We start from the raw sequence: 113,818 nt of genomic DNA on the forward strand, positions 1-113,818 counted from the left end.
CGATACTGGGATTGAACCAGTGACCTCTTCCGTGTCAGGGAAGCGCTCTCCCGCTGAGCTAATCGTCCGAGGTGGAGACGGGATTTGAACCCGTGTAGACGGCTTTGCAGGCCGTTGCCTCGCCTCTCGGCCACTCCACCGGAGGGGGCCAGGCCCCCTTCGAGCGGACGACGAGACTCGAACTCGCGACATCCACCTTGGCAAGGTGGTGCTCTACCAACTGAGCTACGTCCGCAGTGTGTATCGCCACCCGGTCGCTTGCGCTCCCCGGTGACGTCATGAACTCTAGCGGATCCGCGGGCCAGCTCAAACTCGGTACGCCCCGTATCCCCGCTCTACACTCGCACATGTGCACGACTTCGCTCCGCTTGCCCGGCTCGGCGGGTATCTGGCCACCGACCTGCTGGATGTCACCAGCGACCCCGCCGCGCTCGACTCCGGCGGCTGGTGGGCGGTGGTCGCCGACTACGAGGGCGGCCTGCTGTGCGCCCGGTTCGGCCGGGTGCGGCTCGCAACCGGCCCCGCCGCCGGTACCGGCCGCTGGCGCGGCCCGGACCCGGACGGCTGGCACAGCTCCCTGGACCGCGACGCCTACACCGCCGCCGTCCGCCGCATCCGTGCGCACATCGCGGCCGGCGAGGTCTACCAGGCCAACCTCTGCCGCGTCCTCACCGCACCGCTGCCCGACCCCGCCGCCTGCGACATCGACGCCCTCACCGTCCTGCTGGCCCGCGGCAACCCCGCCCCGTACGCCGGCACCGTACGGCTGCCCGCCCACGGCGTGGAGATCGCCACCGCCTCCCCCGAGCTGTACCTGCGCCGCCACGGCCGCACCGTCGAGTCCGGGCCCATCAAGGGAACCGGACGCACCGCCGCCGACCTGCTGCCCAAGGACCACGCCGAGAACGTGATGATCGTCGACCTGGTCCGCAACGACCTCGGCCGGGTCTGCGCCACCGGCAGCGTCACCGTCCCCGAGCTGTGCGTCACCGAGCCGCACCCCGGGCTCGTCCACCTCGTCTCCACCGTGCGCGGCGAACTCGCCCCCGGCGCCGGCTGGGGCCCGCTGCTGGCCGCCACCTTCCCGCCCGGCTCCGTCACCGGCGCCCCCAAGGCCAGCGCCCTGCGAATCATCGAGAGCCTGGAGCGCGCCCCCCGCGGCCCCTACTGCGGCGGCATCGGCTGGGTCGACGCCGACCGCGGCACCGGCGAGCTGGCGGTGGGCATCCGCACCTTCTGGACCGACCGCACCACCGGCCGCCCGCTGCTGCGCTTCGGCACCGGCGCCGGCATCACCTGGGGATCCGACCCGGACCGCGAATGGGCGGAGACCGAACTCAAGGCCGAACGCCTGCTCACGGTAGCGTCGGGCACCACGCACGAGACAGGAGAACGACACCATGGCGCTGATCTGGCTGGACGGTGAGCTGCGGGACGCCGACAGTGCGAAGGTCTCCGTCTTCGACCACGGACTCACGGTCGGCGACGGGGTCTTCGAGACGCTGAAGACCGAGAACGGCCGCCCCTTCGCGATGAGCCGCCACCTCGACCGGCTCGCGACCTCGGCCGCCGGCCTCGGCCTGCCCGCACCCGACCGCGACACGGTGCGCCGGGCCTGCGAGGCGGTCATGGCGAACACCGAACCGGTGCCCTTCGGCCGGCTGCGCATCACCTACACCGGCGGTCGCTCCCCGCTGGCCTCCGACCGCGGCGACGCGCCGCCCACCCTGATGATCGCCCACGCCCCCACCCCGCGCCGGCCCGACACCACCGCCGTCATCACCGTCCCCTGGACCCGCAACGAACGCGGCGCGCTGGCCGGGCTCAAGTCCACCTCCTACGCCGAGAACGTCATCGCGCTGGCCCGCGCCCACCAGCAGGCCGCCTCCGAGGCGCTGTTCGCCAACACCACCGGCGCGCTGTGCGAGGGCACCGGCACCAATGTCTTCGTGGTCCTCGACGGCGAGCTGCACACCCCGCCGCTGGCCGCCGGCTGCCTGGCCGGGATCACCCGCGCCCTGGTCATCGAGTGGAGCGGCGCCAAGGAGACCGAACTGCCGATGGACGTGCTCCACCGCGCCGACGAGGTCTTCCTCACCTCCTCCACCCGCGACGTCCAGGCCGTGCGCCGCGTCGACGACCGCGAACTGCCCGGCGCCCCGGGGCCGGTGACCACCGAGGCCCTGCGCGTCTTCCGGGCCCGGTCCGCCGCCGACATCGACCCCTGAGGAGCGCGATGACCACCACCGTGCGCCCCACCGGGCCCGAGGAACCGCTCGACCGGGGCGGGCGGAGCCGCGCCTTCGACATACGCGACAACTCCCGCCCCGTCGGCGCCCTGCGGCTGACCCGCGTCCCGGGGTACGGACCCGGCACCGGCCGGATCGAGGAGCTGGAGATCGCGCCGGAGGACCGGCGGCGCGGCCGGGCCACGGTGGCCGCCCTGGCGGCCGAGGAGATCCTGCGCGGCTGGGGCTGCGCCCGGGTGGAGGCGGACGTACCGGCCGAAGCCACCGCCGCCCGGGGCCTGTTCACCGCGCTCGGCTACACCGGACGCAGCCACTGGCTGACCCAGCGGCTGCCGGCACCGGGGCCCGGCCTGCCGGAGGGCAGCGTCGTGCGCCCGATGGGGGAGCGGGATTACGCGCGGTGGCGGGCGGCCGAGCGGGCCCGGCTCGCCGCCGGGCGGCGGGAGCAGGGGGCGGACCCGGCGGAGGCCGAGGCGCACGCCGACGCGGTGCTCGGCGCGCAACTGCCCGCCGGGCACCGCACCGAGGGGATGGCGCTGCGGGTGCTCAGCCACCACGGCTCGGACGTCGGCACGCTGTGGCTCGCGCTGGCCCCGGGCCGGCTGCCGTACGGCACGGACGGCTATGTGTTCCACGTCGAGGTGGCCGCGGAGCACCGGGGCCGCGGCCATGGCCGGACGCTGCTGGGGGAGGCCGGGCGGCTCACCCGGGCCGCGGGCGGCACGCGGCTGGGGCTGAGCGTGGACGCGGACAACGCCGCGGCCCGCCGGCTCTACGACGGGCTCGGTTACCGGCCGGTGGCCGAGCGGCTGGGCAAGTCGCTGCGCTGAGTGCCCGGGAGCCCGGGCCGCGGGGCCGACCGGGGCTCAGGCGGTGGCCGGCTCGGCCTCGACGATGGCGATGATCCGCTCCAGCAGCCCGTCCTGGCTCTGCCCGCCGTCGAGCCGCTGCCCGGCGATCACATAGCTGGGGGTGCCGCGCACCCCCAGTGCCTGGCCCTCGGCCTGGTCGGCGTCCACCGCCAGCAGATGGCGGCCGTCGATGAGCGCGGTCGCGATCTCCTCCGGGTCCACGCCGGTGGCCTCGGCCACCTCGGCGAGCACCGGCTCGCCCCGGTCGCGCAGCTCGGCGGTGCGCTCCAGCAGCGCCTCGCAGTACGCCTCGCCCCGGCCCTGCGCGTACGCCTCCTCGGCGGCCTGGGCGGCGGCGAGCGCGTGCTGGTGGTTGGCGAGGGGGAAGTGCCGGCGCCGGATCTCCAGCCGGTCGCCGAAGCGGGCGCGCAGGGCCCGCAGATCGCTCTCGGCGCGGTGACAGTCGGGGCACTGGAGGTCGCACCACACGTCGAGCACGACGGTGCGGCCGGTTGCTTCGCTCATGCCGCCCAGTCTCCCAGCCGGGCGGGCGTTCCCGGCCGCCACCCCGATTTGTCCCTGATCCCACCGCTCGCGCCTTGGCCTCCCGGAGCCGGGCCAGGCAGGATGGAGGAATGCTGATAGGGACTTTCTGCGCGCTGCTGTCCGCCGCCGGCCTGGGGGTGGCCTTCCTGGTGGCCAAGCGCCGCCGTTACGCGACCGCGCTGCGGGTGGCCGCCTTCGCGCTGCTGCCGGTGGGGCTCGCCATGACGGGTGTGGTCCGCTTCGTGCTCAACATGACCTTCAACCCGCTGGCCTGGGCGGGCCTGGGCGTGGTGGGGCTGGCGGTGCTGCTCTTCCTGAGCGCCGGCCTGGCGGACGGCCGCCGGGGCGGGGGCCGGGGCCGGGCGGCGGCCGAGCCCGCGGCACCGGCGGCGCTCCCGGCCAAGCGCGGCGGTGGCGCGCCCGCGGCCGGTGCGGGCGGCGCGGACGACTTCTCGGACATCGAGGCCATCCTGAAGAAGCACGGCATATGACCGGCCCCTCGAAATAGCGAATCCCCGCTCAGATGAGGTGTGTTGAGCGCGGCGAGGCCCGCGGCTGGGTCATGATCGCCGCGACATGGCGCACTTCACCGGGGAGCAGCACGCTCCCGAGACCCCGATGCGGCCCGAGCCGGCCGCGCATCCCGTTCCCGTTCCCGTACCCGACCCCGGTGCCCCGGAGGCCAGGGGCTGTCTGTTCGCACTCTCCCAGCCCCCGCTGATCCTGTTCCTCACCGTGATCGGGACGCTGCTGCTCATCGCGGGGGTGCATGACCGCTTCTGGCTGTAGACGGCGCGCCCCCGCCGGGGCGGATCAGCCGGTGTGGGCGGCCGAGCGCCGCTGCCGGGCCCGGTAGGCGGCCACATGGAGCCGGTTCCCACAGGTCCGGCTGTCGCAGTAGCGGCGTGAGCGGTTGCGGGACAGATCCACGAAGGCGCGCCGGCAGTCCGGCGCGTCGCAGCGTCGCAGCCGCTCCCGCTCCCCGGCGACCAGGAAGAAGGCCAGGGCCATACCGCAGTCCGCCGACAGATGGTCGGCGATCGAGGCGCCCGGGGCGAAGTAGTGGACGTGCCAGTCGTGGCCGTCGTGATCGGTGAGCTGCGGGGTGGTGCCGGCCTCCGCGACCATCGCGTTGATCAGCTCGGCGGCCTCCCGGTCGCTCTCGGCGGCGAACAGCCGGGCGAAGAGCTCCCGGGTGGCGCGCATGTCCGCCACGTCCTGCTCTCCGAGCGCCCCCACCTGGACCCCGCTGAGATTGTGGCTCTCGACGAAGGCGCGCAGCTGCTCGACCGTGGTCATTCCGTCGGGGGAGCCGTCGCCGAGGGAGGTGTTCAGCAGGTCCACGGTCGCGGAGAGCGCGCATCGGGTGTCGTGACTGATCAGCAAACCGGCTCCCGGTGCGGTCAGGGTCGGTGGCCGCCCGCCCTCCGGGCGGATGGCGCTCCTTTGACGACAGACCCTAGCCGCTCCGGCACACGACAGCGCCGCCGCGTGTTCCGCGACGGCGCTGTGCGCTGTGTCGGCGCCGGTCCCGCGCCGTCGCCCCGAGTCGGACGGTGCGGAGAACCGGCGGGTCCGTCAGCTCTCGGCCAGGATGTGCGAGAGCTCGGTGTCGAGGTCGAAATGCCGGTGCTCGGTGCCGGGCGGCACCGCGGCGTCGGTGCGCTTCAGGAAGGTTTCCAGGGCGCGGGCGGGTGCCTCCAGCAGTGCTTCGCCCTCCGGGGAACTGAGTGCGATGCACACGACGCCCTGTCCGTGACTCCGGGAGGGCCACACCCGGACGTCTCCGGTGCCGGTGGGCCGGTGCAGCCCCTCGGCGAGGAGATCGCGGGCGAAAACCCATTCGACGGTTTCTTCGGCTCCGGTGTGGAATGTGGCGTGTACGGCGTAGGGGTCCGCCGTGTCATACCGCAGCCCCGCGGGTACAGGCAGTGAAGACTCGCTCGATACAACGAGGCGCAGGTGCAGCTCGCAGCTGACCGTGGTGTTCATAAGCGCCAGGGCCTTTCGCTCAGTGTGCGCTCGGGGATTCGCACGTCGGCGAATTCGACATGCCACGTACGCGCCGGTTGTAAACCCCTCTGTCCTATTTGCGATGCTTGACATCATTCGAATGGTCGAGTGCCATTTTGTGCCCAGTCGACTACAGAGGGCACCACCGATGTCAACGCGTACTCCGCCATCCGGTGACGCCCCCCGCGGCGGCCGGTGCGACCCGCCCGGGGTGAGCGGCCGGGCCCCGGCCGGGAGTTCATTTGGTTCTGAGCCGCTGACCTGTGTATGGTTCTTCTCGTGCCGAGGGGAACAGCCCCGAAGCACCAGCCCAGGGCGATTAGCTCAGCGGGAGAGCGCTTCGTTCACACCGAAGAGGTCACTGGTTCGATCCCAGTATCGCCCACGCCCTGGGAAGGCCGGTCCGTCAAGGACCGGCCTTCTTGCGTTGGTTGGCCCGGCCACCGGCTGCCCCGCCCGCCACCGTTTCGCGGCCGGGCCGCGCCGCTCGGTACCATGCGAAACCGCAGCGAGCGCTGCGCAGCGAGCAGCCGCCAACGTCAGGAGAGACCGGTGTCAGACGTCCGTGTGATCATCCAACGCGATTCCGAGCGGGAAGAGCGCGTGGTGACCACGGGCACCACGGCCGCCGCGCTCTTCGAGGGCCAGCGCTCCATCGTGGCCGCCCGGATCGGCGGTGAGCTGCGCGATCTCACCCATCCGCTCGCCGACGGCGACGAGATCGAGCCGGTCGAGCTCGGCTCCCCCGACGGTCTGGACATCCTGCGGCACTCCACCGCCCACGTCCTCGCCCAGGCCGTGCAGGACCTGTTCCCCGAGGCCAAGCTCGGGATCGGCCCGCCCATCAAGGACGGCTTCTACTACGACTTCGACGTCGAGCAGCCGTTCCACCCCGAGGATCTGAGCCGCATCGAGAAGCGCATGCAGCAGATCCAGAAGCAGGGCCAGCGCTTCGCCCGCCGGGTCGTCACCGACGACGAGGCGCGCGCCGAACTCGCCGCCGAGCCCTACAAGATCGAGCTGATCGGCCTCAAGGGCTCCGCCGCCGACGCCGCCGAAGGAGCCTCCGCCGAGGTCGGCGCGGGCGAGCTGACGATCTACGACAACCTCGACCCCAAGACCGGCGACCTGTGCTGGAAGGACCTGTGCCGGGGCCCGCACCTGCCCAGCACCCGGCTCATCCCGGCCTTCAAGCTCATGCGCTCGGCCGCCGCCTACTGGCGCGGCAGCGAGCGCAACCCGCAGCTCCAGCGCATCTACGGCACCGCTTGGCCCACCAAGGACGAGCTCAAGGCCCACCTGGAGTTCCTGGCCGAGGCCGAGAAGCGCGATCACCGGCGGCTCGGCGCCGAGCTCGACCTCTTCTCCATCCCGGAGGAACTGGGCTCCGGGCTCGCCGTCTTCCACCCCAAGGGCGGCGTCATCCGCAAGGTGATGGAGGACTACTCGCGGCGCCGGCACGAGGAAGCCGCGTACGAGTTCGTCAACACCCCGCACATCACCAAGGCCAAGCTGTTCGAGACCTCCGGGCACCTCCCGAACTACGCCGAGTCGATGTTCCCGCCCATGGAATTCGAGGGGCAGGACTATTACCTCAAGGCCATGAACTGCCCGATGCACAATCTGATCTTCCGGGCCCGCGGGCGGTCCTACCGGGAATTGCCGCTGCGGCTGTTCGAGTTCGGCACGGTGTACCGATTCGAAAAGTCCGGAGTGGTGCACGGGCTCACCCGCGCCCGGGGATTCACCCAGGACGATTCCCACATTTACTGCACCACCGAGCAGATGCCGGATGAACTCGACAATCTGCTCACTTTCGTGCTGAATCTGCTGCGCGACTACGGCCTCAACGACTTCTATCTGGAACTCTCCACCCGGGACGACTCCGACAAGTTCATCGGGGAGCCCGAGGAGTGGGAGGAAGCCACCGAGACGCTCCGCCAGGCCGCCGGCAAGCAGGGCCTCGAACTGGTCATGGACCCGGGCGGCGCCGCCTACTACGGCCCCAAGATCTCCGTCCAGGCCAAGGACGCCATCGGCCGGACCTGGCAGATGTCCACCATCCAGGTCGACTTCCAGCAGCCCAAGCGCTTCAATCTCGAATACACCGCCGCCGACGGCTCCCGGCAGCGGCCGGTCATGATCCACCGGGCGCTGTTCGGCTCCATCGAGCGTTTCTTCGCCGTCCTGCTGGAGCACTACGCGGGCGTCTTCCCGCCGTGGCTGGCCCCCGTCCAGGCGATCGGCATCCCGGTGGGCGACTCCCACACCCCCTACCTGGAGGAGTTCGCCGCCGAGGCCAAGGGGCACGGACTGCGCTTCGAGGTCGACTCCTCGTCCGACCGGATGCAGAAGAAGATCCGCAACGCCCAGAAGGCCAAGATCCCCTTCATGGTGATCGCCGGGGACGACGACGTCGCCCACGGCGCGGTCAGCTTCCGCTACCGCGACGGCTCCCAGAAGAACGGCATCCCGCGCGCCGAGGCGCTGCGCGAGATCGCCGAGGCCGTCGCCACCCGCGCCCAGGTCTGACCAGCGCGGCCCCCACCGGCCGGCCGAGGGCGCCCCCGCCCGCCGGCCGGCCGGCGGGGCCTATGCTGGCCGCCATGAACAGCGAGCCGGAGCAGCAGATCGGGGTGGGAACGCCGGACGCGTTCCAGCGACTGTGGACCCCCCACCGGATGGCCTACATCCAGGGCGAGGGCAAGCCCCACGGGGACGGCGCGGACGACGGCTGTCCGTTCTGCGTCATCCCCGGCAAGAGCGACGAGGACGGGCTGGTCATCGCCCGCGGCGAGCAGGTGTACGCCGTCCTCAACCTCTACCCGTACAACGGCGGCCATCTGCTCGTGGTGCCCTACCGCCACGTCGCCGACTACACGGAGCTGACCGAGGCCGAGACCGCCGAACTCGCCCTGCTCACCAAGCGCGCGATGACCGCGATCCGCACCGCCTCCGGCGCGCACGGCTTCAACATCGGGATGAACCAGGGCACCGCCGCCGGCGCCGGCATCGCCCCGCACCTGCACCAGCACGTGGTGCCCCGCTGGGGCGGCGACGCCAACTTCATGCCGGTGGTCGGCCACACCAAGGTGCTGCCCCAACTGCTCGCCGACACCCGGCGGATGCTCGCCGCCGCCTGGCCCGCCGGCGACTGACCGCGGCCCGGCCCCGTCCTGCGGTACGGGGCCGGACGGGGGCGCGCCTCACATGTTGTACTCGTCGGCCTTCCGGGGCTCCGCCGCCTGCACCGCGCCGCCGAGCGCCTGGGAGCGGCCCTCGAACTTGCTGATGTCCACGCCGTTCTCCTCCAGCACCTTGAACGCCGCCGCGTGCGCCACCCGCAGCACCGGGGTGGCCGCGCGCAGCGCGTCGTCCGCCATGAAGCGGTGCCGCCACGGCTTGCCCGCCCAGGTGTGCCGCAGCCCGAACGGCTCGGGCAGCGCGATCGTGCCGCCGTAGGCGTCCAGTTTGGCCGGGAACCAGGTCAGCGGGGCGCGGGCGGCGAGGCGGACCACCTCCTTGGCGTCCACCAGCGGCAGCGGCACCTTCTTCATCTTCCAGAACTTGACCGGATCGCGGATCTCCTTGGTCTTCCCCGCGGGACCCTGCCGGAAGAACCCGTGGATCGGCCCCAGCGCGTGCCCGGTCACCTCGATCCGCAGCGTGTGGTGCAGCACGGTGACCGAGATCATCATGCTGAGCACCAGCTCGCCGTCCCAGAGCACGAACTGCACCCCGACGTAGTGCCGGTCACCGCTGTCGAACTGCTGCTCGTTGCAGATCCGCTGCACCTCGATGTTGCCGATGCTGTACGAGTCGGCGGTGTCGCCGCTGGGCCGGCTGATCTCCCCGGCCCCCTCGCCGACATGGCGCACGATCCAGTGCTTGATCGACGGGGTGGGGAAGCCCCCGGTGTGCAGCGGGCCGCGCTCCAGCATCCGCAGCTGGTCGTGGATGGCGCGCGCCACGTCCCAGGCCCGGAACGGGTCGATCTCCCGCGTCGGGTCCTTGGGCACCAGCTCCTCGGCCAGCTGCCAGCTGCCCCAGCGCACCCCCATGCCGAGAATGCCCTGGGGGCCCGCGTAGTGCACGATGTTGCTGTGCTGCTCGGCGGCCAGCTTGGCGAGCCCGACCCGCAGCCGCTCGGCCTCCTTGTCGTTCGGGTTCTGCGGCACGGCCTCCGGGATCATGGCCCCGGAGCCGCCGCCGCCCGCCAGATCCGCCCAGTGCGCGCGCAGGTTCTTCGCGGTGCGCTCGGAGATCTGCTTGGCCCAGTACCAGCCGATGATGGGCGCCGGCAGCATGCTCCACACGTACAGCCGGATCGGCCCGCCCAGCGGCACCCGGATCACCAGCAGCGCGATCAGCGCCGCGATCGCCACCAGGGTCAGGGTGCCCAGGAACCCCGCCTGCCGGCCCTGCGAGCCGGCGAAGGTGCGGCGCAGCTGGAAGAGCCCGAGCCATATCAGCACGCCCGGCAGGAACAGCACGCCGAAGATCCCCATGATCAGGGTCAGCCGGCGGTCGCGCTGCTTGCGGATGCGCTTGGCGGACAGCGCGTGCTCCACCACCGTCTGCGGGTCGGCCCCGAAGGACTGCACCAGCGGCTTGCGGCCGTCGGCCAGCATCCGGGTTTCCACGGCACGGGTGAACGCCTCGCCCAGATTGGGCTCCAGCAGGGTGAACTTGCCCTTCTTCACCGAGGCCGCGTCGTTCGGCTCCTTGATGGCCTCGGGAGGATCGTCGCGGTAGGCGACCGAGGCCAGCGCCTGGCTCATCCCCGAGTGGCCGGTGCCCGCGCCGGACAGCGGCACCTGGGCCCCCGGCCCGAAGTCGAAATCAATGCCCGCCGCGTTGCGCAGATCGTCCAGCGCCGACATCCCGAACCCCCAGTCCTCGCTCCAGCCGCCCGGGTGGCCCGTTCCCCGTCGTGAGGACCGGCACACCTGCGCGCCGGGGCCAGCCTAGCGGCGGCGGCCCGTCCGCCGGGGCCACGACGGCGATTTGCGGCCCAACCGGACGCGGGGCCCTTGACACCCGGCGGCGTGACTACGATGGGGCGGCCGGTGGCCGTCCGTCCATCCGGCCCGTCAGCGACCCCTGGGAAGGTCATGCTCAACAAGTACGCGCGTGCGTTCTTCACGCGTGTCCTCACGCCGTTCGCCGCGCTGCTGCTGCGGCTGCGGGTCAGTCCGGACGCGGTGACCTGCGTCGGTACCGCCGGGGTGATGGCGGGAGCACTGGCCTTCTACCCGCGCGGCGAGTTCTTCTGGGGCACCGTCGTCATCACGCTGTTCGTCTTCTCCGATCTGATCGACGGCAACATGGCCCGCCAGCTGGGCACCTCCAGCCGGTGGGGCGCGTTCCTCGACTCCACCCTGGACCGGGTCGCCGACGCCGCGATCTTCTCCGCGATCGCCCTGTGGTACGCGGGCAGCGGCGACGACCTGCTGCTGTGCGCGGTGACCCTGGTCTGTCTCGCCAGCGGCCAGGTCGTCTCGTACACCAAGGCCAGGGGCGAGAGCATCGGGCTGCCGGTCAAGGTCAACGGCCTGGTGGAGCGCGCCGAACGGCTGACCATCACCCTGGTGCTGGCCGGCCTCGCCGGCTTCGAGCGGACCTTCTCCGTCCCGCACATCGGGGTGCTGCTGCCCATCGCCCTGTGGGTGGTCGCGCTCGGCTCGCTGGTCACCATCGTGCAGCGGGTGATCACCGTGCGCCGCGAGGCGGCCGAGGCCGACGCGGCGGACGCCGCACGGAACGGAGCGGCATGAGACAACGGCTGAGCGACGCGCTGTACGGCCTGGGCTGGGCCACGGTCAAACGGCTGCCCGAGCCGGCCGCCATGGCCCTGGGCCGCCGGATCGCCGACACCGCCTGGCGCCGCCGGGGCCCGGCGGTGCGCCGTCTGGAGGCCAACTACGCGCGTGTGGTCCCGGACGCCTCCCCGGCGCGGCTGCGCGCGCTGTCCCGGGCCGGGATGCGCTCCTACCTGCGGTACTGGATCGAGTCCTTCCGGCTGCCGGTGTGGGACGAGGCCCGCATAAGGAACTGCTTCCACGTGGCCGACTTCCACCTGGTCAAGGAAACCCTCGCCCAGGGACGCGGCGTGGTGCTCGCCCTGCCGCACTCCGGCAACTGGGACGTGGCCGGCGCCTGGCTGGTGACCGAGCTGCGGATACCGCTGACCACGGTCGCCGAGCGGCTCAAGCCGGAGACGCTCTACGACCGCTTCGTCGCCTACCGCGAGGGTCTGGGCATGGAGGTGGTGCCGCACACCGGCGGCTCGGCCTTCGGGATACTGTCCCGCCGGCTGCGCAAGGGCGGGGTGGTGGCGCTGGTGGCCGACCGCGATCTGTCCGCCTCCGGGGTGGAGGTCACCTTCTTCGGCGAGCCCACCCGGATGCCGGCCGGCCCGGCGCTGCTCGCCCAGCAGACCGGGGCCGTGCTGTTCCCGGTCGAGCTGTGGTACGACGAGACCACGGTGATAAAGGGCCGCGTGCACCCCGCTGTCGAACCACCCGCCGAGGGCACCCGGGCCGAGAAGACCGCCGCCATGACCCAGCAGCTGGCCGACTCCTTCGCCGCCGGCATCGCCCGGCACCCGCACGACTGGCACATGCTCCAGCGGCTGTGGCTGTCCGACCTCGAACCGCGCCCCGGTGAGCCGGGCGCCGCACCCCGCAAGGAGCGCGCGGCATGAGAATCGGCATCGTCTGCCCCTACTCCTGGGACGTGCCCGGCGGGGTGCAGTTCCACATCCGCGATCTGGCCGAGCACCTGATCCGCCAGGGCCACGAGGTGTCCGTCCTGGCCCCCGCCGACGAGGACACCGCGCTGCCCCCGTACGCGGTGGCCGCGGGACGCGCCATCCCGGTGCCGTACAACGGCTCGGTCGCCCGGCTCAACTTCGGCTTCCTGTCCGCCGCCCGGGTGCGGCGCTGGGTCCACGACGGTGACTTCGACGTGCTGCACGTCCACGAACCGGCCGCGCCCTCGCTCGCGCTGCTCACCTGCTGGGCCGCCAAGGGCCCGATCGTGGCCACCTTCCACACCTCCAACCCGCGCTCGCGGGCGATGGCCACGGCCTATCCGATCCTCCAGCCGGCCCTGGAGAAGATCAGCGCCCGGATCGCGGTCAGCGAGTACGCCCGCCGCACCCTGGTCGAGCACCTGGGCGGCGACGCCGTGGTGATCCCGAACGGCGTGGACGTCGGGTTCTTCGCCGACGCCGAGCCCAAGGCCGAGTGGCAGGGGCAGACGATCGGCTTCATCGGCCGGATCGACGAGCCGCGCAAGGGACTCCCGGTCCTGATGCGGGCCCTGCCGCGGATCCTGGCCGAGCGGCCGGACACCCGGCTGCTGGTGGCCGGGCGCGGCGACGAGAAGGAGGCGGTGGCCTCACTGCCCGACGCGATGCGCGGGCGGGTGGAGTTCCTCGGCATGATCAGCGACGAGGACAAGGCCCGGCTGCTGCGCAGCGTGGACGTGTACATCGCGCCCAACACCGGCGGTGAGAGCTTCGGCATCATCCTGGTGGAGGCGCTCTCCGCCGGGGCTCCGGTGCTGGCCAGCGACCTGGACGCGTTCGCCCAGGTGCTGGACGGCGGCGCGGCCGGTGAGCTGTTCCCGAACGAGGACGCGGACGCCCTGGCCGCCGCCACCGTGGCGCTGCTGGACGATCCGGAGCGGCGCGCGGGGCTGCGCGCGTACGGCAGCCGGCACGTGCGGCGCTTCGACTGGTCCACGGTGGGCAACGACATCCTGGCCGTCTACGAGACGGTCACCGCGGGGGCCGGGGCGGTGGCCCCGGACGACCGGGTGGGCCTGCTGGGCCGGCTCGGGCTGAGCCGCGAGCCCCGGGAGGCGAAGGAGCCGAAGGGCGCCGGGGAGTAGTCCCCTCGGGGGATGGCACGCGGTGGCCCGATAGGGTGACCGACCGTGACCCTTCTCAGTTGGCCCCTGTGGATCGCCGTCGCGCTGGTGCTGATCGGCGTGTATCTCAGCTGGACGGCGGGGCGGCTCGACCGGCTGCACGCCCGGATCGACGCGGCCCGGGCCGCCCTGGACGCCCAGCTGCTGCGCCGCGCCTCCGTCGCGCAGGAGCTGGCGACCTCCGGCATCTTCGATCCGGCCGCCTCCATGGTGCTCAACCAGGCGGCGCACGCCGCGCGGCAGGCGGAGGACGAGCACCGTGAGGTCGCCGAGAGCGAGCTGAGTCAGGCGCTGCGGGCGGTGCTGGGGGAGAGCGCCCAGGTCGAGGCGGTGCGCGAGGCCCCCGGGGGCGAGGACATCGCGCGGGAGCTGGTGGCCGCGGTGCGCCGGGTCCCGATGGCCCGGCGGTTCCACAACGACGCGGTACGGGCGGCCCGGGCGCTGCGCCGGCACCGTACCGTGCGCTGGTTCCGGCTGGCCGGGCACGCACCGTTCCCGCTGGCCTTCGAGATGGACGACGAGCCGCCCGCCGCGCTGTCCGCGGCAGGCCACTGAGCGCGAATTGGCCCTTGCCGCCGCGGGAGCCGGCGGGTGTCATCGCATGCGGCGGCCCGGTCGGCCGCCGGGGCACGGGCCATGCGTGGTCGGCGCCCGCCCGGGCCTACCATGGTCATGTCGCACTATTAACTGCCGAGTGAGGTCAATTCGTGTCCAGCACGTCCCCCAGCACCCCTCAGACTCCCGAGACCGGCACCGCCCGCGTCAAGCGCGGCATGGCCGAGCAGCTCAAGGGCGGCGTGATCATGGACGTCGTCACCCCCGAGCAGGCCAAGATCGCCGAGGACGCCGGCGCCGTCGCCGTCATGGCCCTGGAGCGGGTCCCGGCCGACATCCGCAAGGACGGCGGCGTGGCCCGCATGTCCGACCCCGACATGATCGACGGCATCATCGAGGCCGTCTCCATCCCCGTGATGGCCAAGTCCCGCATCGGCCACCTGGTGGAGGCCCAGGTCCTCCAGGCGCTGGGCGTGGACTACATCGACGAGTCCGAGGTGCTGACCCCGGCCGACGAGGTCAACCACACCGACAAGTGGTCCTTCACCACGCCCTTCGTCTGCGGCGCCACCAACCTGGGCGAGGCCCTGCGCCGGATCGCCGAGGGCGCCGCCATGATCCGCTCCAAGGGCGAGGCCGGCACCGGCAACGTCGTCGAGGCGGTCCGCCACATGCGGCAGATCAAGGGCGACATCGGCCGGCTGCGCGCCCTGGACAACCACGAGCTGTACGCCGCCGCCAAGGAGCTGCGCGCCCCGTACGAGCTGGTCCGCGAGGTCGCCGAGCTGGGCAAGCTCCCCGTGGTGCTGTTCTCCGCCGGTGGCGTCGCCACCCCCGCCGACGCCGCGCTGATGCGCCAGCTGGGCGCCGAGGGCGTCTTCGTCGGCTCCGGCATCTTCAAGTCCGGCGACCCGGCGCAGCGCGCCGCCGCCATCGTCAAGGCCACCACCTTCTACGACGACCCCAAGGTCATCGCGGAGGTCTCCCGCGGCCTGGGCGAGGCCATGGTCGGCATCAACATCGACACCCTGCCCGACACCGAGCGCTACGCAGGGCGTGGCTGGTAATCCCGCGATGACTGCGACATCCTCCCCGAGCACGCCCGCCGCCCCGGTGGTGGGCGTGCTCGCCCTCCAGGGCGACGTCCGCGAGCACCTGGCCGCGCTCACCGGCGTCGGCGCCGAGGCCCGCCCCGTGCGCCGCCCGGAAGAACTCGAGGGCGTGCACGGCCTGGTCCTGCCCGGCGGTGAGTCCACCACCATCTCCAAGCTGGCCACCGCCTTCGGCCTGCTGGAGCCGCTGCGCGCCCGGGTACGGGACGGACTGCCCGTCTACGGCTCCTGCGCCGGCATGATCATGCTCGCGGACAAGATCCTCGACCCGCGCTCCGGCCAGGAGACCATCGGCGGCATCGACATGATCGTGCGGCGCAACGCCTTCGGCCGGCAGAACGAGTCCTTCGAGGCCGCCGTCGAGCTCGACGGGGTGAGCGGCGGCCCGGTGCACGGCGTGTTCATCCGGGCGCCCTGGGTGGAGTCGCTGGGCGCGGGCGTCACCGCGCTCGCCCGCCACGAGGGGCATCCGGTCGCCGTCCGGCAGGGAAACCTGCTGGCCACGGCGTTCCATCCGGAGCTGACCGGCGATCACCGGGTGCACGCGCTGTTCACCGAGATGGTGCGGCGGGCGGATTGAGCCACGGACGGTAGGATCTCGGCACTGGTTTCTGTTGGTGACATCTGAAGGAGCAAGGCTGTGTCCGGCCACTCTAAGTGGGCTACCACCAAGCACAAGAAGGCCGTGATCGATGCCAAGCGCGGCAAGCTCTTCGCCAAGCTGATCAAGAACATCGAGGTCGCGGCCCGGACCGGCGGCGCCGACCTGGACGGCAACCCCACGCTGTACGACGCCGTCCAGAAGGCCAAGAAGAACTCCGTCCCCAACACCAACATCGACCGCGCGGTCAAGCGCGGCGCCGGTCTTGAGGCGGGCGGCGCCGACTATCAGACGATCATGTACGAGGGTTACGGTCCCAACGGTGTCGCGGTGCTCATCGAGTGCCTCACCGACAACCGCAACCGGGCCGCCTCCGACGTGCGCGTCGCCATGACCCGCAACGGCGGCTCGATGGCCGACCCCGGCTCGGTGTCCTACCTGTTCCACCGCAAGGGCGTCATCATCGTGCCCAAGGCCGGCCGCAGCGAGGACGATGTGCTGGACGCGGTGCTGGACGCCGGTGCCGAGGAGGTCAACGACCTCGGCGAGTCCTTCGAGGTCGTCAGCGAGGCCACCGACCTGGTCGCGGTGCGCACCGCCCTCCAGGAGGCCGGGATCGACTACGACTCGGCGGACAACAGCTTCCTGCCCACCATGCAGGTCGAGCTGGACGAGGACGGCGCCCGCAAGATCTTCAAGCTGATCGACGCCCTGGAGGACAGCGACGACGTGCAGAACGTCTTCGCCAACTTCGACGTCTCCGACGACATCATGGCCAAGGTCGAGGCCTGACGCCCGCTCACCCTCCTTGTCGGTGCCGCCCGATAGCCTTCGGACGGACGTGCTGATCACGGCGCGGGGAGCGAGGGAGTGCGGTGCGGGTATTGGGCGTGGACCCGGGGCTGACCCGCTGCGGGGTCGGCGTGGTGGACGGCGTCGCCGGGCGTCCGCTGCGGATGGTGGCGGTGGGAGTGATCCGTACCCCCGCCGAGCAGGACACCCCCGAGCGGCTGGTGCTCATCGAGCGCGGCATCGACGCGTGGCTCGATGAGCACCGCCCCGAGGCGGTCGCCGTCGAACGGGTCTTCAGCCAGCACAACGTCCGCACCGTGATGGGCACCGCGCAGGCCAGCGCCGTGGCGATGCTGTGCGCCGCCCGGCGCGGACTGCCCGTCGCCCTGCACACCCCCAGCGAGGTCAAGGCGGCCGTCACCGGCACAGGACGGGCCGACAAGGCCCAGGTCGGCGCCATGGTCACCCGGCTGCTGCGGCTGCCGGCCCCGCCCAAGCCGGCGGATGCCGCCGACGCCCTCGCGCTGGCCATCTGTCACATCTGGCGCGGCGCCGCCCAGCAACGGCTGGCCCGGGCCACCGCCGCTGCCGCCCCCGGCGCGCGGCGCTCCGCGCCCGTACGAGTTGCGAAGGGCACCATCGAACCGTGATCGCCTTTGTCTCAGGCCCCGTCGCCGCGCTCGCCCCCGACACCGCCGTACTGGAGGTCGGCGGCGTCGGCATGGCCGTCCAGTGCACCCCCGGTACCCTCGCCGGCCTGCGGGTGGGGGAGCCCGCCCGGCTGGCCACCTCGCTCGTCGTCCGCGAGGACTCCCTGACCCTCTACGGATTCGCCGACGACGACGAGCGGCAGGTCTTCGAACTGCTCCAGACCGCCTCCGGCGTCGGCCCCCGCCTCGCCCAGGCCATGCTCGCCGTGCACAGCCCCGACGGCCTGCGCCGGGCCATCGCCTCCCGGGACGAGAAGGCCCTGACCGCGGTCCCCGGCATCGGCAAGAAGGGGGCGCAGAAACTCCTCCTCGAACTGAAGGACAGACTCGGCGAGCCCGCCGGCGGCCCGCAGCGCCCCGCCGTCCCCGCCCCCGCCGGGCCGCCCGAGTGGCGCGAGCAGCTGATGACCGCGCTCACCGGCCTCGGCTACGCCCCCCGGGAGGCCGAGGAGGCCATCGGGGCCATCGCCCCGCAGGCCGAGGCGGTCGCCGCCGACGGCACGCCCGTCCCGGTGCCCCGGCTGCTGCGCGCCGCCCTGCAAACCCTCAATCGCGCCCGCTGAGGACGAGGAGACCCCCGATGACCTGGGAAGAACAGCCACCGCAGGACACCGGCCGGCTGGTGGGGGCCACCGCCGAGGGCGAGGAGCTGGCCGCCGAGGCCGCGCTGCGCCCCAAGGATCTGGCGGAATTCGTCGGCCAGCCCAAGGTCCGCGAGCAGCTCGACCTGGTGCTGCGGGCGGCCCGCGCCCGGGGCGGCACCGCCGACCATGTGCTGCTCTCCGGGGCCCCCGGGCTGGGCAAGACCACCCTGTCCATGATCATCGCGGCCGAGATGGGCGCCCCGATCCGCATCACCTCCGGGCCCGCCATCCAGCACGCCGGCGATCTGGCCGCGATCCTCTCCTCGCTCGCCGAGGGCGAGGTGCTCTTCCTCGACGAGATCCACCGGATGTCCCGGCCCGCCGAGGAAATGCTCTACATGGCCATGGAGGACTTCCGCGTCGACGTCATCGTCGGCAAGGGCCCCGGCGCCACCGCCATCCCGCTGGAGCTGCCGCCCTTCACCCTGGTCGGCGCCACCACCCGGGCCGGCCTGCTGCCGCCGCCGCTGCGCGACCGCTTCGGCTTCACCGGCCACATGGAGTTCTACGCGCCCGCCGAGCTGGAACGGGTCATCCACCGCTCCGCCCGGCTGCTGGACGTCACCGTCAGCGACGGCGGTGCGGCCGAGATCGCCGGCCGCTCGCGGGGCACCCCCCGCATCGCCAACCGGCTGCTGCGCCGGGTGCGCGATTACGCCCAGGTCAGAGGGGACGGCGTGGTCACCGAGGAGGCCGCGGCCCGGGCGCTGACCGTCTTCGAGGTGGACGACCGCGGCCTCGACCGGCTGGACCGCTCGGTCCTGGAGGCGCTGCTGAAGCTGTTCGGCGGCGGCCCGGTGGGCCTGTCCACCCTGGCGGTCGCGGTGGGGGAGGAGCGCGAGACCGTGGAGGAGGTCGCCGAGCCGTTCCTGGTACGCGAGGGGCTGCTGGCCCGCACGCCCAGGGGCCGGGTCGCGACCCCCGCCGCCTGGGCGCATCTCGGGCTCACGCCCCCGCCGGGCACCCCGGCGGCCGGCGGAGCACAAGAAGGCTTGTTCGAGTCGTGACCGGAGCCGCTTACCCTGGAACGGAACTCCGATAGCATCCGAGACGTTGTTCCCCAGGCGCAGCCTCGTTAGACTCCGCCGACGTCATCCGACCCGGACGGCGCTCCTGCCCCCCGAATACATGGCCGCGACAGCGGTTATACGAAGGAATTCCCTCCACCGTGGATATCGCGTTTCTCTTCCCCTTCATTCTTCTCATCGGCGTCATGTTCATGATGTCGCGGTCGGCCAAGAACCGGCAGCGTCAGGCCATGGAAATGCGTGACGCGATGGAGCCCGGCACCGGCGTGCGGACCATCGGCGGGATGTACGCCGAGGTCAAGGAGGTCCGTGAGGACACCGTGCTGCTGGAGCTCTCCCCGGGCGTGCACGCCCTGTTCGCCAAGAACGCCATCGGGGCGGTGCTGGACGCCGACGAGTACGAGCGGATCATCAACGGTGAGTCCCCCTACGACGACGAGGACGCCCCGGTCGTTCCGGACGACGCCTCCTCGCTGACCGAGGGCACCGACACCGGCGACGACCGGGTCGAGCTGGGCAAGAAGGACTCCGCCGAGGCCACCGCCGAGGACGAGACCAAGAGCGAGGACTCCGCGCGGGACGGGGAGAACGGCTCCAAGTCCTGAGCTGCCGGTGCCGCCCGCCCCGCCGGGGCGTGGCCGCGCCGGTCCGCCCGTCCATCACCCCGTCCGTCCGCGTGGCCGGCACCGGGCGCGGGTCGTAGGCAGAGAGAGACGAGAAGGTGGCGACACCGAAGAACGACTTCCGGTCCCCCAGGAAGCGGGACCTGTCCGGAGGTCAGGGGAAGCCGTGGCGCCCCCTGTTCCTGATCCTGGTGATCGTGGTGGGGCTCACGGCGGCGATGTTCGCCTCCGGGCACACCACACCGCGGCTGGGCATCGACCTCGCCGGAGGGACCAGCATCACGCTCTCGGCGACGACGGACGAGAAGAACCAGTCCGCCATCAACCCGACCAATCTGAACACCGCCGTCTCGATCATCGAGCGCCGGGTCAACGGCCTGGGTGTCCAGGAGGCCGAGGTCCAGACCCAGGGCGACCGGAACATCATCGTCAACATCCCCAAGGGCACCGACAGCGAGCAGGCGCGGGAGCAGGTCGGCACCACCGCCGAGCTGGGCTTCCGGCCGGTCCTCTCGGTCGACTCCGGGGTGCCGCTGCCCGATGACCCGGGCGACACCGGTACCGACGACGGTGAGGTCACCGACGGCACCGAGGACGGCGAGGAGCCGGCGGACGACGGGACCGAGGGCACCGACAACGGGGAGAGCGGCGAGAGCGGCGAGGAGGGCGACACCTCCGACGCGGGCGACCAGGGCGAGGGCACCACGGACCAGAGCCTGGCACCGTCCGGCAGTGGCGCGGCCACCGCCACCACCGCCTCCTTCCGCACGGACGACGCGGCGACCGACGAGGCCACCACCGACGACGCGGCGACCGACGAGGACGCCACGGACGACGAGGCCACCGACCCGGAGCAGGAGCAGGCCCAGCAGGAGGCCGCCGATCTCCAGTCGCGGCTGGCCGCGCTCGACTGCTCCACCGACGAGTCCCGCGCCGCCGCCCGCGAGGCAGCCGCGCAGGCGAACACCGACCAGCCCATCGTCTCGTGCGACACCGACGGCCTCTGGAAGTACGCGCTCGGCCCGGTCGCCGTCCCCGGCACCGGGGTCAGCAGCGCCAACGCCGTCTACGAGACCCAGCGCGGCCAGGGCTGGATCGTGCAGATGGAGTTCACCAACTCCGGCGCCGACCAGTTCGCCGACGTCACCGGTGAGCTGGCCGCCATGCCCTCCCCGCAGAACCAGTTCGCGATCGTGCTGGACGGCGAGACCGTCTCCGCCCCCAGCGTCAACCAGCGGCTGTCCGGCGGCAACGCCGAGATCTCCGGCAGCTTCGACCAGGAGAGCGCCGAGAACCTGGCCAACGTCCTCAAGTTCGGCGCGCTGCCGCTGACCTTCGAGGAGGCCAGCGTCACCACCGTCTCGCCCATGCTGGGCGGCGAGCAGCTGCGGGCCGGCCTCATCGCCGGTGCCATCGGCCTCGCCCTCGTGGTGATCTACATGCTGGTCTACTACCGGGGCCTGGCGCTGATCGCGCTCGCCTCCCTGGTGGTCTCCGGCGCGCTCACCTACTCGATCATGGCGCTGCTCGGCCCGGCGATCGGCTTCGCGCTGAACCTGCCGGCCGTCTGCGGCGCGATCGTCGCCATCGGTATCACCGCCGACTCCTTCATCGTCTACTTCGAACGCATAAGGGACGAGATCCGCGAGGGGCGCACCCTGCGCACCGCCGTGGAACGGGGCTGGCCGCGCGCCCGGCGCACCATCCTGGTCTCCGACTTCGTGTCGTTCCTGGCCGCCGCCGTGCTCTTCGTGGTGTCGGTCGGCAAGGTGCAGGGCTTCGCCTTCACCCTGGGCCTGACCACGGCCCTGGACGTGGTCGTGGTGTACCTGTTCACCAAGCCGGTCATGACGCTGCTGGCCCGGAAGAAGTTCTTCGCCGGTGGCCATCCCTGGTCCGGACTCGACCCCAAGCGTCTGGGTGTCCAACCACCGCTGCGGCGTGCCCGCCGTCCGGTGATCGTTCCCAGCGACCCGAAGGAGGCGTGAGATGTCACGGCTCGGTGATCTCGGCGCCCGGCTCTACCGGGGCGAAGCCGGCTACGACTTCGTCGCCAAGCGGCGGCTGTGGTACGGCGTCTCCATCCTCATCACCATCCTCGCCTTCGCCGGTCTCGGCTTCCGCGGCCTGCATATGGGCGTGGAGTTCGAAGGCGGCGCGGTCTTCACCACGGAGGCCACCGACGTCAGCGTGGAGCGGGCCAGGGAGGTCGCCGAGGAGGCGTCCGGCAGCCAGGCCCTGGTCCAGTCCCTGGGCAACGACGGCTCGCTGCGGATCCAGGTCTCGGGCCTGGACACCGACCAGTCCAACCTCGTCCGCGAAGCGCTCGCGGACGAGCTGGGCATCCCCGCCCAGGAGCTGAACGCCGAACTGGTCGGGCCCAGCTGGGGCTCCCAGATCGCCAACAAGGCGTGGCAGGGTCTGGCCATCTTCATGGTGCTGGTGGTCATCTACCTCGCCATCGCCTTCGAGTGGCGGATGGCCGCCGCGGCGCTGATCGCCCTGATCCACGACCTCACCATCACGGTCGGGGTGTACGCCCTGGTGGGCTTCGAGGTCACCCCGGGCACCGTGATCGGTCTGCTGACCATCCTCGGCTACTCGCTGTACGACACGGTGGTGGTCTTCGACGGCCTGAAGGAGACCACGAAGAACTACCCCAAGCAGACCACCTACACCTACGGCGAACTGGCCAACCGGTCGCTGAACGCCACGCTGGTGCGGTCGATCAACACCTCGGTGGTCGCACTGCTGCCGGTGGCGGCGCTGCTGTTCATCGGTGGCGGTGTCCTCGGCGGCGGCATGCTCAACGACATCGCGCTGTCGCTGTTCGTGGGGCTGACCGCCGGTGCCTACTCGTCCATCATCATCGCCACCCCGCTGGTCGCCGACTTCAAGATGCGCGAGCCCGCCGTCAAGGCGCACGACAAGAAGGTCCTGGCCAAGCGGGCGAAGCGGGAGGCGGAGGAGGAAGCCGGCGAGGGCGCGGGAGCGGAGGACGGTGACGACCCGGCCGACACCGCCGCGGGCGCCGACGACGACGGTACGGAGGAGGCCGCCGCGGCCGGCTCCGTGGTGGGCCCGCGCCGGCAGCCGGTCTCCCGCAACCGGGGCCGCAACCGTCCGTCCGGAAAGCGGCGGTGACCGGGATGACCTCCGTGCCGCACGACGCCACCGGACTGCGCGAGCTGCTGCTGGAGCGCATCCGCGACGTCCCGGACTACCCGAAGCCGGGTGTGGTCTTCAAGGACATCACTCCGCTGCTCGCCGACCCGGCGGCCTTCGGGGCGCTCACCGACGCGCTGGCGAAGACGGCCACCGCCACCGGCGCCACCAAGGTGGTGGGTCTTGAGGCCCGTGGCTTCATCCTGGCCGCCCCGGTGGCCCTGCGCGCCGGGATCGGCTTCATCCCGGCCCGCAAGGCCGGCAAGCTCCCCGGTGCCACCCTCGGGCAGGCCTACGAGCTGGAGTACGGCAGCGCGGAGATAGAGATCCACGCCGAGGATCTCACCGCCGAGGACCGGGTGCTCGTGGTCGACGACGTGCTGGCCACCGGCGGCACCGCCGAGGCGGCGGTGCGGCTGATCCGCCGGGCCGGTGCCCGGGTGGCCGGGCTCAGCGTCCTGCTGGAGCTGTCCTTCCTGGCCGGCCGGGACCGGGTGCTCGCCGAACTGGACGACGCTCCGTATCAGGCGCTCATCACGCTCTGAGCACGCCCGCCGGCGCCCCGCCACCGCGCACCACGCGCGGTGGCGGGGCGCCGGTGCGTCCGGCGGCCGTACCGCGCCCGTACCGCGCCCGGCGCGAGCGGGTGGCCTAGGCTCGATACCATGGCCGTCCGATCGCTACGGCCGGACTCAAGGAGTGCCCTTGCCCGACGAGGCCCAGCCGCTCACCTCCGCGCAGCGGAAGAATGCCGCGCCGTCCCCGGCCGCCACCCGGCGTGACGGTCAGGACAGCCACGCCCCGGCACCCCCGGCCGCCGTCTCCGGGGTCTCGGGCCGTTCCGGCTCCTCCAACCGGGTACGGGCCCGGCTCGCGCGGCTCGGCGTCCAGCGCTCCAGCCCGTACAACCCGGTGCTGGAACCGCTGCTGCGGGTGGTCCGCGCGAACGACCCCAAGGCCGACACCGCCGTGCTGCGCCGGATCGAGCGCGCCTACCAGGTCGCCGAGCGCTGGCACCGCGGCCAGAAGCGCAAGAGCGGCGACCCGTACATCACCCACCCGCTGGCGGTGACCACCATCCTGGCCGAGCTGGGCATGGACCCGGCCACCCTGATGGCGGGACTGCTGCACGACACGGTGGAGGACACCGAGTACGGCCTGGACACCCTGCGCCGCGACTTCGGCGACCAGGTGGCGCTGCTGGTCGACGGGGTCACCAAGCTGGACAAGGTCAAGTTCGGCGAGGCCGCCCAGGCCGAGACCGTGCGCAAGATGGTGGTGGCCATGGCCAAGGACCCGCGGGTCCTGGTCATCAAGCTCGCCGACCGGCTGCACAACATGCGCACCATGCGGTTCCTCAAGCGGGAGAAGCAGGAGCAGAAGGCCCGCGAGACGCTGGAGATCTACGCCCCGCTGGCGCACCGGCTGGGCATGAACACCATCAAGTGGGAGCTGGAGGACCTGGCCTTCGCCATCCTCTACCCCAAGATGTACGACGAGATCGTGCGGCTGGTCGCCGAGCGCGCCCCCAAGCGCGACGAGTACCTGGCCACCGTCATCGACGAGGTGCTGGCCGATCTGCGCGGGGCCCGGATCAAGGCCACCGTCACCGGACGGCCCAAGCACTACTACAGCGTCTACCAGAAGATGATCGTGCGGGGCCGGGACTTCGCCGAGATCTACGACCTGGTGGGCATCCGGGTCCTGGTGGACACCGTCCGCGACTGCTACGCGGCACTCGGCACGGTCCACGCCCGCTGGAACCCGGTTCCGGGGCGGTTCAAGGACTACATCGCCATGCCCAAGTTCAACATGTACCAGTCGCTGCACACCACGGTGATAGGCCCCGGCGGCAAGCCCGTCGAACTCCAGATCCGCACCTTCGACATGCACCGGCGCGCCGAGTACGGCATCGCCGCGCACTGGAAGTACAAGCAGCAGGCCCAGGCCGGCGCCTCCAAGATCCGCTCCGACGCCCCGAAGAAGGGCGACAAGGGCGAGGGCGTCAACGACATGGCCTGGCTGCGGCAGCTGCTCGACTGGCAGAAGGAGACCGAGGACCCCGGGGAGTTCCTGGAGTCGCTGCGCTTCGACCTCTCCCGGCACGAGGTCTTCGTCTTCACTCCCAAGGGCGACGTCATCGCGCTCCCCGCCGGCTCCACCTCGGTGGACTTCGCCTACGCGGTGCACACCGAGGTCGGCCACCGCACCATAGGGGCCAAGGTCAACGGCCGGCTGGTGCCGCTGGAGTCCACCCTGGACAACGGCGACACGGTGGAGATCTTCACCTCCAAGGCCGAGGGCGCCGGACCCTCCCGGGACTGGCTGGGCTTCGTCAAGTCGCCCCGGGCCCGCAACAAGATCCGCGGCTGGTTCTCCAAGGAACGCCGGGACGAGGCGATCGAGCAGGGCAAGGATCTGCTCACCCGCGCGGTGCGCAAGCAGAACCTGCCGATCCAGCACGTGCTCACCGGTGACTCCCTGGTCACCCTCGCCCACGAGATGCGCTACCCGGACATCTCCTCGCTCTACGCGGCGATCGGCGAGGGCCATGTCTCCGCGCCCAGCGTGGTGCAGAAGCTGGTGCAGGCGGTCGGTGGCGAGGAGGCCGCCAGCGAGGACATCGCGGAGACCGCGCCGCCGATGCCCACCCGCAGCCGGCGCCGCTCCAGCGCCGACCCCGGCGTGGTGGTCAAGGGCGCCGACGACGTCTGGGTCAAGCTGGCCCGCTGCTGCACCCCCGTGCCCGGCGACCCGATCATCGGCTTCGTCACCCGGGGCAACGGCGTCTCGGTGCACCGCACCGACTGCGTGAACGTGGACGCGCTCTCCCGCGAGCCGGAGCGGATGCTGGCCGTCGAGTGGGCACCCACCCAGTCCTCGGTGTTCCTGGTCGCCATCCAGGTGGAGGCGCTGGACCGCTCCCGGCTGCTGTCGGACGTCACCCGGGTGCTCTCCGACCAGCACGTCAACATCCTGTCCGCCGCCGTCCAGACCTCCCGCGACCGGGTGGCCACCTCCCGGTTCACCTTCGAGATGGGCGACCCCAAGCACCTGGGGCACGTCCTGAAGGCGGTACGCGGCGTCGAGGGCGTCTACGACGTGTACCGGGTCACCTCGGCCCGCCGGCCCTGAGCCGGGCCCACCGCGGCACGGCCGTGGCCCCCGTACGGACAGCATCCGTACGGGGGCCACGGCCTTGTGGTGCGGCGCGCGCCGCGCGGGTTGTCTCAGCCGCCGAACTCGGCCAGGCCCTTCAGCGCCTGGTCCAGCAGCGCCTGCCGGCCGGCGAGCTCCTTCTCCAGCTTCTCCGCCTTGGCGGTGTTGCCCGCCGCCCGGGCCTGCTCGGCCTGCCGGCGCAGCTTGTCCACCGCGTCCTGGAGCTGTCCGGTCAGCCCCGCCGCCCGCGCCCTGGCCTCCGGGTTGGTCCGCCGCCACTCGGCCTCCTCGGCCTCCGCGACGGCCCGCTCCACGGCGTTCCAGCGGCCCTCGATGGCGTTCTTGGCGTCCCGGGGCACATGCCCGATCGCCTCCCAGCGCTCCCCGATGGACCGCAGCGCCACCCGGGCGGCCTTCACATCCGTGATCGGCAGCAGCTTCTCCGCCTCGGCCGCCAGCTGCTCCTTGCGGGTCAGGTTCTCCCGCTGCTCACCGTCGCGCTCGGCGAACACCGCGCTCCGGGCCTGGAAGAAGACGTCCTGCGCGGCCCGGAACCGGGTCCACAGGTCCTCCTCCGCGTCCCGGTGCGCCCGCCCGGCAGCCTTCCACTCGGTCATCAGCTCCCGGTAGCGGGCCGCCGTCGCCCCCCAGTCGGTGGAGGAGGACAGCGCCTCCGCCTCGGAGATCAGCTTCTCCTTGCGTCGCCGGGTCTCCTCGCGCTGCGCGTCCAGCGAGGCGAAGTGCGCCTTGCGCCGCTTGGAGAAGGCCGAGCGGGCCTGCGAGAAGCGGTGCCACAGCTCGTCGTCCGTCTTGCGGTCGAGCCGTGCCAGCCCTTTCCAGGTATCCACCAGCGCCCGCAGCCGCTCACCGGCCGCCCGCCACTGGTCGCTGCCCGCCAGCTCCTCGGCCTCGGCGACCAGCGCCTCCTTGGCGGCCCTGGCCTCCTCGCCCTGCTTGGCGCGGGCGGCCTTGCGCTCGCGCCGGCGCTCCTCGACCACGGTGGTCAGCTGGTCCAGCCGGCGCCCCAGCGCCGCCAGGTCACCGACCGCGTGCGCCGCGTCCACCTGCTCGCGCAGATGCCCGATGGCCGTCTGGGCGTCCTTGGCGGACAGATCGGTGGTGCGCACCCGGCGCTCCAGCAGGTCGATCTCCACGACCAGGCCCTCGTACTTGCGCTCGAAATAGGCGAGCGCCTCGTCGGGCGAACCGGCCTGCCAGGAGCCGACGGTCTTCTCCCCGTCGGCCGTGCGCACGTACACCGTGCCCGTCTCGTCGACGCGCCCCCACGCGCCGCCGGCCGGTGCCGCGGTGCCCGCGTCGCTCGCAGCAGCAGCCTCGCTCGTCCCTGCGGCCGGCGCCTCCGGCGTCGGCCGGGTCTTGGTCTGCGGCTCGGCAGCCTGTCGCGCGTCGCTCACGGCGTCTCCTCACACGATGCCGCGAGCCCTTGCCACGGCATCATCCACGAATTTCATCCGGTCTCATCCGGCTTCCGGGCCCACCAGACCGGCGAGGGGCCCTGTACCCCGCCCAACATAGGCGACGGTTCGCCCGGCTGTCCGCCCCTGACGGAACGAATTCCCGCCGGGCGCCCCTCAGCCCGCCTCCACCGTCGCCGACTCGATCACCACGGTGGCGTTCGGCGGGGTGTTGCCGGTGGCGGGATCGGTGCCGCTGCCCGCCGCCGCGATGGTCTCCAGCACGTCGAGACCCGCGGTGACCGTACCGAACGGCGTGTAGTCGGGCGGCAGCGGACTGTCCTCGTAGACCAGGAAGAACTGGCTGCCACCGGAATCCCGGCCGCTGTCCTCCTGCGGGTTGTACTGGTTGGCCATCGCCACCGTGCCCGCCGGGTAGACCCCGTCCGCCACCTCCTCGGCGTCCAGGTTCTCGTCCGGGATGGTGTACCCGGGGCCGCCCATCCCGGTGCCGGTCGGATCGCCGCACTGGAGCACGTGCAGCCCCTCGGTCACCAGCCGGTGGCACGGGCTGTGGTCGAAGAAGCCCTCACCGGCCAGGAACGCGAAGGAGTTGACCGTGTGCGGGGCCGCCGCCGCGTCCAGCGCGATCTCGATGTCACCACAGGTCGTGGCCAGCGACATCGTGTACGCGGCCGAGGTGTCCACCGTCAGCTCCGGCTCCGCGTCCCACTGCTGCTCCGAGGGCGCACCCCCGGACGGCGCCGCGCACGGGTCCTCCACCGGCGGGGCGTCCGTCTCCTGGTCCGAGCCGTCCTGCTCCAGCGGATCCTGCGCCGCCGCGTCCGTGGTGTCGTCGTCCCCGCCGAACACCCCCGTGGCCAGGGCGGTACCGCCGCCCGCCACCAGCACCACCAGGACGGCCGCGAGCACGGCCCGGCGCCGCCGCGTCCTGCGCCACCGCTCCCCGCGGCGCTGCTGCTGACGCTCCCACTTCGCCCGGGCGAGCTGCTTGCGCCGCTGCTCTTTGCTGACCACCGCTCTCCTCCTGACGTACCCGACAAGCCTTGCGCCACCGTATACGGGTTCGCCCGGCCCGTACCGTCGCCGGTAGGCTTCCCGTTCACAGCCGAAGCCGAGAATCACGAAGGACGCCTGTGCTCATCGCTGGCTTCCCCGCCGGGGCCTGGGGGACCAACTGCTATCTGGTCGCCCCCGCCACGGGCGAGGAGTGCGTGATCATCGACCCCGGCCACCAGGCCGCCGAGGGAGTCGCCGACACCATCGCCCGCCACCGGCTCAAGCCGGTCGCCGTGCTGCTCACCCATGGCCACCTCGACCACGTCGCCTCGGTGATCCCGGTGTGCGGGGCCCACGACGTACCCGCCTGGATCCACCCCCGGGACCGCTTCATGCTCAGCGACCCGGAGAAGGCCCTCGGGATGACCATCGGCCGGCAGCTGCTGGGCGAGCTGACGGTGGGGGAGCCCGACGACCTGCGCGAGCTGAGCGACGGGACCACCGTGGAACTGGCCGGTCTGGAATTCGGCGTCGCGCACGCCCCGGGCCATACCCAGGGGTCGGTGACCTTCGGGCTGCCGGAAGCGGAGGACATCCCCCCGGTGTTCTTCTCCGGTGACCTGCTCTTCGCCGGCTCCATCGGACGCACCGATCTGCCCGGCGGGGACCACGCCGAGATCCTGCGCTCGCTGGCACGCGTGTGCCTGCCGCTGCCGGACTCCACGGTCGTCCTGTCCGGGCACGGCCCCCAGACCACCATCGGCACCGAGCGCGCCACCAACCCGTTCCTGCGGGAGGTCGCCGCCGGCCAGGGCGCCGGGGAGACCCCCGCGCCGCGACGAGGAATGTGAAGACCCCTTTCCGTGAGCACCTTCTCCGCCCCCAAGGGCACCTACGACCTGCTGCCCCCCGACTCCGCGACCTATCTCGCGGTGCGCGAGGCCATGGCCGCACCACTGCGCCGGGCCGGCTACGGCTACGCCGAGACCCCCGGCTTCGAGAACGTCGAGCTGTTCTCCCGCGGCGTCGGTGAGTCCACCGACATCGTCACCAAGGAGATGTACACCCTCACCACCAAGGGCGGCGACCACCTGGCGCTGCGCCCCGAGGGCACCGCCTCCGTGCTGCGCGCCGCGCTCCAGGCCCATCTGCACCGGGCGGGCAACCTGCCGGTCAAGCTCTGGTACTCCGGCTCCTTCTACCGCTACGAGCGCCCGCAGGCCGGCCGCTACCGGCACTTCTCCCAGGTGGGGGCCGAGGCCATCGGCGCCGAGGACCCGGCGCTGGACGCCGAGCTGATCATCCTGGCCGCCGACTCCTACCGCGCGCTGGGGCTCACCGGCGTGCGGCTGCTGCTCAACTCGCTGGGCGACCGGGAGTGCCGCCCCGCCTACCGGGCCGCCCTCCAGGAGTTCCTGCGCGCCCTGGACCTGGACGAGGACACCCGGGCCCGGATCGAGATCAACCCGCTGCGGGTGCTGGACGACAAGCGGGAATCCGTACAGCGGCAGCTGACCGGCGCGCCGATGATGCGCGACCACCTGTGCCAGGCCTGCAAGGAGTACCACGAGCGGGTGCGGGAACTGCTGACCGCGGCGGACATCGCCTTCGAGGACGACCCCAAGCTGGTGCGGGGTCTTGACTACTACACCCGCACCACCTTCGAGTTCGTGCACGGCGGTCTCGGCTCCCAGTCGGCACTGGGCGGCGGCGGGCGCTACGACGGGCTCTCGGAGATGATCGGCGGCCCGGCGCTGCCCTCGGTCGGCTGGGGCCTGGGAGTGGACCGCACGGTGCTGGCGCTGCGCTCCGAGGGCATCGAGCTCGACCTCCCGGCCGCCACCGAGGTCTTCGCCGTACCGCTGGGGGAGGAGGCGGCGCGCACGCTGTTCTCCGTGGTCACCGGGTTGCGCCGGTCCGGGATCGCGGCCGATCTCGCCTACGGCGGCAAGGGGCTGAAGGCGGCCATGAAGGCGGCCAACCGCAGCGGCGCACGGTATGCCCTGGTGGCCGGGGAACGCGATCTGGCCGAGGGCGTGATCCAGCTGAAGGATCTCGGCAGCGGCGAGCAGCGCCCGGTCCCGGTGGAAGCCCTGGTCACGGAGGTGACCGGACTCCTCGCGCGGACCGGTACGCCGAACGGGTGATACGGACCCCTTGGCGGGGGGCCTGGCTGGTGCAGAATTGGGCCCGTATCCGACGACGAGCGGGAATGGCGAGATGACGGCATCGGCGGTAGACGTGGCACGCACCCAGGAGCCTGCTCAGGACGGCCCGGAGGAGGTGGGAGCGAGCCGCGGCTTCGCCGTGCTGCTGGTGATCACCGGCTTCCTGGGTCTGCTGGCCGCCTGGGTGATCACCCTGGACAAGTTCCACCTGCTGGAGGACCCGGACTTCACCCCGGCCTGCAGCCTCAACCCGATCGTCTCCTGCGGCAGCATCATGGAGAGCGATCAGGCGTCGGTGTTCGGATTCCCCAATCCGATGCTGGGCCTGGTCAGCTACGGCGCGGTGATCGCGATCGGCATGGGGCTGCTGGCCGGGGCCCGCTACCGGCGCTGGTTCTGGCTGGGCCTCCAGGCCGGCACCCTGTTCGGGGTCGGCTTCTGCACCTGGCTCCAGTACCAGTCGCTCTACGAGATCAGCGCGCTGTGCCTGTGGTGCTGCCTGGCGTGGGTCGCCACGATCTTCATGTTCTGGTACACGACGGCGCACAACATCCGGCACGGCATCATCCCGGCGCCGGCCGGCGTGAAGCGGACCATCGAGGAGTTCCACTGGCTCTTCCCGGTGGTGCACGTGGCGATCATCGGCATGCTCGTCCTGACCCGCTGGTGGGACTTCTGGACCGGCTGAGCCGGCCCCGGCCCACTGTCGGTGGGGTGACTTAGGGTTTGGGTGTGGAGCCCGATCTGTTCACCGCCGCCGCCGAAGACCGCCAGGAGCGCGACCCGTCCACCAGCCCGCTGGCGGTGCGGATGCGCCCGCGCACGCTGGACGAGGTGATGGGGCAGCGGCATCTGCTGCGCCCCGGGTCGCCGCTGCGGCGGCTGGTCGGAGAGGGCGGCGGCGGCCCGGCCGGGCCGTCCTCGGTGATCCTGTGGGGGCCGCCCGGCACCGGCAAGACCACCTTGGCGCACGTGGTCAGCAAGGCCACCGACAAGCGGTTCGTGGAGCTCTCGGCGATCACCGCGGGCGTCAAGGAGGTCCGCGCGGTCATCGACGGCGCCCGCCGGTCCTCGGGCGCCTACGCGCGGGACACGGTGCTGTTCCTGGACGAGATCCACCGCTTCAGCAAGGCCCAGCAGGACTCGCTGCTCCCCGCCGTGGAGAACCGCTGGGTCACGCTGGTGGCCGCCACCACGGAGAACCCCTACTTCTCGGTGATCTCGCCGCTGCTCTCCCGCTCGCTGCTGCTCACCCTGGAGCCGCTGACCGAGGACGATCTGCGCGGCCTGCTGCGCCGCGCGGTCACCGAGGAGCGGGGCCTGGGCGGGGCGGTGACGCTGCCGGAGGACAGCGAGGCCCATCTGCTGCGGATCGCCGGGGGAGACGCCCGGCGGGCGCTCACCGCGCTGGAGGCGGGCGCCGGGTCGGCGCTGGCCAAGGGGGAGGCGGAGATCACCCTGGCCACCCTGGAGGAGGCGGTGGACCGGGCGGCCGTCACCTACGACCGGGACGGCGACCAGCACTACGACGTGGCCAGCGCGCTCATCAAGTCCATCCGGGGCTCGGACGTGGACGCGGCGCTGCACTATCTGGCCCGCATGATCGAGGCGGGGGAGGACCCGCGCTTCATCGCCAGACGGCTGATGATCTCCGCGAGCGAGGACATCGGGATGGCCGACCCCACCGCCCTCCAGACGGCGGTGGCCGCCGCGCAGGCGGTGGCGCTGATCGGCTTCCCCGAGGCGTCCCTGACGCTGAGCCAGGCGGTGATCGCGCTCGCCCTGGCCCCCAAGTCGAACGCGGCCACGGTGGCGATCGGCGCCGCGCTGGCGGATGTGCGGGCGGGCCTGGCCGGTCCGGTGCCCGGCCATCTGCGGGACGCGCACTACAAGGGCGCCCAGAAGCTGGGGCACGGCGCCGGGTACCAGTACCCGCACGACCTGCCGGACGGTATCGCCGCCCAGCAGTACGCGCCGGACGCGGTGCACGGCAAGCGGTACTACCAGCCGACGCGGCGCGGCGCCGAGGCCCGCTACGCGGACATCGCCGAGCGGGTGCGGGAGCGGCTGGCCGGGGACACCGACCCCCGCGCGTAGCCGTCTCCCGTCCGTCCCGCCGCCCCGGACGGCCTCACTCCTCGACGGCCGCCGCCTCGAACAGATGCCGCATGGCGCGCCGGAGTTCCGTCACGTCCCGCACCGGCTCGGGGAAATCGAAGCGGGCGTCGAAGCAGTGCTCGCCGGCGCAGAACCGCACCCGCAGCCCGAACCGGTCGAGCCCGAGCGGCACCACCTGCCGCCAGGCGCCGCAGCTGTTGCCCCGGTCGCCCAGCAGGGCGCACAGCGAGCGCAGCTGGGGCTCGTGCGAGGAGGCCAGGTGCTGGAGCAGTTCGGCCTCGTGCCGGGCGAGCGGATCGGCCGAGGCCGCCGCGAACTCGTCCGGCTCGACCTGGGCCGCGCCCCACAGATCGTCGGTGTACGCCTCGCCGACCTCGAGCCGCAGCAGGGTCCAGTCCGGGCCGGGCAGCGGCCCGGAGGGATGCCGCCGGGCCAGCAGCGCGGCACCCTCCGCGCGCTCGGGTCCGGGGACGGCGGTCAGCCACCCGGCGACCCATCCGCGACCCCGGATACGATGGGGCACGGAGACGGGGGCGACGTCGGTGATCTCCATCACGGCGGTAAGATCGTCACCTTGGGCATGAACGGCAGCTCTGGCCGCCGGGGACCGTGCCGGGATCAGCAGCAGGACATCTCCGGAGGCCGCGACCACGCGGAATTCCGGGGTGCTGAGCCCCGGTTCGTCCAGTTCGCTGCCCGGAATGGTCAGACTCGCTGACGCGTTCGACTCCACGAGGGTGCGCACCCGCTCGGCTGCGGTGGGCTGTTGGGCGCTGATGGCGCTCCCAGGTCGAAGCATGCGTTCTCCTCCGCTAAGGTAAGGCTCACCTAACTTACACGGAGGTTTGTTCCACGTGAACCAATCACGCCCCAAGGTCAAGAAGTCGCGGGCGCTCGGCATCGCACTGACCCCCAAGGCCGTCAAGTACTTCGAGAAGCGCCCCTACCCTCCCGGCCAGCATGGGCGTGGCCGGAAGCAGACCAGTGACTACAAGGTCCGGCTGTTGGAGAAGCAGCGGTTGCGCGCCCAGTACGACATCAGCGAGCGGCAGATGGCCCGCGCCTACGACCGTGCACGCAAGGTCGAGGGCAAGACCGGTGAGGCCCTGATCATCGAGCTGGAGCGGCGCCTGGACGCGCTGGTCCTGCGCTCCGGTCTGGCCCGCACCATCTACCAGGCCCGCCAGATGGTCGTACACGGTCACATCGCGGTCAACGACCGCAAGGTGGACAAGCCCTCCTTCCGGGTCCGCCCGGACGACGTGGTCACCGTCCGCGAGCGCAGCCGGGACAAGCACCCCTTCCAGGTCGCCCGTGAGGGTGGCTACGCACTGGACGGGGAGACCCCGCGCTACCTCCAGGTCAACCTCCAGGCGCTGGCGTTCCGGCTCGACCGGGACCCGCAGCGCAAGGAGATCCCGGTGGTCTGCGACGAGCAGCTGGTCGTCGAGTACTACGCCCGCTGACGCGCCGCACGGTGCACCCGGCCCTCTCCGGCGGTCCCCGCCGGAGAGGGCTCAGCTCGCGAGCCCGCGGCCGTATCCCGCCTCCCCGGTGTCGGGGAAGGGGTACGGCCGCGGGCTCGCGCCGTCCCCGGCGGACGGCGGGCCCGCCTGCGCTCTCCGCACCGGCGCCGGACCGCCGTCCCCGGGCCGCAGCGCCCGCTCCACCACCACCTCCGGATCCAGCGCGGCGCCCTCGCGCAGCGCCTCCAGATACGCCGGCTCGCCGAGGGCCTCCCGCGCCAGCCGCTCGCACTCGCGGTGCGGCAGGTCGAAGTAGCGGGAGCCGAACAGCGGCATCCCCACCGAGGGCCACAGTCGCTGGGCCGCACCCTGGAGCACCGCCGCCTCCCGCGCCCGGCCCTCGCCCACCGCGACCCGGGCCAGCAGCTCCAGCGTCAGCACGGTCGCCACCAGGTCCTGGAACCCCGCGCTGATCGCCAGTCCTTCCCGCAGCAGCTCCCCGGCCCGCACCGCGTCCCCCCGCGACCAGGCCATGAACCCCAGCCCGTACAGCGCGTAGGCGCGGGCCCACAGCTCGCCGTGCTCCACGCACTCCCGGCGCACCGCCTCGCAGAGCTCGGCCGCGCGCGCCGGATCGCCCCCGAACGCCACCGCGAGCGCCAGCTCGACCCGTCCGATCAGCACATGGCTGTTCAGCTCGCCCAGTTCCTCGTACCGCGCCAGCCCGCTGCACAGCAGCTCCTCGGCCCGCCGCACGTCGTCCGAGATCAGCGCCAGCGAGCCCAGCCGCAGCAGGCTGTACGCGGCGGCCCGGTCGTCGCCCGTGCGCTCCGCCTCCTCCCGGCACTCGTGCAGCGCCGCCAGCGCCGCGACCGTGTCCCCCTGGAGTACCGCCGCGTAGCCGGCCAGCCCCAGGGCGCGCAGCCGCACCCCGCCGTCCCCGGCCGCGCCGACCGCCCCGGGTGGCGGTTCGTGGGCCTCGCGCTCCAGGGCCCGCTCCAGCCAGTGCCGGCCCTCCCGGATCCGTCCGCAGCCCACCCAGCAGAACCACAGGGTGCCCGCCAGGTACAGGCCGTGCCGCGGGTCCTCGTCCTCGTCCACCGCGAACTCCAGGGCCGCCCGCAGATTGGCGAACTCGTCGGTGATCCGCAGCGCGACCGCCTCCTGGCGCGGCGAGAGCCACTCCAGCTCGCACCAGGTGACCAGGCCCGTGTACCAGTCACGGTGCCGCTCCCGCAGCCGGCGGGTCTGCCCGGTGGCCGCCAGCCAGTAGGCGCCGTACGCGCGCACGGTGTCCAGCATCCGGTAGCGCACGCCCGACGGCGCGTCCTCGCGGGTCACCACCGACTGGGCGAGCAACTGGGCCAGCACGTCGAGCACCTGGTCGGCCGGCAGCTCGGGGCCGGAGCACACGTACTCGGCCGCCTCCAGGTCGAAGGCCCCGGCGAACACCGACAGCCGGGCCCACAGCAGCCGTTCGCGCGGCGAGCACAGCTCGTGGCTCCAGCCCACCGCCGTCCGCAGCGTCTGGTGGTGCGCCGGCGCGTCCCGGGTGCCACCGGTGAGCAGGGCGAAGCGGTCGTCGAGACGTTCCAGCATCTGCGGGAGGGAGAGGGTGCGCAGCCGGCCCGCCGCCAGTTCGAGCGCCAGCGGGATGCCGTCGAGGCGGCGGCACAGATCCGCGACCTGCGCACGGTTGTCCGGGGTGAGCGCGAAACCGGGCTGCACGGCGCCGGCCCGGTCGGCGAAGAGCCCGGCGGCGTCCGGGGCCGCCAGCGGAGCGAGCGGGAACAGCTGTTCCCCGGCGATGCCCAGCGGGCGGCGGCCGGTGGCCAGCACCCGCAGTCCCGGGAGCCGGCCCAGCAGCGTGCGCACCAGCTGGGCGGACTCCTCCACCAGGTGCTCGAAGCCGTCGAGCACCAGCAGGAGCCGGCGGTGGGCCAGCTGTTCCAGCAAGGTGGTGCGCGGCGCCCGCCCGGAGCTGTCGGCCAGCCGCAGCGCCGCCACCACGCTGTGCTCCAGCAGCCGGGGGTCGCGGACGGTGGCGGCGTCGACCAGCCACACACCGTCGCAGAACCGTTCCTGCAACTGCCGCGCCCCCTGGACCGCCAGCCGGGACTTGCCGACGCCCCCGGTACCCGTCACCGTCACCAGCCGGGACCGGCTCACGCACTGCCGTAACCGGTCCAGGTCGCCGTCCCGGCCGTGGAAGGTGGTCAGCTCCACCGGGAGGTTCCCCGGCGTGCGCCCGGGGCGGGAAGAGTCCCCGGCCGAGGGTCCGGTGCTCTCAATGCCTCGCATGAGCAACGCAGCGTACTCGGAAGTAAGCAGAACGTACAAACCTGAACGATTATCTCCACCGCGCCCTTGGCAGCACGCGGGCCCGTGCGGTACAGGGGCGCCTCGCGGGCGCGATAGGGTCGGAACCCGCCGCAGTCGCCCGGCCGTCCGTCATGGTCAGCGGCGTGTGCGGCCCAACTGTCGGAAGAAGTCCCGAGGGAAGCGGTGCGTGTGACCGGTGGAGAAGTGGCCGGCCTGCTGGTGGCCGTCTTCTGGGCGATCCTGGTCTCCTTCCTGGCCGTCGTGCTGGTGCGGCTGGCCCAGACGCTCAGAGCGGCCACCCGTCTGGTGACGGAGGTGACCGAGCGGGCCGTTCCGCTGCTCGGCGAGGCGTCCGTGACGGTGCGCTCCGCCCAGACCCAGCTGGAGCGGGTGGACACCATCACCACCGACGTCCAGGAGGTCACCTCCAACGCCTCCGCGCTGTCCGCCACCGTGGCCACCACCTTCGGCGGCCCGCTGGTGAAGGTCGCCGCCTTCGGCTACGGAGTACGCCAGGCGCTCAGCCGGCGCTCCGCGCCCCCGGCGCCTGCCGCGCGCCGTACCGTCACCGGCCGCCGGATGCCGGGCCCGCGGGTCCGGGCGCGCCGGGGCGGAAAGAACTGAGGAGCCCGAAGCTGATGTTCCGCCGCGCCTTCTGGTTCACCACCGGCGCCGCCGCCGGCGTGTGGGCCACCACCAGGGTCCAGCGCAAGCTGCGCACCCTCGCCCCCGACAGCCTCGCGGTGCGCGCCGCCGACCAGGCCGTCGCGGCCGGGCACCGCATGCGGGAATTCGCTTTCGATGTGCGCTCCGGCATGGCACAAAGGGAGGACGAGCTGACCGAGGCACTCGGGCTCACCACCGATCCCGACGGCCCCGCCGAGGCCACCCCCGCCCCGACCACCACGCTGCGGGCCACCCCGCTACCGACCGAACCCCGGGCCGTCACCCCCGGCCCGTACCGCCCCCGAAAAGAGGACCACTGATGGAGTCGGCTGAAATCCGCCGCCGCTGGCTGAGCTTCTTCGAGAAGCACGGGCACACCGTGGTGCCCTCGGCGTCGCTGATCGCGGACGACCCCACGCTGCTGCTGGTCCCCGCGGGCATGGTGCCGTTCAAGCCGTACTTCCTGGGCGAGGTCACCCCGCCCTACCCGCGCGCCGTCAGCGTGCAGAAGTGCGTCCGCACCCCGGACATCGAAGAGGTCGGCAAGACCACCCGGCACGGCACGTTCTTCCAGATGTGCGGCAACTTCTCCTTCGGCGACTACTTCAAGGAAGGCGCCATCACCCTCGGCTGGGAGCTGCTCACCGCTTCCGTGGAGTCCGGCGGCTACGGCCTGGACCCCGAGCGGCTGTGGATCACCGTCTACGAGGGCGACGACGAGGCCGAGCGGATCTGGCGCGAGGTCGTCGGCGTGCCCGCCGAGCGCGTCCAGCGGCTGGGCAAGGAGACCAACTACTGGGACATGGGCGTGCCCGGCCCCTGCGGCCCCTGCTCCGAGATCAACTACGACCGGGGCCCCGAATTCGGCCCCGAGGGCGGCCCCGCCGTCAACGACGAGCGCTACGTGGAGATCTGGAACCTGGTCTTCATGCAGTACGAGCGCGGCCCCGGCGAGGGCAAGGACTACCCGATCCTCGGCGACCTGCCCGCCCAGAACATCGACACCGGTCTCGGCCTGGAACGCCTGGCGATGATCCTCCAGGACGTCCACAACATGTACGAGACCGACACCCTGCGCGTCGTCATCGACAAGGCCGGGGAGCTGACCGGGGTCCGCTACGGCGCCGACGAGCAGTCCGACGTCGCGCTGCGCGTGGTGGCCGACCACATGCGCACCTCCGTCATGCTCATCGGCGACGGCGTCACCCCCGGCAACGAGGGCCGCGGCTACGTGCTGCGCCGCATCATGCGCCGCGCCGTGCGCAACATGCGGCTGCTGGGCGCGGACGGTCCCGTGGTGGCCGACCTCGTCGACGTGGTCCTCACCACCATGGGGCAGCAGTACCCCGAACTCCTCACCGACCGGGGGCGCATCGAGACCGTCGCGCTCGCCGAGGAGGCCGCCTTCCTGAAGACCCTGAAGGCCGGCACCAACATCCTCGACACCGCCGTCACCGACACCAAGGCCGCCGGCTCCTCCGTACTGGCCGGCGACAAGGCGTTCCTGCTCCACGACACCTGGGGCTTCCCCATCGACCTCACCCTGGAGATGGCCGCCGAACAGGGCCTGTCCGTGGACGAGGCCGGCTTCCGGCGGCTGATGAAGGAGCAGCGCGAGCGCGCCAAGGCGGACGCCCGCGCCAAGAAGCAGGGCCACGCCGACCTGTCCGCCTACCGCGAGGTCGCCGACGCCGCCGGAGCCACCGAGTTCACCGGCTACCACGACACCTCCGGCGAGGCCACCGTCGTCGGGCTGCTCGTCGACGGGCTGAGCGCCCCCGCCGCCCACGAGGGCGACGAGGTCGAGGTCGTCCTGGACCGCACCCCGTTCTACGCCGAGGGCGGCGGCCAGCTCGCCGACACCGGCCGGATCACCTTCTCCTCCGGCGCCGTCGTCGAGGTCCGCGACGTCCAGCGGCCGGTCCCCGGGGTGATCGTGCACAAGGGCGTGGTCCAGGTGGGCGAGGTAACCCTCGGCGCCGCCGCCGACTGCCGGATCGACGTCACCCGGCGCCGGTCCATCGCCCGCGCCCACAGCGCCACCCACCTCACCCACCAGGCGCTGCGCGACGCGCTGGGCCCCACCGCCGCCCAGGCCGGCTCGGAGAACGCCCCGGGACGGTTCCGGTTCGACTTCGGCTCGCCGACCGCCGTTCCCTCCTCCGTCCTCCAGGACGTGGAGCAGAAGATCAACGAGGTGCTGGCCCGCGATCTGGACGTCACCGCCGAGGTGATGTCGATGGCCGACGCCAAGAAGCAGGGCGCCATCGCCGAGTTCGGCGAGAAGTACGGCGACCGGGTGCGGGTGGTGACCATCGGCGACTTCTCCAAGGAGCTGTGCGGCGGCACCCACGTCCACAACACCTCCCAGCTCGGACTGGTGAAGCTGCTGGGCGAGTCCTCCATCGGTTCCGGGGTGCGCCGCGTCGAGGCCCTGGTGGGCACCGACGCCTACCGCTTCCTGGCCAAGGAGCACACCGTGGTCGCCCAGCTGACCGAGCTGGTCAAGGGCCGGCCCGAGGAACTGCCCGAGCGCATCTCCGGCATGCTCGGGCGGCTGCGGGAGGCCGAGAAGGAGATCGAGCGGTTCCGCGCCGAGAAGGTCCTGCAGGCCGCGGGCGGCCTCGCCTCCGGCGCCCGGGACATCCGCGGGGTGGCGCTGGCCGCCGGCCGGGTGCCGGACGGCACCGGCGCGGACGACCTGCGCAAGCTCGTGCTCGACGTGCGCGGCCGGATCCCCGCCGACCGTCCCGCCGTGGTGGCGCTGTTCACCGTGGTCAAGGACCGTCCGCTGACCGTCATCGCCACCAACGAGGCCGCCCGCGAGCGCGGTCTGAAGGCCGGCGACCTGGTCCGTACCGCCGCCAAGGCCCTGGGCGGCGGCGGGGGCGGCAAGCCGGACGTGGCCCAGGGCGGCGGGCAGAACCCGGCCGCCATCGACGACGCGCTGGCCGCCGTCGAGCGGCTGGTGGCCGAGAGCGCCTGAGTTGAGCACGACGATGCGACGCGGCAGACGGCTGGCCGTCGATGTCGGTGAGGCCCGGATCGGGGTCGCGAGCAGCGACCCCGACGGGTTGCTGGCCACTCCGGTGGAGACCGTGCCGGGACGCGACGTGCCGGCGGCCCAGCGGCGTCTGGAGCAGCTGGTGGCGGAGTACGAGCCGCTGGAGGTCGTCGTCGGCCTGCCCCGGTCCCTCAGCGGCAGCGAGGGACCGGCGGCGGCCCGGGTGCGGGCGTTCGTCCAGGAGACCGCCCGCCGGATCGCGCCGGTGCCGGTGCGTCTGGTGGACGAGCGGATGAGTACGGTCACGGCCGCCCAGTCGATGCGGGCCTCGGGCGTGAGTGCGAAGAAGGGGCGCGCGCGCATCGACCAGGCGGCGGCCGTGGTCATCCTGCAGAGTGCGCTGGAGACGGAACGGGTGACCGGCCGTCCTCCGGGGGAGTGCGTCGAAGTGGTTGTCTGATCGCGATACGGTAACGTTCCGCGCGACATGGCATGTCGTTCCACCCGGACCCGCCGCGGCGGGTCTACGGGGTGCCTCTTCTCCCACGAGAGTGGATGGCTGCCGCCTGCGTCACAAGGGGATCGATGACTGAGTATGGCCGGGGGCCCGGTGCCCAGGGGTGGCAGCCCGAAGACCCGCTCTACGGAGACCAGGGCTGGGCCGAGCAGCAGCACGCACAGGGTGCTCAGCCGGGCCAGGGCGACCCGTACGGCTCCTGGGACCCGTACGGCCAGCAGCAGTATCCGGAGCAGCAGGCGTACCCGCAGCAGCAGGACCCGTACCAGCAGTACCCACAGCAGCAGCAACCTTACCCTCAGCAACAGCAGTTTCACCAGCAGGATCAGCAGGGGCAGCAGGGTTACTACCAGCAGCCCGGCCAGGAGCAGGGCTGGGACGCCCAGGGCGGCCAGTACTACGCCGATCCCTACGCCCAGCAGCAGGGCGGCGGGTACGACCAGCAGGGCTACCAGGACCCCTACGCCGCCCAGCAGCAGGGCTACCCCGCACCGGACGCGTACCAGGGTCAGCAGCAGCCCGGTCAGCCGTCGCAGCAGCACCAGCAACAGCAGCACCAGCAGCCCCACCCCGAGCAGCAGCCGCACCAGCCCGAGCCCGCGACCCGGCAGCGGCGCCCCGAACCGGAGCCGGCCGGCGCCCCCGGCGGTCCGGGCCCCGACCCGGACACCGGCTGGGACCCCGGCCCCGACCAGGGCGAGGCCGACTTCTTCTCCCGGGCGGACGAGGACGACGACTGGGACGACGAGCCCCGCGGGCGCGAGCGGCGCGGCGGGAAAGGCAAGAGCAAAGGCAAGAGCAAGGGCAAGCAGCGCAACGGCTGCGCCTGCCTGGTCGTCGCCGTCGTGCTGGCCGGCGGCCTCGGCGGTGCCGCGTACTACGGCTACGACTTCTACCAGAGCCGCTTCGGCCCGGCCCCGGACTACGTGGGCGAGGGGACCGGCGAGGTCCAGGTGACCATTCCGGCGGGCGCGTCCCTCTCCCAGATGGGCAACCTGCTGAAAAAGGAGGACGTCGTCAAGAGCCACGACGCCTTCGTCGCCGCCGCCACCAAGGACGGCGTCGCCCCCATCCAGGCCGGTGTCTACACCCTGCGGCAGCAGATGTCCGCCGACGCCGCGGTCGCGATGCTCACCGACCCGGCGCAGCTCAACACCCTCATCATCGCCGAGGGCATGCGGGCCTCCCAGATCTTCACCGCGATCGACCTCAAGCTGGAGCTGGCGGAGGGCACCACGGAGGAGGCCGCCGAGAACGGTGACATCGGCCTTCCGGAGTGGGCCGAGGGCGAGGTCGAGGGCTTCCTGTTCCCCGCCCGCTACGACGTGGGCGACGACACCACCCCCGAGGACCTGCTGAGCCAGATGGTGGACCGGGCCGAGGCCGAGTTCGCCGAGATCGACCTGGAGGGACAGGCCGAAACGCTCGGCTTCACCCCGCGCGAGGTCATCATCATCGCCTCGCTGGTGCAGGCCGAGGCGCAGCTGCCCGAGGAGTTCGGCAAGGTCTCACGGGTGATCTACAACCGGCTGGAGGTGAACCAGGCGCTCGGTTTCGACTCCACGATCAACTACGTGCGGGACAACCACTCCCTGGACGTCTCCATCGAGGACACCAAGATCGAGTCGCCGTACAACACCTACAAGTACCCCGGCCTGCCGCCCGGCCCGATCAACAACCCGGGCCACCAGGCGTTCGAGGCGGCGGCCGAGCCGACCGAGGGCGACTGGCTGTACTTCGTCACGGTGAAGCCCGGCGACACCCGGTTCGAGGTCGAGTACGAGAAGCACCTCGAACACGTCGACGACTTCAACGCGGAACAGGCCAGGAACCGGGAGAGCGGCAACTGATGAACCGGCGCACGCACCGGCGGGCCGCCGTACTCGGCTCGCCCATCACCCACTCGCTCTCCCCGGCGCTGCACCGGGCGGCGTACACGGCGCTCGGACTGACCGGGTGGAGCTACGACCGCTTCGAGCTGACCGAGGACGGCCTGCCGGGCTTCCTCGGCGGCCTGGGCCCCGAATGGGCCGGGCTGTCGCTGACGATGCCGCTGAAGCGGGCCGTGATCCCGCTGCTGGACGGGATCGGGGAGACGGCGGCGGCCGTGGAGGCCGTCAACACCGTCGTCCTCGGCCCGGACGGGCACCGCAGGGGCGAGAACACCGACGTACCCGGCATGGTGGCCGCACTGCGCGAGCGGGGCGTGGACCGGGTGCCTGCGGCGGCCGTGCTCGGCGCGGGGGCCACCGCCTCGTCGGCGATCGCGGCCCTGGCACAGCTGTGCGACGGGGAGGTCACCGCCTACGTCCGCGGCCCCGAGCGCGCCGCCGAGATGCGCGGCTGGGGCGAACGTCTGGGCGTCCCGGTCACCACCGCCCCCTGGGACGAGGCGGCCCGGGCGCTCGGCGCGCCGCTGGTGATCGCCACCACCCCGGTCGGCAGCACCGACCCGCTGGCCGCCGCCGTGCCGCCGCGGCCCGGCATTCTGTTCGACGTGCTGTACGAGCCCTGGCCCACGCCGCTGGCCGCCGCCTGGTCCGCCCGGGGCGGCCGGGTGCTGGGCGGGCTCGATCTGCTGGTGCACCAGGCGGTCCTCCAGGTCGAGGCCATGACCGGACGGGCCCCGGCCCCGCTGGCCGAGATGCGCGCCGCGGGCGAGGCGGCGCTGGCCGCCCGCCCCGTCTGAGCCCCGGCGGACCCCCGCCGTCGCCGCCGGTGCTGCCACCCGCCCCGGTCCGGCAGCCGGACGCCGCGCCGGTCCCCGATCCGGGCGTGAAAGGATCGGGGGAGCAGACGTGCAGGTGTCGAGCATCGAAGGAGCAGCGTTGAGCAGGTTGCGCTGGCTGACCGCGGGGGAGTCGCATGGCCCCGCCCTGGTCGCGACGTTGGAGGGGCTGCCCGCCGGGGTCCCGGTGACCACGGACATGGTGGCGGACGCGCTGGCGCGGCGGCGGCTCGGGTACGGCCGGGGCGCCCGGATGAAGTTCGAGCGGGACGAGGTCACCTTCCTCGGCGGCGTCCGGCACGGTCTGACGCTCGGCTCCCCGGTGGCGATCATGGTCGGCAACACCGAGTGGCCCAAGTGGGAGAAGGTCATGGCGGCCGACCCGGTGGACCCGGCGGAGCTGGCCGAGCTGGGCCGCGCCGCCCCCCTCACCCGGCCGCGCCCCGGCCACGCCGACCTGGCCGGGATGCAGAAGTACGGCTTCGACGAGGCCCGCCCGGTGCTGGAGCGCGCCTCCGCCCGGGAGACCGCGGCCCGGGTCGCGCTGGGCACGGTCGCCCGCTCCTACCTCAAGGAGACCGCCGGCATCGAGATCGTCTCGCACGTCGTGGAGCTGGGCGGCGCCGCAGCCCCGGCCGGCCGGGTGCCGGAGCCGGGCGATGTGGCCGCCCTGGACGCCGATCCGGTGCGCTGCCTCGACCCGGCCGCGAGCGAGGCGATGGTCGCCGTGATCGACAAGGCCCACAAGGACGGCGACACCCTGGGCGGTGTCGTCGAGGTGGTCGCCCACGGTGTGCCGGTCGGCCTCGGCTCGCACGTGCACTGGGACCGCCGCCTGGACGCCCGGCTGGCCGCCGCCCTGATGGGCATTCAGGCGATCAAGGGCGTGGAGGTCGGCGACGGCTTCGAGCTGGCGCGGGTGCCCGGCTCGCTGGCCCACGACGAGATCGTGCCGACTCCCGAGGGCGTACGCCGCTCCTCTGGCCGCTCCGGCGGCACCGAGGGCGGTCTGAGCACCGGCGAACTGCTGCGGGTGCGGGCGGCCATGAAGCCGATCGCCACCGTGCCGCGCGCCCTGGCCACCATCGATGTGACCACCGGGGAGCCGGCCGCCGCGCACCACCAGCGCTCGGACGTGTGCGCGGTCCCGGCCGCCGGGATCGTCGCCGAGGCCATGGTGGCGCTGGTGCTGGCGGACGCCGTCGCCGAGAAGTTCGGCGGCGACTCGGTGACCGAGACCCGCCGCAACGTCACCGGCTACCTCGACCACCTGGAGATCCGGTGACGGCCCCCCGCGTGGTGCTGGTCGGTCCGCCCGGCAGCGGCAAGACCACGGTGGGCGCGGTGCTCGCCGAACGGCTCGGGACGACCGTCCGGGACACCGACACGGACGTGGAACGGGCCGCGGGCCGCGCCATCTCCGACATCTTCGTCGAACGCGGCGAAGCCCACTTCCGGGCCCTGGAGGCCGAGGCCGTGCGGGCCGCGCTCAGCGAGCACGACGGCGTGGTGGCCCTGGGCGGCGGCGCCGTCCTGGACGCCGGTACCCGCGCCCTGCTGGCCCCGCTGCCGGTGGTGTTCCTCCAGGTGGCGATGGCGGACGCGATCCGCCGGGTGGGCCTGGACTCGGCCCGCCCGCTGCTGGCCGTCAACCCGCGGCAGCAGTGGCGCACGCTGATGGAGGCGCGCCGTCCGCTGTACGAGGAGGTGGCCAGCACGGTGATCGACACCGAGGGCCTGACACCGGAAGAGGTCGCCCAGGCGATCGTCGACGCGATGGAGCTGACCGCCGCATGAGCACCCCCGAGCCGACGCCGACCCGGATCACCGTGGCCGGCAGCGAGGGCACCGACCCGTACGACGTGCTGGTGGGCCGGGCACTGCTGGGCGAACTGCCCGCGCTCATCGGCCGGTCCGCCAAGCGGGTGGCCGTGCTGCACCCCGAGGCGCTGGCCTCCACCGGCGAGGTGCTGCGCCAGGACCTGGCCGACCAGGGGTACGAGGCCATCGCGATCCAGCTGCCGAACGGTGAGGAGGCGAAGACCGCCGAGGTCGCCGCGTACTGCTGGAAGGCGCTGGGCCAGACCGGTTTCACCCGCACCGATGTGATCGTCGGGGTGGGCGGCGGCGCGACCACCGATGTGGCCGGCTTCGTGGCCGCCAGTTGGCTGCGCGGGGTTCGCTGGGTCGCGGTGCCCACCACCGTGCTCGGCATGGTGGACGCCGCCGTGGGCGGGAAGACCGGTATCAACACCGCCGAGGGCAAGAACCTGGTGGGCGCCTTCCACCCGCCCGCTGGGGTGCTGTGCGATCTGGCCGCCCTGGAGTCGCTGCCGGTCCACGACTACGTCTCGGGGCTGGCGGAGATCATCAAGGCCGGTTTCATCGCCGACCCGGTGATCCTCGATCTGATCGAGGCCGACCCGCAGGCCGCCCGTACCCCGGCCGGCCCCGCCACCGCCGAACTGGTGGAGCGGGCGATCCGGGTCAAGGCCGAGGTGGTCTCCGGCGATCTGAAGGAGTCCGGGCGCCGGGAGATCCTCAACTACGGCCACACCCTGGCGCACGCCATCGAGAAGAACGAGCGCTACAACTGGCGGCACGGCGCGGCAGTGGCGGTCGGCATGGTGTTCGCCGCCGAACTGGGCCGCATCGCGGGCCGCCTGGACGACGCCACCGCAGACCGGCACCGGGCGGTGCTCGAAGCGGTCGGACTGCCCGTCACCTACCGTGGCGACCAGTGGCCCAAGCTGCTGCAGACCATGCGGGTGGACAAGAAGACCCGGGGCGATCTGCTGCGCTTCATCGTGCTCGACGGCCTCGCCAAGCCGGCCGTCCTGGAAGGCCCCGATCCGGCGATGCTGCTGGCCGCCCACGCGGAGATCGCCGCCTGACGGCCCTGGGCGGCGGGTGTGGTTCGCGCCACACCCGCCGCCCGGAAACCGGGATAAAAGCCGCTGATCCTCCCAGATCGCCCGACGGCCCGCCCCCGGGCGGCACTTCGGGCCCGCACGGGACGTTCCCCCCGCGTCACCCCGGCCGGGTACGGTGTGTCACCGACCGGCGAAGCCGCGCGGAGCCGACTGCCGTGCCTCGACATCGAAAGTGGTGCCGGATGCATCAACCCGGGATGCCCCCGCCGCCGCCCGCCCCGCTCGACGGCGGGACGGGCGGGCAGATCCAGCTGCCGCCCGGCGCCGTGGTGCCCACCCCGGCGCCCGCCGCCGTCCCCGCCCACCCCGATGTCGCGCACACCGGGGTCGCCGTGCTGCTCATCGGCCCGGCCGGGGCCGGCAAGACGACCGTCGCCCGCTACTGGGCCGAGCGCCGCCCGGTGCCCACCGCCAGCATCAGCCTGGACGACGTCCGCGAGTGGGTCCGCGCCGGGTTCGCCGATCCGCGGGCCGGGTGGGACGACCGCTCCGAGGCGCAGTACCGGCTGGCCCGCCGCACCTGCGGTTTCGCGGCCCGCAACTATCTGGCCAACGGCATCTCCTGCATCCTGGACGACGCGGTCTTCCCGGACCGCCCCGCCGTCGGCCTGGGCGGCTGGAAACGGCATGTGGGCCCCGGGCTGATCCCGGTGGTGCTGCTGCCCGGGCTGGACGTGGTGCTGGAGCGCAACGCCGCCCGCACCGGCACCCGGCGGCTGTCGGACGAGGAGGTCGCCACCATCCACGGCCGGATGGCCGGCTGGTACGGCTCCGGGCTGCCGATCATCGACAATTCCCGGCACGACGTGGCCACCACCGCCCGGATGCTGGACGAGGCGGTGGCCCGCTCGCTGAGCAGCCCGCCCGCCTGGTGAGGTGCCGCGTCCCCGTTAGGACGTGTTGAAGGCGCCCTGTGGCGCCCGGCTGCGTAGGCTCGGTCCATGTCCGAGGTACATGCCGCCCGGCGCTCCAGGCTGCGGGCCCGCTGCTCGGCCGCCGGCAGCACCGCTCTGGTCGTCTCCCGCCCCGCCAATGTCCGTTACCTGGTCGGCGCCGCCCCCGCCGACGCGGTCCTGCTGGTGGGCCGTTCCGGTGACGACGTGCTGCTCAGCCACTGGGAGGCGGCCGACGCCTTCGCCGAACCGCGCCCCGCCGACACGGAGGGGCTGCGCACCGAGGTGCTGCACGGGGAGAGCGATCCGGCGACCGCGGCCGTGGCGATGGCGATGAAGGCCGGCGCCGACACCGTGGCCGTCGAGGAACACCATCTGACCGTCGCCCGGCACCGGGCACTGGCCGCCGGCGCCCCCGGGGTGCGGCTGACCGATCTGGGCCGGGTCGTGGAGGAGCACCGGCTGGTCAAGGACGAGGACGAGATCGCCGCGCTGCGGATCGCCGCCGAGATCACCGACCGGGCGCTGGGGGAACTGCTGGAGTCGATCCTGGTGGGCCGCACCGAGCGGCACCTGGCGCTGGAGCTGGAGCGGCGCCTGGTGGACCACGGGGCGGACGGCCCGGCGTTCGCCACCTCGGTGGCCACCGGATCGCACTCGGGGGTGGCCGGGCACCGGCCCACCGACCGCAGGGTGGAGGAGGGGGACTTCCTGTCGGTCTGCCTGGGGGCCAGGTTCCGCGGCTACCGGTGCCGGATCGGCCGCACCTTCGTGATCGGATCCAGTCCGGCCGACTGGCAGATCGAGCTGTACGACCTGGTGTTCGCCGCCCAGCGGGCGGCCCGGGAGGCGCTGCTGCCGGGCGCCGAGTACCACGCGGTGGACCGCGCGGCGCGCACCGTGCTGGAGGCGGCGGGCCACGGTTCGGCGCTCGGCCCGGCCACCGGCCACGGGGTCGGGCTGGAAATCGGGGAGGACCCCCGGCTGTCCCCGGCCGCCATGGGTAGACTGGGCCCTTGTGTGCCGGTCACCGTCGAGCCGGGAGTACACCTCCCGGGCCGGGGCGGAGTCCGGATCGATGACACGCTCGTCGTCCGCTCACCGGCGGACGGCGGTCCCGAGCTACTCACCATCACGACCAAGGAACTCCTGGCACTGTGACCGGGTCCACCCGACACGCGGGGGGTTCCTCCGGTCCCCTCTAGCCAGTCTGTAGGAGATTCCGCGCCCGTGGCCACCACGAACGACCTCAAGAACGGCATGGTGCTCAAGCTCGACGGCGGACAGTTGTGGTCCGTTGTGGAGTTCCAGCACGTCAAGCCCGGCAAGGGCGGTGCCTTTGTGCGCACCAAGCTGAAGAACGTGCTCTCCGGCAAGGTGGTCGACAAGACCTTCAACGCCGGCACCAAGGTCGAGACCGCCACCGTCGACCGCCGTGCGATGCAGTTCTCCTACAAGGACGGCACCGACTTCGTCTTCATGGACACCCAGACCTACGAGCAACTGCCCATCGACCCCAAGACCGTGGGCGAGGCGGCCAACTTCCTGCTGGAAGGCTTCGACGCCACCGTGGCCATCTACGAGGGCACCCCGCTCTTCGTGGAGCTGCCGGCCTCGGTCGAGCTGGTCATCGAGTACACCGAGCCGGGTGTCCAGGGCGACCGCTCCACCGGCGGCACCAAGCCCGCCAGGCTGGAGACCGGCTACGAGATCGGCGTCCCGCTCTTCATCACCACGGGCGAGAAGATCAAGGTCGACACCCGTTCCGGTGAGTACCTCGGCCGGGTGAACAGCTGACGTGTCCGCGCGCAGCAAGGCGCGGCAGCGGGCGCTCCAGATCCTCTTCGAGGCGGATCAGCGCGCTGCCGACCCCACCGACGTCCTGGCCGAGTGGACGCGCAAGGCCCTGAGCGATCAGGGAAATCCGCAGGTCAATCCGTACACCAGGGAGCTGGTGGAGGGGTTCGCGGAGCGGGCGGAGCGGATCGACGAACTGCTGACGCAGTACACGATCGGCTGGCCGCTGGACCGGATGCCCGCCGTGGACCGCAACATCCTGCGGCTGAGTGCCTTCGAGCTGATCTGGCGGGACGACGTGCCCGACCCGGTGGTGCTGGACGAGGCCGTGCAACTGGCCCGGCAGTACTCCACCGATGATTCGCCGGCCTTCGTGAACGGCCTGCTGGGGCGGCTCAAGGAGCTGAAGCCCTCTTTGCGGCGTTGAGGCGCCGCGGCAGGGGCGGGCGGCGGGCCTGGTGGCCGGCCGCCCGCCCCTGTGCCATGCGCCGCCACGGGCGGCGCGACGCGGAGGTGACGCGCGTTGCGCGCGCCCCGGTCAGCTCTCCTCGGCCTGCACCGCGCGACGGGCGTCCGCGACCAGCACACCCCAGCTGATCAGCTGCTCGGTCAGCACCGAGGGGGACTGGTCGTAGATCACCGCGAGGGTGCGCAGATCGTCCTGACGGATCGAGAGCACCTTGCCGTTGTAGTCACCGCGCTGGCTCTGGATGGTGGCGGTGTAGCGCTGCAGCGGGCCGGCCTTCTCGCTGGGCAGCGTGGCGAGCCGCTCCAGGTCGAGCACCAGCTTCGGCGGGGGCTCGGCGGCGCCGCCGGGCGTGGTGCCGGGCAGCAGCTCCTGGACGGGCACACCGTAGAAGTCCGCCAGCTCCGCGAGGCGCTGCACGGTCACCGCGCGGTCACCGCGCTCGTACGAGCCGACCACGACCGCCTTCCAGCGGCCCTGGGACTTCTCCTCGACCCCATGGAGCGACAGACCCTGCTGGGTGCGGATGGCGCGGAGCTTGGCTCCGAGCTGTTTGGCGTATTCGCTGGACATGTGTCTCCCCGGACGGCAATTTCGTTACTCACTGTGAGGTTACGCAGCGTGATATCTCCCGTCAAGCCGGACCGGCTCCCTCCTCTCTGACCTGGGGCGATGCGGAGCGTATCGAGTGCCCTGCTATGGTTCATTCGAACACCAGACGTCCTTTAAGGCCCGTCCCGTGAGGCGGGGAAGGAGGTCCTTTCGTATGGACACCCCTGAGTCACCCCCGGCCCGCTCCGTGCTGGAAGCGCCGGACATCGCCCGGGCACTGACCCGCATCGCCCACGAGATCGTCGAACGCGCCAAGGGCGCCGACGACGTGGTGCTGCTGGGAATCCCCACCCGCGGTGTCGCCCTCGCCCACCGGCTCACCGCCCGGCTGGCCGAGATCACCGGCCACCCGGTGCCCGTCGGATCGCTGGACATCACCATGTACCGCGACGATCTGCGGCTGCGCCCGGCCCGGGCCCTGGCCCGTACCGAGATCCCCGGCTCCGGCATCGACGGCGCGCTGGTCGTCCTCGTCGACGACGTGCTCTTCTCCGGCCGCACCATCCGGGCCGCCCTCGACGCCCTCGGCGACATCGGCCGGCCGCGCGCCGTCCAGCTCGCCGTCCTGGTCGACCGGGGCCACCGCGAGCTGCCGATCCGCGCCGACTACGTCGGCAAGAACATCCCGACCTCCCTGCGGGAGACGGTCAAGGTCCAGCTCACCGAGGAGGACGGCCGCGACGGCGTGCTCCTGGGCGTACGCGAGGACGCCCCCGCCGCCGAGCGGTAGCGCGCCCCGGTACGGCCCGGCCACCACCCCCCGGCCCCGGCCGTGCCCGCGCCTGCCCGCACGCCCTCAGCTCACCCCTCACCGGGAAGGCAACGATGAAGCGCCATCTCATCTCGGCCACCGACCTCAGTCACGACGACGCCGTCCTGATCCTCGACACCGCCGAGGAAATGGGCCGGATCGCGGACCGGCCGATCAAGAAGCTCCCCACCCTGCGCGGCCGGACGGTCGTCAATCTGTTCTTCGAGGACTCCACCCGCACCCGGATCTCGTTCGAGGCGGCGGCCAAGCGGCTCTCCGCCGATGTGATCAACTTCTCGGCCAAGGGCTCCTCGGTCTCCAAGGGCGAATCGCTCAAGGACACCGCCCTCACCCTCCAGGCGATGGGCGCCGACGCGGTCGTCATCCGGCACCACGACTCCGGCGCCCCGCACCGGCTCGCCACCTCCGGCTGGATCGGCGGCAGCGTGGTCAACGCCGGGGACGGCACCCACGAGCACCCCACCCAGGCACTGCTCGACGCCTACACCATCCGCCGCCGGCTGGCCGCCGCCGGCGCGGCCGGCACCGACCTCGCCGGGCGCCGGATCACCATCGTCGGCGACATCCTGCACTCCCGGGTGGCCCGCTCCAACGTCCACTTGCTGCACACCCTGGGCGCCGAGGTGACCGTGGTCGCCCCGCCCACCCTGGTCCCGATCGGTGTGGAGCACTGGCCCTGCGCCGTCTCCTACGACCTGGACGCGGTGCTGCCCAAGTCCGACGCCGTGATGATGCTCCGCGTCCAGCGCGAGCGGATGAACGCCGCCTACTTCCCGACCGAGCGCGAGTACGCCCGCCGCTACGGCCTGAACGGCGACCGGATGGCCAGGATGCCCGGCCACGCGATCGTCATGCACCCCGGGCCGATGAACCGCGGCATGGAGATCACCGCCGAGGTCGCCGACTCCCCCCGCTGCACCGCCGTCGAACAGGTCACCAACGGCGTCAGCGTCCGCATGGCCGTCCTCTACCTGCTGCTCGGCGGAGCCGAGCCCGCCGCCACCAAGGAAACCCATGAGTGAGACCGCAACCCCCCGGCGCACCCTGATCAAGGGCGCCAAGATCCTCGGCGGACGGCCGCAGGACGTCCTCGTCGAGAACGGCACCATCGCCGAGATCGGCTCCGGCCTCCCGGCCGCGGGTGCCACCGTCATCGAGGCGGACGGCCGGATCCTGCTGCCCGGCCTGGTCGATCTGCACACCCATCTGCGCGAGCCGGGCCGCGAGGACTCCGAGACCGTCCTCACCGGCACCCGGGCCGCCGCCGCCGGCGGCTACACCGCCGTGCACGCCATGGCCAACACCTTCCCCGTCGCCGACACCGCCGGCGTCGTCGAGCAGGTGTGGCGCCTGGGCCGTGAGTCCGGCTACTGCGACGTGCAGCCCATCGGCGCCGTCACCGTGGGCCTGGGCGGCAAGCAGCTCGCCGAGCTGGGTGCCATGCACGACAGCGCCGCCGGCGTCACCGTCTTCTCCGACGACGGCAAGTGCGTGGACGACGCCGTGATCATGCGCCGCGCCCTGGAGTACGTGAAGGCGTTCGACGGCGTCGTCGCCCAGCACGCCCAGGAGCCCCGGCTCACCGAGGGCGCCCAGATGAACGAGGGCACCGTCTCCGCCGAACTCGGCCTCACCGGCTGGCCGGCCGTCGCCGAGGAATCGATCATCGCCCGCGACATCCTGCTCGCCGCCCACGTCGGCTCCCGGCTGCACATCTGCCACCTGTCCACCGCCGGCTCGGTGGAACTGGTGCGCTGGGCCAAGTCCAAGGGCTGGCGGGTCACCGCCGAGGTCACCCCGCACCACCTGCTCCTCACCGACGAGCTGGTGCGCTCCTACGACCCGGTCTACAAGGTCAACCCGCCGCTGCGCACCGAGACCGACGTGCTGGCGCTGCGCGAGGCGCTCGCGGACGGCACCATCGACATCGTGGCCACCGATCACGCCCCGCACCCCCACGAGGACAAGGACTGCGAGTGGGGCGCCGCCGCCATGGGGATGATCGGCCTGGAGACCGCGCTCTCCGTCGTCCAGCACACCATGGTGGACACCGGGCTGATGGACTGGGCCAAGGTCGCCGACCGGATGGCGTACGCGCCCGCCGCCATCGGCCGGCTCGCCGGACACGGCCGTCCGGTTGCGGTGGGGGAGCCCGCCAACCTCACGCTGGTCGACCCGGCATACCGTTCCCTGGTGGACCCCGCCGGTTTCGTCTCCCGCAGCCGGAACACCCCCTACAAGGGGCGCGAGCTTCCGGGCCGGGTGACGCACACCTTCCTGCGGGGCCGGGCAACGGTCACGGACGGGAATCTCACATGAGTCACATCATCACAGCGCAGCTGATCGTTCTCGCCGACGAGAACATCGAACGCAAGTCGGCCGAGGTCACCGACTGGGCCGCGCGCATCGGCTGGACCGTCGGCTTGCTGCTGCTCGTCGCCCTCGTCTACTGGCTGATGCGCGAGGGCTGGAAGTGGCGCGGCAGCCTCCAGGGCGACCTGCCCGAGCTGCCCGCCCCGCCGCAGACACCCGGCGACGCCCGGCTGCGGCTGACCGGCCGCTACCACGGCTCCACCACCGCCGGGCAGTGGCTGGACCGCATCGTCGCCCACGGCCTCGGCGCGCGCAGCCGCGCCGAGCTCACCCTCACCGCCGAGGGCATCACCGTGGAGCGCACCGGAGCCCCCGATTTCCTCATCCCGGCCGGCCGCGTCCGCGGCGCCCGGCTCGACAAGGGCATCGCCGGCAAGGTCCTCACCGAGGGCGGCCTGCTGGTGATCACCTGGGAGCACGGCGACCGCCTGCTGGACTCCGGTTTCCGGTCCGACCGGGCCGAGGAGCACGCCGCCTGGGTCCAGGCGCTCCAGCCGGCCAGCACGGCCGCCGCCGGCCCGCACACCCCCGAAGAAGGTGCCGCATGACCACCGCCACCCCCCGCACCGGCCCCGCCGTACTCGTCCTGGAGGACGGCCGCACCTTCCGCGGCCGCAGCTACGGCGCGGTGGGCCAGACCCTCGGCGAGGCCGTCTTCTCCACCGGCATGACCGGCTACCAGGAGACCCTCACCGACCCCTCGTACCACCGCCAGGTCGTCGTCATGACCGCCCCGCACGTCGGCAACACCGGGGTGAACGACGAGGACCCCGAATCCGGCCGCATCTGGGTCGCCGGCTACGTGGTCCGCGACCCCGCCCGGGTCTCCTCCAACTGGCGGGCCACCCGCACTCTCGACGCCGAACTGGCCGCCCAGGGCGTGGTCGGCATCTCCGGCATCGACACCCGCGCCCTCACCCGCCACCTGCGCGAGCGCGGCGCCATGCGGGTGGGCATCTTCTCCGGCGACGCACTCGCCGGCGCGGACGAACTGCTCGCCCGGGTCCAGGCAGCCCCCGCGATGAGCGGCGCCGACCTGGCCTCCGAGGTTGCCACCACCGAGCCGTACACCGTGCCCGCCCAGGGCACCCGCCGCTTCACCGTTGCCGCCGTCGACCTCGGCATCAAGGGCATGACCCCCTACCGGATGGCCGAGCGCGGCATCGAGGTGCACGTCCTGCCCGCCACCACCACCGCCGAGGAGATCTACGCCCTCGCCCCCGACGGGGTCTTCTTCTCCAACGGCCCCGGCGACCCCGCCACCGCCGACCACGCGGTCGGCCTCATGCGCGCCGTCCTGGAGCGCGGCACCCCGCTGTTCGGCATCTGCTTCGGCAACCAGATCCTGGGCCGCGCGCTCGGCTTCGGCACCTACAAGCTCAAGTACGGCCACCGCGGCATCAACCAGCCGGTCAAGGACCGGGCCACCGGCAAGGTCGAGGTCACCGCCCACAACCACGGATTCGCCGTCGACGCACCGCTCGACACCGTCTCCGACACCCCCTTCGGCCGCGCCGAGGTCTCCCACGTCTGCCTCAACGACAACGTCGTCGAGGGGCTTCGACTGCTCGACCGGCCGGCCTTCAGCGTCCAGTACCACCCCGAAGCGGCGGCCGGCCCGCACGACGCCGCCTACCTGTTCGACCGCTTCGTCTCCCTGATGGAGGACCAGCGTGCCTAAGCGCACCGATATCCAGTCCGTCCTGGTCATCGGATCCGGTCCGATCGTCATCGGACAGGCCGCCGAGTTCGACTACTCGGGCACCCAGGCGTGCCGCGTGCTGAAGTCCGAGGGACTGCGCGTCATCCTCGTCAACTCCAACCCGGCCACCATCATGACCGACCCGGAGATCGCCGACGCCACCTACGTCGAGCCGATCACCCCGGAGTTCGTCGAGAAAATCATCGCCAAGGAGCGCCCCGACGCGCTGCTGCCCACCCTCGGCGGCCAGACCGCACTCAACACCGCCATCTCCCTGCACCAGGCCGGCACCCTGGAGCGGTACGGCGTGGAGCTGATCGGCGCCAACGTCGAGGCCATCAACAAGGGCGAGGACCGCGAGCTCTTCAAGGGCGTCGTCGAGGCGGTGCGCGAGAAGATCGGCCACGGCGAATCCGCCCGCTCGGTCATCTGCCACTCCATGGCCGAGGTCCTCGCCGGCGTCCCCGCCCTCGGCGGCTACCCCGTCGTCGTCCGCCCCTCCTTCACCATGGGCGGCGCCGGCTCCGGCTTCGCCCACGACGAGGAGGAACTGCGCCGCATCGCCGGTCAGGGCCTGGCGCTCTCGCCCACCACCGAGGTGCTCCTGGAGGAGTCCATCCTGGGGTGGAAGGAGTACGAGCTGGAGCTGATGCGCGACCGCGCGGACAACGTGGTCGTCGTCTGCTCCATCGAGAACCTCGACCCGATGGGCGTGCACACCGGCGACTCCATCACCGTCGCCCCCGCCATGACCCTCACCGACCGCGAATACCAGACCCTGCGGGACATCGGCATCGCCGTCATCCGCGAGGTCGGCGTGGACACCGGCGGCTGCAACATCCAGTTCGCCGTCAACCCCGAGGACGGCCGCGTCGTCGTCATCGAGATGAACCCCCGGGTCTCCCGCTCCTCCGCCCTCGCCTCCAAGGCCACCGGCTTCCCGATCGCCAAGATCGCCGCCCGGCTCGCCATCGGCTACACCCTGGACGAGATCCCCAACGACATCACCGAGCGGACCCCGGCCTCCTTCGAGCCCACCCTCGACTACGTCGTGGTCAAGGTGCCCCGGTTCGCCTTCGAGAAGTTCCCCGCCGCCGACTCCTCCCTCACCACCACCATGAAGTCGGTGGGCGAGGCCATGGCCATCGGCCGCAACTTCACCGAGGCGCTCAACAAGGCGCTGCGCTCCGTCGAGAAGAAGGACGCCTCCTTCGACTTCACCGGTGACCCCGGCGACAAGGCCGACCTGCTGGCCCGCGCCGGCCGGCCCACCGACGGCCGGCTGAACACCGTCATGGCCGCCATCCGGGCCGGCGCCACCCGCGAAGAGGTCTTCGACGCCACCCGGATCGACCCCTGGTTCGTCGACCAGCTCTTCCTCGTCGCCGAGATCGCCGGCGAACTCGCCGGCGCCGAACGGCTCGACGCCGACCTGCTCGCCCACGCCAAGCGGCACGGCTTCTCCGACGCGCAGATCGCCGGCATCCGCGGTCTGCGCGAGGACGTGGTGCGCGAGGTACGGCACTCCCTGGGCGTGCGCCCCGTCTACAAGACCGTCGACACCTGCGCCGCCGAATTCGCCGCCCGCACCCCCTACCTCTACTCCTCCTACGACGAGGAGAGCGAGGTCGGTCCGCGCACCAAGCCCGCCGTCATCATCCTGGGCTCCGGGCCCAACCGCATCGGCCAGGGCATCGAGTTCGACTACTCCTGCGTCCACGCCTCCTTCGCACTCAGCGAGGCCGGCTACGAGACCGTCATGGTCAACTGCAACCCCGAGACCGTCTCCACCGACTACGACACCTCCGACCGGCTCTACTTCGAGCCGCTCACCCTGGAGGACGTCCTGGAGATCGTGCACGCCGAAGCGCAGGCAGGGCCGCTGGCCGGCGTGATCGTCCAGCTCGGCGGCCAGACCCCGCTCGGCCTCGCCCAGGCCCTGAAGGACAACGGCGTACCGATCGTCGGCACCTCGCCCGAGGCCATCAACCTCGCCGAGGAGCGCGGCCACTTCGGCCGCGTCCTGGAGGCCGCCGGGCTGCCCGCCCCCAAGTACGGCACCGCCCACTCCTTCGACGAGGCCCGCACCATCGCCGCCGGCATCGGCTACCCCGTGATGGTCCGCCCCAGCTACGTGCTGGGCGGCCGGGGCATGCAGATCGTGTACGACGAGCCCTCACTCGCCGACTACCTGCAGCGGCACGCCGGGCTCATCTCCGAATACCCCGTCCTCATCGACCGGTTCCTCGACGACGCCATCGAGATCGACGTGGACGCCCTCTACGACGGCCACGAGCTGTACCTCGGCGGCGTCATGGAGCACATCGAGGAGGCCGGCATCCACTCCGGCGACTCGGCCTGCGCCCTGCCGCCCATCACCCTCGGCGGCCACGACATCAAGCGGCTGCGCGCCTCCACCGAGGCGATCGCCGCCGGCGTCGGCGTCCGCGGACTGATCAACATCCAGTTCGCGCTCTCCGGTGACATCCTCTACGTGCTGGAGGCCAACCCCCGCGCCTCCCGCACCGTGCCCTTCACCTCCAAGGCCACCGCCGTCCCGCTGGCCAAGGCCGCCGCCCGCATCTCGCTCGGCGCCACCGTCGCCGAACTGCGCGCCGAGGGACTGCTGCCCGCCCACGGCGACGGCGGCACCCTGCCCATGGACGCCCCCATCTCCGTCAAGGAGGCCGTCATGCCCTGGTCGCGCTTCCGCGACGTCCAGGGCCGGGGCGTGGACACGGTGCTCGGCCCCGAGATGCGCTCCACCGGCGAGGTCATGGGCATCGACACGGTCTTCGGCACCGCGTACGCCAAGTCCCAGGCCGGCGCCTACGGGGCGCTGCCCACCAAGGGACGGGCCTTCATCTCCATCGCCAACCGCGACAAGCGCGCCATGATCTTCCCGGCCCGCGCGCTGGTCGAGCACGGCTTCGAACTGCTCGCCACCTCCGGCACCGCCGAGGTGCTGCGCCGCAACGGCATCGACGCCACCGTGGTGCGCAAGCAGAGCGAGGGAGAGGGCCCGAACGGCGAGAAGACCATCGTCCAGCTCATCCACGACGGGGATGTCGACCTGATCGTCAACACCCCCTACGGCACCGGCGGCCGGCTCGACGGCTACGACATCCGCACCGCGGCCGTCGCCCGCGCCGTGCCCTGCCTGACCACCGTGCAGGCACTGGCCGCAGCCGTCCAGGGCATCGACGCCCTGCGCCACGGCGACGTCGGTGTCCGCTCGCTCCAGGACCACGCCCGGCACCTGATCAGCGCCCGGGAAGCCGGCGCCGAAGGGACGGGCGCCTGAGATGGGACGCGCCTACTCCCTGCTCTTCCGCACGGTCCTCACCCGGATCGACCCCGAACGCGCCCACCATCTCGCGTTCGGGGCCATCCGGGCCGCCGCCTCCGTCCCGGTGGTGCGCGACGCCGTCCGCGCCGGCTTCGCGCCCCGCTTCCCGCAGCTGCGGGTGCGGGCGCTCGGCCGCACCATGCCCGGCCCCTTCGGGCTCGCCGCCGGCTTCGACAAGAACGCGGTCGGCATCGACGGCCTGGCCCTGCTCGGCTTCGACCACATCGAGATCGGCACCGTCACCGGCCGGGCGCAGCCCGGCAACCCGCGCCGCCGGCTGTTCCGGCTGGTCGCCGACCGCGCCCTGGTCAACCGGATGGGCTTCAACAACGACGGCTCCGCGGCCGTCGCCGCCCGGCTGGCGCGCCGCGTGTCCCGCCCCGGCGGCACCGTGGTGGGCGTCAACATCGGCAAGACCAAGGCCGTTCCCGAGGAAGAGGCCGTCGCCGACTACGTCACCTCCACCGAGCGGCTCGCCGCCCACGCCGACTACCTCGTGGTCAACGTCTCCTCGCCCAACACCCCGGGGCTGCGCGCCCTCCAGGCCGTCGACCAGCTGCGCCCGCTGCTGACCGCCGTCCGCGAGGCCGCCGACCGGACCGTGACCGGGCGCCGGGTACCGCTGCTGGTGAAGATCGCCCCCGACCTCGCCGACGAGGACATCGACGCGGTCGCCGATCTCGCCCTGGAACTGGAGCTGGACGGCATCATCGCCACCAACACCACCATCTCCCGGGAGGGCCTGGCTACCCCCGCGGAGGAGGTGGCCGCCATCGGCGCCGGCGGCCTGTCCGGCGCGCCGCTGACCGAGCGCTCGCTGGAGGTGCTGCGCCGGCTCCACCGGCGCACCGGCGGGCGGCTCACCCTGATCGGGGTGGGCGGCATCACCACGGCCGAGGACGCCTGGGCGCGGATCCGGGCCGGGGCCACCCTCATCCAGGGCTACAGCGGCTTCATCTACCAGGGCCCGGCCTGGCCCCGGCGCATCCACCGCGGGCTCGCCCGGCAGCTGGCCGCCAGCCCGTACCGGACGCTGGCCGAGGCCGTCGGCACCGACACCGGCACCCCGGCCGGCCCGGAGGCCGGAGCCCCGGCCGGGACGAAGGAGGGCGCGGCATGAGCGCGACCGAGCCGTTCGGTGCCCGGCTGCACCGGGCGATGGCCGAGCGCGGGCCGCTGTGCGTGGGGATCGACCCGCACGCCGCCCTGCTCGCCGACTGGGGGCTCGGCGACGACGTCGCCGGCCTGGAGCGGTTCACCCGCACCGTGGTGGAGGCGCTGGCGGAGCGGGTCGCGGTGCTCAAGCCGCAGTCCGCGTTCTTCGAGCGCTTCGGTTCCCGGGGCGTGGCCGTCCTGGAGCGGGCCGTCGCCGACAGCAGGGCGGCCGGGGCGCTGGTGGTCACCGATGTGAAGCGCGGCGACATCGGCTCCACCATGGCCGCCTACGCCGCCGCCTATCTGGAGCCCGGTGCCCCGCTGTTCTCGGACGCGATCACCGTCAGTCCCTACCTCGGCTTCGAGTCGCTGCGGCCCGCGCTGGACCTGGCGCGGACGCACGGGGGCGGGATCTTCGTCCTGGGGCTCACCTCCAACCCGGAGGGCGCGCAGGTGCAGCGGGCCACCGCCGCCGACGGGCGCCCGCTGGCCCAGCTGATGCTGGACGCCATCGCCCGGGAGAACGCGGGGGCCGCCCCGCTCGGCTCGGTCGGTGCGGTGATCGGCGCCACGCTGTCCACGGCGGGCGTCGACCTGGCGGTCAACGGCCCGCTGCTGGCCCCCGGCATCGGGGCGCAGGGCGCCACCGCGGCCGACCTGCCCCGGCTGTTCGGGGACCGGATCGGTCAGGTGGTGCCCAGTGTCAGCCGGTCGGTGCTGCGGGCGGGGCCCTCCGTGGCGGGGCTGCGCGCGGCGGCGGAAGCGGAGGTAGGGGCGCTCTCGGCGGCGCTCCGTGACCGCCGTTGAGCCCTCGACCGTAGAGAAATGTCCGAAAAGTTCGTACTGATTGAACGCTGACCTGGACTTTTTGACGATTCTCGCTGACTCAGGCCGGATCGGCCGCTAGTCTCCGACGAGAGCGGAGCAGCACGGCGCCCAGTCGGCTGCCCGCCGGCACGGGGCCACCAGGCCGTGTGCTGTCCGTATCCAACAGATTCGACACCCGAGGTGACGTAGGCGTGGCTCTTCCGCCCCTAACCCCTGAACAGCGCGCAGCCGCGCTTGAGAAGGCCGCCGCGGCTCGCCGGGAGCGCGCCGAGGTCAAGAATCGGCTCAAGCACTCCGGCGCCTCCCTGCACGAGGTCATTCAGCAGGGCCAGAAGAACGATGTCATCGGCAAGATGAAGGTGAGCGCGCTGCTCGAATCGCTGCCCGGCGTCGGCAAGGTCCGCGCCCGGCAGATCATGGAGCGTCTCGGCATCTCCGAGAGCCGCCGGGTCCGTGGCCTGGGATCCAACCAGATCGCCTCGCTGGAGCGTGAGTTCGGCGACAAGGCGGCCTGAGATTTTCCCGCTCCCTCGGGAGGCGGGATAATCGGCCCATGAACGATCGTCCGCGGCTGACCGTGCTCTCCGGCCCCTCCGGGGTCGGCAAGAGCACGGTCGTCGCCCATATGCGCAAAGCTCATCCGGAGGTGTGGCTGTCCGTCTCGGCCACCACCCGCCCTCCCCGGCCCGGGGAACAGCACGGGGTGCACTACTTCTTCGTGGACGACGAGGAGTTCGACAAACTCGTCGCCAACGGAGAACTGCTGGAGTGGGCCGAGTTCGCCGGCAACCGCTACGGCACGCCGCGCCGGGCCGTGCTCGACCGGCTGGAGGCGGGGGACCCGGTGCTCCTGGAGATCGATCTCCAGGGCGCCCGGCTGGTGCGCTCCTCGATGCCCGAGGCACGGCTGGTCTTCCTCGCCCCGCCCAGCTGGGAGGAGCTGGTCCGCCGGCTCACCGGGCGCGGCACCGAGCCGCCCGACGTGATCGAGCGGCGGCTGACCGAGGCCAGGAAGGAACTGGCGGCGGAGGCCGAGTTCGACGTCACCCTGGTGAATACGTCGGTCGAGGACGTCGCGGGTGAGCTGCTAGCCTTGCTGTGTTAACCAGGGGGCAGTTTTGTTTCCCCCGCCCCCGACCCCCTGCGGAAGGTAGAGCGTGTCCTCTTCCATCACCACGCCCGAGGGCATCATCAACCCGCCGATCGATGAGCTGCTCGAGGCCACCGACTCGAAGTACAGCCTGGTGATCTACGCCGCCAAGCGCGCGCGCCAGATCAACGCGTACTACTCGCAGCTCGGCGAGGGTCTGCTGGAGTACGTCGGCCCGCTCGTGGACACTCACGTGCACGAGAAGCCGCTGTCGATCGCGCTCCGCGAGATCAACGCCGGTCTGCTGACCTCCGAGGCCGTCGACGGTCCGGCGGACCCGGGCCGCTGAGCCGCGGATCCTCCGGCACCCCCCACCGCCCCGCGCCCCGCGGAACGGCGGCCGGGGGACGGTAGCCGGGGGACACCGTCCGGGCCCCGCACCTCCGGGGCCACCGCGCGCCCGGCCGGCACCGATCCCGGAGCCGGCGGGGCCGTCGCATCGAACCGTCCGCGGGCCCGGCAGTACGCTGCCGGGCCCGTGATCGCGCCGGGAGAAGGCCAGCGATGGACAAGCCGAAGGTCGTTCTGGGAGTCAGCGGCGGGATCGCCGCCTACAAGGCGTGCGAGCTGCTGCGGCGGCTGACCGAGTCGGGCCACGACGTCCGGGTGCTGCCCACGGCCAACGCGCTGCGCTTCGTCGGCGCGCCCACCTGGGCTGCCCTCTCGGGCCACCCGGTGGAGACCGAGGTCTTCGAGGACGTGCACGAGGTGCCGCACGTCCGCATCGGTCAGCAAGCCGATCTGCTGGTGATCGCCCCGGCCACCGCCGATCTGCTGGCCAAGGCCGCCCACGGGCGGGCGGACGACCTGCTCACCAATACGCTGCTCACGGTCCGGGCCCCGGTGGTCTTCGCGCCCGCCATGCACACCGAGATGTGGGAGCACCCGGCCACCCGGGAGAACGTCGCCACCCTGCGCCGCCGCGGCGCCGTGGTCATCGAGCCCGCCAGCGGCCGGCTCACCGGCGCCGACACCGGCAAGGGCCGGCTCCCCGACCCGGCCGAGATCTTCGAGGTCTGCCGCCGGGTGCTGGCCCGGGGCACCGGCGCCCTCACCCCCGACCTGGCCGGCCGGCACGTGGTGATCTCCGCCGGCGGCACCCGGGAGCCGCTGGACCCGGTGCGGTACCTGGGGAACCGTTCCTCCGGCAAACAGGGCTACGCCCTGGCCCGCACCGCCGTGGCCCGGGGCGCCCGGGTCACCCTGGTCGCGGCCAACACCGCGCTGCCCGACCCGGCCGGTGCCGAGGTCGTCCCGGTGGGCACCGCGCGGGAGTTGCAGGATGCCGTGGTCAAGGCCGCCATCGGCGCGGACGTGGTGGTGATGGCCGCGGCGGTCGCCGACTTCCGCCCGGCGCACGAGGTGCGCAGCAAGATCAAGAAGCGGGACGGGGTGGAGCCGGAGCCCGTCGCGCTGGTCCGCAACCCCGACATCCTCGCCCAGGTGGCCGCCCGTCATCCGGCGCGGCCACCGGTCGTGGTGGGCTTCGCCGCCGAGACGGACGACGTGCTGGCGGGCGGCCGGGCCAAGCTCGCCCGCAAGGGCTGCGATCTCCTGGTGGTCAACCAGGTGGGCGACGGGCGCGCCTTCGGCACCGAGGAGAACGAAGCGGTGATCCTGGAGGTCGGCGGCCCGGAGACCCCGGTGCCGTACGGCCCCAAGGAGGCCCTGGCGGACCGCGTCTGGGACGCCGTGGCCCGGCGCCTGACGACGGCCTGACCCCGTACGCTCACGCCCCGGCGCCGTCCCGTGCGCCGTGGCGCGCCCACCCACCGGCCGAAGGCGCTCCCCGCCTCCGCAACCCCCCGGCGGCGTCTCGCACTGCGGTCCACCTCTCCCCAGCCGGGGCCGGGACCGTTACGCTAAGACAGGGCCGTGGCAGCGGTACGGGATTCGGCTGTCCAGCGCCCCCGAGTCGATAGACTCACTCCGACGACCTCCGGAGCTTCCGGAGCGGGTCGGTCCAGTTCAGTCAGCAGCCGCTGCAACCCCAGGGAGCGATGTGTCCCGCCGCCTGTTCACCTCGGAATCCGTGACCGAGGGTCACCCCGACAAGATCGCCGACCAGATCAGCGACGCCATTCTCGACGCCCTCCTCCGGGAGGACCCGACCTCCCGGGTGGCCGTCGAGACGATGATCACCACCGGTCTGGTGCACGTGGCCGGCGAGGTCACCACCAAGGCGTACGCGGACATCGCGTCCCTGGTGCGCAACAAGATCCTCGAAATCGGCTACGACTCCTCCAAGAAGGGGTTCGACGGCGCGTCCTGCGGGGTTTCGGTGTCCATCGGGTCGCAGTCCCCCGACATCGCCCAGGGCGTGGACACGGCCTACGAGTCGCGCGTCGAGGGCGAGCTGGACGAGCTGGACCGGCAGGGCGCGGGCGACCAGGGCCTGATGTTCGGCTACGCCTGCGACGAGACGCCCGAGCTGATGCCGCTGCCCATCCGGCTGGCGCACCGGCTCTCGCACCGGCTCTCCGAGGTGCGGCGCAACGGGACCATCCCCTACCTGCGCCCGGACGGCAAGACGCAGGTCACCATCGAGTACGACGGCGACAAGGCCGTGCGGCTGGACACCGTCGTGGTCTCCAGCCAGCACGCCTCCGACATCGACCTGGAGTCGCTGCTCGCGCCCGACATCCAGGAGTTCGTCGTCGAGCCGGAGCTGAAGGCGCTGGTCGCCGACGGCATCAAGCTGGACAGCGAGGGCTACCGGCTGCTGGTCAACCCGACCGGACGGTTCGAGATCGGCGGCCCGATGGGCGACGCCGGCCTGACCGGCCGCAAGATCATCATCGACACCTACGGCGGCATGGCCCGGCACGGCGGCGGCGCGTTCTCCGGCAAGGACCCGTCCAAGGTCGACCGTTCGGCCGCCTACGCCATGCGCTGGGTCGCCAAGAACGTGGTGGCCGCCGGGCTCGCCTCGCGCTGCGAGGTGCAGGTCGCCTACGCCATCGGCAAGGCCGAGCCGGTCGGTCTCTTCGTGGAGACCTTCGGGACCGCCACGGTGGAACCGGAGCGCATCGAGAAGGCCATCGGCGAGGTCTTCGACCTGCGCCCGGCCGCCATCATCCGCGACCTCCACCTGCTGCGTCCCATCTACGCCCAGACCGCCGCGTACGGGCACTTCGGCCGCGAACTGCCCGACTTCACCTGGGAGCGCACCGACCGCGTGGACGCGCTGCGGGCGACCGTCGGGCTGTGAACCGGCCGGCTCGGTGATGTCCGAGCCATCTGCTTGACTGCTCGGGTGAGCGGCGAGCGGGATTCCCAGGCAGCGGGTGCGGAGCAGCTGGCGCTGATCCGGGCGAGCGTGCGGGCCGGGCGGAAGGATCCGCCCGCCCGCCCCCGCACCTGGCGCGGCGCCCCGCTCGCCGGGGAACTGCCGGTGGCCCGGGTGCTGGTCGACAAGGGCCTGGTGCACCTGGACCGCTTCTTCGATTACGCCGTGCCGGCCGCCATGGACGCCGATGCCACACCGGGCGTCCGGGTCCGGGTGCGGTTCGGCGCGGGGGAGCGCGGCGGGCGCCGCGAGGGCGGCGGCCTGATCAACGGGTTCGTCGTGGAGCGGCGCGCCACCAGTGACTTTCCCGGGACGCTCGCCCCGATCGCCCAGGTGCTCTCCACCGAGCAGGTCCTCGGCCCGGAGCTGCTGCGGCTGTGCCGCGCGGTCGCCGACCGGTACGCCGGGGCGCTCGCCGACGTCGTCCAGCTGGCGGTGCCGCCGCGCCGGGCCCGCCCTGAGAAGCAGCCCTCGCCCCCCGCCCCGGCCCCGCCCGCCGCGCCCGGGCCCGGCGGCTGGGACCGCTACCCGCGCGGGCCCGGATTTCTGGCGGCGCTGGCCCGGGGCGAGGCGCCGCGCGCGGTGTGGACGGCGCTCCCCGGGCCCGGCTGGCCCGACGAGCTGGCGCGGGCCCTTGCCACCGCGCTGGCCGCCGGGCGCGGCGCGCTCGCCGTGCTGCCGGACGGCCGGGCGGCGGCCCGGGTGGACGCCGCCCTCGGGGCCCTGCTGGGCCCGGGCCACCACGTCCTGCTCACCGCCGACGCGGGCCCCGAGGAGCGCTACCGCAACTGGCTGGCGGTCAGCCGGGGCGCGGTCCGCGGTGTGGTCGGCACCCGGGCCGCGATGTTCGCCCCGGTACGGGACCTGGGGCTGGCCGCGATCTGGGACGACGGCGACCAGGCGCACGCCGACGACCGCGCGCCGCAGCCGCACGCCCGGGACGTCCTGCTGCTGCGGGCCGCCCATGAACGCGCCGGGTTGCTGCTGGGCGGCCACGCGCAGACGGTGGAGGCGGCCCAGCTGCTGGCCACCGGCTTCGCCGCCCCGCTGACCGCAGGCCGCGAGACCGTCCGGCTGAGCGCCCCGCTGGTGCGGACGGTCGGCGACATGGACGAGGCCAGGGACGCGGCGGCCCGCACCGCGCGGCTGCCGAGCCTGGCCTGGCAGACCCTGCGGGACGCCCTGGGACGCGGCCCGGTCCTCATCCAGGTGCCGCGCCGGGGGTACGTCCCCCGGCTGGCCTGCGAGCGGTGCCGCGAGCCGGCCCGCTGCCGGCACTGCCACGGACCGCTGACCGTGCCGGACGGCGGGGAACTGCGCTGCGGCTGGTGCGGGCGCGAGGAGCAGTCCTGGCACTGCCCGGAGTGCGGGGGCGGCCGGCTGCGGGCCGTCGTGGTCGGGGCGCGCCGTACGGCCGAGGAGCTGGGCCGGGCGTTCCCCGCGGTGCCGGTGCGCACCTCGGGCCGTGATCACGTCCTGGAGACGGTGCCGGAGCGGCCCGCGCTGGTGGTCTCCACGCCCGGCGCCGAACCGCGTGCCGAGGGGCCCGGCTATGCCGCGGCGCTGCTGCTCGACGGCTGGGCGCTGCTCGGCCGGCCCGATCTGCGGGCGGGGGAGGAGGCGCTGCGCCGCTGGCTGGCGGCGGCGGCGCTGGTCCGGCCGCAGGAGGAGGGCGGCACGGTGGTGGTGCTGGCCGAGCCCACCCTGCGGCCGGTGCAGGCGCTGGTGCGGTGGGACCCGGCCGGGCACGCCGAGCGCGAACTGGCCGACCGGGCCGCGCTCGGGCAGCCGCCGGTCTCCCGGATGGCGGCGGTGAGCGGGCTGCCGGAGGCGGTGGACGGGCTGCTGGCCACGGCCGAACTGCCTCCGGACGCCGAGATCCTGGGCCCGGTGCCGCTGCCGGTGACGGCAGCGGGCCAGCCGCGCAGACCGGGCGACCCGCCGCCGGGCGAGGTGTGGGTGCGGGCGCTGGTGCGCGTGCCGCCGGGCAGCGGCGGGGCGCTGGCGGCGGCGCTGAAGGCGGCACAGATCGCCCGGGCCACCCACCGGGCGGGCCCGCCGGCCCGGATCCGGATCGATCCGCCGGACATCGGCTGACGGCCGGCCCGCCGGCCGCCCGGCGGGTCAGCCGTACCGTTCCAGGTACGCGTCCAGCGCCGCGGCGCCGCCGAGCAGCGCCCGGGCGCGGGTACGCAGCCGGGTGTGCCAGTCGCCGAGCGCTTCGGCCAGCGGTTCCCGGCCGCCCGCCGAGCGCAGCTGGTCGAGCAGCGGGGCGATGCCCTCCAGCGGATAGCCGCCGCGCCGCAGCTGATGGGTGAGCCGGGCGTCGCGCACGGCGCTCGCGTCGTACACCCGGTACCCGGTCTGCGGATCGCGGCGCGGGCGCAGCAGCCCGGCCCGCTCCCAGGCGCGCAGGGTGGCCGGCCGGATGCCGAGTTCGTCCGCGAGCGGGCCGATGAAGGTCCCGGCGCGTCCCGGCCCGCTCTCGGTCCCGGCCGTCGCCGCCTCCGGCTCCGGTGCCAGATCGCGCAGCGCGCTCTCCACGGACCGCAGGGTGCGCCGGTCGGCGAGCAACTGGACGTGGCTCTCGTCGATCAGGGTGAACGCCTCGTCGGGTGCCCCCCGGTGCACCGCCGCCAGGATCGCGGTGGCCGTCCGGTGACCGTGCCCCGGGAGCAGGGCCAGGAAGGTGGTGAGCGCCGCGGCGTGCCGTGGGGTGTAGCGGCGGTAGCCGTGCGCGGAGCGTTCGGCGGCCGGGAGGATGCCGGCCTCCTCGTAGTTCCTGATCGCCTGGGGGGACAGCCCGTGCGCCCGCGCCAGATCGACCGGGCGCAGCCGCTCACTGCTTTGAAGCTTTTCAGGCATGAGGCGGACGATATCGCGGAAAAGTTTCCACCGGTACTTCAACGATACCGTTGAATGCATGCCCATGGACCTCTCGGATGTGACCCATCCCCTCCGGGCCGCCGCCGTGCTGCGGCTCTTCCCGGCCCGCCCGCACCTGCTCGCCCTCGGCGAGCCGACCCATGGCGAGGACATGCTGCTCGACCTGCGCAACCGGCTCTTCGGACAGCTCGTCGAGGAGGCGGGCTACCGGACGATCGCCCTGGAGAGCGACTGCATGGCGGGACTGCTCGTCGACGACTACGTGGCCACGGGCGCCGGCAGCCTGGACGAGGTGATGGAACACGGTTTCAGCCACGGCTTCGGCTCCTCGGCCGCCAACCGCGAACTCGTGCGCTGGATGCGCGCCCACAACGAGGAGCGGCCGGCCGCCGAACGGCTGCGCTTCGCCGGCTTCGACGGGCCGCTGGAGATCACCGGCGCCGCGAGCCCCCGGCCGGCCCTCACCGCCCTGCACACCTACCTCGCCGCCCGGGTGGACCCGGCACTGCTGCCCTGCACGGCCGGTGCCCTCGACCGCCTGCTGGGCGAGGACAGCGCGTGGACCGAACCCGCCGCGATGTCCGACCCCGCCGCCTCGGTGGGCCGGACCCCGCAGGCCACCGAACTGCGGCTGCTCGCCGACGATCTGGTGGCCCTGCTCGACACCCGGACCCCGGAGCTGATCGCGGCCACCTCCCGCGAGGACTGGCACCGGGCCCGGCTGTACGGGCGTACCGCCACCGGGCTGCTCCGCTACCACTTCTGGATGGCGGACACCGGGCCCGCCCGCATGGCTCGCCTGGTCGCCCTGCGGGACCGGATGATGGCCGACAACCTGCTCGCCCTCGCCGAACGGGGCCCGGCCCTGGTGCACGCCCACAACGCCCACCTCCAGCGCGAACCGAGCAGCATGCGGATGGGTGGCGAACGGCTGCGCTGGTGGAGCGCCGGTGCCCTGCTGAACGCCCACATGGCGGAGCGGTACGCCTTCGTGACCACCGCCCTGGGCACCATCCGGCACCGGGGCGTGGACACCCCGCCGCCGGACACCGTGGAGGGACTGCTGTACACCCTCCCGCACGCCCACCACGTGGCGGACGCCGCCGGGCTCGCCGCCGCCTACGGGGACACCCGCCCGGCGGCCCGGGTGTCCCCGTACATCGGCTACGCCCCGCTCGACCCGGCGCACCTGGCCGCGCAGCAGGGGATTCTGTTCGTCAGGGACCTGCCCGCCGGCTAGGCCGCGTGCGGCAGCCGGCGGAGCTTCAGGGTGTTGTCCAGGTGGTGCATCTCCCGGCCGTCCGGCAGCACCCGGACGCGCTCGTACTCCTCGTCGGTGCGCACCTCCCAGGCACCCTCGGGCAGCTCCAGCGAGGCGAAGACCTCCGCCGGGGTGGGGAAGTGCACCTCCGGGCGGTCCTCGTGGTCGTGCTCGACGCCCCGGGGCCAGCCCGCGTGCCCCACCACGAGCAGCGTCCCGCCGGGGGCCACCGCCGCCGCGGCCCGGCGCAGGATGCGCTCCCGGGGCAGTTCGACGGTGGAGTGCAGGAACAGCGAGCAGACCAGGTCGTAGCTCCCCTCGGGGAAGGACTCGGCCAGATCGTGCCGCTGCCAGTCCACGCGCTCGCCCACCCCCCGCTCCGCGGCATGCACGCGGGCCCGCTCCAGCGCGACGGCCGAGACGTCCACGGCGGTCACCCGCCAGCCGGTGAGGGCCAGCCACACCGCGTCCGCGCCCTCACCGCACCCCAGCTCCAGCGCGCTGCCCGGCGTCAGCCCGTGCACCTCGCGGACCAGAGCGGCGCTGGGCATACCGCTCCACAGCCGGCCGTTCTCCCGGTACCGGTCGTCCCAGTACTCCTGTGCCGGGCGTGTTTCCTCTGACATGGGATACCTCCGTTTCACCGGAGATGGTCCGCCCCCGACCGGCCCATGGCGAAGTCTGTTGCCGCTTCGGCAAACTCAGCCGCTGCGCGGGCCCGGGAACGGCGCGGGCACCGGCTGCTGCGGCGCCGGCGGGGCCGCAGCGGCGAGCGACTCGCGGACGGCGCCGGTCCGCTCCGCCGTCCGCCGGGTGCCGTACCGGCGGTGCACCGCCTGCTTGGTGACACCGAGCGCCGAACCCACCGCGTCCCAGGAGAAACCCAGTGAACGGTCGAAGTCGACGGCCGCCGTCACCAGGGTCTCCACGCTGTCGCGCAGTTCCTGGGCCAGCCGGACGGTCGGGGCCGGCGCGCGGCCGTACACGACGAACCCGGCAGCCGACCCGGTGCGCCGCGGGCGGTACACATTGCCGAGCTGTGCGGTGAGTGTGCGCAGCGCGTCCACCTGGCGGCGGACCCGCTCGATGTCCCGGACCAGCAGGTGCAGGCTGGCCCGTGCCTGGGCGTCAGGGGTGGCGTGGTCGGCCATGAAGACCCTCTCGAACCGGCGTCAGGGATAGTCGGAATGGTCAATCTGTCTTGACCAACGCCGCACCCGTGGCCCAAGTCACGCTGATGGAGCGCATCACCCCGGCCAAGGGGCGCGTTCGCCTCCGCACGCCCTGGGGGTTCACGCCGGGGCGGACCGTAGACTGACGCACCGTTTCCCCGGTCCCGCCCGGCCCCGCCGCGCGGACCCCCGCACCATCCGAACCATCCGAGAAGGTGACACCCGCACCATGAGGCTCGTCTTCGCCGGCACCCCCGAGGTGGCCGTCCCGGCCCTGGACGCCCTGATCGCATCGGACCGGCACGAGGTCGCCGCCGTCGTCACCCGGCCCGACGCGCCCGCCGGCCGCGGCCGGCGGCTGGTCGCCAGCCCCGTCGCCCAGCGGGCCGAGGAGGCCGGCATCGAGATCCTGCGCCCGCAGCGACCGCGCGACGCGGACTTCCAGGAACGGCTGCGGGCCATCGCGCCCGACTGCGCCCCCGTGGTCGCCTACGGCGCCCTGCTGCCCGAGTCCGTGCTCACCATCCCCCGGCACGGCTGGGTCAATCTGCACTTCTCCCTGCTCCCCGCCTGGCGCGGCGCCGCCCCCGTCCAGCACGCGGTCATCGCCGGCGACGAGGTCACCGGCGCCTCCACCTTCCAGATCGAGAAGGGCCTGGACTCCGGCCCGGTCTTCGGCGTGCTCACCGAGGAGGTCCGCCCCGAGGACACCAGCGGCGATCTGCTCACCCGGCTCGCCTTCGCCGGCGCCGGCCTCCTGGCGGCCACCATGGACGGCATCGAGGACGGCAGCCTGCGCGCCGTCCCGCAGCCGGAGGAGGGCGTCACCCTCGCCCCCAAGCTCTCCGTCAACGACGCCCGCGTCGACTGGGACCACCCGGCGCTCGGCGTGCACCGCCTGGTCCGCGGCTGCACCCCCGCCCCCGGCGCCTGGACCGTCTTCCGCGGCGAACGCCTCAAGATCCGCCAGGTCGCCCTCGCCCCCGACCGGCAGGAGCTGGCCCCCGGCGAACTCGGCATCGGCAAGCGCACCGTCCACGCCGGCACCGGCTCGCACGCCGTCGAACTGATCTGGGTACAGCCCCAGGGCAAGAAGCCGATGGCCGCCGCCGACTGGGCCAGGGGGATGCGGGTGCGCCCGGGGGAGCGGCTGGGCTGAGCCCCGGACGGCGACCGTAGGCTTGGAACCCCGCACCGCCGTCCCGCGCGTACCCGGTACCCGCCCCCAGCACCACCCGGAGTCATCGTCCCCGTGAGCAATCGGCCGCCCCGTCGTCGTCCCGCCCGGCCCTACCGCCGTCCCCGCAAGGACCCGGTGCGCTTCCTCGCGTTCGAGGCGCTGCGCGCCGTCGGCGAACGCGACGCCTACGCCAACCTCGTCCTGCCCCCGCTGCTGCGCAAGGCCCGGGCCGCCGGGGACTTCGACGACCGGGACGCCGCGCTCGCCACCGAGCTGGTGTACGGCACGCTCCGCCGCCAGGGCACCTACGACGCGGTGCTCGCCGCCTGCGTGGACCGGCCGCTGCGCGAGGTCGATCCGCCGGTGCTCGATGTCCTCTCGCTCGGTGCCCACCAGCTGCTGGGCACCCGCATCCCCACCCACGCCGCCGTCAGCGCCAGCGTGGAGCTGGCCCGGGTGGTGCTGGGCGACGGCCGGGCCAAGTTCGTCAACGCCGTGCTGCGCAAGGTCGCCGCCCACGACCTGCCGGGCTGGCTGGAGCGGGTGGCGCCGCCTTACGACGAGGACCCCGAGGAACACCTGGCGGTCGTGCACGCCCATCCGCGCTGGGTGGTCTCCGCGCTGTGGGACGCGCTCGGCGGCGACCGCGGCGAGATCGAGGCGCTGCTGGCCGCCGACAACGAACGCCCGCGGGTCACCCTGGCCGCCCGGCCCGGCCGCATCACCCCCGCCGAACTGCTGGAGCGGGCCGGCGCCGATCGGGCCACCGCGGGGGAGTGGTCCCCCTACGCCGTCCGGCTGGCCGAGGGCGGCGAGCCCGGCGCCATCGACGCCGTCGCCGACGGCAGCGCCGGGGTGCAGGACGAGGGCAGCCAGCTGGTCGCCCTCGCCCTGGCGAACGCCCCGCTGGCCGGCGACGGCGGCGACAGCCGCTGGCTGGACGCCTGCGCAGGACCCGGCGGCAAGGCCGCGCTGCTGGCCGCGCTCGCCGCCGGACGCGGCGCCGCCCTGCTGGCGGCCGAGCGGCAGCCGCACCGGGCGGGACTCGTGGCCCGAGCCCTGGCCGGCAACCCCGGCCCGTACCAGGTCGTGGTCGCCGACGGCACCCGCCCCGCCTGGCCGGCCGGCTCCTTCGACCGGGTGCTGGTCGACGTCCCCTGCACCGGCCTCGGCGCGCTGCGCCGCCGCCCCGAGGCCCGCTGGCGCCGCGCACCGCAGGACGTGGAGGGCTTCGCGCCGCTCCAGCGCGGCCTGCTGCGGGAGGCGCTGCGGGCGGTGCGGCCCGGCGGCGTGGTGGGGTACGCCACCTGCTCGCCCCATCTGGCCGAAACCCGCGCCGTCGTCCAGGACGTGCTGAAGAACCCGGGCGCCCCGGCCGCCGAGTGGCTGGACGCCCGGCCCCTGCTGCCCGGGGTGCCCGGCCTGGGCGAGGGCCCCGACATCCAGCTGTGGCCGCACCGGCACGGCACCGACGCGATGTACCTGGCGCTGTTGCGCCGCACCGCGTGACCGGCGTCACCCGTCCCCGGGACCATGCTGAATACTGAGGACATGGCACAGATCAACCCCAGCATCCTGTCCGCCGACTTCGCACGCCTCGCCGAGGAGGCCCGGGCCGTGGCGGGGGCGGACTGGCTGCACGTCGACGTCATGGACAACCACTTCGTGCCGAATCTGACGCTGGGTCTCCCGGTGGTGGAGTCGCTGCGCAAGGCCACCGACACCCCCCTGGACTGCCATCTGATGATCGAGGACCCCGACCGCTGGGCCCCGGCCTACGCGGAGGCGGGCGCCGGTTCCGTCACCTTCCACGCCGAGGCCGCCACCGCGCCGATACGGCTGGCCCGGGAGATCAGGGCGCAGGGCGCGCGCGCCTCGATGGCGCTGCGCCCGGCCACCCCGATCGAGCCGTTCGAGGATCTGCTGCCGGAACTGGACATGATCCTGGTGATGACGGTGGAGCCGGGCTTCGGCGGGCAGGCGTTCCTGGACGTCACACTGCCCAAGATCCGCCGCACCCGCGAGCTGATCGACCGGCACGGGCTGCCGCTGTGGCTCCAGGTGGACGGCGGGGTCTCGGCGGCGACCATCGAGCGCTGCGCGGAGGCGGGCGCCGATGTGTTCGTGGCGGGTTCGGCCGTCTACGGGGCCGAGGACCCGGAGGCGGCGGTACGCGGGCTGCGCGAGCAGGCGGAGCGCGCCGCCGCGGCGGCCCGGGGCGGCAGCGCCGCCGGGTGAGGGGACACGGCGCCCGGGCCGCTGCGGCCGGGGCGCGACAGACATCGAGGACCTTACCGCCGCGCGAGGACGAGCACGCGGATCGCGAGCGGGCAAGGCGGAGGACGGAGAGGTGAGTGGCGTGTCGACCGGGAGGTCAGCCGCACGGATGGGGCCCGCTGAACTGATGCAGGCGGCGGCGATGGCCCGCCGCTTCTATCTGGAGGGCAAGTCCAAGATCCAGATCGCGGACGAGTTCGGGGTGAGCCGGTTCAAGGTCGCCCGCGTGCTGGAGTCCGCGGTGGAGCACGATCTGGTGCGCATCGAGATCCGGGTGCCCGCGGAACTGGACGCGGACCGGTCGGACGCCCTGCGGGCGCGGTACGGGCTGCGGCACGTGGTGGTCGCCGAGTCCCCGTCGGAGACCGCGGACGACACCCCCGATCCGGAGCACCTGGGCGAGGTGGCCGCCGAACTGCTGGGCGAACTGGTCACCGAGGGCGATGTCCTGGGCCTGGCCTGGGGGCGTTCCACGATCCACATGGCGGCGGCCCTGCGGGAGTTGCCGCCGTGCACCGTGGTCCAGCTGACCGGGGTGTACGACGCGGGCACCGCCGAGCGCGGCTCGGTGGAGGCGGTACGGCGGGCCGCCGCCGTCTCCGGCGGGGACGCGCACCCGATCTACGCGCCGATGCTGCTGCCGGACTCGGCCACGGCGGACGCGCTGCGCGCCCAGCGGGGGATCGCGGCGGCGTTCGAGTTCTTCGACAGGGTGACGATCGCGGCGGTGTCCATCGGTTCCTGGGAGCCGGGTATCTCCACGGTGCACGACATGCTGAACAAGGACGAGCGCGAGCACTACGCCTCGCTCGGGGTGGCCGCCGAGATGTCGGCGCACCTCTTCGACGCCGAGGGGCGCCGGGTGGGCCGGGACCTGGGGGAGCGGTGCATCACGGTGGAGGCCGAGCGGCTGCGCCGGATCCCCGAGGTGGTGGCGATCGCGGGCGGTCGCCGCAAGGCGGAGGCGATCGGGGCGGTGCTGCGGTCGGGTCTGGTGACGAGTCTGGTCACCGATACGACGGCCGCCGACCACCTGCTCGACCAGCCGGCCGGGGCGCGTCCGGCGCTGGAGCGCTCCGACCCGGACAGCGTGCCCCGGTGAGGGGGACGGGCCGGGGGTGGGGTGCCGGGCGGGCACTCCGTCGGCCATCTGTTCGCCCGTTCCGGGGCGGATCGGGGATAATGCCGTAGGAGCCGGTTGCCGACGCTCCGCTCCCACCCTCCCCCCGACCCCGGGCCGGGAGGTGCCCGCAGGGCAATGCGAGAACGCAGGTGAGAGCAGGCATGAAGTTCCTCAATGACTCCCGGCCGTCCTACGACCTGACCTATGACGACGTGTTCATGGTCCCGGGCCGCTCGGCGGTGGGCTCGCGGCAGGACGTCGACCTCTCGACCCCGGACGGCAGCGGTACCACCCTGCCGCTGGTGGTGGCCAATATGACGGCCGTCGCGGGGCGGCGGATGGCCGAGACGGTGGCCCGCAGAGGCGGTCTCGCGGTCATTCCGCAGGACATCCCGCTGGATGTGGTGACCGAGGTCACCGGCTGGGTCAAGCAGCGCCATCCGGTGCTGGACACCCCGATCACCCTGGCGCCGTCCCAGACGGTCGCCGACGCCCTGGCGCTGCTGCCCAAGCGGGCGCACAACGCCGGGGTGGTGGTGGCCGAGGGGCGCCCGGTGGGCATCGTCACCGAGGCCGATCTGGCCGGGGTGGACCGGTTCACCCAGCTGAGCGAGGTCATGTCCAGGGACCTGCTGGTCCTGGACGCGGACATCGACCCCAGGGAGGCGTTCGCCACCCTGGACAGCGCGCACCGCAAGATCGCCCCGGCCGTCGACGCGCAGGGCCGGCTGGCGGGCATCCTCAGCCGCAAGGGCGCGCTGCGCGCCACCTTGTACCGGCCGGCCACCGACGCGGCCGGCCGGCTGCGGGTGGCGGCGGCGATCGGCATCAACGGCGGCAGTGTGGCGCGCGCCGAGGGGCTGCTGGCGGCCGGGGTGGACACCCTGGTGGTGGACACCGCGCACGGGCACCAGGAGTCGATGCTGGCCACCTTGCGCGCGGTGCGGGCGCTGGACCCGCGGGTGCCGGTGGTGGCGGGCAACGTGGTGTCGGCCGCCGGGGTGCGGGATCTGATCGAGGCGGGCGCGGACATCATCAAGGTCGGGGTGGGCCCCGGCGCGATGTGCACCACCCGGATGATGACCGGCGTCGGCCGGCCGCAGTTCTCCGCGGTGCTGGAGTGCGCGGCCGAGGCACGGAAGTTCGGCAAGCACGTCTGGGCGGACGGCGGGGTGCGGCATCCGCGCGATGTGGCGATGGCGCTGGCCGCCGGCGCCTCCAATGTGATGATCGGCTCCTGGTTCGCCGGGACGCACGAGTCGCCCGGTGATCTCCAGCAGAGCGCCGACGGCCGGCCGTACAAGGAGAGCTTCGGCATGGCCTCGGCCCGCGCGGTGCGCAACCGCACCAGCGAGGAGTCGGCGTACGACCGGGCCCGCAAGGGCCTGTTCGAGGAAGGGATCTCCACCTCCCGGATGTACATCGACCCGGCGCGGCCCGGGGTGGAGGACCTGATCGACGCGATCGTGGCGGGTGTGCGCTCCGCCTGCACCTACGCGGGGGCCCGGACCCTGGAGGAGTTCGCGGACAAGGCGGTGGTCGGCATCCAGAGCGCGGCCGGCTACGCGGAGGGCAAGCCGCTGCACGCCAGCTGGTAACCCTCCCCTCCCTGCCGGGTGACGACGGCCCGGACCACTGCGTGTGGTCCGGGCCGTCGTCACCTCCGCCCCGGGCGGCGGCTCGCGTCGCACCCGCCCTGGTGCGGCAGCTTCCGGACACCGGCGATAACAGGAAGTTGCCGTGCTTTTCAACTGATGTGCTTCAACAAGGTGTTGAGCTTTCGTCAGCCCCTCCGTAGGTTCTCACTCCGGACACCCCACCGGCCCGCGACCCGGGCCGCCGAACTCCGGAGGACGCGCCATGCGCCTGCGTCAACGCCTTGCCACCGGCTTCACCGCCCTCGCTCTCGCCCTCGGGGCCGTGGCGGTCTCGGCCGCACCGGCCTCCGCCGCGCCCGCCGACAAGCCCCAGGTGCTCTCCAGCTGGACCCAGACCAGCGCGGCCAGCTACAACTCCTGGCTGTCCGCGCGCAACAACCAGGCCGGCTGGTCCGCGTACGGCTTCGACTGGTCCACCGACTACTGCTCCTGGTCGCCCGACAACCCGTTCGGCTTCCCTTTTGAGCTGTCATGCGCGCGTCATGACTTCGGCTACCGCAACTACAAGGCCCAGGGCACCTTCGCCGCCAACAAGGCCCGGCTCGACAACGCCTTCCACGAGGACCTGAAGCGGGTCTGCGCCCGCTACTCCGGCGCCACCAAGACCTCCTGCGACGGCCTCGCCTGGACCTACTACCAGGCGGTCCGCGCCTTCGGCTGACCCGCCCGTCCCCGGTCCGCGCTGTGAGGCGCCCCACACGCGCGCATGCGGCGCGGGCCGGCGTGGCAGACTGGTAGCCGTACAACACGACACAAGCGCACTCCGGGGTCGGTGAAACTCCGAGCCGGCGGTTACAGTCCGCGACCCGTCCGCCCACCAGCGGCCGGTTGACCAGGTGGAATTCCTGGACCGACGGTTAAAGTCCGGATGGGAGGCAGTGCGCGACGGAGCGGGACCGGCATGTCCGGCCGCGGGCCGTCCCCGTTTCCGGGGCGCCCCCGTGTCCCGGGCCACCCCCTGATTCCGTTTGTCCCGTGATGCCCCGGAGTCCGTGCCCGAAAAGGCAGGAGGACCCGGTGGCCGCCCCACCCGAAGCGCCCGAGGCCGAGGCCGCGGCGATGCGTCACGCCATCGCGCTGGCCGCCCGGGGCCTGGGCCGCACCAGCCCCAACCCCGTCGTCGGCTGCGTCGTCCTGGACGCCGCGGGACACCCCGTGGGCGAGGGCTGGCACCAGCGGGCCGGCGGACCGCACGCCGAGATCCACGCCCTCACCCGGGCGGGCGAACGCGCCCGCGGCGGCACCGCCGTCGTCACCCTCGAACCCTGCAACCACACCGGCCGCACCGGCCCCTGCGCGCAGGCCCTCATCGCCGCCGGGATCCGCCGGGTCCGCTACGCCGTCCCCGACCCCGACCCCGCCGCCCGCGGTGGCGCCGCCACCCTGCGCGCCGCCGGGATCACCGCCGAGCCGGGCCCGTACGCCGAGGAGGCCGCCGCCGGCAACGCCGCCTGGCTCACCTCCGTCCGGCTCGGCCGCCCCCACGTGCACTGGAAGTACGCCGCCACCCTGGACGGCCGGATCGCCGCCGCCGACGGCAGCAGCCGCTGGATCACCTCCGCCGAGGCCCGGGCCGACGTCCACCGGCTGCGCGCCGAGGCGGACGCCGTCCTCGTCGGCTCCGGCACCGCGCGCGCCGACGACCCGCACCTCGCCGTACGCGGCGTCCCCGGCGCCCGGCAGCCGCTGCGGGTGGTCCTGGACACCGAGGGCACCGCCCTCACCCCCGGCGCCCGCGTCCTGGACGACGCCGCGCCCACCCTCGTCGCCGTCGCCGAGGACCGCCCCGCGACCGCTGCCGGCGCCGCGCGGACCCTGCGGCTGCCGCGCGCCGCCGGCGGGCGCGGCCTCGCCGTACCCGCCCTGCTCACCGCCCTGCACGAGCGCGGCATCCGCTCCGTCCTGCTGGAGGGCGGCCCCACCCTCGCCGGGGCCTTCGCCGCCGCCGGCGCCCTCGACCGGGTCACCGGCTACCTCGCCCCCGCCCTGCTCGGCGCCGGGCCCGCCGCCCTCGGCGACGCCGGAATCACCACCATCGCGCAGGCGTTGCGCCTGCGGATCACCGCCGCCGACCGGATCGGCCCCGATCTGCGGATCACCGCCGTCCCCGTCACCGCCCCCATGCCCGCCACCGCCGCCAAGGAGTCCTGAATGTTCACCGGAATCGTCGAAGAACTGGGTGAGGTCACCGCCGTCGAGACCCTCGGCGACTCCGCCCGGCTGCGGCTGCGCGGGCCGCTGGTCAGCGAGGGCGCCGCCCTCGGCGACTCCATCGCCGTCAACGGGGTCTGCCTGACCGTCACCGGTACGGAGGACGGCGCCTTCACCGCCGACGTGATGGCCGAGACCCTGCGGCGCTCCTCCCTCGGCGCGCTCAGCACCGGCTCCCGGGTCAACCTGGAACGCCCGCTGGCCCTCGGTGGCCGGCTCGGCGGCCACCTCGTCCAGGGCCACGTGGACGGCACCGGCACCCTGCTGGCCCGCGAGCCCGCCGAGCACTGGGAACTGGTCACCGTCTCGCTCCCCGCCGAGCTGGCCCGCTACGTGGTCGACAAGGGCTCCATCACGGTGGACGGCGTGAGCCTGACCGTCGTCGAGGCCGGCGAGGACCGGTTCACCGTCTCCCTCATCCCCACCACCCTGGCCCTCACCACCCTCGGCCTCAAGCAGCCCGGTGACCCGGTCAACCTGGAGGTCGACGTGATCGCCAAGTACGTCGAACGGATGGTCCGGACGGGCGGCGCGCAGCCCGGCGCGGCCGTGGACGGAGCGGTGCGGTGAGTGTCTTCGACCCGCTCCACGAGGTCGCGTTCCGCGCCTTCGGACAGGACGTCATCTGGTCGGACATGACCGGCAACCTGATCGGCCTGGCCGCCCTCGCGCTCGGCTGGCGCCGCTCGGTGTGGACCTGGCCCGCCCAGCTGCTCTCCGGCCTCGTCCTCATCGCGGCCTATGCCTCCGCCCAGCTCGGCGGCGGCGTCGGCAAGCAACTGCTGGTCATCGTCGTCGCCCTGTGGGGCTGGCGGCAGTGGCGGAACGGCCGGCAGGAGGCCGCCGACGGCCAGATCGCCGTGCGGTTCGCCACCGCCCGCGAACGCCTCCTCCTGGCGGCCGGGGCCGTGGCCGGCACCCTCGCCGTCGGCTGGCTGTTCACCGCCGTGCCGTCCCTGTCGTGGAACCCGTGGCCCGACGCCTACATCTTCGTCGGCACCCTGGTGGCCATGGTCGCCCAGGCCCGCGGCCTGGTGGAGTTCTGGTTCGCCTGGCTGCTGGTGGACGTCGTCGGCGTGCCGCTGGCCTTCAGCAGCGGACTGGCCTTCTCCGGTCTCGTCTACGTCTTCTACCTCGTCCTCGTCCTGTGGGGCATGCGGGACTGGTGGCGCCGCTCCAGCGCCCCCGCGGCCCGCCCCGTTCTGGAAGGAGCAGCCGCATGACCAGCGCCCCGACGGGCCCGGACCCCGACCTCGTCCTCGACCCGGTGGAGCGGGCCGTCGCCGACATCGCGCTCGGCCGTCCCGTGATCGTCGTCGACAACCCCGGCCGGGAGAACGAGGGCGACCTCGTGCTGGCCGCCGAGAAGATCACCCCCGAGATCGTGGCGTTCATGATGAGCGAGTGCCGCGGACTGATCTGCGTGCCCATGGAGGGCCCCGATCTCGACCGGCTGCGGCTGCCGCAGATGGTCACCGAGAACACCGAACCGATGGCCACCGCCTTCACCGTCACCGTGGACGCGGGCCCCGCCCACGGCGTCACCACCGGCATCTCCGCCGCCGACCGCGCCACCACCATCGCCCGCCTCGCCGACCCGGCCGCGAGCGCGGACGACTTCGTCCGCCCCGGCCACGTCTTCCCGCTGCGCGCCCGCCCCGGCGGGGTGCTGGCCCGGCCGGGCCACACCGAGGCCGGCGTGGACCTCGCCCGGCTCGCCGGACTGCGCCCGGCCGCCGTCATCGTGGAGATCGCCGGCGAGGACGGCGCCATGCTCCGGCTGCCCGAACTGGTGCCCTTCGCCCGCAAACACGGCCTGGCCATCATCTCCATCGAGGACCTGATCACCCACCGCGCGGCCCAGGCCCCCCGCGCCGAGCCCGAGGCCGCGCCCGCCGTACGCCGGGAGGCCGTCACCACCCTGCCCACCGCGCACGGCGAGTTCCAGGCGCACGGCTACCGCTCCGCGCCGGACGGCACCGAGCACCTGGCCCTGGTCACCGGGGACATCGGCGACGGCGAGGACGTGCTGGTGCGTCTGCACTCCGAGTGCCTGACCGGTGACATCTTCGGCTCCCAGCGCTGCGACTGCGGCCCGCAGCTGGCCGCCTCCCTGGAGCGCGTCCGGGCCGAGGGCCGCGGCGTCGTGCTGTACCTGCGCGGTCACGAGGGCCGCGGCATCGGGCTGCTGTCCAAACTGCGCGCCTACGAACTCCAGGAACGCGGCCGGGACACCCTGGACGCCAACCTCGAACTCGGCCTGCCCGCCGACGCCCGCGACTACGGGGCCGGCGCCCGTATCCTCGCCGACCTCGGGGTGCGCTCGGTCCGGCTGCTCACCAACAACCCCGCCAAGACCGCCGCCCTGACCGCGCACGGCCTGACCGTCACCGGACGCGAGCCGATGCCCGCCCCGGCCGGCCGGCACAACCTGCGCTACCTGCGCACCAAACGCGACCGCATGGGCCACGACCTGCCCTGGCTGGACGGCGCCGAGCTGCCCGCCTGCGCCGGCCAGTGACCCTGCGCACCTCCCGTACCTCCCTCCCATCCCTCCCCTCCCCGAAAGGCAGGACCACGACATGAGCGGAACCGGCGCCCCCGAGGTGACCGTGGCCCACGGCGGCGACCTGCGGATCGCCGTCGTCGCCGCCCAGTGGCACGACACCGTGATGGACGGCCTCCTCGACGGAGCCCGGCGCGCCCTGAAGGACCTGGGCGTCACCGACTCCACCGTGCTGCGCGTCCCCGGCAGCTTCGAACTGCCGGTCGCCGCCCGCGCGCTGGCCGGCCAGGGCTACGACGCCGTGGTCGCCCTCGGCGTCGTCATCCGCGGTGGCACCCCGCACTTCGACTACGTGTGCCAGGGCGTCACCGCCGGCCTCACCCAGGTCAGCGTGGACACCGGGGTCCCCGTCGGCTTCGGCGTGCTGACCTGCGACACCGAACAGCAGGCCCTGGACCGGGCCGGGCTGCCCGGATCGGCCGAGGACAAGGGGCACGAGGCCGTGACCGCCGCCGCGGCCACCGCCGCCGCCCTGCGCTCGCTCACCGCACCCGCGCGGTGACCGGCCCGGCGCACGCCGTAGGCTGAGGGTCACCATGGCCAACAAGACATTTGAGCAGCTCTTCACGGAACTCCAGCACAAGGCCGCCCACGGCGACCCCGCCACCTCGCGCACCGCCGAGCTGGTCGCCTCGGGCGTGCACTCCATCGGCAAGAAGGTCGTCGAGGAGGCCGCCGAGGTGTGGATGGCCGCCGAGCACGAAGGCACCGAGCGGACCGCCGAGGAGATCTCCCAGCTGCTGTACCACCTCCAGGTGATGATGGTCGCCCGGGGCATCTCCCTGGACGATGTATACGCTCATCTGTGAGGCGGCGCACCGCGCCCCGCACCCCGTCCGTCCCCGACCCCGCACTCTCCCGAAGGAATCACGCCCCATGCTGCGCATCGCCGTCCCCAACAAGGGTTCCCTCTCCGAGCCTGCGTCGGCGATGCTCCATGAGGCCGGCTACCGGCAGCGCAAGGACCGCCGCGAACTCGTCCTGATCGACGCCGACAACGAGGTCGAGTTCTTCTTCCTGCGCCCCCGCGACATCGCCGTCTACGTCGGCTCCGGCAAGCTCGACATCGGCATCACCGGCCGCGACCTGCTGCTGGACTCCGGCGCCGAGGCCGAGGAGATCAAGCAGCTCGGCTTCGCCGGCTCCACGCTGCGCTACGCCGCCCGCCCCGGCACCGTCACCGACGTCAGCCAGTTCGACGGCCTGTCGATCGCCACCTCCTTCCCCGGAGTGGTCCGCGCCCACCTCGCCGAACACGGCGTGCAGGCGTCGGTGGTCCGCCTCGACGGCGCGGTGGAGACCGCCATCAGCCTCGGGGTCGCGGAGGTCATCGCCGACGTGGTGGAGACCGGCACCACCCTGCGCCAGGCGGGCCTGGAGATCATCAGCGCCCCCATCCTGGAATCGGAGGCCGTGGTCATCCGGCGGCGCGGCGACGACCGCGCCGAGCCCAAGGTCGAGCAGTTCCTGCGCCGCCTCCAGGGCGTCCTGGTCGCCCGCCGCTACGTGATGATGGACTACGACATCCGCGCCGAACTGGTCGAGAAGGCCGTGGCCCTCACCCCCGGCCTCGAATCGCCGACCGTCTCCCCGCTGCACGACCAGGGCTGGGTCGCGGTCCGGTCCATGGTCCCGGTCCGCGACGCGCAGCGGGTGATGGACGACCTGTACGACATGGGCGCCCGCGCCATCCTCACCACCGGCATCCACGCCGCCCGGCTGTGAGCGCCCCATGACCAGCACGGACAAGAACGAGGACGACGTGAAGGCCACCGGCGACCCACCCGCCCCCCAGCCCGGGGCGCAAGCCCCCACCCCGCCCGCCCCACCCGCCACACCCGAGCTTCCGGTGGTCTTCCGCCCGGTGCTCACCCGGATCATCCTGATGGTCACCGGCGCCGTCGTCCTCGCCGTGCTGCTGGTCATCGCCGTGATCGTGCCGGTGAGCGCCAGCACCTGGGGCCTGGGCGACCGGTTCACCGTGGCCGGCACCGGCCTCGCCGCCTGGGGCGTGCTCGCCGTGCTCTGCCGCCCCAAGGTGCTCGCCGCCGCCGACGGGGTGACCGTCGTCAACCTCACCGCCAAGCGGCGGCTCGCGTGGGCCGAGATCATACGGGTGAGCCTGCGCCCCGGTGACCCGTGGGTGACCCTCGACCTCGCCGACGGCACCACCATGGCCGCCATGGGCATCCAGCCCGGCCTCGCCCGGGAACGCGCCCTGGCCGACGCCCGGGCGCTGCGCGCCCTCGTCGAGGCCCACGGCAGCGGCACCGGCGCGCCCGGCAACTGACCGGGCGCGTACGGCGGTTACGGCAGCGGCGGGCGCCGGCCCTTCTCCGGGCGGCCCCGCCCGCTGGACGCCAGCACCTCCCCGTACGCCTGCATCAGATCCGGCAGCCGCAGCGTCGAAAGATCCTGCCGGCCCGGATCGGCTGCCGACTCCGAGAGCCGGATGTCCCGGAACGCGCAGCTCGTCTCGTACAGCGTGCGCACGAACCGGCCGTTGCCCAGCTCGTCGATCCAGCCCTCCGCCACCACGTGCGTGCTGATGCTGCGCAACTCCTCCAGCGCCTCCGGGTCCCACACATCGCCGTGGTCGGCCGCCAGCAGCTCCCCGATGGCCGTCAGCTCCACCGGCCGGTAGCTGGGGAACTCCACCCGGGCCGAGAACCGGGACCCCAGCCCCGGGTTGGCGCTCAGCAGCCGGTCCATGCCCTGCGGATAGCCGGCCAGGATCACCACCAGATGCTCCCGGCTGTCCTCCGCCCGCTTCAGCAGCACCTGGAGCGCCTCGTCCCCGTACGCGTCGCCCTTGCTGTAGCCGGAGTGCACCAGCGAGTACGCCTCGTCGATGAACAGCACCCCGCCGAGCGCCGAATCGATCAGCCGGTTCGCCTTCACCGCCGTCTGCCCGAGGAACTCGCCCACCAGATCGGCCCGCTGCGCCTCCACCAGCCGGTCGTGGCTCAGCAGCCCCAGCGCGTGGAAGACCCGGCCCAGGATGCGGGCCACCGTGGTCTTGCCGGTCCCCGAGGGCCCGGAGAACACGAAGTGCCGCTTCGGCGGCTGCACCGGCAGCCCCTGCCCCGAACGCAGCCGCGCCATCCGCAGCTGCGCGGACATCGCCCGTACCTGCTCCTTGACCGGTTCGAGCCCGACCATCCGGTCCAGCTCGGCCAGCGTGTGCGCCAGCAGCGCCGGATCGGGCGCCTGCGGCAGCGCGGGCCCGCCGGCCGGCCGCAGACCGTGCCCGCCGGGCGTACCCGGGCGGCCCGCCGCCCCCGCCGCCCGCCCCTCGCCCGGCGCCGCCGACAGCCGCACCTCACCGGCCTGGCCGGGCAGCGGCAGCGGAGGCGGCGCGGCGGCCGGGCCGTGCGGGGCCAGGACCAGCTGGGCGGTGTCGCCGTCCTCCACGGCCAGCGCGGTCAGCCGCTCCGCGGTGTCCATGAACTCCGCGTCCACCTGGTGCACCGCCCGGTACAGCGGGATCGCCGCCGCGCTGCGCCCGCTGCCCTCCCGCGCCCGCGCCAGCCAGTACCGCAGCTCCTTGCGCTGCGGCTGCTCGCTGCGGCAGCGCATCAGCGCCGTCGCCAGCAGCGGCTCCGCCTGGTCGTACATCTCCAGCCGCACCCGCGCCATCCCGGCGAACAGGCCCGCTTCCACACCCAGTTGCGGATCGTTCAGCAGCGTGGAGGTGAGCCGGAACAGGCCCTCCCAGTCCCGGGTGAGATAGCAGCGGCAGGCGTGCAGGAACCGCGCCGAGGAGTCGGTGTCCGGCGGCGGGCACTGGGCCAGCGCCCGGTCCAGATCGGGCAGCCGGTGGCTGTCCAGTAACTGCGAGGCGTGCGCCAGCAGCAGATCGCGATCGGTCTCCAGCACCGGCTGCACCCACCAGCCCAGCCAGTACCAGGAGCTGAGCGGCCGGCCGTGCCGGGCCCGCTGCTCCCCGAACCGCGCCCGGTGCCGGTACATCTGGAGCAGCGCCGGGGCGACATCGGTGCGCAGCGCGTGCAGCCCGAGCCAGGCGTCCGCCATCCCCGGGTCCTCCCGCACGGCGGCGCGGAACTCCTCCTCGGCCTCCGGATAGGCCGCCGCGGCGTACGCGTCGACGCCGCGCAGCCACGCCAGATCGGCCCCCGTGTGCGGCCCGTGAACGCCTTGCGTGCCAGACATCATGACGACCCCCATGCGCGGATACCGCTCAGCTGTCGCACCTCGGTGCCATCAGGATATCCGCCGCGGGTCGGGACGGATCATCGTCGAAGTGGCGGCGTTCCGCGGCCTCCCAGCCGCGCCAGAAGGCGGCCTGCGCGGGCCCGTCCCGGCGCCGGCCGGCCGCCCAGGCGCGCTCGCGGGAGACGTCCAGCCAGATGAGATGGGCGAGCCGGCCGCGCAGTGCCCGCCGCCCGGCCCCCACCCCCTCCAGCAGCACCACGGGGGCAGGCGGTACGACGGCGGTACGGGTGTAGCCGCGCCGCTCCCAGTCGTACACCTCGTAGCGGGCCTCGGCGCCCCGGGCCAGCGGATCGAGGATCTGCGCGGTGAGCCGGGGCATCCAGCCGAAGAGCGCGTCGTGGCTGGCGAGATCGTCCAGATGGATCACCGGGGCGCCGTCCAGCGCGGCGGCCAGCCGGGCGGCAAGCGTGGACTTGCCGGAGCCGGCGTATCCGTCGATGCCGATCAGCCGCACCGGGCCGAGGGAGGGCGGCAGGGCGCGCAGCCGGGCGGCGAGCTCGGCCGGGGACGGCCGGGAGGGGAGGGGCGGAGCGGGCACCCGGCCAGCGTAGTGCCAGTGGTGGACACCAATATTACTGCGCACGGTCGCCCCGGGGTTACTGGCCGTAAGACCGCTCAGCCGCGATAGTGGGAGGCCGCATCCTGCGACCCCACCGGGAGGCCCCACCGTGACACCGACGCCACGCCGTACCGTGCTGACCGCCGCCGCGCTCGCCGCCGTCGCCGCCGCGGCCTCCGGGAGCCCGGCCGCCGCCGTACCGGCGGGCCGCCGGGCGGCGGACACCGCCGCCGGAACCGTCGAGTACCACGCCTGGACCTCGGCGGCCGACTGGCGCGCGGGCACCGCCCGGGGCACCGCGCTGGTCTCCGGCGACCGGTCCGGGATACTGCTGCGGCGCTCACAGGGCACCATCGACTACACCGACCCGCACACCGGCACCACCTCGGCCTGGGAGCACGCGCAGTGGCTCTCGCCCGAACACCGCACGGATCTGCCGGCCACCGAACTGATCGCCTCGTGGAACGCCGACACCCCGGCCGGCACCTTCGTCCGGATCGAGGCGCGCGCCACCTACACGGACGGCACCCTCAGCCCCTGGTACACCCTCGGGGTGTGGGCCTCGGGCGACGAGGACCTGCTGCGCACCTCGCTGAACGGGCAGCGGGACGGCGTCTCCAGCGTGTGGACCGACACGGTGGCGATCGACGACCCGGCCGGCCCGCAGCGCATCACCGGCTACCGGCTCCGGCTGACGCTGCACCGCAGACCCGGTTCGACGCTCACTCCGGTGGTGTGGCGGGTGGGCGCGATGGTCTCCGATGTCCCCGACCGGTTCGAGGTGCCGGCCAGCGTGCCCGGCCCCGCGGCCGGCGTCGAACTCCCGGTACCCCGGCGCTCGCAGAACATCCACCTCGGCCGCTACCCCGAGTACAACGGCGGCGGTGAGGCGTGGTGCAGCCCCACCTCGTCCACCATGATCCTCGAATACTGGGGCCGGGGCCCGGGCGCCGGGGATCTGGCGTGGGTCGATCCGGCGTACGACGACCCGCAGGTGTGCCACGCCGCCCGGTTCACCTACGACTACGCCTACGGCGGCTGCGGCAACTGGCCGTTCAACACCGCCTACGCCGCCTCCTACCCGGACATGCAGGGCGTCGTCACCCGGATCGCCTCCCTGACGGACGCCGAGACCCTGATCGCCGCCGGGATCCCGCTGATCACCTCGCAGTCCTTCTACGAGGCGGAACTGGACGGCTCCGGCTACGGCACCTCGGGCCACCTGATGACGGTGATCGGCTTCACCGCCGCCGGGGACGTGATCGCCAATGACCCGGCAAGCCCCAGCAACGCGGCGGTGCGGCGGGTCTATCCCCGGCGGCAGTTCGAGAACATCTGGCTGCGGACCAAGCGGTACGACGCGAACGGCGTGGTGCGCGGCGGCAGCGGCGGGGTGGCCTATCTGTTCTTCCCGGCCCGGGTGACGGTCGCCCAGCGCGCCGCCCTCGCGGCCGTCGGCGTGCGCTGAGCGGACCGGCGCCCCGCGTCGTCAGTCGGCCAGCAGCGCGGCGCGCCACAGCTCCTCGCGCTCCTCGGTGTACGCGGCGTCGGCGTGCCAGCTCGCGCCGTGGCCCTCGTCCCACAGGGTCGCCCAGGGCTGCTCGCCGGCCGCGTGCCGCTCCCGCAGGAAGGTGTGCATGGAGCGGGTGCGGCGGGCCAGCAGCGGAACGAGGGCGCGGCGGCCGTCCTCGTCGAGGCCGTAGGCGTCCACCAGGGTCCGCAGCCGGGCCGCCGCGTGCGGGTCGGTGCGCCGCCAGTGCGGGTGCGCGGAGAGCGGCAGGAAGCCGTGCGCGGCGTAGGCCAGGTCCCAAAGCCGGCTGCCGGGGGCCGCGTTGTCCCAGTCGATGAACGTCCAGCGGCCGGCCGGGCAGTCCTCGGCGACCAGGTTCCACGGGGCCAGGTCGTGGTGGGCGATGATCTCGTGGCCGGGGTCGGGGATCAGGGTGTTCCAGCGGGCGCCGGGCGGCGGGACGAAGCCGGCCACCGCGTCGTGGAAGGCCCGGATCAGCCGGCCGACCCGGGCGAGAGAGCCGGGCGGGTCGAGCAGCGCGAAGCGATGGGGCCACACCGCCTCGCCGGGCGCGAAGCTCAGCACCTCCCGGCCCCGCTCGTCCAGGCCGAGCGGGCGCGGGGCGGCGGTGAAGCCGGCGCCGTGCAGGTGGTCGAGCAGCGCGTGCACCGCGGGCGTCCAGAATCCGGCGGGGCGCCGTACGGTGTCGCCCACCCGGACCACGCCCGCGCTCACATTGCCGCCCGACAGCGGCACTTCCTCATGATCGGACACGGGGCCAGGCTCGCAGCTCGTACCGGTGACGCGCGAACGGGTTTCGGGCATACTCCCAACCGCCGGGCCCTGGTGATCACCTGCGGCCGGCCGAACGACGACTCCGAGGCAGCGCCGCCGCAACCGCGTCGCGTGCTGTCCGGTGCCCGCCACAGGGAGGAAAGCGCGTGACGATCTCCGCCGAGGGTCTGCAGCCGGTACGGCGAGTCCTGCCCACCCCGGAAGCCCGCGAGCTGCTCGATCTGGTCCGGGAGCTGAGCCGGCGGGAGATCCTGCCCGCCGCGGACGCGGAGGAGGCGGCCGGAGTCTTCCCCCGTGAGCTGTTCCGCGCACTGTCGCGCACCGGGATCCTGGGCCTGCCCTATCCGCAGGAGTACGGCGGCGGGGAGCAGCCGTACGAGGTGTACCTCCAGGTGCTGGAGGAACTGGCCGCGGCCCGGCTCACGGTGGGGCTCGGGGTGAGCGTGCACACCCTGGCCTGCCACGGGCTGGCCGGCTTCGGTACCAAGGAGCAGCGGGCCGAGTGGCTGCCGGCGATGCTGGGGGAGGGGCTGCTGGGGGCGTACGCGCTGTCCGAGCCGAACGCCGGCTCCGACGCGGCCTCGCTGCGCACCCGCGCGGTGCGCGACGGCGAGGACTGGATATTGACCGGCACCAAGGCGTGGATCACCCATGGCGGCATCGCGGACTTCTACACCGTGATGGCCCGCACCGGGGAGGACGGCCCCGGCGGGATCACGGCGTTCCTGGTGCCGGGGGACGCGGCGGGGCTGAGCGCCGCCGCTCCGGAGCGGAAGATGGGCATGAACGGTTCGCCCACCGCGCAGCTGCACTTCGACGGGGTCCGGGTGCCGGACGCGCGGCGGCTGGCGGACGAGGGCGCCGGGCTGAAGCTGGCGCTGGCCGCGCTCGACTCGGGCCGGCTGGGCATCGCCGCCTGTGCCGTCGGGGTGGCGCAGGCGGCGTTCAGCACGGCACTGGCCTTCACCCTGGAGCGTCAGCAGTTCGGCAGGCCGGTCGCCGACTTCCAGGGGCTGCGGTTCATGCTCGCCGACATGGCCACCCAGATCGAGGCGGGCCGCGCGCAGTACCTGGCCGCCGCGCGGCTGCGGGACGCCGGTGAGCCGTTCGGCCGGCAGGCGGCGATGGCCAAGCTGTTCTGCTCGGACACCGCGATGCGTGTGGCCACCGACGCCGTCCAGCTGATGGGCGGGTACGGCTACACGGCCGACTTCCCGGCCGAACGCCACCTGCGCGAGGCGAAGGTGCTCCAGATCGTGGAGGGCACCAATCAGATCCAGCGTGCCGTCATCGCCAGCCGGCTCACCGGCGGCGGGAACCGCGGGGGCGGACGCGGTTAGCGGCTCAGGCCGCCCGGCTCAGCCCGGCCACCGGGGCGGGCCGGGCGGCGGCCGGCGCGGCGTGCGAGAACGGCTGGAGGCGCCAGTCCAGGTTCTCCGGCAGGACGGTCGGCTCCGGCCGGCCCGCCCGCGGCTCCACCGGCAGGAACACCACGGCGCCGTCACCGGCCACCGTCCGTCCGGAGCCGGCGCACACGGTGGTGCCGAACGGCTGCCAGGGGTTCGGGCACCAGGCGTGCTCGGGCAGCGCCTGGGCCCGTTCGGTCAGCGCGACCGGCTGGGCGCAGTCCGGGCAGGAGACCCGGACGGTCCACAGGTCGGCCTGCTCGTCGGCGTCGGAGGCGCCGGACGCCTGGGCGGGCTCCGATGGATCGGGTTCGTCCCGGTGATCGGAATCCTCCTCGAAACGCTCGACGGTGGTCGGAGTGGTCGGTACGGAGCGCATGGCATCCCCCTCGGACGGCGCGGTGGCCTGGGCCACAGCAAGCACTTCCCGCCGGTCAGCGCGGTTAATCGCAGCGCTGATCAGGACTCGGACGGGAGTTTGTGGCGTTCATCACACCGGACGGCGGTGGCGGGGGACACCACCGATCCGCTGACATCGACACGCCCGCCCCCACCCCAACCACCCCCGCAGGGAGCCGCTTTGAGCACACAGACGTACCCCGCCACCCCCGAGCCCCTGTGGCGGCCGGACCCCGGCCGGGTCGCCGGCGCCCGGATCACCCGCTTCCACGCCTTCGCCGCCCGGCACCACGGCGCCCCCGACCCCGCCCCCGGCGACGCCGACCCGGTGGCCGGTTACGCGGCGCTGCACCGGTGGTCGGTCACCGAACTCGACGCGTTCTGGCGGGCCGTCGCCGACTGGTTCGCCGTGGACTTCGCCACCCCGCCCGAGCGCGCGCTCGCCGACCCGGCGATGCCGGGCGCGCGCTGGTTCCCCGGCGCCACGCTCAACTACGCCGAACACGCCCTGCGGGCCGGCCGGGAACCGGGGCAGGCGGCCGGGCCCGCACTGCTGTGCGTGGACGAGCGACAGCGGCCGGAAGCCGTCAGCTGGGAGCAACTGCGCCACCGGGTCGGCTCACTGGCCGCCGCGCTGCGCCGGCTCGGAGTCCGGCCCGGAGACCGGGTCAGCGGCTATCTGCCCAACATCCCCGAGGCCGTCGTCGCGCTGCTCGCCAGCGCCGCGGTGGGCGCCGTGTGGACCTCCTGCGCCCCCGACTTCGGCGCCCGCAGCGTCCTGGACCGGTTCGCGCAGGTGGAGCCGGTCGTGCTGATCACGGTGGACGGGTACCGGTACGGCGGAAAGGAACACGACCGCCGGGAGACCGTCGCCGAACTGCGCCGTGAACTCCCCTCGCTGCGCGCGGTGATCCACGTCCCCCTGCTGGGCACCCCGGCGCCCGAGGGGACGCTGGAATGGGCGGACCTCACCGCGGACGCGGTGGAACCCGAGTTCACCCAGGTCCCCTTCGACCATCCGCTGTGGGTGCTGTACTCCTCCGGCACCACCGGGCTGCCCAAGGCGATCGTGCAGTCCCAGGGCGGCATCCTGCTCGAACACCTCAAGCAGCTCGGCCTGCACTGCGACCTGGGGCCCGGCGACCGGCTGTTCTGGTACACCTCCACCGGCTGGATGATGTGGAACTTCCTGGTCTCGGGGCTGCTCACCGGCACCACCGTCGTCCTGTACGACGGCAGCCCGGGCCACCCCGCCACCGACGCCCAGTGGCGGATCGCCGAGCGGACCCGGGCCACCGTGTTCGGCACCTCGGCGGCCTATGTGATGGCCTGCGCCAAGGCCGGGCTGCGCCCCGGCCGGGACCTGGACCTGTCCGCCACCCGCTGCGTGGCCACCACCGGCTCACCGCTCCCTCCGGACGGCTTCCGCTGGCTGCACGACGCGGTCCGCCCGGACCTGTGGATCGCCTCGGTCAGCGGCGGCACGGACGTGTGCAGCTGCTTCGCGGGCGCGGTGCCGACCCTGCCGGTGTACGTGGGGGAGTTGCAGGCCCCCTGCCTGGGCACCGACCTGCGCTCCTGGGACCCGGCGGGGGAACCGCTGGTGGACGAGGTGGGCGAACTGGTGGTGACGACCCCGATGCCGTCGATGCCGCTGCGGTTCTGGAACGACCCGGACGGCACCCGGTACCACGAGAGCTACTTCGACACCTATCCCGGCGTCTGGCGGCACGGCGACTGGATCACCCTCACCGCGCGCGGCACGGTGGTCATCCACGGCCGGTCCGACTCCACCCTCAACCGGCAGGGCGTACGGATGGGTTCGGCCGACATCTACGAGGTGGTGGAACGGCTCCCGCAGATCCAGGAGTCGCTGGTCCTCGGGGTGGAGGAGCCGGACGGCGGATACTGGATGCCGCTGTTCGTGCGGCTCGCCCCCGGAGCGGTCCTGGACGACGCGCTGCGCGACACCATCCGGCGCACTTTGCGCGAGCAGCTGAGCCCGCGTCATGTACCGGACGAGATCCTGGCGATCGAGGCGGTGCCGCACACGCTCACCGGCAAGCGGCTCGAAGTACCGGTGAAGCGGCTGTTGCAGGGCACGCCCCTGGAGAAGGCGGTCAACGCCGGTTCCGTGGACGACCTCGCCGCCCTGCGGTTCTTCGAGCGGCTGGGCCGGCAGAGGGCGACTGTCAGTGGCTCCGATTACGGTGAGTGAGCATCAGGTTCTGATCCGTTGAAGGGGGAATCATGGCAGAGCACGGGGAGCAGCGGCCGATCGGCCGCCGGGAGAGCACCGGCACGGTGGGAGTGATCGCGGACGCGGCGGGCTTCGCCCGGATGTGCCGCTATCCCAGCTTCCGCTTCACCGACCACCGCGGCTATCTGCGGCACACCGAGCGGCTGCTGCGCACGCTGGCGGAAGAGGCCGGGCACGTACGGGTCGCCCTGTTCGACCCCGACGGGTACGCGGTGTGGTGCGCGCGCGAGCGGCTGGACGCGGACTGCGCGGCCAGCCGCGCCCGGTACACGGCGGTGGACGCGGCGCGCGGCGCCACCCTGCCGTTCACCGGGCGGCGCCCGCTGCGCCGGCTGCTGCCGGATCTGCTGGTCGAACGGGAGCGGCTGCGGTGCTGGGAGCGGGCCACGGCACAGCTGACGGAGGCGGGCGGGTGCCCGCGCTGCGGGGCGCCGCTGGCGCGCTGCGCGTTCCGCCGGGCGGCCGGGATGCTGCCGTCGCTGCTGGCGGGGCCGGGCGGGAAACGCCGGCATGTGGTGTGCACGGTGCTGGCCCGGGGCGTGCCGCTGTCGGCCACGCTGGACGCGCTGCCGGAGCCGACCGAACCGGCGACGCTGGCGCTGTGCGCGGTCCTGGCGGTGGCGCTGGCCACCGGGGCGCCCGGCGGCCTGGTCCTGCGCATGACCGCGCGGGGCGGCCGGACCGAGGCGATGGGCTGGCGCCTGGAGGCGGGGGAGGTGGTGCCGCTGAGCGAACCGGAGGTCTTCAGCGCCTACTGCACCGACCCCCTGACGGGCGAACCGATCCCGCCCGAGCACGGCGTCCACTACCGCGACGCCCGCCCGCTGCCGACGGTGCTCTGCGACGGCCTCTGACGGGCACCGGGCACCGCCACCCCGGGATCGGCCGGCGCCGCCGGCCGATCCCGGCGGTGCCCGGCGGTGCCCGGCGGTGCCCGGCGGTGCCCGGCGGTGCCCGGCGGTGCCCGGCGGTGCCCGGCGGTGCCCGGTGCGTCGGCCGACCGGTGTCGCCTGCCCCGGGCCGACCGGGGCGGGGGGCCTCTGCACAGGTCCGTCGGTCACCGGGCCGCCGGGAGCGCCGGTGCGGCGCCGGATCGTCCGGCCTGCTCGCAGGTGGTCGCGCGGGCCCGCGGCCCGGCGGGCCGTCGCCCGCAGAAAAGGGTGGCGGCCGGCGGCTCCATGAGCCGCCGGCCACCACCCGGTGGGGTCACACCGTCACACCGGCGTCACTCGCCGGAGAGCACCGCCCGGGCCGCCGTGCGGGCCTCTTCCGCCGACTCGGCCGCGCGGGCGGCGGCTGCCGCGCGTTCGCACTGGGCCAGGGTGTGCTCGGCCAGCGCGGAGCGGACGTAGGGGATGGCCGACGCGCTCATCGACAGGCTGGTCACGCCCAGGCCCGTCAGCACGCACGCCAGCAGCGGGTCGGCCGCCGCCTCGCCGCACACCCCGCAGCTCTTGCCCTCCGCCTTGGCCGCCTCGGCGGACAGCGCCACCAGGTCCAGCAGGGCGGGCTGCCACGGGTCCTGGAGCCGGGAGACGGCCCCGACCTGGCGGTCGGCGGCGAAGGTGTACTGCGCCAGGTCGTTGGTGCCCAGCGACAGGAACTCCACCTCCTGGAGCACCGAGCGCGCCCGCAGCGCGGCGGACGGGATCTCCACCATCGCGCCGAACTTCGCCCGCAGGCCCGCCGCCCGGCAGGCGTCCGCGAACGCCTTCGCGTCCGCCCGGTCGGCGACCATCGGCGCCATGACCTCCAGGTACACCGGCAGCCCCTCGGCCGCCGCGGCCAGCGCCTTCAGCTGGGTGTCCAGTACCTCGGGGTGGTCGAGCAGCGTGCGCAGCCCGCGCACGCCCAGCGCCGGGTTGGGCTCCTCGCCCGGGGTGAGGAAGGACAGCGGCTTGTCCGCGCCCGCGTCCAGCACCCGCACCACCACCCGGCCCTCCGGGAACGCCTCCAGCACCTGCCGGTAGGTCGCGGTCTGGGTCTCCAGGGACGGCGCACGCTCGCTGTCGTCCAGGAAGAGGAACTCCGTCCGGAACAGGCCCACGCCCTCCGCGCCCGCCTCGACGGCCGCGGCGACGTCCGCGGGACCGCCGATGTTGGCCAGCAGCGGCACCTTGTGACCGTCCGCGGTGGCCCCGGGCCCGGCCGACGCCGCCACCGCGGCCCGCCGCTCCTCGGCCACCCGCGCCAGCGCCGCCCGCTGCTCGGCGCTCGGGTTCACGGTCACCTCGCCGGTGCTGCCGTCCACCGCCACCACGGTGCCCTCGGCCAGCTCGCCGACCCCCGGCAGCGCCACCACGGCCGGCACCCCCAGCGCCCGCGCCAGGATCGCGCTGTGGCTGGTGGGGCCGCCCTCCTCGGTGACGAAGCCGAGCACCAGCGCCGGGTCGAGCAGCGCGGTGTCCGCCGGGGCCAGATCCCGGGCGACCAGGACGAACGGCTCGTCGGAGTCCGGCACCCCGGGCATCGGCACGCCCAGCAGCCGGGCCACGATGCGGTTGCGGACGTCGTCGAGGTCGGCGACCCGGCCGGCCAGATAGTCGCCCGCCGCCGCCAGCAGTTCCCGGTAGGCGCCGAACGCGTCGTACACCGCGCGCTCGGCCGTGCTGCCGCCGGCCACCCGGCGGGCCACGTCCGCCATCAGCTCCGGGTCCTGCGCCATCAGCGCCTGCGCCTCCAGCACCGCCTGGGCCTCGCCCCCGGCGAGCTGCCCGCGTGCGAGAAGGTCGGCCGCCACCGCGTCCACCGCCTGCCGGGCCCGCGCCGTGACGTGCTCGGTGTCCTGCCCTGGCACCTGCTCGGCCGACGGCTCCAGCACCGCGGTGCCCATGTGCCGCACCTCACCGATCGCCACGCCATGACTGACGCCGACTCCTCGCAGCATTTTCTCCATCACACCTGTCTCCGTCAGTTCCAGCCGAAAAGCGGGTCACCGGCCCGGACCTCGATGTCCGCGGCGACGATGCCGGACAGGGCGTCGGCCCCCGCCTGCAGGGCCACCACCGGGCACACCGGGGACTTCCCCGCCGCCGCGACCGCGGCCGGGTCCCACCGCACCACCGGGTCGCCCCGGCGCACCGTGTCGCCCTTGTTGGCCAGCGGTTCGAAACCCTGTCCGTCCAGTTGCACCGTATCGAGACCCAGATGGGTGAGTACGCCCCGTCCCCGGTCGTCGACCACCACATAGGCGTTCGGGCTCAGCGAGACGAGGATGCCGTCGACCGGGGCCACCGCCGTACAGGGCCGCAGCGGCGGCTCGACGGCCACGCCCGGGCCGACCACGGCCTCGGCGAACGCCGGATCCGGCACCTCGGCGAGAGGGATGGCCCGCCCGGCCACAGGAGATGTCACAGTGGTCATGAAGGGCCTCTCAAAGGGCTGAAACAGTCAGTGTCCGTCACTTTTCGGACGGCACACCCTATAGAAGCGTAAGTCATGGGATCCCGAGCCCCTGTCCGGCGGTCGCCCCGCGCACCGGGCGCCCCACCCGGCCCGGTAAGGTCGAGGCGCACATCGGCCGGAACTGGCATGAACAACAGGAGGCTTCCGGGTGGACGTCCAGGAGACGGACATGCAGACCGACCGGGTCTTCACCATCCCGAACATTCTGAGCATGGCCCGGCTGGTCGGGGTGCCGCTGTTCCTGTGGCTGGTTCTCTCCCCGGTCTTCGACGGTCCCAACATGGACGGCTGGGCCCTGCTGGTCCTCGTCTTCAGCGGAGTGAGCGACTACCTCGACGGCAAGCTCGCCCGGCGCTGGAACCAGGTCTCCGACCTCGGCCGCATCCTCGACCCCGCCGCCGACCGCCTCTACATCCTCTCCACCCTCGTCGGCCTCACCTGGCGCGACATCCTGCCCTGGTGGGTCACCGCCCTGCTGCTGGCGCGGGAAGCCATGATGGCCGTCACCGTCGTCGTCCTGGACCGCCGCGGCTACGCCCCGCCCCAGGTCAACTACCTGGGCAAGGCCGCCACCCTCAATCTCATGTACGGCTTCCCGCTGCTCCTGCTCAGCGACGGCAGCGGCGTCATCGCCTCACTGGCCGCCATTTTCGGATGGGCGTTCGTCGGCTGGGGTACAGCGCTCTACTGGTGGGCAGGAGTCCTGTACGTGGTCCAGGTCCGCCGAATCCTCAAGGCGGATGCCACGGCCGACTGAGCCCGCCCTGGCAGTGTCGCAGGGGCCTGGCGCCCGCACGTGCCGCTAATTTCCGGGGAGCCACCCCGGGCCCGGGCCCCTCCAGACGGGTGCGGTCGGCATGACTGCTGTCTCCCCAAGGAGGACACTTCCGATATGAAGGCCGTCGTAATGGCTGGTGGCGAGGGCACCCGGCTTCGCCCCATGACCGCGAGCATGCCCAAGCCACTGCTGCCGGTGGCGAACCGTCCGATCATGGAACACGTGCTCCGGCTGCTGAAGCGCCACGGACTCAACGAGACCGTGGTCACCGTGCAATTCCTCGCTTCTCTGGTGAAGAACTACTTCGGCGACGGTGAGGAACTGGGGATGGACCTCACCTACGCCAACGAGGAGAAGCCCCTGGGTACGGCCGGAAGTGTGAAGAACGCCGAGGAAGCCCTCAAGGACGACTCCTTTCTGGTGATCTCCGGGGACGCCCTCACCGACTTCGACCTCACCGACCTCATCGCCTACCACCGCGAACGCGGGGCCCTGGTCACCGTCTGTCTCACGCGGGTGCCCAACCCGCTGGAATTCGGTATCACCATCCTCAAGGAGGACGGCCGGGTCGAACGCTTCCTGGAGAAGCCCACCTGGGGCCAGGTGTTCTCCGACACGGTGAACACCGGCATCTACGTCATGGAGCCGGAGGTCTTCGACTACGTCGAGCCCGACGTGCCGGTCGACTGGTCCGGCGACGTCTTCCCCCGGCTGATGAAGGAGGGCCGGCCCATCTACGGCTACGTCGCCGAGGGCTACTGGGAGGACGTCGGCACCCACGAGAGCTACGTCAAGGCCCAGGCCGACGTACTGGAGGGCAAGGTCGACGTCGACATCGACGGCTTCGAGATCTCGCCCGGCGTCTGGGTCGCCGAGGGCGCCGAGGTGCACCCCGACGCCAAACTGCGCGGCCCGCTCTACATCGGCGACTACGCCAAGATCGAAGCCGGGGCCGAAGTGCGCGAGCACACCGTCATCGGCTCCAACGTCGTCGTCAAGGCCGACGCCTTCCTCCACAAGGCCGTGGTCCACGACAACGTCTACCTCGGCCCGCAGAGCAATCTGCGCGGCTGCGTCATCGGCAAGAACACCGACATCATGCGCGCCGCCCGCATCGAGGACGGCGCCGTCATCGGCGACGAGTGCCTGGTCGGCGAGGAATCCATCATCCAGGGCAACGTCCGCGTCTACCCCTTCAAGACCATCGAGGCCGGCGCCTTCGTCAACACCTCCGTCATCTGGGAATCGCGCGGCCAGGCCCACCTCTTCGGCGCCCGCGGCGTCTCCGGGATCCTCAACGTCGAGATCACCCCGGAACTCGCCGTCCGCCTCGCCAGCGCCTACGCCACCACCCTCAAGAAGGGCTCCACCGTCACCACGGCCCGCGACCACTCCCGGGGCGCCCGCGCCCTCAAACGCGCCGTGATCTCCGCCCTCCAGGCCAGCGCCATCGACGTCCGCGACCTGGAGAACGTCCCCCTGCCCGTCGCCCGCCAGCAGACCGCGCGCGGCAGCGCGGGCGGCGTCATGATCCGCACCACCCCGGGCGTCCCCGACTCCCTCGACATCATGTTCTTCGACGAACGCGGCGCCGACCTCTCGCAGGCCGGACAGCGCAAGCTCGACCGCGTGTACGCCCGCCAGGAGTACCGCCGCGCCTTCCCCGGCGAGATCGGCGACCTGCGCTTCCCCGCCAGCGTCTTCGACGGCTACACCGGCGCCGTCATCCGGGCCGTCGACACCACCGGCGTCGCCGAATCCGGCCTCAAGATCGTCGTGGACGCCGCGAACGGCAGCGCCGGCCTGGTCCTGCCCAGCCTGCTCGGCCGCCTCGGCGTCGACTCCCTGGTCATCAACCCCGGCCAGGACGAGTCCCGCCCCACCGAGACCGCCGAGACCCGCCGCGCCGGCCTGGTGCGGCTGGGCGAGATGGTCTCCTCCTCCCGCGCCGCCTTCGGCGTCCGCTTCGACCCGGTGGGCGAACGCCTCGCCCTCGTCGACGAACGCGGACACATCATCGAGGACCAGCGCGCGCTCCTGGTGATGCTCGACCTGATCGCCGCGGAACGCCGCTCCGGCCGGGTCGTGCTGCCCGTCACCACCACCCGCATCGCCGAACAGGTCGCCGCCTACCACGGCACCCAGGTCGAGTGGACCACCACCTCGCCCGACGACCTGACCCGCGCCGCCGGCAAGGACGCTGTGTTCGGCGGGGACGGCCAGGGCGGCTTCATCGTTCCCGAGTTCTCCAGCGTCTTCGACGCCACCGCCGCCTTCGCCCGGCTCACCGGCCTGGTGGCCCGCACCCAGCTCTCCCTCAGCCAGATCGACGCCCGCATCCCCAGGGCGCACGTCCTGCGCCGCTCCGTGGCCACCCCCTGGGCGGTCAAGGGCCTGGTCATGCGCCGGGTCGTGGAGGCGGCGGGCGACCGCTCCGTCGACACCACCGACGGCGTACGGGTGGTGGAGTCCGACGGCCGCTGGGTGCTGGTCCTGCCCGACCCGGCCGAGGCCGTCACCCACCTGTGGGCCGAGGGCCCCGACGACGCCACCGCGCAGGAACTCCTCGAACACTGGTCGGCCGTCGTGGAGGGCGCCGACCACTGACACCGGCCGCACCGCCTCCCCGGGGGCCCGTTTCGATATCCCCCGGGGTGGCGTGCGACCATGTGCGCCATGTCATCGCAGCCCAACGGGCCACGCCCGCCGGCGCGCCCCGACGCCTCCATGTCGCTGCTGACCACCGTCATGAACCACACCCTCGACGAGGGGTACGCCCAGGCGGCGGCGCGCAGGCACAGCGAGGGCACCGCGGGGCTGCCGCGCAATCTGCGGGCCAAGCTGTGGCTCGCCGCCGGCCTGGTCCTGGCCGGCCTGGTGGTCACCCTCGGCGCCGTCCAGGCCCGCGAGGCGGCGCCCACCGTCGCCCGGGAGCGCCAGGAGCTCCTGGACCGGGTGGAATCCGGCACCGAGGCGATGGACGCGCTCCAGCACGAGGTGGACGCGCTGCGCTCCGAGGTCGCGGCCATGCAGAACGACCTGCTCAGCGGCTCGGGCGGCGACCCGGGCGAACTGACCGCGCTGCTCGCCGGGGCCAGCCCCGTCCAGGGCCCCGGTCTCGAACTCGTCGTCAACGACGCCAAGGGCGTCGCGGCGGGCGGCGGCGAGGCCCGGGACGGCTCGGGCTTCGACACCGGCCGGGTCCGCGACCGCGACCTGCAACGGGTGGTCAACGGGCTGTGGATCTCCGGCGCCGAGGCCATCGCCGTCAACGGGCAGCGGCTGACCGCCCTGTCGGCCATCCGGGCTGCGGGCGACGCCATCCTCGTCGACAACCGGCCGCTGGTCCCCCCGTACACCGTCCAGGCGGTGGGCGACCCGGAGGCGATGCGCGCCCGCTTCGAGACCACCGTGGACGGCCAGTACCTCAACGTCCTGCGCGACAACTACGGCATCCGTGCCGAGACCTCCGACAAGCAAGAGATCCGCATACCCGCCGCCACCAGCCTCACGGTGCGCACGGCGCGGCCCGCGGACACGGGAGAAGGAAACACACAGTGATCGCCGTACTGGGGCTCGTGCTGGGCGTCGTGGCCGGAATCCTCACCCGGCCCGTCGTGCCCATGGGGCTCGAACCGTATCTGCCGATCGCCGTCGTCGCCGCGCTCGACGCGGTGTTCGGCGGGCTGCGGGCCATGCTGGACGGGATGTTCGACGACAAGGTCTTCGTCGTCTCCTTCCTCTCCAACGTCGTGGTGGCCGCGCTGATCGTCTTCCTCGGCGACAAGCTGGGCGTGGGCGCCCAGCTGTCCACCGGCGTGGTCGTGGTCCTGGGCATCCGGATCTTCTCCAACGCCGCCTCCATCCGCCGGCACCTCTTCCGGGCGTGAGCACCATGAGCGACCCCGAGCGCGCACCGCGCGAACCCGACCCGGCGCCCGGCGAGCCCGGCCAGGCCTCTCCCGCGCCCGGATCCGCCCGGAAGCCGCAGGCCCCCGAGCCCGCCGCGCCCGACCCGCCGGCGGCGCCCGCCACGCCCGGACCCCCCGCGCGGCCCCGGGGCCGGGACGCCCTGCTGGCCGGCCTGTGGCCGCCGCGCGTCACCCGCAGCCAGCTCATCGTGGCCGCGCTGCTGTTCGTCCTGGGCCTCGGCCTGGCCATCCAGGTACGGGCCGCCAGCGCCGACGACAGCGCCCTGCGCGGGGCCCGCCCCGAGGACCTGGTGCGCATCCTCAGCGACCTGGAGGACCGCACCGGGCGCCTGGAGGACGAGAAGAACGCCCTGGAGGAGCAGCGCACCGACCTGGAGACCAGCTCCGACCAGGCCGAGGAGGCCCGCCGGCAGACGGCGGAACGCGAGCGGCAGCTGGGCATCCTGGCCGGTACGGTCGCCGCCGAGGGCCCGGGCATCGAACTGCGGGTGACCGACCCGCGCGGCGCGGTGCGCGCCGACATGCTGCTGGACGCCGTACAGGAGCTGCGCGCGGCCGGGGCGGAGGCGATCCAGATCAACGAGGTCCGCATCGTGGCCGGTACCTTCTTCACGGACGAGAACGGCCAGGTGCGCATCGACGGCCGGGCGGTGTCCGCGCCGTACGTGATCGACGCCATCGGACGCCCGCAGGACCTGGAACCGGCGCTGAACATCCCCGGCGGGGTGGTGCAGTCCCTGGAGAAGGAACAGGCGGGCGTGGTGATCGAGCGGCCGGAGACGGTGGTCGTGGACGCCTTGCGATCGGCGGAGCGCCCTGACTACGCTCAGTCGTCATCGTAGCGGGACGCCGACGCCGGGGGCTGTGCGTTGTGGTGGCTCTCGGTGAGGGAAACTGAATACGGGCCGCGTACGTTGGCAGAGTGTCCGGCGCGGCGGATGAGAGACAATGGACCGCCCGTCCACTGACGGGTCGGGCTAGGTGCGAGGGGATCGCTGGTGAGTTTTTTCGCTAGGTTGTTCGGCAGGCGTCAGGGTGGCTCGCACAGCGCCGCACGGCCTCATGCCCGCCGTGGCGAGCAGCCTGCGGGGGCGCCCGCGACGGAAGCGGGACGCCCGCTGTTCCGTGACGAGGTCGACGGCCAGGCCGGCGGCATAGGCTCCCAGGCTCCCGCGGGGCAGGCCGGCGGCACGCCCTGTGGCCGCTGCGGCAACCGCAACGCCGCCACGAGCCGGTACTGCTCGCAGTGCGGCAACCCGCTGCGGCCGGGCATGGAGGGCTCCTCGGAGACCACCTCCACCATCTCGATCTCCGGTCTGGAGGCGTACGACTCGGAGATCACCGGGCAGCACGCGGTGATGCCCGCGCTCTCCCCGGAGGCCCAGGCCGCGGTTGACGCCCTGCCGCCCGGCTCCGCGCTGCTGGTGGTGCGCCGCGGTCCCAACTCGGGCAGCCGCTTCCTGCTGGACGGTGACCTCACCACGGCCGGCCGGCACCCGCAGAGCGACATCTTCCTGGACGATGTGACGGTCTCCCGCCGCCACGTGGAGTTCCGGCGCCGGCCCGAGGGCGGTTTCTCGGTCTTCGACGTGGGCAGCCTGAACGGCACCTATGTCAACCGGGAGCCCATCGACTCGGCGGTGCTCGCACACGGTGACGAGGTGCAGATCGGTAAATACCGTCTGGTGTTCTTCACCGGTCAGTACGGTGGGTGACGGCTCACGGAGAGTGCCTGGCGCCGCGCCGTGGTGCCCGACTATCCAAATGCCCCGGTCACGACCTAGGGTTGCTGTGTGAACCAGCTCGACGTCGTGGGTGTCAGGGTGGAATTGCCCAACAACCAGCCCATCGTTCTCCTCCGTGAAGTGGAGGGCGATCGCTACCTCCCCATCTGGATCGGCCCCGGGGAGGCCACCGCGATCGCCTTCGCCCAGCAGGGGCTGGCCCCTGCCCGGCCGCTGACGCACGACCTGCTGAAAAACGTCCTGGAAGCGATCGGGCAGGAACTCACCGCCGTGCGGATCACCGATCTGCGCGACGGTGTTTTCTACGCCGAGCTGGTGTTCGCCAGCGGCGTCGAGGTGAGCGCCAGGCCCTCCGACGCCATAGCGCTCGCGCTGCGCGTGGGCACCCCGATCTACAGCAGTGACGGGGTGCTCGACGACGCGGGGATCATCATCCCCGACGAGCAGGAGGACGAGGTGGAGCGGTTCCGGGAGTTCCTGGACCAGATCTCTCCCGAGGACTTCGGCTCCGGCAACCAGTAGCCGGGCGTGGCGATCGTTGACGCGCTGAGTGTGCATGCTTAGCGTCTGTGGGGCATGTCTTGGGAGGAGCGCCGTGCGCGTGCTCATCGTCACACCCGGTGAGCGGCGAGGGCACGGTCGGGGCGTGCGGAACGGAGGCCGGGCGTGACAGGTAACGGCGAGGGTACGGCGGCGGGCGGGATCTCCCCGTTGCCGGGCGCGCCGCCGCGGCAGCCCCTGCGGGCGCCGGACGCCCTCCAGTACCACGGCGGCGGCCCCACGGCGCGCGAACGCCTCGGTTACCGGGGCCCGAGCGCCTGCACCGCCGCCGGGATCACCTACCGGCAGCTCGACTACTGGGCGCGCACCCAGCTGGTGCAGCCCAGCATCCGCCCGGCGCACGGCTCGGGCACCCAGCGGCTGTACAGCTTCCAGGACATCCTGGTGCTCAAGATCGTCAAGCGGCTGCTGGACGCCGGGGTCTCCCTCCAGAGCATCCGCACCGCGGTGCGCGCCCTGCGCTCGGCCGATCTCACCGAACTGGCCGGGCTCACCCTGATGAGCGACGGCGCCACCGTCTACCGCTGCGAGTCCCCCGAGGAGCTGGCCGAGCTGCTGCGCGGCGGCCGGGGGGTCTTCGGTATCGCGGTGGGCGCGGTGTGGGGCGATGTCGAGGCGGCGCTGTCCCGGCTCCAGGCGGAGCGGGTGGACACCGGCGAAGTCGTCACCGGCGGCCACCCCTCGGACGAGCTGGCGCGCCGCAGACAGCGCGGCCCGCGCTGACCGGGAGCGTTCCCACGGATTGTCGGACCCGTACGGCACCATCGGGAGGATGAGAGGCCAGCCGACGATCCTGCACCTCGACATGGACGCCTTCTACGCCTCCGTCGAGCAGGCCGCCAAGCCGTCCCTGCGGGGCAAGCCGGTGATCGTCGGCGGGCTCGGTCCGCGCGGGGTGGTGGCCACCGCCTCCTACGAGGCCCGGCGGTTCGGGGTGCACTCGGCGATGCCGATGGGCCAGGCCAGACGGCGCTGCCCGAACGCCGCCTTCCTGTATCCGCGCTTCGATGTCTACCGGTCGGTCAGCGACACCGTGATGGCGCTGCTGCGTGCCCTGTCACCGCTGGTGGAGCCGCTCAGCCTGGACGAGGCGTTCGTCGACCTCGCGGCCGGCGACAGCGCGCACACCGCCGCCGAGGCCGAGGCCGTGGGACGCGAGCTGCGGGAGCGGATCGTGGCGGCCACCACCGTCACCGGCTCGGTGGGCCTGGCCGGCTCCAAGATGCTCGCCAAGATCGCCTCCGAGCGGGCCAAGCCGGACGGTCTCCAGCTGATCGAGCCCGGCACCGAACGGGACCTGCTGGACCCGCTGCCGGTCCGCACCCTGCCCGGGGTCGGCCCGGCCACCGACGGGGTGCTGCGCCGGGCCGGCATCACCACCGTGGGGGACGCCGCCCGCGCCGGGGAGACGGAGCTGGTGCGGCTGCTGGGCAGCGCGCACGGCACCGGGGTGCACGCCATGGCGCTGGGGATCGACGACCGGCCGGTGGTCGCCGAGCGGGACGCCAAGTCGGTGTCCGTGGAGGACACCTTCGATGTGGATCTCACCGACCGGGCCCGGGTACGGCACGAGGTGGACCGGCTCGCCGAACGCTGTGTCCAGCGGCTGCGCGAGCACGGCCGCTCCGGCCGCACCGTGGTGCTGAAGGTGCGCAGCCACGACTTCTCCACCCTGACCCGTTCCGACACCCTGCGCGGGCCGACCGACGATCCGGCGGTGGTGCGGGAGCTGGCCGCCCGGCTGCTGGAGGGGGTGGACACCACGGCCGGGGTGCGGCTGCTGGGGGTGGGGGTCACCGGATTGGCGGATTTCACCCAGGAGGATCTGTTCGCCCAGGCCGGGGCCACCGTGGACGGCGAGGAGGACAGCGGCCCGGAGCCCGTCCCGGCGCGGGAGCCGGAGCCGGCCGCCGAGCCCGCCCCCGACCGCCGCTGGCTGCCGGGTCTTGACGTGACGCACACCGAGTACGGGCCCGGGTGGGTGCAGGGCAGCGGGGTCGGCCGGGTCACCGTGCGGTTCGAGACGCCCGGATCACCGCCCGGCCGGGTGCGGACCTTCGGCGTGGACGATCCCCTGCTCAGCCGCTCGGCGCCACCGCCGCTGGGCGGGGAGGATCAGCGGTCCTCGTCCGGCGGCGAGGCCAGCCGGCCGAAGTCCTGATCGGGCGGGGCGGGCTGGTCGGGGTCCGCCATCGGCACGTCGAGACCGTAGTGGTGGTACAGCTGCAACTCCTGCTCCGGCGACAGATGCCGCCCCACCCCGAAGTCCGGGGCGTCCCTGATCAGCTCCCGGTCGAACGGCACCCGCAGGGCCTCGTCCACCAGTTCGCTGGGCTCCAGCGGGACGAACGCGTCCCGGCTGAAGAGTCCGGTGCGCACGGCCGCCCATTCGGGTGCACCGGTCGCGTCATCCAGATAGACCTCGTCCACCGTGCCGATCTTGGCTCCATTGCGGTCGAACGCCTTGCGCCCGATCAGGCTGCGGGGATCGATATCGGTCTGCACGGTTCCTCCCACGGGTCGTCACTGCCGGGCCGCACGCCCCTGCCCTTACGTAACGGCACATACCCGAAGCTGGCCAGTCGAGTGCTGCCGTCACCCGATGCCGGGGCTCCGCCTCCATGTTCGCAGCCGCGAGGCCGCTGGTAGGCTCGAAAACGGTTGACGACCTCGTGCGGGAGAGTCCACCGGTTCCCGGACCGGCGGCGCCGAAGGAGCAAATCCTCCCCGGAATCTCTCAGGCCCCAGTACCGCGCGGGGGAGACCACTCTGGAAAGCAGGGTGGCGGCCGGACACCCGTCCGGGCCCGCCCTCACCGACGGTGAAAGCCGTGCCGGTGCTCCGCTCGGGGCGCGGGCGCGGTGAAGCTCTCAGGTCGAGATGACAGAGGGGGAGGCCGCAGCAGGCACCGCCCGGTGGTTGCGGGTCCCAGCGACCAGGAGGCCCCCAGATGTCGACACGTCCACTCCCGCTCAGCGCACTGGAGCAGGGCTCGCCCTTCGCGTCCCGCCACATCGGCCCGGACGCGGCCGACCGGGAGAAGATGCTCGCGCAGGTCGGCTTCGGCTCCCTCGACGAGCTGACCGCCGCCGCCGTCCCGGCCTCCATCGCCGGCACCGGACCGCTGCGGCTGCCCGAGGCCCGCAGCGAGGCCGCCGTGCTCGCCGAACTGCGCGAGCTGGCCGACCGCAACCAGGTCCTCACCTCCATGATCGGCCTGGGCTACTACGGCACCTTCACGCCGCCGGTCATCCTGCGCAACGTCATGGAGAACCCGTCCTGGTACACGGCCTACACGCCGTACCAGCCGGAGATCTCCCAGGGCCGCCTGGAGGCCCTGCTGAACTTCCAGACCGTCGTCTCCGACCTCACCGGGCTGCCCACCGCCGGTGCCTCGCTGCTGGACGAGGGCACGGCCGCCGCCGAGGCGATGGCGCTCTCCCGCCGGGTCGGCAAGGTCAAGCAGGGCGTCTTCCTGGTCGACGCCGACACCCTGCCGCAGACCGTCGCCGTGCTGCGCACCCGCGCCGAACCCACCGGGGTCGAGGTGCTGGTCACCGACCTCTCCGCCGGCATCCCGCAGGAGGCCGCCGACCGCGGGGTCTTCGGCGTCCTGCTCCAGTACCCGGGCACCGGCGGCGCCGTACGCGACCTGCGTCCGGTGATCGAGCGCGCCCACGAACTCGGGGCGGTCGTCACCGTCGCCGCCGATCTGCTCGCCCTCACCCTGCTGACCTCGCCGGGCGACCTCGGCGCCGACATCGCGGTCGGCACCAGCCAGCGGTTCGGGGTCCCGATGGGCTTCGGCGGCCCGCACGCCGGTTACATGGCGGTGCGCGAGGCGTACGCCCGCAACCTGCCCGGCCGCCTGGTGGGCGTCTCCCGCGACGCGGACGGCAAGCGTGCCTACCGGCTGGCCCTCCAGACCCGCGAGCAGCACATCCGCCGGGAGAAGGCCACCAGCAACATCTGCACGGCGCAGGTGCTCCTCGCCGTGATGGCCGGCATGTACGCCGTCTACCACGGCCCGGACGGGCTGGCCGCCATCGCCCGGCGCACCCACCGCTACGCCGCGCTGCTGGCCGCCGGGCTGCGCGTCGGCGGTGTCGAGCCGGCGCACGGGCAGTTCTTCGACACCGTGACCGTCCGGGTGCCCGGCCGCGCCGCGGCCGTGGTGGCCGCCGCCCGCGAGGCCGGGGTCAATCTGCGCCAGGACGGCCCCGACGTGGTCGGCATCTCCTGCGACGAGACCACCACCCGCGCCGAACTGGCCGCCGTGTGGGCCGCCTTCGGCGTGGACCCGGCGCACACCGACATCGACGCGCTGGACGCCGCGACCCCGGACGCGCTGCCGGAGGAACTGCTGCGCACGGACGCGTACCTCACCCACCCGGTCTTCCACGAGCACCGCTCCGAGACCGCGATGCTGCGCTACCTGCGCCGGCTCGCGGACCGCGACTACGCGCTGGACCGCGGCATGATCCCGCTCGGCTCCTGCACCATGAAGCTCAACGCCACGGTGGAGATGGAGCCGGTCACCTGGCCGCAGTTCGCCGCGCTGCACCCGTTCGCGCCGATCGAGCAGGCCGAGGGCTACCGCACCCTGATCCGGGAACTGGAGGAGGGCCTGGCGGAGATCACCGGCTACGACCGGGTCTCGCTCCAGCCCAACGCCGGTTCGCAGGGCGAGCTGGCCGGGCTGCTGGCGGTGCGCGCCTACCACCGGGCGAACGGCGCCCCGCAGCGCACGGTGTGCCTGATCCCGTCCTCGGCGCACGGCACCAACGCGGCGAGCGCCGTGATGGCCGGGATGAAGGTCGTGGTGGTCGCCACCGGCGAGAACGGCGACGTGGACGTCGCCGACCTGCGGGCGAAGATCGAGCGGCACCGCGAGGAACTGGCGGTGCTGATGGTCACCTACCCCTCCACGCACGGGGTGTTCGAGGACAACATCCAGGAGATCTGCGCGGCGGTGCACGACGCCGGCGGCCAGGTGTACGTGGACGGCGCGAACCTGAACGCGCTGGTGGGCCTGGCCCGCCCGGGCCGGTTCGGCGCGGACGTCTCGCACCTGAACCTGCACAAGACCTTCTGCATCCCGCACGGCGGCGGCGGCCCCGGGGTCGGCCCGGTGGCGGTGCGCGAGCACCTGGCCCCGTACCTGCCCGGCCATCCGCTCCAGCCCACCGCGGGTCCCGAGGACGGGCCGGTGGGTCCGGTGTCGGCGGCGCCGTGGGGGTCGGCCGGCATCCTGCCCATCTCCTGGGCGTATCTGCGGCTGATGGGCCCCGAGGGGCTGCGTGCGGCGACCCAGACGGCGGTGCTGGGCGCCAACTACATCGCCAAGCGGCTCGCCCCGCATTACCCGGTGCTCTACACCGGGCCCGGCGGTCTGGTGGCGCACGAGTGCATCATCGACGTCCGGCCGCTGAGCAAGGCGACCGGCGTGAGCATCGACGACGTGGCCAAGCGGCTGATCGACTACGGGTTCCACGCGCCGACGATGTCGTTCCCGGTCGCCGGGACGCTGATGATCGAGCCGACCGAGAGCGAAAATCTGGCCGAACTCGACCGATTCTGTGATGCGATGATCGCGATCCGCGCGGAAATCGACCGGGTGGCGGCGGGGGAGTGGCCCAAGGACGACAACCCGCTGGCCGGGGCCCCGCACACCGCGACCGGGATCGCCGGGGAGTGGCCGCACCCGTACAGCCGGGAAGAGGCGGTGTTCCCGGGCGGCGCGGGCCGTGAGGACAAGTATTGGCCGCCGGTGCGGCGCATCGACGGCGCCTTCGGCGACCGCAACCTGGTGTGCTCCTGCCCGCCGGTGGACGCGTACGAGGACTGAGCCGCCGCGGCCGGTGCCCGTCCGGACCGGATCCCCTTGCGGGGCCGGCCCGGCGGGCACCGGCCGCGCGGCCGTTCAGCCCGCCGGCGCCGCGATCCGCAGCCGGCCGGCGAGCAGCGGCAGCAGCGCGTCCACCCGCACCGGGTGATCGGCCGTGATACCCGGCGGCGCCGGAGCGAGCGGTACCAGGATGTCCTCCGCCCGGGGCGCCCCCTCGGCCGGATCGGCCGCCGGATCGGTGTGCAGCCACAGGGTCAGCATGTAGAGCTCGGGAATCGACAGCAGCCGGGGCTGATAACTGCCGGCAAGTGCTTCCGCGCGCCGAACGGCCCGCTCGGTGGAGGCGATATAGGGCCCTTCGCCGAAATGTGAGAATGCCCAGCCATCGGCGGTGAGCATGGTTTCCGCCGCGCCGACGGCACGGCCGCCGCTCTCCAGCAGAAAACGCCACCCGGTGAGCCGGGACGTGGCCGGCCCGGCCTGATCGAGGACCGGGGTCAGCCGGTGGACGGGCAGGGGAAGTACGGGGCGCAGCGCTCCCCGATTCAGATACAGCGGGTGCGGGGAAGGCACCGTAGTGGACTGCAGCGCGGCACTCAGACTGCGCTCGGCGGCAGCGGGGGCCGGCGGGATGTTCAGGGGCATGTCGGGTCGCCTCTCGCTTCGGAGTAGGTCGCCTCTTCCAGGGGACATGGTGCTTGAGAATGTTATACGCCCCATGTTCTCGGGATGTTTCCGCTAGCCCACCGAAAAAGTTTCGGCAAGGGGGATTCCGGCCGCCTCGTGCGTGAACTATCCCTCTGGGATATGCCCATGTGTGGGCCGCGCCACCCACCGGCCGGTGTTATCACCCGATCGTCGTGGGCATGATCGGTGCACCGACGGACGAGGAGGTGTGCCGCATGGGAGCGAAACTGGCGGCCGACCGGTTCGATCTTGCTGACCGGGAGCTTTTCCGGGCCAGGCTGCACGCGTGCGGGGAGAGCCTGCGCCGGATGCTCGCCGAACGGCGCTTCGACGGACCACGGGAGTCCATCGGTCTGGAGGTCGAACTCAGTCTCGCCGACCGCGACGGTGCCCCGCGCATGGTCAATGACGCGGTACTCGCCAGAATGGCCACCCGGGACTTCCAGACCGAACTGGGTCAGTTCACCCTCGAATTCAATATGACACCGCGCACCCTGGCCGGCCGGGTGCTCGACGACCTCGCCGAGGAACTGCGTATCGCCTTCGGTTATGCCGACGCGGTCGCCGGAGAATTCGACGCGAACATCGTGATGATAGGAGTTCTGCCCACTGTCACAGGAGACGAACTGGCTCCCACCAGCCTCTCCCAGGTCGACCGCTATATGATGCTGAACGACCAGATACTCGCCGCACGCGGCGAAAGCATCAAGGTCGAACTCGCCGGAGCGGAAACCCTGGAACGGTCCTTCGACTCCATCGCCCCGGAATCCATCTGCACCTCCGTACAATTCCATCTCCAGGTCACCCAGGACCGCTTCGCGGACTTCTGGAACGCCGCCCAGTGCGTCACCGCCGCACAGATCGCGGTCGGAGCCAATTCCCCCTTCGTCTTCGGCACCCAGCTGTGGCAGGAGACCCGGCCGCCCTTCTTCCTCCAGGCCACCGACAGCCGCCCGCCGGAGCTGGCCGCACAGGGCGTACGCCCGCGCACCTGGTTCGGCGAGCGCTGGATCGACTCCGTCACCGACCTGTTCGAGGAGAACCTGCGCTACTTCCCCGCACTGCTGCCGCTGTGCGACGAGGAGGACCCGCTCGCCGTCCTCGCCGCCGGCGGCATCCCCAGACTGCCCGAACTCGGCCTGCACAACGGCACCGTCTACCGCTGGAACCGTCCGGTGTACGCGGTCGCCGACGGCGTCCCCCATCTGCGGGTGGAGAACCGGGTGCTGCCCACCGGCCCCACCGCCACCGACACCGTCGCCAACGCCGCCTTCTACTACGGCCTGGTGCGGGCCCTGGCCGACCAGGAGCGCCCCGTCTGGCACCGGCTGCCCTTCGCCGCCGCCGAGGAGAACTTCCACACCGCGTGCCGGCAGGGCATCGACGCCGAACTCAGCTGGCCGGACCCCTCGGGCGACGGGCTCCTCACCCTGCCCGCCCCCCGGCTGATCGAGGAGACCCTGCTGCCCCTGGCGGCGGCCGGCCTCGACGCGTACGGCATCCCCGCCGCCGACCGCGACCACTATCTCTCGGTCATCGCCGAACGATGCCGCCGCCGGATCACCGGAGCCGGCTGGCAGACTCTGATCTACCACCAGGAGGTGGCGAACGGAGCCGACCGCCGCACGGCCCTGTCCCGGCTCGTGAACCGCTACTGCGAACTGGCGCGCACCGACGCGCCCGTGCACAGCTGGCCCACCGGGATCTGACGCGCGGACACGCCCGGCTCCGCCGCCGCCGATGGCACGGCGTTGGCACGGCGAACGGAGCGAAGGTGCGGCTGTTGAACCCGGAGAACCCGCTGTGGGCGGGCGGCGAGCGGGTGCCGGCCCTGCCCGGTACGGCCGAGCGCCGCACCCTGAGCCGCGAACTGCTGCTGGTGCTGGCCCTCTCGCTCGGCGCCAGCGGCGTCGCCGCGGTGATCCGCTTCGTCGGCGCCCTCACCCGCCCCGGCGGTCTCGCCGACCAGGCCGCCACCCTCAACGGCTCCCGCGCCCCCGGCCGGCCCTGGCTCGACCTGGTCTGGCAGGTGTTCGCGATCAGCACCGCCCTGGTCCCGGTGCTGCTGGTGGCCCACCTGCTGCTGCGCGAGCCGGGCCCCGGCTCCCCGGGGATGCGGGTCATCGGCTTCGACCTGCGCCGGCCGCGATTCGACCTGGCCTGGGGCGCCGTCGTGGCGGCCGGCATCGGCGGCAGCGGCATCCTCCTCTACCTCGGCGCCCACGCCGCCGGCGCCAACCTCACCGTGGTGCCCGAGTCACTGCCCGAGGTGTGGTGGAAGTTTCCCGTCCTGATCGCCTCCGCGCTCCAGAACTCCATCCTGGAGGAGGTGATCATCGTCGGCTATCTGCTGCGCCGCCTGGACCAGTTGGGCTGGAGCGCCCCGGCCGCGCTGCTCACCTCCTCGCTGCTGCGCGGCTCGTACCACCTCTACCAGGGCATCGGCGGCTTCATCGGCAACGTCGCGATGGGCGTCATCTTCGTGTGGCTCTACCGGCGGTGGGGGCGGGTGATGCCGCTGGTGGTGGCGCACGCCCTGATCGACATCGTGGCCTTCATCGGGTACGCGCTGCTGGCCGGTCACGTGGACTGGCTGCCCACCGCCTGATCCGGGCCCGCGAGCAGCTCACCCTCGATCACCGTGACGGCGGTGCCCGACAGCAGCGTACGGTCGCCCCGCACCTCCACCGCGACCGTGCCGCCGCGCGCCGAGAGCTGCCGGCCGGTCAGCCGGGACCGGCCGGTGCGCTCCGCCCACAGCGGGCCGAGCGCGGTGTGCGCGCTGCCGGTCACCGGGTCCTCCGCGATGCCCACGCCGGGGAAGAAGCAGCGGGAGACGAAGTCGTAGCCGGCACCCGGGCCGGCGGCCGGCGCGGTCACGATGATCTTCTCGTGCGGTTCGGGGCGCGGGTCGAGCCCGGCCACCGTCGCCTCGTCGGCCAGCTCCACCAGCAGATCGCCGAGGCCCGGCCCGGTGTCGTACACCGCCCGTGGCTCGGCCCCCAGCCGGCCGGCCAGACCCGGGGGCGCGGGGACGGGCGTCAGCGGAGCGGCCGGGAAGTCCAGGGTGATGGCGCCGCCCGCGCCCTGCTCGGTGGCCACCACCCCGGAGCGGGTGGCGAACCGCACCCGGCCCGCCGCCGTGCCCGTCGTGTACAGCACATGCGCGGTGGCCAGGGTGGCGTGCCCGCACAGCTCGACCTCGGTGGTCGGCGTCAGCCAGCGCAGCGCGAAGTCGGCGTCGTCCCGGCCGGTCAGCGGCACGGCGAACGCCGTCTCGGAGAGATTGACCTCGGCGGCCACCCGCCGCAGCCACTCCTCGGCCGGCCAGCTCTCCAGCAGCACCACCCCGGCCGGGTTGCCGGCGAACGGGCGGTCGGTGAACGCGTCGACGATGCGGATCCTCATGCGGCGAGCCTAGGCAGCGGCGTTCCGGCCCGGCCACGGCCAATCCGTGGGCGGTGGACCGGTCCCGCGCCGGGCGCGGTCAGGCGGCCGGACGCGGACCGGGGCCGGGCGCGGGCCGCCGGTAGGCGCTCGGCGGGCGGCCGAGCACCGACCGGAACGCGACGGTGAACGCGGCGGGGCTCTCGTACCCCAGATCCGCCGCCACCCGGGTCACCGGCGCCCCCGAGGCCAGGCGCCGCACCGCGTGCAGCACACAGGCCCGTTGCCGCCACCGCGCGAAGCCCAGCCCCGTCTCCCGGTGGAAACGGCGGGCGAGGGTGCGCTCGCTCACCCCGAGGGCGGCGGCCCAGCGGGCCGGCGGGTCGTGGACACCGGGCCGTACCAGGTACGCGTCGCACAGTCGGCGCAGCGCGGGGTCGGTGGGCAGCGGCAGATCCAGCGGCAGCGGGGCGAGCGTGCGCAACTCGTGCAGCAGCAGGGCGATCAGGGTCGCGTCCCGGCCGTGTGCGGGCGGGTCCGGGGGCATGTCCACGGCCGCCAGCAGCAACTCCCGCAGCAGCGCGGAGACGTCCACGGCCCGGCAGCGCACCGGGAACCACGGGACGGCGGCCGGTTCGATGTACAGGCTCCGGGTGCTGACGCCGGTCATCACCACCCGGTGCCCGGTGCGCGGCGGGATGAGGACGGCGCGATCGGTGGGGACGGTCCAGGTGCCGTCGGCGGTCTCCACCCGCATCACGCCGGTCGCCGCGTACAGGACCTGGGCCCGGCGGTGTTCGTGCGGGGGCAGGACATGGTCGTACGGGTAGTCCGTGCCGATGGCGAGGACGGCGCCCGGGTGGCTGTCGACGTCGGCGACGGGGACATTGCGCATGGCAGGAGGGTAACCGGAGCTGTCTGCTGCGCGTAAGAAACTGGCGAGCCATCGATTGCCCGCCAGTGGCACCGCTCCGTAGCGTTCCCCGGGTGTCCGACTCCTTCCTTCCCCTGCTCGCCCTCGGCGTCGCGTGCGGCGTGACCACGGTGCTCTTCGGCTTCGGCGGCGGCTTCGTCATCGTTCCCGCCGTCGTGGTGCTCGGCGCGGGCGAGGACGACCCGATGCATGTCGCGGTCGCCACCTCGGCCGCCGTGATGCTGGTGAACGCCTCGGTCGCGGCCCTCACCCAGTGGCGGCGGGGCCGGCTGCGCCGCGCGTATCTGTGGCCGTTGGCCGCCTTCGTCGCGCT

General features: G+C 73.1%; 107 protein-coding genes, 3 tRNA genes, 1 pseudogene and 3 riboswitches (1 of these 114 running past the window's edge). Of the genes and pseudogenes, 87 read left to right on the forward strand and 24 right to left on the reverse strand.

Annotated elements, in window-relative coordinates:
* Window positions 1–69: 69 nt before the first annotated feature.
* Window positions 70–140, reverse strand: a tRNA-Cys gene (locus tag BM385_RS06115).
* 22 nt (window positions 141–162) lie between these two features.
* Window positions 163–235, reverse strand: a tRNA-Gly gene (locus BM385_RS06120).
* A 114-nt stretch (window positions 236–349) separates the two neighbouring features.
* Between BM385_RS06120 and BM385_RS06125 the strand changes: the two genes are divergently transcribed.
* Genes BM385_RS06125 through BM385_RS06135 form a run of 3 tightly spaced genes read left to right on the forward strand, consistent with a single transcriptional unit; the run spans window position 350 to window position 3,079 of the window.
* Window positions 350–1,426 (forward strand): chorismate-binding protein, encoded by a 1,077-nt coding sequence (locus BM385_RS06125; protein ID WP_093842395.1) that lies wholly within the window; start codon window positions 350–352, stop codon window positions 1,424–1,426.
* On the forward strand, window positions 1,401–2,228 hold the full coding sequence (locus BM385_RS06130) for an aminotransferase class IV (RefSeq protein WP_019434800.1): 828 nt from the start codon (window positions 1,401–1,403) through the stop codon (window positions 2,226–2,228). The genes BM385_RS06125 and BM385_RS06130 overlap by 26 nt, the downstream gene beginning before the upstream one ends.
* Before the next feature lie 8 nt (window positions 2,229–2,236).
* A complete protein-coding gene (locus BM385_RS06135; protein WP_019434799.1) occupies window positions 2,237–3,079 on the forward strand; it encodes a GNAT family N-acetyltransferase in 843 nt (280 codons plus the stop codon).
* 36 nt (window positions 3,080–3,115) lie between these two features.
* Here the strand turns inward: BM385_RS06135 and BM385_RS06140 are convergent, their stop codons facing one another.
* Entirely contained in the window at window positions 3,116–3,625 is a 510-nt protein-coding gene (locus tag BM385_RS06140) for a DsbA family protein (protein ID WP_019434798.1), read from the reverse strand.
* A gap of 110 nt (window positions 3,626–3,735) precedes the next feature.
* Between BM385_RS06140 and BM385_RS06145 the strand changes: the two genes are divergently transcribed.
* Window positions 3,736–4,137 carry a hypothetical protein gene (locus tag BM385_RS06145; protein ID WP_019434797.1) on the forward strand — a complete coding sequence of 134 codons (402 nt, stop codon included), beginning with the start codon at window positions 3,736–3,738 and terminating at the stop codon, window positions 4,135–4,137.
* Window positions 4,138–4,222: 85 nt separating this feature from the next.
* Entirely contained in the window at window positions 4,223–4,435 is a 213-nt protein-coding gene (locus BM385_RS06150; protein WP_093842396.1) for a hypothetical protein, read from the forward strand.
* Between the two features lie 24 nt (window positions 4,436–4,459).
* On the opposite strand, the gene BM385_RS06155 is transcribed toward BM385_RS06150, so the two are convergent.
* Window positions 4,460–5,032: a CGNR zinc finger domain-containing protein gene (locus tag BM385_RS06155; RefSeq protein ID WP_093842397.1), complete on the reverse strand. Its 573-nt coding sequence runs from the start codon at window positions 5,030–5,032 to the stop codon at window positions 4,460–4,462.
* A gap of 192 nt (window positions 5,033–5,224) precedes the next feature.
* Entirely contained in the window at window positions 5,225–5,638 is a 414-nt protein-coding gene (locus tag BM385_RS06160) for an SsgA family sporulation/cell division regulator (RefSeq protein ID WP_019434794.1), read from the reverse strand.
* 334 nt (window positions 5,639–5,972) lie between these two features.
* Between BM385_RS06160 and BM385_RS06165 the strand changes: the two genes are divergently transcribed.
* From BM385_RS06165 to BM385_RS06175, 3 genes are all read left to right on the forward strand, one after another.
* A tRNA-Val gene (locus BM385_RS06165) sits at window positions 5,973–6,044 on the forward strand.
* Window positions 6,045–6,265: 221 nt separating this feature from the next.
* Complete coding sequence (gene thrS / locus BM385_RS06170; protein WP_175542925.1) at window positions 6,266–8,191, forward strand: threonine--tRNA ligase; 1,926 nt, start codon at window positions 6,266–6,268, stop codon at window positions 8,189–8,191.
* Window positions 8,192–8,253: 62 nt separating this feature from the next.
* Window positions 8,254–8,817 carry an HIT family protein gene (locus tag BM385_RS06175; protein ID WP_019434792.1) on the forward strand — a complete coding sequence of 188 codons (564 nt, stop codon included), beginning with the start codon at window positions 8,254–8,256 and terminating at the stop codon, window positions 8,815–8,817.
* A 48-nt stretch (window positions 8,818–8,865) separates the two neighbouring features.
* On the opposite strand, the gene BM385_RS06180 is transcribed toward BM385_RS06175, so the two are convergent.
* Window positions 8,866–10,542 carry an AbeC-like domain-containing protein gene (locus tag BM385_RS06180; RefSeq protein ID WP_019434791.1) on the reverse strand — a complete coding sequence of 559 codons (1,677 nt, stop codon included), beginning with the start codon at window positions 10,540–10,542 and terminating at the stop codon, window positions 8,866–8,868.
* Between the two features lie 231 nt (window positions 10,543–10,773).
* Here BM385_RS06180 and pgsA point away from each other — a divergent pair, with 231 nt between their 5' ends.
* The 15 genes from pgsA to BM385_RS06255 all read left to right on the forward strand — a co-directional run bounded on the left by pgsA (window position 10,774) and on the right by BM385_RS06255 (window position 25,962).
* Window positions 10,774–11,436: a phosphatidylinositol phosphate synthase gene (pgsA, locus tag BM385_RS06185; RefSeq protein WP_019434790.1), complete on the forward strand. Its 663-nt coding sequence runs from the start codon at window positions 10,774–10,776 to the stop codon at window positions 11,434–11,436.
* Window positions 11,433–12,365, forward strand: a complete 933-nt coding sequence (locus tag BM385_RS06190) for a phosphatidylinositol mannoside acyltransferase (RefSeq protein WP_093842399.1) — start codon at window positions 11,433–11,435, stop codon at window positions 12,363–12,365. The genes pgsA and BM385_RS06190 overlap by 4 nt, the downstream gene beginning before the upstream one ends.
* A complete protein-coding gene (locus tag BM385_RS06195; protein ID WP_093842400.1) occupies window positions 12,362–13,558 on the forward strand; it encodes a glycosyltransferase family 4 protein in 1,197 nt (398 codons plus the stop codon). Before BM385_RS06190 ends, BM385_RS06195 begins: the two co-directional genes overlap by 4 nt.
* Before the next feature lie 45 nt (window positions 13,559–13,603).
* Window positions 13,604–14,152, forward strand: coding sequence for a LemA family protein (locus BM385_RS06200; RefSeq protein ID WP_019434787.1), 549 nt, complete (start codon window positions 13,604–13,606; stop codon window positions 14,150–14,152).
* 152 nt (window positions 14,153–14,304) lie between these two features.
* Complete coding sequence (pdxS, locus tag BM385_RS06205) at window positions 14,305–15,219, forward strand: pyridoxal 5'-phosphate synthase lyase subunit PdxS (protein WP_093842401.1); 915 nt, start codon at window positions 14,305–14,307, stop codon at window positions 15,217–15,219.
* Between the two features lie 7 nt (window positions 15,220–15,226).
* Window positions 15,227–15,844: a pyridoxal 5'-phosphate synthase glutaminase subunit PdxT gene (pdxT, locus tag BM385_RS06210; RefSeq protein ID WP_093842402.1), complete on the forward strand. Its 618-nt coding sequence runs from the start codon at window positions 15,227–15,229 to the stop codon at window positions 15,842–15,844.
* Window positions 15,845–15,904: 60 nt separating this feature from the next.
* Window positions 15,905–16,657 (forward strand): YebC/PmpR family DNA-binding transcriptional regulator, encoded by a 753-nt coding sequence (locus tag BM385_RS06215; RefSeq protein ID WP_019434784.1) that lies wholly within the window; start codon window positions 15,905–15,907, stop codon window positions 16,655–16,657.
* Window positions 16,658–16,740: 83 nt separating this feature from the next.
* Window positions 16,741–17,307 carry a crossover junction endodeoxyribonuclease RuvC gene (gene ruvC / locus BM385_RS06220; RefSeq protein ID WP_093842403.1) on the forward strand — a complete coding sequence of 189 codons (567 nt, stop codon included), beginning with the start codon at window positions 16,741–16,743 and terminating at the stop codon, window positions 17,305–17,307.
* Window positions 17,304–17,930: a Holliday junction branch migration protein RuvA gene (gene ruvA / locus BM385_RS06225; RefSeq protein WP_019434782.1), complete on the forward strand. Its 627-nt coding sequence runs from the start codon at window positions 17,304–17,306 to the stop codon at window positions 17,928–17,930. Before ruvC ends, ruvA begins: the two co-directional genes overlap by 4 nt.
* 17 nt (window positions 17,931–17,947) lie before the next feature.
* A complete protein-coding gene (gene ruvB / locus BM385_RS06230; RefSeq protein WP_019434781.1) occupies window positions 17,948–19,018 on the forward strand; it encodes a Holliday junction branch migration DNA helicase RuvB in 1,071 nt (356 codons plus the stop codon).
* Window positions 19,019–19,179: 161 nt separating this feature from the next.
* Window positions 19,180–19,644 (forward strand): preprotein translocase subunit YajC, encoded by a 465-nt coding sequence (gene yajC / locus BM385_RS06235; RefSeq protein WP_093842404.1) that lies wholly within the window; start codon window positions 19,180–19,182, stop codon window positions 19,642–19,644.
* A 116-nt stretch (window positions 19,645–19,760) separates the two neighbouring features.
* A complete protein-coding gene (secD, locus tag BM385_RS06240; RefSeq protein ID WP_093842405.1) occupies window positions 19,761–21,650 on the forward strand; it encodes a protein translocase subunit SecD in 1,890 nt (629 codons plus the stop codon).
* A gap of 1 nt (window position 21,651) precedes the next feature.
* Window positions 21,652–22,806: a protein translocase subunit SecF gene (gene secF, locus BM385_RS06245; RefSeq protein ID WP_019434778.1), complete on the forward strand. Its 1,155-nt coding sequence runs from the start codon at window positions 21,652–21,654 to the stop codon at window positions 22,804–22,806.
* Window positions 22,807–22,811: 5 nt separating this feature from the next.
* A complete protein-coding gene (locus BM385_RS06250) occupies window positions 22,812–23,372 on the forward strand; it encodes an adenine phosphoribosyltransferase (RefSeq protein WP_093842579.1) in 561 nt (186 codons plus the stop codon).
* Between the two features lie 160 nt (window positions 23,373–23,532).
* Window positions 23,533–25,962 carry a RelA/SpoT family protein gene (locus BM385_RS06255; protein WP_019434776.1) on the forward strand — a complete coding sequence of 810 codons (2,430 nt, stop codon included), beginning with the start codon at window positions 23,533–23,535 and terminating at the stop codon, window positions 25,960–25,962.
* Between the two features lie 95 nt (window positions 25,963–26,057).
* On the opposite strand, the gene BM385_RS06260 is transcribed toward BM385_RS06255, so the two are convergent.
* Together BM385_RS06260 and BM385_RS06265 are read right to left on the reverse strand one after the other, a co-directional pair.
* The gene (locus BM385_RS06260; RefSeq protein WP_093842406.1) at window positions 26,058–27,245 is read right to left on the reverse strand and encodes a DUF349 domain-containing protein; all 1,188 of its coding nucleotides are present in this window, start codon (window positions 27,243–27,245) and stop codon (window positions 26,058–26,060) included.
* A 333-nt stretch (window positions 27,246–27,578) separates the two neighbouring features.
* Window positions 27,579–28,439, reverse strand: a complete 861-nt coding sequence (locus BM385_RS06265) for a peptidylprolyl isomerase (RefSeq protein ID WP_019434774.1) — start codon at window positions 28,437–28,439, stop codon at window positions 27,579–27,581.
* Between the two features lie 119 nt (window positions 28,440–28,558).
* On the opposite strand from BM385_RS06265, the gene BM385_RS06270 reads away from it, so the two are divergent.
* The 4 genes from BM385_RS06270 (at window position 28,559) to BM385_RS06285 (ending at window position 32,686) form a co-directional block, all read left to right on the forward strand.
* On the forward strand, window positions 28,559–29,272 hold the full coding sequence (locus BM385_RS06270) for an MBL fold metallo-hydrolase (RefSeq protein WP_019434773.1): 714 nt from the start codon (window positions 28,559–28,561) through the stop codon (window positions 29,270–29,272).
* A gap of 12 nt (window positions 29,273–29,284) precedes the next feature.
* On the forward strand, window positions 29,285–30,568 hold the full coding sequence (gene hisS / locus BM385_RS06275; RefSeq protein ID WP_019434772.1) for a histidine--tRNA ligase: 1,284 nt from the start codon (window positions 29,285–29,287) through the stop codon (window positions 30,566–30,568).
* A 73-nt stretch (window positions 30,569–30,641) separates the two neighbouring features.
* The gene (locus tag BM385_RS06280) at window positions 30,642–31,277 is read left to right on the forward strand and encodes a vitamin K epoxide reductase family protein (RefSeq protein WP_026047596.1); all 636 of its coding nucleotides are present in this window, start codon (window positions 30,642–30,644) and stop codon (window positions 31,275–31,277) included.
* Window positions 31,278–31,321: 44 nt separating this feature from the next.
* Window positions 31,322–32,686 carry a replication-associated recombination protein A gene (locus tag BM385_RS06285; protein ID WP_019434770.1) on the forward strand — a complete coding sequence of 455 codons (1,365 nt, stop codon included), beginning with the start codon at window positions 31,322–31,324 and terminating at the stop codon, window positions 32,684–32,686.
* A 34-nt stretch (window positions 32,687–32,720) separates the two neighbouring features.
* Here BM385_RS06285 and BM385_RS06290 read toward each other — a convergent pair whose 3' ends face one another.
* Entirely contained in the window at window positions 32,721–33,506 is a 786-nt protein-coding gene (locus tag BM385_RS06290; RefSeq protein ID WP_237751339.1) for a DUF2470 domain-containing protein, read from the reverse strand.
* Window positions 33,507–33,561: 55 nt separating this feature from the next.
* Here BM385_RS06290 and rpsD point away from each other — a divergent pair, with 55 nt between their 5' ends.
* Entirely contained in the window at window positions 33,562–34,173 is a 612-nt protein-coding gene (gene rpsD, locus BM385_RS06295) for a 30S ribosomal protein S4 (RefSeq protein WP_019434768.1), read from the forward strand.
* A gap of 51 nt (window positions 34,174–34,224) precedes the next feature.
* Here rpsD and BM385_RS06300 read toward each other — a convergent pair whose 3' ends face one another.
* A complete protein-coding gene (locus tag BM385_RS06300) occupies window positions 34,225–36,474 on the reverse strand; it encodes an ATP-binding protein (protein ID WP_254791446.1) in 2,250 nt (749 codons plus the stop codon).
* A 210-nt stretch (window positions 36,475–36,684) separates the two neighbouring features.
* Here BM385_RS06300 and BM385_RS06305 point away from each other — a divergent pair, with 210 nt between their 5' ends.
* From BM385_RS06305 to nusB, 13 genes and pseudogenes are all read left to right on the forward strand, one after another.
* Window positions 36,685–37,119, forward strand: a complete 435-nt coding sequence (locus BM385_RS06305) for a DUF948 domain-containing protein (protein WP_078576231.1) — start codon at window positions 36,685–36,687, stop codon at window positions 37,117–37,119.
* A gap of 14 nt (window positions 37,120–37,133) precedes the next feature.
* A complete protein-coding gene (locus tag BM385_RS06310) occupies window positions 37,134–37,481 on the forward strand; it encodes a DUF6167 family protein (RefSeq protein ID WP_019434765.1) in 348 nt (115 codons plus the stop codon).
* The gene (gene alaS / locus BM385_RS06315; protein WP_019434764.1) at window positions 37,481–40,147 is read left to right on the forward strand and encodes an alanine--tRNA ligase; all 2,667 of its coding nucleotides are present in this window, start codon (window positions 37,481–37,483) and stop codon (window positions 40,145–40,147) included. Before BM385_RS06310 ends, alaS begins: the two co-directional genes overlap by 1 nt.
* Window positions 40,148–40,160: 13 nt before the next feature.
* Window positions 40,161–40,625: a Holliday junction resolvase RuvX gene (ruvX, locus tag BM385_RS06320; protein ID WP_019434763.1), complete on the forward strand. Its 465-nt coding sequence runs from the start codon at window positions 40,161–40,163 to the stop codon at window positions 40,623–40,625.
* Window positions 40,626–40,750: 125 nt separating this feature from the next.
* Window positions 40,751–42,532 carry an endolytic transglycosylase MltG gene (gene mltG / locus BM385_RS06325; protein ID WP_093842408.1) on the forward strand — a complete coding sequence of 594 codons (1,782 nt, stop codon included), beginning with the start codon at window positions 40,751–40,753 and terminating at the stop codon, window positions 42,530–42,532.
* Window positions 42,532–43,371 (forward strand): shikimate dehydrogenase, encoded by an 840-nt coding sequence (locus tag BM385_RS06330; RefSeq protein ID WP_093842409.1) that lies wholly within the window; start codon window positions 42,532–42,534, stop codon window positions 43,369–43,371. The genes mltG and BM385_RS06330 overlap by 1 nt, the downstream gene beginning before the upstream one ends.
* A gap of 139 nt (window positions 43,372–43,510) precedes the next feature.
* Complete coding sequence (gene aroC, locus BM385_RS06335; protein ID WP_026047594.1) at window positions 43,511–44,695, forward strand: chorismate synthase; 1,185 nt, start codon at window positions 43,511–43,513, stop codon at window positions 44,693–44,695.
* Window positions 44,692–45,207 (forward strand): shikimate kinase, encoded by a 516-nt coding sequence (locus BM385_RS06340; RefSeq protein ID WP_093842410.1) that lies wholly within the window; start codon window positions 44,692–44,694, stop codon window positions 45,205–45,207. Before aroC ends, BM385_RS06340 begins: the two co-directional genes overlap by 4 nt.
* The gene (aroB, locus tag BM385_RS06345; RefSeq protein ID WP_093842411.1) at window positions 45,204–46,304 is read left to right on the forward strand and encodes a 3-dehydroquinate synthase; all 1,101 of its coding nucleotides are present in this window, start codon (window positions 45,204–45,206) and stop codon (window positions 46,302–46,304) included. The genes BM385_RS06340 and aroB overlap by 4 nt, the downstream gene beginning before the upstream one ends.
* Window positions 46,261–47,218 (forward strand): annotated as a pseudogene (locus tag BM385_RS06350) (AAA family ATPase). Before aroB ends, BM385_RS06350 begins: the two are co-directional and overlap by 44 nt.
* A 66-nt stretch (window positions 47,219–47,284) precedes the next feature.
* The gene (locus BM385_RS06355; protein ID WP_093842413.1) at window positions 47,285–48,397 is read left to right on the forward strand and encodes an aminopeptidase P family protein; all 1,113 of its coding nucleotides are present in this window, start codon (window positions 47,285–47,287) and stop codon (window positions 48,395–48,397) included.
* A gap of 69 nt (window positions 48,398–48,466) precedes the next feature.
* The gene (gene efp / locus BM385_RS06360; protein ID WP_019434755.1) at window positions 48,467–49,033 is read left to right on the forward strand and encodes an elongation factor P; all 567 of its coding nucleotides are present in this window, start codon (window positions 48,467–48,469) and stop codon (window positions 49,031–49,033) included.
* A gap of 1 nt (window position 49,034) precedes the next feature.
* The gene (gene nusB, locus BM385_RS06365; protein ID WP_093842414.1) at window positions 49,035–49,460 is read left to right on the forward strand and encodes a transcription antitermination factor NusB; all 426 of its coding nucleotides are present in this window, start codon (window positions 49,035–49,037) and stop codon (window positions 49,458–49,460) included.
* A gap of 111 nt (window positions 49,461–49,571) precedes the next feature.
* On the opposite strand, the gene bldD is transcribed toward nusB, so the two are convergent.
* Entirely contained in the window at window positions 49,572–50,072 is a 501-nt protein-coding gene (gene bldD, locus BM385_RS06370) for a transcriptional regulator BldD (protein ID WP_093842415.1), read from the reverse strand.
* Between the two features lie 193 nt (window positions 50,073–50,265).
* On the opposite strand from bldD, the gene pyrR reads away from it, so the two are divergent.
* The 14 genes from pyrR (at window position 50,266) to BM385_RS06440 (ending at window position 66,826) form a co-directional block, all read left to right on the forward strand.
* Window positions 50,266–50,841 carry a bifunctional pyr operon transcriptional regulator/uracil phosphoribosyltransferase PyrR gene (gene pyrR, locus BM385_RS06375; RefSeq protein WP_093842416.1) on the forward strand — a complete coding sequence of 192 codons (576 nt, stop codon included), beginning with the start codon at window positions 50,266–50,268 and terminating at the stop codon, window positions 50,839–50,841.
* A 95-nt stretch (window positions 50,842–50,936) separates the two neighbouring features.
* On the forward strand, window positions 50,937–51,905 hold the full coding sequence (locus BM385_RS06380) for an aspartate carbamoyltransferase catalytic subunit (RefSeq protein ID WP_019434751.1): 969 nt from the start codon (window positions 50,937–50,939) through the stop codon (window positions 51,903–51,905).
* Window positions 51,898–53,202: a dihydroorotase gene (locus BM385_RS06385; RefSeq protein ID WP_093842417.1), complete on the forward strand. Its 1,305-nt coding sequence runs from the start codon at window positions 51,898–51,900 to the stop codon at window positions 53,200–53,202. Before BM385_RS06380 ends, BM385_RS06385 begins: the two co-directional genes overlap by 8 nt.
* Entirely contained in the window at window positions 53,199–53,804 is a 606-nt protein-coding gene (locus BM385_RS06390) for a PH-like domain-containing protein (protein WP_019434749.1), read from the forward strand. The genes BM385_RS06385 and BM385_RS06390 overlap by 4 nt, the downstream gene beginning before the upstream one ends.
* Window positions 53,801–54,937: a glutamine-hydrolyzing carbamoyl-phosphate synthase small subunit gene (carA, locus tag BM385_RS06395; protein ID WP_019434748.1), complete on the forward strand. Its 1,137-nt coding sequence runs from the start codon at window positions 53,801–53,803 to the stop codon at window positions 54,935–54,937. Before BM385_RS06390 ends, carA begins: the two co-directional genes overlap by 4 nt.
* Window positions 54,930–58,262: a carbamoyl-phosphate synthase large subunit gene (gene carB, locus BM385_RS06400; RefSeq protein ID WP_019434747.1), complete on the forward strand. Its 3,333-nt coding sequence runs from the start codon at window positions 54,930–54,932 to the stop codon at window positions 58,260–58,262. Before carA ends, carB begins: the two co-directional genes overlap by 8 nt.
* A 1-nt stretch (window position 58,263) precedes the next feature.
* A complete protein-coding gene (locus tag BM385_RS06405; protein WP_019434746.1) occupies window positions 58,264–59,427 on the forward strand; it encodes a quinone-dependent dihydroorotate dehydrogenase in 1,164 nt (387 codons plus the stop codon).
* Window positions 59,424–60,269, forward strand: a complete 846-nt coding sequence (gene pyrF, locus BM385_RS06410; protein ID WP_093842418.1) for an orotidine-5'-phosphate decarboxylase — start codon at window positions 59,424–59,426, stop codon at window positions 60,267–60,269. The genes BM385_RS06405 and pyrF overlap by 4 nt, the downstream gene beginning before the upstream one ends.
* 212 nt (window positions 60,270–60,481) lie before the next feature.
* Window positions 60,482–60,805, forward strand: coding sequence for an integration host factor (locus BM385_RS06415; protein WP_019434744.1), 324 nt, complete (start codon window positions 60,482–60,484; stop codon window positions 60,803–60,805).
* Window positions 60,806–60,843: 38 nt separating this feature from the next.
* Complete coding sequence (gmk, locus tag BM385_RS06420; RefSeq protein WP_019434743.1) at window positions 60,844–61,395, forward strand: guanylate kinase; 552 nt, start codon at window positions 60,844–60,846, stop codon at window positions 61,393–61,395.
* Between the two features lie 52 nt (window positions 61,396–61,447).
* Window positions 61,448–61,729: a DNA-directed RNA polymerase subunit omega gene (gene rpoZ, locus BM385_RS06425; RefSeq protein ID WP_019434742.1), complete on the forward strand. Its 282-nt coding sequence runs from the start codon at window positions 61,448–61,450 to the stop codon at window positions 61,727–61,729.
* Window positions 61,730–61,944: 215 nt separating this feature from the next.
* Complete coding sequence (coaBC, locus tag BM385_RS06430; protein ID WP_093842419.1) at window positions 61,945–63,159, forward strand: bifunctional phosphopantothenoylcysteine decarboxylase/phosphopantothenate--cysteine ligase CoaBC; 1,215 nt, start codon at window positions 61,945–61,947, stop codon at window positions 63,157–63,159.
* Between the two features lie 283 nt (window positions 63,160–63,442).
* Complete coding sequence (gene metK, locus BM385_RS06435; RefSeq protein ID WP_019434740.1) at window positions 63,443–64,651, forward strand: methionine adenosyltransferase; 1,209 nt, start codon at window positions 63,443–63,445, stop codon at window positions 64,649–64,651.
* Window positions 64,652–64,696: 45 nt separating this feature from the next.
* The gene (locus BM385_RS06440; protein WP_175542926.1) at window positions 64,697–66,826 is read left to right on the forward strand and encodes a primosomal protein N'; all 2,130 of its coding nucleotides are present in this window, start codon (window positions 64,697–64,699) and stop codon (window positions 66,824–66,826) included.
* A 27-nt stretch (window positions 66,827–66,853) separates the two neighbouring features.
* Here the strand turns inward: BM385_RS06440 and BM385_RS06445 are convergent, their stop codons facing one another.
* Window positions 66,854–67,594, reverse strand: a complete 741-nt coding sequence (locus BM385_RS06445) for a MerR family transcriptional regulator (RefSeq protein ID WP_093842421.1) — start codon at window positions 67,592–67,594, stop codon at window positions 66,854–66,856.
* A gap of 58 nt (window positions 67,595–67,652) precedes the next feature.
* Here BM385_RS06445 and BM385_RS06450 point away from each other — a divergent pair, with 58 nt between their 5' ends.
* Complete coding sequence (locus BM385_RS06450; protein WP_026047593.1) at window positions 67,653–68,855, forward strand: erythromycin esterase family protein; 1,203 nt, start codon at window positions 67,653–67,655, stop codon at window positions 68,853–68,855.
* Here BM385_RS06450 and BM385_RS06455 read toward each other — a convergent pair.
* Entirely contained in the window at window positions 68,852–69,502 is a 651-nt protein-coding gene (locus tag BM385_RS06455; RefSeq protein ID WP_019434736.1) for a class I SAM-dependent methyltransferase, read from the reverse strand. The two genes, BM385_RS06450 and BM385_RS06455, sit on opposite strands and share 4 nt — an antisense overlap.
* Window positions 69,503–69,577: 75 nt before the next feature.
* Window positions 69,578–70,027, reverse strand: a complete 450-nt coding sequence (locus tag BM385_RS06460) for a hypothetical protein (protein ID WP_019434735.1) — start codon at window positions 70,025–70,027, stop codon at window positions 69,578–69,580.
* A 250-nt stretch (window positions 70,028–70,277) separates the two neighbouring features.
* Here BM385_RS06460 and fmt point away from each other — a divergent pair, with 250 nt between their 5' ends.
* From fmt to BM385_RS06530, 14 genes are all read left to right on the forward strand, one after another.
* Complete coding sequence (gene fmt / locus BM385_RS06465; protein ID WP_019434734.1) at window positions 70,278–71,207, forward strand: methionyl-tRNA formyltransferase; 930 nt, start codon at window positions 70,278–70,280, stop codon at window positions 71,205–71,207.
* Window positions 71,208–71,300: 93 nt separating this feature from the next.
* Window positions 71,301–72,737, forward strand: coding sequence for an RsmB/NOP family class I SAM-dependent RNA methyltransferase (locus BM385_RS06470; protein WP_093842422.1), 1,437 nt, complete (start codon window positions 71,301–71,303; stop codon window positions 72,735–72,737).
* A 42-nt stretch (window positions 72,738–72,779) separates the two neighbouring features.
* The gene (gene rpe / locus BM385_RS06475; RefSeq protein ID WP_019434732.1) at window positions 72,780–73,466 is read left to right on the forward strand and encodes a ribulose-phosphate 3-epimerase; all 687 of its coding nucleotides are present in this window, start codon (window positions 72,780–72,782) and stop codon (window positions 73,464–73,466) included.
* Window positions 73,467–73,614: 148 nt separating this feature from the next.
* Window positions 73,615–74,607, forward strand: a complete 993-nt coding sequence (locus BM385_RS06480; protein WP_019434731.1) for a sugar-binding transcriptional regulator — start codon at window positions 73,615–73,617, stop codon at window positions 74,605–74,607.
* Window positions 74,608–74,789: 182 nt separating this feature from the next.
* Window positions 74,790–76,226: a GuaB1 family IMP dehydrogenase-related protein gene (locus tag BM385_RS06485; RefSeq protein WP_019434730.1), complete on the forward strand. Its 1,437-nt coding sequence runs from the start codon at window positions 74,790–74,792 to the stop codon at window positions 76,224–76,226.
* A gap of 268 nt (window positions 76,227–76,494) precedes the next feature.
* The gene (locus BM385_RS06490) at window positions 76,495–76,947 is read left to right on the forward strand and encodes a phospholipase (RefSeq protein ID WP_093842580.1); all 453 of its coding nucleotides are present in this window, start codon (window positions 76,495–76,497) and stop codon (window positions 76,945–76,947) included.
* A 93-nt stretch (window positions 76,948–77,040) separates the two neighbouring features.
* Window positions 77,041–77,172, forward strand: a riboswitch (FMN riboswitch).
* Window positions 77,173–77,345: 173 nt separating this feature from the next.
* Window positions 77,346–78,437 carry a bifunctional diaminohydroxyphosphoribosylaminopyrimidine deaminase/5-amino-6-(5-phosphoribosylamino)uracil reductase RibD gene (gene ribD, locus BM385_RS06495; RefSeq protein WP_037756259.1) on the forward strand — a complete coding sequence of 364 codons (1,092 nt, stop codon included), beginning with the start codon at window positions 77,346–77,348 and terminating at the stop codon, window positions 78,435–78,437.
* Entirely contained in the window at window positions 78,438–79,067 is a 630-nt protein-coding gene (locus BM385_RS06500) for a riboflavin synthase (RefSeq protein WP_019434727.1), read from the forward strand. It abuts the gene before it with no gap.
* The gene (locus BM385_RS06505) at window positions 79,064–79,720 is read left to right on the forward strand and encodes a nicotinamide mononucleotide transporter family protein (protein WP_019434726.1); all 657 of its coding nucleotides are present in this window, start codon (window positions 79,064–79,066) and stop codon (window positions 79,718–79,720) included. Before BM385_RS06500 ends, BM385_RS06505 begins: the two co-directional genes overlap by 4 nt.
* On the forward strand, window positions 79,717–81,018 hold the full coding sequence (locus BM385_RS06510; protein WP_093842423.1) for a bifunctional 3,4-dihydroxy-2-butanone-4-phosphate synthase/GTP cyclohydrolase II: 1,302 nt from the start codon (window positions 79,717–79,719) through the stop codon (window positions 81,016–81,018). Before BM385_RS06505 ends, BM385_RS06510 begins: the two co-directional genes overlap by 4 nt.
* Window positions 81,019–81,079: 61 nt before the next feature.
* Window positions 81,080–81,565, forward strand: a complete 486-nt coding sequence (gene ribH, locus BM385_RS06515) for a 6,7-dimethyl-8-ribityllumazine synthase (RefSeq protein WP_019434724.1) — start codon at window positions 81,080–81,082, stop codon at window positions 81,563–81,565.
* A gap of 34 nt (window positions 81,566–81,599) precedes the next feature.
* Window positions 81,600–81,872, forward strand: a complete 273-nt coding sequence (locus BM385_RS06520) for a phosphoribosyl-ATP diphosphatase (protein ID WP_019434723.1) — start codon at window positions 81,600–81,602, stop codon at window positions 81,870–81,872.
* A gap of 67 nt (window positions 81,873–81,939) precedes the next feature.
* Window positions 81,940–82,788, forward strand: coding sequence for an ATP phosphoribosyltransferase (hisG, locus tag BM385_RS06525; RefSeq protein ID WP_019434722.1), 849 nt, complete (start codon window positions 81,940–81,942; stop codon window positions 82,786–82,788).
* A gap of 7 nt (window positions 82,789–82,795) precedes the next feature.
* Window positions 82,796–83,353 (forward strand): PH domain-containing protein, encoded by a 558-nt coding sequence (locus tag BM385_RS06530; protein WP_254791448.1) that lies wholly within the window; start codon window positions 82,796–82,798, stop codon window positions 83,351–83,353.
* Between the two features lie 17 nt (window positions 83,354–83,370).
* Here BM385_RS06530 and BM385_RS06535 read toward each other — a convergent pair whose 3' ends face one another.
* Both BM385_RS06535 and BM385_RS06540 read right to left on the reverse strand, forming a co-directional pair.
* Window positions 83,371–85,251 (reverse strand): AAA family ATPase, encoded by a 1,881-nt coding sequence (locus BM385_RS06535; RefSeq protein ID WP_175542928.1) that lies wholly within the window; start codon window positions 85,249–85,251, stop codon window positions 83,371–83,373.
* A gap of 13 nt (window positions 85,252–85,264) precedes the next feature.
* Window positions 85,265–85,837, reverse strand: coding sequence for a uridine kinase family protein (locus BM385_RS06540; protein ID WP_093842424.1), 573 nt, complete (start codon window positions 85,835–85,837; stop codon window positions 85,265–85,267).
* 130 nt (window positions 85,838–85,967) lie between these two features.
* Between BM385_RS06540 and BM385_RS06545 the strand changes: the two genes are divergently transcribed.
* Window positions 85,968–87,326 carry a C39 family peptidase gene (locus tag BM385_RS06545; RefSeq protein WP_254791449.1) on the forward strand — a complete coding sequence of 453 codons (1,359 nt, stop codon included), beginning with the start codon at window positions 85,968–85,970 and terminating at the stop codon, window positions 87,324–87,326.
* A gap of 21 nt (window positions 87,327–87,347) precedes the next feature.
* Here the strand turns inward: BM385_RS06545 and BM385_RS06550 are convergent, their stop codons facing one another.
* Window positions 87,348–88,142, reverse strand: coding sequence for a phosphotransferase (locus BM385_RS06550; RefSeq protein ID WP_175542929.1), 795 nt, complete (start codon window positions 88,140–88,142; stop codon window positions 87,348–87,350).
* Between the two features lie 173 nt (window positions 88,143–88,315).
* Between BM385_RS06550 and BM385_RS06555 the strand changes: the two genes are divergently transcribed.
* A complete protein-coding gene (locus BM385_RS06555; RefSeq protein WP_093842583.1) occupies window positions 88,316–89,503 on the forward strand; it encodes an acyl-CoA dehydrogenase family protein in 1,188 nt (395 codons plus the stop codon).
* Between the two features lie 4 nt (window positions 89,504–89,507).
* Here BM385_RS06555 and BM385_RS06560 read toward each other — a convergent pair whose 3' ends face one another.
* Window positions 89,508–89,948 carry a hypothetical protein gene (locus BM385_RS06560; protein WP_093842584.1) on the reverse strand — a complete coding sequence of 147 codons (441 nt, stop codon included), beginning with the start codon at window positions 89,946–89,948 and terminating at the stop codon, window positions 89,508–89,510.
* A 201-nt stretch (window positions 89,949–90,149) separates the two neighbouring features.
* On the opposite strand from BM385_RS06560, the gene BM385_RS06565 reads away from it, so the two are divergent.
* Window positions 90,150–92,186 carry an acetoacetate--CoA ligase gene (locus tag BM385_RS06565; protein WP_093842427.1) on the forward strand — a complete coding sequence of 679 codons (2,037 nt, stop codon included), beginning with the start codon at window positions 90,150–90,152 and terminating at the stop codon, window positions 92,184–92,186.
* A gap of 32 nt (window positions 92,187–92,218) precedes the next feature.
* Complete coding sequence (locus tag BM385_RS06570) at window positions 92,219–93,082, forward strand: DUF8829 domain-containing protein (RefSeq protein ID WP_093842428.1); 864 nt, start codon at window positions 92,219–92,221, stop codon at window positions 93,080–93,082.
* Between the two features lie 371 nt (window positions 93,083–93,453).
* On the opposite strand, the gene ptsP is transcribed toward BM385_RS06570, so the two are convergent.
* Complete coding sequence (gene ptsP, locus BM385_RS06575; RefSeq protein ID WP_026047586.1) at window positions 93,454–95,124, reverse strand: phosphoenolpyruvate--protein phosphotransferase; 1,671 nt, start codon at window positions 95,122–95,124, stop codon at window positions 93,454–93,456.
* Window positions 95,125–95,138: 14 nt separating this feature from the next.
* Entirely contained in the window at window positions 95,139–95,591 is a 453-nt protein-coding gene (locus tag BM385_RS06580) for a PTS sugar transporter subunit IIA (RefSeq protein ID WP_026047585.1), read from the reverse strand.
* A 190-nt stretch (window positions 95,592–95,781) separates the two neighbouring features.
* On the opposite strand from BM385_RS06580, the gene clsA reads away from it, so the two are divergent.
* The 9 genes from clsA to BM385_RS06625 all read left to right on the forward strand — a co-directional run bounded on the left by clsA (window position 95,782) and on the right by BM385_RS06625 (window position 104,810).
* Complete coding sequence (clsA, locus tag BM385_RS06585) at window positions 95,782–96,390, forward strand: cardiolipin synthase ClsA (RefSeq protein WP_019434710.1); 609 nt, start codon at window positions 95,782–95,784, stop codon at window positions 96,388–96,390.
* Window positions 96,391–96,525: 135 nt separating this feature from the next.
* Window positions 96,526–99,018 (forward strand): mannose-1-phosphate guanyltransferase, encoded by a 2,493-nt coding sequence (locus tag BM385_RS06590; protein WP_026047584.1) that lies wholly within the window; start codon window positions 96,526–96,528, stop codon window positions 99,016–99,018.
* Between the two features lie 60 nt (window positions 99,019–99,078).
* A complete protein-coding gene (locus BM385_RS06595; RefSeq protein ID WP_086024467.1) occupies window positions 99,079–99,972 on the forward strand; it encodes a DUF881 domain-containing protein in 894 nt (297 codons plus the stop codon).
* Window positions 99,969–100,301, forward strand: a complete 333-nt coding sequence (locus BM385_RS06600) for a small basic family protein (RefSeq protein ID WP_019434707.1) — start codon at window positions 99,969–99,971, stop codon at window positions 100,299–100,301. The genes BM385_RS06595 and BM385_RS06600 overlap by 4 nt, the downstream gene beginning before the upstream one ends.
* Before the next feature lie 5 nt (window positions 100,302–100,306).
* Window positions 100,307–101,185: a DUF881 domain-containing protein gene (locus tag BM385_RS06605; protein WP_093842429.1), complete on the forward strand. Its 879-nt coding sequence runs from the start codon at window positions 100,307–100,309 to the stop codon at window positions 101,183–101,185.
* A 429-nt stretch (window positions 101,186–101,614) separates the two neighbouring features.
* A complete protein-coding gene (locus BM385_RS28365; RefSeq protein WP_019434705.1) occupies window positions 101,615–102,058 on the forward strand; it encodes an FHA domain-containing protein in 444 nt (147 codons plus the stop codon).
* Between the two features lie 78 nt (window positions 102,059–102,136).
* The gene (locus BM385_RS06615) at window positions 102,137–102,610 is read left to right on the forward strand and encodes a bifunctional nuclease family protein (RefSeq protein ID WP_019434704.1); all 474 of its coding nucleotides are present in this window, start codon (window positions 102,137–102,139) and stop codon (window positions 102,608–102,610) included.
* Window positions 102,611–102,754: 144 nt separating this feature from the next.
* Window positions 102,755–103,372, forward strand: a complete 618-nt coding sequence (locus BM385_RS06620) for a MerR family transcriptional regulator (RefSeq protein WP_093842430.1) — start codon at window positions 102,755–102,757, stop codon at window positions 103,370–103,372.
* Window positions 103,373–103,421: 49 nt separating this feature from the next.
* Window positions 103,422–104,810, forward strand: coding sequence for a DNA polymerase IV (locus BM385_RS06625; RefSeq protein WP_093842431.1), 1,389 nt, complete (start codon window positions 103,422–103,424; stop codon window positions 104,808–104,810).
* Here BM385_RS06625 and BM385_RS06630 read toward each other — a convergent pair.
* The gene (locus tag BM385_RS06630) at window positions 104,765–105,166 is read right to left on the reverse strand and encodes a PRC-barrel domain-containing protein (RefSeq protein WP_026047582.1); all 402 of its coding nucleotides are present in this window, start codon (window positions 105,164–105,166) and stop codon (window positions 104,765–104,767) included. The genes BM385_RS06625 and BM385_RS06630 overlap by 46 nt on opposite strands.
* 148 nt (window positions 105,167–105,314) lie before the next feature.
* Window positions 105,315–105,412: riboswitch (glycine riboswitch) on the forward strand.
* A riboswitch (glycine riboswitch) is annotated at window positions 105,413–105,546 on the forward strand.
* 53 nt (window positions 105,547–105,599) lie between these two features.
* Here BM385_RS06630 and gcvP point away from each other — a divergent pair.
* Window positions 105,600–108,497, forward strand: a complete 2,898-nt coding sequence (gene gcvP, locus BM385_RS06635) for an aminomethyl-transferring glycine dehydrogenase (protein WP_093842432.1) — start codon at window positions 105,600–105,602, stop codon at window positions 108,495–108,497.
* Between the two features lie 75 nt (window positions 108,498–108,572).
* Here gcvP and BM385_RS06640 read toward each other — a convergent pair whose 3' ends face one another.
* A complete protein-coding gene (locus tag BM385_RS06640) occupies window positions 108,573–109,142 on the reverse strand; it encodes a hypothetical protein (protein ID WP_093842433.1) in 570 nt (189 codons plus the stop codon).
* A 257-nt stretch (window positions 109,143–109,399) separates the two neighbouring features.
* On the opposite strand from BM385_RS06640, the gene BM385_RS06645 reads away from it, so the two are divergent.
* Window positions 109,400–110,893: a glutamate-cysteine ligase family protein gene (locus BM385_RS06645; RefSeq protein WP_093842434.1), complete on the forward strand. Its 1,494-nt coding sequence runs from the start codon at window positions 109,400–109,402 to the stop codon at window positions 110,891–110,893.
* A gap of 92 nt (window positions 110,894–110,985) precedes the next feature.
* A complete protein-coding gene (locus BM385_RS06650; protein WP_175542940.1) occupies window positions 110,986–111,792 on the forward strand; it encodes a CPBP family intramembrane glutamic endopeptidase in 807 nt (268 codons plus the stop codon).
* On the opposite strand, the gene BM385_RS06655 is transcribed toward BM385_RS06650, so the two are convergent.
* Complete coding sequence (locus BM385_RS06655; protein ID WP_093842435.1) at window positions 111,765–112,592, reverse strand: PhzF family phenazine biosynthesis protein; 828 nt, start codon at window positions 112,590–112,592, stop codon at window positions 111,765–111,767. The genes BM385_RS06650 and BM385_RS06655 overlap by 28 nt on opposite strands.
* Before the next feature lie 79 nt (window positions 112,593–112,671).
* Entirely contained in the window at window positions 112,672–113,466 is a 795-nt protein-coding gene (locus BM385_RS06660) for an AraC family transcriptional regulator (protein WP_019434695.1), read from the reverse strand.
* 92 nt (window positions 113,467–113,558) lie between these two features.
* On the opposite strand from BM385_RS06660, the gene BM385_RS06665 reads away from it, so the two are divergent.
* Window positions 113,559–113,818 carry the 5' end (the start) of a sulfite exporter TauE/SafE family protein gene (locus tag BM385_RS06665; protein WP_093842436.1) on the forward strand. The gene runs 538 nt beyond the window's last position, so the window shows 260 of its 798 coding nt (coding positions 1–260); it begins with the start codon at window positions 113,559–113,561; its stop codon lies off the right edge, out of view.

This window comes from Streptomyces harbinensis (assembly GCF_900116145.1).
Classification (GTDB): Bacteria; Actinomycetota; Actinomycetes; order Streptomycetales; family Streptomycetaceae; genus Streptomyces; species Streptomyces carpaticus.

Coding starts and splice junctions, on each gene's coding strand:
- fmt (WP_019434734.1), top strand. CDS start 70,278: ATGAGGCTCGTCTTCGCCGGCACCCCCGAGGTGGCCGTCCCGGCCCTG.
- BM385_RS06300 (WP_254791446.1), bottom strand. CDS start 36,474: ATGCGAGGCATTGAGAGCACCGGACCCTCGGCCGGGGACTCTTCCCGC.
- pgsA (WP_019434790.1), top strand. CDS start 10,774: ATGCTCAACAAGTACGCGCGTGCGTTCTTCACGCGTGTCCTCACGCCG.
- BM385_RS06480 (WP_019434731.1), top strand. CDS start 73,615: ATGGGGCCCGCTGAACTGATGCAGGCGGCGGCGATGGCCCGCCGCTTC.
- aroB (WP_093842411.1), top strand. CDS start 45,204: ATGAGCACCCCCGAGCCGACGCCGACCCGGATCACCGTGGCCGGCAGC.
- BM385_RS06405 (WP_019434746.1), top strand. CDS start 58,264: ATGGGACGCGCCTACTCCCTGCTCTTCCGCACGGTCCTCACCCGGATC.
- BM385_RS06570 (WP_093842428.1), top strand. CDS start 92,219: ATGGCAGAGCACGGGGAGCAGCGGCCGATCGGCCGCCGGGAGAGCACC.
- BM385_RS06500 (WP_019434727.1), top strand. CDS start 78,438: ATGTTCACCGGAATCGTCGAAGAACTGGGTGAGGTCACCGCCGTCGAG.
- BM385_RS06530 (WP_254791448.1), top strand. CDS start 82,796: ATGACCAGCACGGACAAGAACGAGGACGACGTGAAGGCCACCGGCGAC.
- BM385_RS06140 (WP_019434798.1), bottom strand. CDS start 3,625: ATGAGCGAAGCAACCGGCCGCACCGTCGTGCTCGACGTGTGGTGCGAC.
- BM385_RS06290 (WP_237751339.1), bottom strand. CDS start 33,506: ATGCTTCGACCTGGGAGCGCCATCAGCGCCCAACAGCCCACCGCAGCC.
- hisG (WP_019434722.1), top strand. CDS start 81,940: ATGCTGCGCATCGCCGTCCCCAACAAGGGTTCCCTCTCCGAGCCTGCG.
- BM385_RS06180 (WP_019434791.1), bottom strand. CDS start 10,542: ATGTCGGCGCTGGACGATCTGCGCAACGCGGCGGGCATTGATTTCGAC.
- ruvX (WP_019434763.1), top strand. CDS start 40,161: ATGCGACGCGGCAGACGGCTGGCCGTCGATGTCGGTGAGGCCCGGATC.
- gmk (WP_019434743.1), top strand. CDS start 60,844: ATGAACGATCGTCCGCGGCTGACCGTGCTCTCCGGCCCCTCCGGGGTC.
- BM385_RS06150 (WP_093842396.1), top strand. CDS start 4,223: ATGGCGCACTTCACCGGGGAGCAGCACGCTCCCGAGACCCCGATGCGG.
- BM385_RS06330 (WP_093842409.1), top strand. CDS start 42,532: ATGAACCGGCGCACGCACCGGCGGGCCGCCGTACTCGGCTCGCCCATC.
- secF (WP_019434778.1), top strand. CDS start 21,652: ATGTCACGGCTCGGTGATCTCGGCGCCCGGCTCTACCGGGGCGAAGCC.
- ptsP (WP_026047586.1), bottom strand. CDS start 95,124: ATGGAGAAAATGCTGCGAGGAGTCGGCGTCAGTCATGGCGTGGCGATC.
- BM385_RS06135 (WP_019434799.1), top strand. CDS start 2,237: ATGACCACCACCGTGCGCCCCACCGGGCCCGAGGAACCGCTCGACCGG.
- BM385_RS06590 (WP_026047584.1), top strand. CDS start 96,526: ATGAAGGCCGTCGTAATGGCTGGTGGCGAGGGCACCCGGCTTCGCCCC.
- BM385_RS06310 (WP_019434765.1), top strand. CDS start 37,134: ATGTTCCGCCGCGCCTTCTGGTTCACCACCGGCGCCGCCGCCGGCGTG.
- BM385_RS06605 (WP_093842429.1), top strand. CDS start 100,307: ATGAGCGACCCCGAGCGCGCACCGCGCGAACCCGACCCGGCGCCCGGC.
- BM385_RS06380 (WP_019434751.1), top strand. CDS start 50,937: ATGAAGCGCCATCTCATCTCGGCCACCGACCTCAGTCACGACGACGCC.
- BM385_RS06385 (WP_093842417.1), top strand. CDS start 51,898: ATGAGTGAGACCGCAACCCCCCGGCGCACCCTGATCAAGGGCGCCAAG.
- BM385_RS06130 (WP_019434800.1), top strand. CDS start 1,401: ATGGCGCTGATCTGGCTGGACGGTGAGCTGCGGGACGCCGACAGTGCG.
- pdxT (WP_093842402.1), top strand. CDS start 15,227: ATGACTGCGACATCCTCCCCGAGCACGCCCGCCGCCCCGGTGGTGGGC.
- ribD (WP_037756259.1), top strand. CDS start 77,346: ATGCGTCACGCCATCGCGCTGGCCGCCCGGGGCCTGGGCCGCACCAGC.
- BM385_RS06460 (WP_019434735.1), bottom strand. CDS start 70,027: ATGGCCGACCACGCCACCCCTGACGCCCAGGCACGGGCCAGCCTGCAC.
- pyrR (WP_093842416.1), top strand. CDS start 50,266: ATGGACACCCCTGAGTCACCCCCGGCCCGCTCCGTGCTGGAAGCGCCG.
- BM385_RS06655 (WP_093842435.1), bottom strand. CDS start 112,592: ATGAGGATCCGCATCGTCGACGCGTTCACCGACCGCCCGTTCGCCGGC.
- BM385_RS06595 (WP_086024467.1), top strand. CDS start 99,079: ATGTGCGCCATGTCATCGCAGCCCAACGGGCCACGCCCGCCGGCGCGC.
- BM385_RS06510 (WP_093842423.1), top strand. CDS start 79,717: ATGACCAGCGCCCCGACGGGCCCGGACCCCGACCTCGTCCTCGACCCG.
- BM385_RS06640 (WP_093842433.1), bottom strand. CDS start 109,142: ATGCCCCTGAACATCCCGCCGGCCCCCGCTGCCGCCGAGCGCAGTCTG.
- BM385_RS06250 (WP_093842579.1), top strand. CDS start 22,812: ATGACCTCCGTGCCGCACGACGCCACCGGACTGCGCGAGCTGCTGCTG.
- BM385_RS06580 (WP_026047585.1), bottom strand. CDS start 95,591: ATGACCACTGTGACATCTCCTGTGGCCGGGCGGGCCATCCCTCTCGCC.
- alaS (WP_019434764.1), top strand. CDS start 37,481: ATGGAGTCGGCTGAAATCCGCCGCCGCTGGCTGAGCTTCTTCGAGAAG.
- BM385_RS06455 (WP_019434736.1), bottom strand. CDS start 69,502: ATGTCAGAGGAAACACGCCCGGCACAGGAGTACTGGGACGACCGGTAC.
- BM385_RS06645 (WP_093842434.1), top strand. CDS start 109,400: ATGGGAGCGAAACTGGCGGCCGACCGGTTCGATCTTGCTGACCGGGAG.
- carA (WP_019434748.1), top strand. CDS start 53,801: ATGACCACCGCCACCCCCCGCACCGGCCCCGCCGTACTCGTCCTGGAG.
- rpe (WP_019434732.1), top strand. CDS start 72,780: ATGGCACAGATCAACCCCAGCATCCTGTCCGCCGACTTCGCACGCCTC.
- BM385_RS06195 (WP_093842400.1), top strand. CDS start 12,362: ATGAGAATCGGCATCGTCTGCCCCTACTCCTGGGACGTGCCCGGCGGG.
- BM385_RS06445 (WP_093842421.1), bottom strand. CDS start 67,594: ATGCCTGAAAAGCTTCAAAGCAGTGAGCGGCTGCGCCCGGTCGATCTG.
- BM385_RS06485 (WP_019434730.1), top strand. CDS start 74,790: ATGAAGTTCCTCAATGACTCCCGGCCGTCCTACGACCTGACCTATGAC.
- pyrF (WP_093842418.1), top strand. CDS start 59,424: ATGAGCGCGACCGAGCCGTTCGGTGCCCGGCTGCACCGGGCGATGGCC.
- BM385_RS06390 (WP_019434749.1), top strand. CDS start 53,199: ATGAGTCACATCATCACAGCGCAGCTGATCGTTCTCGCCGACGAGAAC.
- BM385_RS06560 (WP_093842584.1), bottom strand. CDS start 89,948: ATGCGCTCCGTACCGACCACTCCGACCACCGTCGAGCGTTTCGAGGAG.
- BM385_RS06450 (WP_026047593.1), top strand. CDS start 67,653: ATGCCCATGGACCTCTCGGATGTGACCCATCCCCTCCGGGCCGCCGCC.
- coaBC (WP_093842419.1), top strand. CDS start 61,945: ATGGACAAGCCGAAGGTCGTTCTGGGAGTCAGCGGCGGGATCGCCGCC.
- BM385_RS06145 (WP_019434797.1), top strand. CDS start 3,736: ATGCTGATAGGGACTTTCTGCGCGCTGCTGTCCGCCGCCGGCCTGGGG.
- BM385_RS06660 (WP_019434695.1), bottom strand. CDS start 113,466: ATGCGCAATGTCCCCGTCGCCGACGTCGACAGCCACCCGGGCGCCGTC.
- BM385_RS28365 (WP_019434705.1), top strand. CDS start 101,615: ATGGAGGGCTCCTCGGAGACCACCTCCACCATCTCGATCTCCGGTCTG.
- mltG (WP_093842408.1), top strand. CDS start 40,751: ATGACTGAGTATGGCCGGGGGCCCGGTGCCCAGGGGTGGCAGCCCGAA.
- BM385_RS06535 (WP_175542928.1), bottom strand. CDS start 85,251: ATGGGGGTCGTCATGATGTCTGGCACGCAAGGCGTTCACGGGCCGCAC.
- BM385_RS06520 (WP_019434723.1), top strand. CDS start 81,600: ATGGCCAACAAGACATTTGAGCAGCTCTTCACGGAACTCCAGCACAAG.
- BM385_RS06355 (WP_093842413.1), top strand. CDS start 47,285: ATGTCCGAGGTACATGCCGCCCGGCGCTCCAGGCTGCGGGCCCGCTGC.
- ribH (WP_019434724.1), top strand. CDS start 81,080: ATGAGCGGAACCGGCGCCCCCGAGGTGACCGTGGCCCACGGCGGCGAC.
- BM385_RS06280 (WP_026047596.1), top strand. CDS start 30,642: ATGACGGCATCGGCGGTAGACGTGGCACGCACCCAGGAGCCTGCTCAG.
- ruvB (WP_019434781.1), top strand. CDS start 17,948: ATGACCTGGGAAGAACAGCCACCGCAGGACACCGGCCGGCTGGTGGGG.
- BM385_RS06625 (WP_093842431.1), top strand. CDS start 103,422: ATGAGAGGCCAGCCGACGATCCTGCACCTCGACATGGACGCCTTCTAC.
- gcvP (WP_093842432.1), top strand. CDS start 105,600: ATGTCGACACGTCCACTCCCGCTCAGCGCACTGGAGCAGGGCTCGCCC.
- BM385_RS06190 (WP_093842399.1), top strand. CDS start 11,433: ATGAGACAACGGCTGAGCGACGCGCTGTACGGCCTGGGCTGGGCCACG.
- BM385_RS06175 (WP_019434792.1), top strand. CDS start 8,254: ATGCTGGCCGCCATGAACAGCGAGCCGGAGCAGCAGATCGGGGTGGGA.
- BM385_RS06160 (WP_019434794.1), bottom strand. CDS start 5,638: ATGAACACCACGGTCAGCTGCGAGCTGCACCTGCGCCTCGTTGTATCG.
- bldD (WP_093842415.1), bottom strand. CDS start 50,072: ATGTCCAGCGAATACGCCAAACAGCTCGGAGCCAAGCTCCGCGCCATC.